Annotated in this window: 99 protein-coding genes, 1 tRNA gene and 13 pseudogenes (1 of these 113 cut by a window edge); 44 read left to right on the forward strand and 69 right to left on the reverse strand. The window is 65.5% G+C overall.

Annotated features, from left to right (window positions below):
- Nucleotides 1-9: 9 nt before the first annotated feature.
- Nucleotides 10-85: transfer RNA gene (locus ALC15_RS21715), tRNA-Ala, on the reverse strand.
- Nucleotides 86-190: 105 nt separating this feature from the next.
- Complete coding sequence (locus tag ALC15_RS21720; protein WP_050426529.1) at nt 191-598, reverse strand: TIGR02300 family protein; 408 nt, start codon at nt 596-598, stop codon at nt 191-193.
- Nucleotides 599-744: 146 nt separating this feature from the next.
- On the opposite strand from ALC15_RS21720, the gene aroA reads away from it, so the two are divergent.
- Nucleotides 745-2,082: a 3-phosphoshikimate 1-carboxyvinyltransferase gene (gene aroA, locus ALC15_RS21725; protein ID WP_050629023.1), complete on the forward strand. Its 1,338-nt coding sequence runs from the start codon at nt 745-747 to the stop codon at nt 2,080-2,082.
- Entirely contained in the window at nt 2,079-2,708 is a 630-nt protein-coding gene (gene cmk, locus ALC15_RS21730) for a (d)CMP kinase (protein WP_050629024.1), read from the forward strand. The genes aroA and cmk overlap by 4 nt, the downstream gene beginning before the upstream one ends.
- A gap of 58 nt (nt 2,709-2,766) precedes the next feature.
- On the opposite strand, the gene ALC15_RS44205 is transcribed toward cmk, so the two are convergent.
- Complete coding sequence (locus ALC15_RS44205; RefSeq protein ID WP_157860927.1) at nt 2,767-2,940, reverse strand: hypothetical protein; 174 nt, start codon at nt 2,938-2,940, stop codon at nt 2,767-2,769.
- Between the two features lie 500 nt (nt 2,941-3,440).
- Here ALC15_RS44205 and rpsA point away from each other — a divergent pair, with 500 nt between their 5' ends.
- The 10 genes from rpsA (at nt 3,441) to ALC15_RS21780 (ending at nt 13,268) form a co-directional block, all read left to right on the forward strand.
- Complete coding sequence (gene rpsA / locus ALC15_RS21735) at nt 3,441-5,150, forward strand: 30S ribosomal protein S1 (protein WP_018269280.1); 1,710 nt, start codon at nt 3,441-3,443, stop codon at nt 5,148-5,150.
- 214 nt (nt 5,151-5,364) lie between these two features.
- Nucleotides 5,365-6,342 (forward strand): signal peptide peptidase SppA, encoded by a 978-nt coding sequence (gene sppA / locus ALC15_RS21740; RefSeq protein ID WP_050629025.1) that lies wholly within the window; start codon nt 5,365-5,367, stop codon nt 6,340-6,342.
- 169 nt (nt 6,343-6,511) lie between these two features.
- Nucleotides 6,512-6,841 (forward strand): integration host factor subunit beta, encoded by a 330-nt coding sequence (locus ALC15_RS21745; protein ID WP_050426527.1) that lies wholly within the window; start codon nt 6,512-6,514, stop codon nt 6,839-6,841.
- 83 nt (nt 6,842-6,924) lie between these two features.
- Nucleotides 6,925-7,311, forward strand: coding sequence for a LapA family protein (locus ALC15_RS21750; RefSeq protein ID WP_050629113.1), 387 nt, complete (start codon nt 6,925-6,927; stop codon nt 7,309-7,311).
- 75 nt (nt 7,312-7,386) lie between these two features.
- Nucleotides 7,387-8,046 (forward strand): phosphoribosylanthranilate isomerase, encoded by a 660-nt coding sequence (locus ALC15_RS21755; protein ID WP_050629026.1) that lies wholly within the window; start codon nt 7,387-7,389, stop codon nt 8,044-8,046.
- Nucleotides 8,043-9,260 carry a tryptophan synthase subunit beta gene (gene trpB / locus ALC15_RS21760; protein ID WP_050629027.1) on the forward strand — a complete coding sequence of 406 codons (1,218 nt, stop codon included), beginning with the start codon at nt 8,043-8,045 and terminating at the stop codon, nt 9,258-9,260. Before ALC15_RS21755 ends, trpB begins: the two co-directional genes overlap by 4 nt.
- Entirely contained in the window at nt 9,257-10,093 is an 837-nt protein-coding gene (gene trpA, locus ALC15_RS21765) for a tryptophan synthase subunit alpha (RefSeq protein ID WP_050629028.1), read from the forward strand. Before trpB ends, trpA begins: the two co-directional genes overlap by 4 nt.
- 104 nt (nt 10,094-10,197) lie before the next feature.
- A complete protein-coding gene (gene accD, locus ALC15_RS21770) occupies nt 10,198-11,139 on the forward strand; it encodes an acetyl-CoA carboxylase, carboxyltransferase subunit beta (RefSeq protein ID WP_050629029.1) in 942 nt (313 codons plus the stop codon).
- Nucleotides 11,140-11,234: 95 nt separating this feature from the next.
- Entirely contained in the window at nt 11,235-12,479 is a 1,245-nt protein-coding gene (locus tag ALC15_RS21775) for a bifunctional folylpolyglutamate synthase/dihydrofolate synthase (protein ID WP_244486207.1), read from the forward strand.
- Between the two features lie 48 nt (nt 12,480-12,527).
- Nucleotides 12,528-13,268, forward strand: coding sequence for a metallophosphoesterase family protein (locus ALC15_RS21780; RefSeq protein ID WP_050629031.1), 741 nt, complete (start codon nt 12,528-12,530; stop codon nt 13,266-13,268).
- A gap of 55 nt (nt 13,269-13,323) precedes the next feature.
- Here ALC15_RS21780 and trxA read toward each other — a convergent pair.
- The 5 genes and pseudogenes from trxA to ALC15_RS47635 form a co-directional block, all read right to left on the reverse strand.
- A pseudogene (gene trxA / locus ALC15_RS21785) lies at nt 13,324-13,643 on the reverse strand (thioredoxin).
- 116 nt (nt 13,644-13,759) lie between these two features.
- Nucleotides 13,760-17,234: pseudogene (addA, locus tag ALC15_RS21790) on the reverse strand (double-strand break repair helicase AddA).
- Nucleotides 17,228-20,374: a double-strand break repair protein AddB gene (addB, locus tag ALC15_RS21795; protein ID WP_050629032.1), complete on the reverse strand. Its 3,147-nt coding sequence runs from the start codon at nt 20,372-20,374 to the stop codon at nt 17,228-17,230. The pseudogene addA and the gene addB overlap by 7 nt, the downstream one beginning before the upstream one ends.
- 80 nt (nt 20,375-20,454) lie before the next feature.
- A complete protein-coding gene (locus ALC15_RS21800) occupies nt 20,455-21,222 on the reverse strand; it encodes a LysR substrate-binding domain-containing protein (RefSeq protein WP_244486200.1) in 768 nt (255 codons plus the stop codon).
- A gap of 74 nt (nt 21,223-21,296) precedes the next feature.
- A pseudogene (locus ALC15_RS47635) lies at nt 21,297-21,518 on the reverse strand (hypothetical protein); the annotation flags it as partial.
- On the opposite strand from ALC15_RS47635, the gene ALC15_RS21805 reads away from it, so the two are divergent.
- Genes ALC15_RS21805 through ALC15_RS21810 form a run of 3 tightly spaced genes read left to right on the forward strand, consistent with a single transcriptional unit; the run spans nt 21,466 to nt 23,401 of the window.
- Nucleotides 21,466-22,188, forward strand: a complete 723-nt coding sequence (locus tag ALC15_RS21805) for a hypothetical protein (protein ID WP_244486209.1) — start codon at nt 21,466-21,468, stop codon at nt 22,186-22,188. The pseudogene ALC15_RS47635 and the gene ALC15_RS21805 overlap by 53 nt on opposite strands.
- Nucleotides 22,164-22,391, forward strand: coding sequence for a hypothetical protein (locus ALC15_RS46400; RefSeq protein ID WP_244486201.1), 228 nt, complete (start codon nt 22,164-22,166; stop codon nt 22,389-22,391). The genes ALC15_RS21805 and ALC15_RS46400 overlap by 25 nt, the downstream gene beginning before the upstream one ends.
- Complete coding sequence (locus ALC15_RS21810) at nt 22,388-23,401, forward strand: DUF2891 domain-containing protein (RefSeq protein ID WP_050629033.1); 1,014 nt, start codon at nt 22,388-22,390, stop codon at nt 23,399-23,401. Before ALC15_RS46400 ends, ALC15_RS21810 begins: the two co-directional genes overlap by 4 nt.
- Before the next feature lie 112 nt (nt 23,402-23,513).
- Here ALC15_RS21810 and ALC15_RS21815 read toward each other — a convergent pair whose 3' ends face one another.
- The 8 genes and pseudogenes from ALC15_RS21815 to ubiE all read right to left on the reverse strand — a co-directional run bounded on the left by ALC15_RS21815 (nt 23,514) and on the right by ubiE (nt 33,394).
- Nucleotides 23,514-24,236, reverse strand: coding sequence for a nucleotidyltransferase family protein (locus tag ALC15_RS21815; RefSeq protein WP_050629114.1), 723 nt, complete (start codon nt 24,234-24,236; stop codon nt 23,514-23,516).
- Between the two features lie 128 nt (nt 24,237-24,364).
- Complete coding sequence (locus ALC15_RS21820; RefSeq protein WP_050629034.1) at nt 24,365-24,682, reverse strand: PilZ domain-containing protein; 318 nt, start codon at nt 24,680-24,682, stop codon at nt 24,365-24,367.
- An 87-nt stretch (nt 24,683-24,769) separates the two neighbouring features.
- Nucleotides 24,770-26,292 (reverse strand): annotated as a pseudogene (tsaE, locus tag ALC15_RS21825) (tRNA (adenosine(37)-N6)-threonylcarbamoyltransferase complex ATPase subunit type 1 TsaE).
- Nucleotides 26,289-28,798, reverse strand: a pseudogene (locus ALC15_RS21830) (sensor histidine kinase). Before ALC15_RS21830 ends, tsaE begins: the two co-directional pseudogenes overlap by 4 nt.
- A gap of 318 nt (nt 28,799-29,116) precedes the next feature.
- Entirely contained in the window at nt 29,117-29,575 is a 459-nt protein-coding gene (gene dut, locus ALC15_RS21835) for a dUTP diphosphatase (protein ID WP_050629035.1), read from the reverse strand.
- On the reverse strand, nt 29,572-30,996 hold the full coding sequence (gene coaBC, locus ALC15_RS21840) for a bifunctional phosphopantothenoylcysteine decarboxylase/phosphopantothenate--cysteine ligase CoaBC (protein ID WP_050629036.1): 1,425 nt from the start codon (nt 30,994-30,996) through the stop codon (nt 29,572-29,574). Before coaBC ends, dut begins: the two co-directional genes overlap by 4 nt.
- Nucleotides 30,997-31,061: 65 nt before the next feature.
- On the reverse strand, nt 31,062-32,636 hold the full coding sequence (gene ubiB / locus ALC15_RS21845; RefSeq protein ID WP_050629037.1) for a 2-polyprenylphenol 6-hydroxylase: 1,575 nt from the start codon (nt 32,634-32,636) through the stop codon (nt 31,062-31,064).
- Nucleotides 32,633-33,394 (reverse strand): bifunctional demethylmenaquinone methyltransferase/2-methoxy-6-polyprenyl-1,4-benzoquinol methylase UbiE, encoded by a 762-nt coding sequence (ubiE, locus tag ALC15_RS21850; protein WP_050629038.1) that lies wholly within the window; start codon nt 33,392-33,394, stop codon nt 32,633-32,635. The genes ubiB and ubiE overlap by 4 nt, the downstream gene beginning before the upstream one ends.
- Nucleotides 33,395-33,533: 139 nt before the next feature.
- Between ubiE and mutM the strand changes: the two genes are divergently transcribed.
- The 3 genes from mutM to ggt all read left to right on the forward strand — a co-directional run bounded on the left by mutM (nt 33,534) and on the right by ggt (nt 36,761).
- Nucleotides 33,534-34,415 carry a bifunctional DNA-formamidopyrimidine glycosylase/DNA-(apurinic or apyrimidinic site) lyase gene (mutM, locus tag ALC15_RS21855; protein ID WP_050629039.1) on the forward strand — a complete coding sequence of 294 codons (882 nt, stop codon included), beginning with the start codon at nt 33,534-33,536 and terminating at the stop codon, nt 34,413-34,415.
- 1 nt (nt 34,416) lies between these two features.
- On the forward strand, nt 34,417-34,974 hold the full coding sequence (locus ALC15_RS21860; RefSeq protein ID WP_050629040.1) for a GNAT family N-acetyltransferase: 558 nt from the start codon (nt 34,417-34,419) through the stop codon (nt 34,972-34,974).
- Between the two features lie 107 nt (nt 34,975-35,081).
- Nucleotides 35,082-36,761, forward strand: coding sequence for a gamma-glutamyltransferase (gene ggt, locus ALC15_RS21865; protein ID WP_050629115.1), 1,680 nt, complete (start codon nt 35,082-35,084; stop codon nt 36,759-36,761).
- Between the two features lie 231 nt (nt 36,762-36,992).
- Here the strand turns inward: ggt and ALC15_RS21870 are convergent.
- A pseudogene (locus ALC15_RS21870) lies at nt 36,993-38,351 on the reverse strand (serine protease).
- 111 nt (nt 38,352-38,462) lie between these two features.
- Between ALC15_RS21870 and ALC15_RS21875 the strand changes: the two are divergent.
- Entirely contained in the window at nt 38,463-39,266 is an 804-nt protein-coding gene (locus tag ALC15_RS21875; protein WP_050629041.1) for a HesA/MoeB/ThiF family protein, read from the forward strand.
- A 9-nt stretch (nt 39,267-39,275) separates the two neighbouring features.
- Here ALC15_RS21875 and ALC15_RS21880 read toward each other — a convergent pair whose 3' ends face one another.
- Entirely contained in the window at nt 39,276-40,283 is a 1,008-nt protein-coding gene (locus ALC15_RS21880; protein WP_050629116.1) for an aldo/keto reductase, read from the reverse strand.
- Between the two features lie 121 nt (nt 40,284-40,404).
- Between ALC15_RS21880 and ALC15_RS21885 the strand changes: the two genes are divergently transcribed.
- Nucleotides 40,405-41,328, forward strand: a complete 924-nt coding sequence (locus tag ALC15_RS21885; protein ID WP_050629042.1) for a LysR family transcriptional regulator — start codon at nt 40,405-40,407, stop codon at nt 41,326-41,328.
- Between the two features lie 234 nt (nt 41,329-41,562).
- Here ALC15_RS21885 and ALC15_RS21890 read toward each other — a convergent pair whose 3' ends face one another.
- Nucleotides 41,563-42,567: a 2-hydroxyacid dehydrogenase gene (locus ALC15_RS21890; protein ID WP_050629043.1), complete on the reverse strand. Its 1,005-nt coding sequence runs from the start codon at nt 42,565-42,567 to the stop codon at nt 41,563-41,565.
- Nucleotides 42,568-42,917: 350 nt separating this feature from the next.
- Between ALC15_RS21890 and ALC15_RS21895 the strand changes: the two genes are divergently transcribed.
- Nucleotides 42,918-43,442 (forward strand): SH3 domain-containing protein, encoded by a 525-nt coding sequence (locus tag ALC15_RS21895; protein WP_430649185.1) that lies wholly within the window; start codon nt 42,918-42,920, stop codon nt 43,440-43,442.
- A 67-nt stretch (nt 43,443-43,509) separates the two neighbouring features.
- On the opposite strand, the gene irrA is transcribed toward ALC15_RS21895, so the two are convergent.
- On the reverse strand, nt 43,510-44,001 hold the full coding sequence (irrA, locus tag ALC15_RS21900) for an iron response transcriptional regulator IrrA (protein WP_050629044.1): 492 nt from the start codon (nt 43,999-44,001) through the stop codon (nt 43,510-43,512).
- A gap of 330 nt (nt 44,002-44,331) precedes the next feature.
- On the opposite strand from irrA, the gene fabA reads away from it, so the two are divergent.
- The 4 genes from fabA to ALC15_RS21915 all read left to right on the forward strand — a co-directional run bounded on the left by fabA (nt 44,332) and on the right by ALC15_RS21915 (nt 47,370).
- Nucleotides 44,332-44,853, forward strand: coding sequence for a 3-hydroxyacyl-[acyl-carrier-protein] dehydratase FabA (gene fabA / locus ALC15_RS21905; protein WP_016844716.1), 522 nt, complete (start codon nt 44,332-44,334; stop codon nt 44,851-44,853).
- Between the two features lie 43 nt (nt 44,854-44,896).
- On the forward strand, nt 44,897-46,120 hold the full coding sequence (gene fabB, locus ALC15_RS21910) for a beta-ketoacyl-ACP synthase I (protein ID WP_050629045.1): 1,224 nt from the start codon (nt 44,897-44,899) through the stop codon (nt 46,118-46,120).
- Between the two features lie 78 nt (nt 46,121-46,198).
- Nucleotides 46,199-46,549 carry a hypothetical protein gene (locus ALC15_RS46405; protein ID WP_244486202.1) on the forward strand — a complete coding sequence of 117 codons (351 nt, stop codon included), beginning with the start codon at nt 46,199-46,201 and terminating at the stop codon, nt 46,547-46,549.
- Nucleotides 46,483-47,370 (forward strand): bifunctional NADH-specific enoyl-ACP reductase/trans-2-enoyl-CoA reductase, encoded by an 888-nt coding sequence (locus tag ALC15_RS21915; RefSeq protein ID WP_244486208.1) that lies wholly within the window; start codon nt 46,483-46,485, stop codon nt 47,368-47,370. The genes ALC15_RS46405 and ALC15_RS21915 overlap by 67 nt, the downstream gene beginning before the upstream one ends.
- Nucleotides 47,371-47,430: 60 nt before the next feature.
- On the opposite strand, the gene ALC15_RS21920 is transcribed toward ALC15_RS21915, so the two are convergent.
- The 11 genes and pseudogenes from ALC15_RS21920 to rimP form a co-directional block, all read right to left on the reverse strand.
- A complete protein-coding gene (locus tag ALC15_RS21920) occupies nt 47,431-48,027 on the reverse strand; it encodes a glutathione S-transferase family protein (protein WP_050629046.1) in 597 nt (198 codons plus the stop codon).
- Nucleotides 48,024-48,500 carry a GNAT family N-acetyltransferase gene (locus ALC15_RS21925; RefSeq protein ID WP_050629047.1) on the reverse strand — a complete coding sequence of 159 codons (477 nt, stop codon included), beginning with the start codon at nt 48,498-48,500 and terminating at the stop codon, nt 48,024-48,026. Before ALC15_RS21925 ends, ALC15_RS21920 begins: the two co-directional genes overlap by 4 nt.
- A gap of 181 nt (nt 48,501-48,681) precedes the next feature.
- On the reverse strand, nt 48,682-50,838 hold the full coding sequence (gene pnp, locus ALC15_RS21930) for a polyribonucleotide nucleotidyltransferase (RefSeq protein WP_050629118.1): 2,157 nt from the start codon (nt 50,836-50,838) through the stop codon (nt 48,682-48,684).
- An 11-nt stretch (nt 50,839-50,849) separates the two neighbouring features.
- A complete protein-coding gene (locus ALC15_RS43420) occupies nt 50,850-51,083 on the reverse strand; it encodes a hypothetical protein (RefSeq protein ID WP_128089553.1) in 234 nt (77 codons plus the stop codon).
- A gap of 69 nt (nt 51,084-51,152) precedes the next feature.
- A pseudogene (rpsO, locus tag ALC15_RS21935) lies at nt 51,153-51,421 on the reverse strand (30S ribosomal protein S15).
- 2 nt (nt 51,422-51,423) lie between these two features.
- Nucleotides 51,424-52,533 (reverse strand): tRNA pseudouridine(55) synthase TruB, encoded by a 1,110-nt coding sequence (gene truB, locus ALC15_RS21940; protein WP_050629049.1) that lies wholly within the window; start codon nt 52,531-52,533, stop codon nt 51,424-51,426.
- Nucleotides 52,530-52,942 (reverse strand): annotated as a pseudogene (rbfA, locus tag ALC15_RS42055) (30S ribosome-binding factor RbfA). The gene truB and the pseudogene rbfA overlap by 4 nt, the downstream one beginning before the upstream one ends.
- Before the next feature lie 159 nt (nt 52,943-53,101).
- On the reverse strand, nt 53,102-55,804 hold the full coding sequence (gene infB / locus ALC15_RS21950) for a translation initiation factor IF-2 (protein ID WP_050629051.1): 2,703 nt from the start codon (nt 55,802-55,804) through the stop codon (nt 53,102-53,104).
- Nucleotides 55,805-55,912: 108 nt separating this feature from the next.
- Nucleotides 55,913-56,599 (reverse strand): RNA-binding protein, encoded by a 687-nt coding sequence (locus ALC15_RS21955; RefSeq protein ID WP_050629052.1) that lies wholly within the window; start codon nt 56,597-56,599, stop codon nt 55,913-55,915.
- 15 nt (nt 56,600-56,614) lie between these two features.
- Complete coding sequence (gene nusA / locus ALC15_RS21960; protein WP_050629053.1) at nt 56,615-58,231, reverse strand: transcription termination factor NusA; 1,617 nt, start codon at nt 58,229-58,231, stop codon at nt 56,615-56,617.
- 3 nt (nt 58,232-58,234) lie between these two features.
- Nucleotides 58,235-59,011, reverse strand: coding sequence for a ribosome maturation factor RimP (gene rimP / locus ALC15_RS21965; protein WP_050629054.1), 777 nt, complete (start codon nt 59,009-59,011; stop codon nt 58,235-58,237).
- Nucleotides 59,012-59,356: 345 nt separating this feature from the next.
- On the opposite strand from rimP, the gene ALC15_RS21970 reads away from it, so the two are divergent.
- Together ALC15_RS21970 and ALC15_RS21975 are read left to right on the forward strand one after the other, a co-directional pair.
- Entirely contained in the window at nt 59,357-60,427 is a 1,071-nt protein-coding gene (locus tag ALC15_RS21970) for a DUF2336 domain-containing protein (protein WP_050629055.1), read from the forward strand.
- Nucleotides 60,428-60,557: 130 nt separating this feature from the next.
- Nucleotides 60,558-61,403 (forward strand): phytanoyl-CoA dioxygenase family protein, encoded by an 846-nt coding sequence (locus ALC15_RS21975; RefSeq protein ID WP_050629056.1) that lies wholly within the window; start codon nt 60,558-60,560, stop codon nt 61,401-61,403.
- A 134-nt stretch (nt 61,404-61,537) separates the two neighbouring features.
- Here the strand turns inward: ALC15_RS21975 and trmB are convergent, their stop codons facing one another.
- From trmB to murJ, 16 genes and pseudogenes are all read right to left on the reverse strand, one after another.
- Nucleotides 61,538-62,278: a tRNA (guanosine(46)-N7)-methyltransferase TrmB gene (gene trmB / locus ALC15_RS21980; protein ID WP_050629057.1), complete on the reverse strand. Its 741-nt coding sequence runs from the start codon at nt 62,276-62,278 to the stop codon at nt 61,538-61,540.
- A complete protein-coding gene (locus ALC15_RS21985) occupies nt 62,275-63,399 on the reverse strand; it encodes a M20 family metallopeptidase (RefSeq protein WP_200914684.1) in 1,125 nt (374 codons plus the stop codon). Before ALC15_RS21985 ends, trmB begins: the two co-directional genes overlap by 4 nt.
- Before the next feature lie 221 nt (nt 63,400-63,620).
- The gene (locus ALC15_RS21990; RefSeq protein ID WP_021082652.1) at nt 63,621-64,037 is read right to left on the reverse strand and encodes a helix-turn-helix domain-containing protein; all 417 of its coding nucleotides are present in this window, start codon (nt 64,035-64,037) and stop codon (nt 63,621-63,623) included.
- Between the two features lie 262 nt (nt 64,038-64,299).
- Entirely contained in the window at nt 64,300-65,913 is a 1,614-nt protein-coding gene (gene lnt, locus ALC15_RS21995) for an apolipoprotein N-acyltransferase (protein ID WP_050629059.1), read from the reverse strand.
- A complete protein-coding gene (locus ALC15_RS22000; protein WP_050629060.1) occupies nt 65,910-67,022 on the reverse strand; it encodes a hemolysin family protein in 1,113 nt (370 codons plus the stop codon). Before ALC15_RS22000 ends, lnt begins: the two co-directional genes overlap by 4 nt.
- 1 nt (nt 67,023) lies before the next feature.
- Nucleotides 67,024-67,520, reverse strand: a pseudogene (ybeY, locus tag ALC15_RS22005) (rRNA maturation RNase YbeY).
- A 68-nt stretch (nt 67,521-67,588) separates the two neighbouring features.
- A complete protein-coding gene (locus ALC15_RS22010) occupies nt 67,589-68,584 on the reverse strand; it encodes a PhoH family protein (RefSeq protein WP_050629061.1) in 996 nt (331 codons plus the stop codon).
- A 65-nt stretch (nt 68,585-68,649) separates the two neighbouring features.
- On the reverse strand, nt 68,650-70,038 hold the full coding sequence (gene miaB, locus ALC15_RS22015; RefSeq protein ID WP_050629062.1) for a tRNA (N6-isopentenyl adenosine(37)-C2)-methylthiotransferase MiaB: 1,389 nt from the start codon (nt 70,036-70,038) through the stop codon (nt 68,650-68,652).
- A gap of 58 nt (nt 70,039-70,096) precedes the next feature.
- Nucleotides 70,097-70,795, reverse strand: a complete 699-nt coding sequence (locus ALC15_RS22020; protein WP_050629063.1) for an HAD family hydrolase — start codon at nt 70,793-70,795, stop codon at nt 70,097-70,099.
- A 24-nt stretch (nt 70,796-70,819) separates the two neighbouring features.
- Nucleotides 70,820-71,272 carry a Fur family transcriptional regulator gene (locus tag ALC15_RS22025; protein ID WP_050629064.1) on the reverse strand — a complete coding sequence of 151 codons (453 nt, stop codon included), beginning with the start codon at nt 71,270-71,272 and terminating at the stop codon, nt 70,820-70,822.
- Nucleotides 71,273-71,340: 68 nt separating this feature from the next.
- Nucleotides 71,341-71,826 (reverse strand): ribosomal protein S18-alanine N-acetyltransferase, encoded by a 486-nt coding sequence (rimI, locus tag ALC15_RS22030; protein ID WP_050629065.1) that lies wholly within the window; start codon nt 71,824-71,826, stop codon nt 71,341-71,343.
- Complete coding sequence (gene tsaB, locus ALC15_RS22035; protein WP_050629066.1) at nt 71,823-72,518, reverse strand: tRNA (adenosine(37)-N6)-threonylcarbamoyltransferase complex dimerization subunit type 1 TsaB; 696 nt, start codon at nt 72,516-72,518, stop codon at nt 71,823-71,825. The genes rimI and tsaB overlap by 4 nt, the downstream gene beginning before the upstream one ends.
- A gap of 157 nt (nt 72,519-72,675) precedes the next feature.
- Complete coding sequence (locus tag ALC15_RS22040) at nt 72,676-73,245, reverse strand: NifU family protein (RefSeq protein WP_050629067.1); 570 nt, start codon at nt 73,243-73,245, stop codon at nt 72,676-72,678.
- A gap of 144 nt (nt 73,246-73,389) precedes the next feature.
- Nucleotides 73,390-73,884: a universal stress protein gene (locus ALC15_RS22045; protein WP_050629068.1), complete on the reverse strand. Its 495-nt coding sequence runs from the start codon at nt 73,882-73,884 to the stop codon at nt 73,390-73,392.
- An 87-nt stretch (nt 73,885-73,971) separates the two neighbouring features.
- Nucleotides 73,972-75,024, reverse strand: a complete 1,053-nt coding sequence (trpS, locus tag ALC15_RS22050; protein ID WP_050629069.1) for a tryptophan--tRNA ligase — start codon at nt 75,022-75,024, stop codon at nt 73,972-73,974.
- Between the two features lie 66 nt (nt 75,025-75,090).
- Nucleotides 75,091-76,629 carry a murein biosynthesis integral membrane protein MurJ gene (murJ, locus tag ALC15_RS22055; RefSeq protein ID WP_050629070.1) on the reverse strand — a complete coding sequence of 513 codons (1,539 nt, stop codon included), beginning with the start codon at nt 76,627-76,629 and terminating at the stop codon, nt 75,091-75,093.
- A 93-nt stretch (nt 76,630-76,722) separates the two neighbouring features.
- Here murJ and ALC15_RS22060 point away from each other — a divergent pair, with 93 nt between their 5' ends.
- Nucleotides 76,723-77,724: an adenosine kinase gene (locus tag ALC15_RS22060; protein WP_050629071.1), complete on the forward strand. Its 1,002-nt coding sequence runs from the start codon at nt 76,723-76,725 to the stop codon at nt 77,722-77,724.
- A gap of 141 nt (nt 77,725-77,865) precedes the next feature.
- Here ALC15_RS22060 and ALC15_RS22065 read toward each other — a convergent pair whose 3' ends face one another.
- The gene (locus ALC15_RS22065; RefSeq protein WP_050629072.1) at nt 77,866-79,566 is read right to left on the reverse strand and encodes an AMP-binding protein; all 1,701 of its coding nucleotides are present in this window, start codon (nt 79,564-79,566) and stop codon (nt 77,866-77,868) included.
- A gap of 145 nt (nt 79,567-79,711) precedes the next feature.
- Nucleotides 79,712-80,905 carry a serine hydrolase domain-containing protein gene (locus ALC15_RS22070; RefSeq protein WP_050629073.1) on the reverse strand — a complete coding sequence of 398 codons (1,194 nt, stop codon included), beginning with the start codon at nt 80,903-80,905 and terminating at the stop codon, nt 79,712-79,714.
- 347 nt (nt 80,906-81,252) lie between these two features.
- Between ALC15_RS22070 and ALC15_RS22075 the strand changes: the two genes are divergently transcribed.
- Both ALC15_RS22075 and ALC15_RS22080 read left to right on the forward strand, forming a co-directional pair.
- Nucleotides 81,253-81,576: a hypothetical protein gene (locus ALC15_RS22075; protein ID WP_050629074.1), complete on the forward strand. Its 324-nt coding sequence runs from the start codon at nt 81,253-81,255 to the stop codon at nt 81,574-81,576.
- A gap of 184 nt (nt 81,577-81,760) precedes the next feature.
- Entirely contained in the window at nt 81,761-83,254 is a 1,494-nt protein-coding gene (locus ALC15_RS22080) for an NAD-dependent succinate-semialdehyde dehydrogenase (protein ID WP_050629075.1), read from the forward strand.
- 68 nt (nt 83,255-83,322) lie between these two features.
- Here ALC15_RS22080 and ALC15_RS22085 read toward each other — a convergent pair whose 3' ends face one another.
- Nucleotides 83,323-84,222, reverse strand: a complete 900-nt coding sequence (locus ALC15_RS22085; RefSeq protein WP_050629076.1) for an amino acid ABC transporter substrate-binding protein — start codon at nt 84,220-84,222, stop codon at nt 83,323-83,325.
- 140 nt (nt 84,223-84,362) lie between these two features.
- Between ALC15_RS22085 and ALC15_RS22090 the strand changes: the two genes are divergently transcribed.
- Together ALC15_RS22090 and ALC15_RS22095 are read left to right on the forward strand one after the other, a co-directional pair.
- Nucleotides 84,363-85,064, forward strand: a complete 702-nt coding sequence (locus tag ALC15_RS22090) for a GntR family transcriptional regulator (RefSeq protein ID WP_050629077.1) — start codon at nt 84,363-84,365, stop codon at nt 85,062-85,064.
- Between the two features lie 54 nt (nt 85,065-85,118).
- Complete coding sequence (locus tag ALC15_RS22095; RefSeq protein ID WP_050629078.1) at nt 85,119-86,489, forward strand: NAD(P)/FAD-dependent oxidoreductase; 1,371 nt, start codon at nt 85,119-85,121, stop codon at nt 86,487-86,489.
- Here the strand turns inward: ALC15_RS22095 and ALC15_RS22100 are convergent.
- The 6 genes and pseudogenes from ALC15_RS22100 to ALC15_RS22125 form a co-directional block, all read right to left on the reverse strand.
- Nucleotides 86,486-88,638: pseudogene (locus ALC15_RS22100) on the reverse strand (SLC26A/SulP transporter family protein). The gene ALC15_RS22095 and the pseudogene ALC15_RS22100 overlap by 4 nt on opposite strands.
- Before the next feature lie 64 nt (nt 88,639-88,702).
- Complete coding sequence (locus tag ALC15_RS22105; protein ID WP_050629079.1) at nt 88,703-89,896, reverse strand: alpha/beta fold hydrolase; 1,194 nt, start codon at nt 89,894-89,896, stop codon at nt 88,703-88,705.
- Between the two features lie 74 nt (nt 89,897-89,970).
- A pseudogene (locus tag ALC15_RS22110) lies at nt 89,971-90,776 on the reverse strand (crotonase/enoyl-CoA hydratase family protein).
- A gap of 148 nt (nt 90,777-90,924) precedes the next feature.
- Nucleotides 90,925-91,965 (reverse strand): zinc-dependent alcohol dehydrogenase, encoded by a 1,041-nt coding sequence (locus ALC15_RS22115; protein WP_063781858.1) that lies wholly within the window; start codon nt 91,963-91,965, stop codon nt 90,925-90,927.
- 107 nt (nt 91,966-92,072) lie between these two features.
- Nucleotides 92,073-92,987, reverse strand: coding sequence for a phosphoribosylaminoimidazolesuccinocarboxamide synthase (locus ALC15_RS22120; RefSeq protein WP_050629080.1), 915 nt, complete (start codon nt 92,985-92,987; stop codon nt 92,073-92,075).
- Between the two features lie 81 nt (nt 92,988-93,068).
- Nucleotides 93,069-93,985, reverse strand: a pseudogene (locus tag ALC15_RS22125) (pirin family protein).
- Between the two features lie 349 nt (nt 93,986-94,334).
- On the opposite strand from ALC15_RS22125, the gene ALC15_RS22130 reads away from it, so the two are divergent.
- From ALC15_RS22130 to ALC15_RS22145, 4 genes are all read left to right on the forward strand, one after another.
- The gene (locus ALC15_RS22130) at nt 94,335-94,793 is read left to right on the forward strand and encodes a GNAT family N-acetyltransferase (RefSeq protein WP_244486203.1); all 459 of its coding nucleotides are present in this window, start codon (nt 94,335-94,337) and stop codon (nt 94,791-94,793) included.
- 53 nt (nt 94,794-94,846) lie between these two features.
- Nucleotides 94,847-95,908, forward strand: a complete 1,062-nt coding sequence (locus tag ALC15_RS22135; protein WP_050629081.1) for a helix-turn-helix domain-containing protein — start codon at nt 94,847-94,849, stop codon at nt 95,906-95,908.
- 276 nt (nt 95,909-96,184) lie between these two features.
- Complete coding sequence (locus ALC15_RS22140; RefSeq protein WP_050629082.1) at nt 96,185-97,612, forward strand: serine hydrolase domain-containing protein; 1,428 nt, start codon at nt 96,185-96,187, stop codon at nt 97,610-97,612.
- Nucleotides 97,613-97,740: 128 nt separating this feature from the next.
- Nucleotides 97,741-98,031, forward strand: coding sequence for a DUF1330 domain-containing protein (locus tag ALC15_RS22145; RefSeq protein WP_050629083.1), 291 nt, complete (start codon nt 97,741-97,743; stop codon nt 98,029-98,031).
- Between the two features lie 125 nt (nt 98,032-98,156).
- Here ALC15_RS22145 and ALC15_RS22150 read toward each other — a convergent pair whose 3' ends face one another.
- On the reverse strand, nt 98,157-99,527 hold the full coding sequence (locus tag ALC15_RS22150; RefSeq protein WP_050629084.1) for an MmgE/PrpD family protein: 1,371 nt from the start codon (nt 99,525-99,527) through the stop codon (nt 98,157-98,159).
- Nucleotides 99,528-99,659: 132 nt separating this feature from the next.
- Here ALC15_RS22150 and ALC15_RS22155 point away from each other — a divergent pair, with 132 nt between their 5' ends.
- The gene (locus ALC15_RS22155; RefSeq protein ID WP_050629085.1) at nt 99,660-100,799 is read left to right on the forward strand and encodes an FUSC family protein; all 1,140 of its coding nucleotides are present in this window, start codon (nt 99,660-99,662) and stop codon (nt 100,797-100,799) included.
- Nucleotides 100,800-100,806: 7 nt separating this feature from the next.
- Here ALC15_RS22155 and ALC15_RS22160 read toward each other — a convergent pair whose 3' ends face one another.
- From ALC15_RS22160 to ALC15_RS22180, 5 genes are all read right to left on the reverse strand, one after another.
- On the reverse strand, nt 100,807-101,463 hold the full coding sequence (locus tag ALC15_RS22160; RefSeq protein WP_050629086.1) for a 2-hydroxychromene-2-carboxylate isomerase: 657 nt from the start codon (nt 101,461-101,463) through the stop codon (nt 100,807-100,809).
- Between the two features lie 3 nt (nt 101,464-101,466).
- Nucleotides 101,467-101,940, reverse strand: coding sequence for a DUF2867 domain-containing protein (locus ALC15_RS22165; protein ID WP_050629087.1), 474 nt, complete (start codon nt 101,938-101,940; stop codon nt 101,467-101,469).
- Complete coding sequence (locus ALC15_RS22170; protein ID WP_050629088.1) at nt 101,937-103,334, reverse strand: MATE family efflux transporter; 1,398 nt, start codon at nt 103,332-103,334, stop codon at nt 101,937-101,939. The genes ALC15_RS22165 and ALC15_RS22170 overlap by 4 nt, the downstream gene beginning before the upstream one ends.
- Before the next feature lie 57 nt (nt 103,335-103,391).
- Nucleotides 103,392-104,684, reverse strand: coding sequence for a UDP-N-acetylglucosamine 1-carboxyvinyltransferase (gene murA, locus ALC15_RS22175; protein ID WP_050629089.1), 1,293 nt, complete (start codon nt 104,682-104,684; stop codon nt 103,392-103,394).
- 140 nt (nt 104,685-104,824) lie between these two features.
- Nucleotides 104,825-105,112: a hypothetical protein gene (locus ALC15_RS22180; protein WP_128089555.1), complete on the reverse strand. Its 288-nt coding sequence runs from the start codon at nt 105,110-105,112 to the stop codon at nt 104,825-104,827.
- Between the two features lie 121 nt (nt 105,113-105,233).
- Between ALC15_RS22180 and ALC15_RS22185 the strand changes: the two genes are divergently transcribed.
- Nucleotides 105,234-105,605 (forward strand): carboxymuconolactone decarboxylase family protein, encoded by a 372-nt coding sequence (locus tag ALC15_RS22185; RefSeq protein ID WP_050629091.1) that lies wholly within the window; start codon nt 105,234-105,236, stop codon nt 105,603-105,605.
- Nucleotides 105,606-105,816: 211 nt separating this feature from the next.
- Here ALC15_RS22185 and ALC15_RS44210 read toward each other — a convergent pair whose 3' ends face one another.
- Complete coding sequence (locus ALC15_RS44210; RefSeq protein WP_157860928.1) at nt 105,817-106,191, reverse strand: hypothetical protein; 375 nt, start codon at nt 106,189-106,191, stop codon at nt 105,817-105,819.
- A gap of 73 nt (nt 106,192-106,264) precedes the next feature.
- Here ALC15_RS44210 and ALC15_RS47640 point away from each other — a divergent pair, with 73 nt between their 5' ends.
- Nucleotides 106,265-106,630 (forward strand): DUF6894 family protein, encoded by a 366-nt coding sequence (locus ALC15_RS47640; protein ID WP_347336309.1) that lies wholly within the window; start codon nt 106,265-106,267, stop codon nt 106,628-106,630.
- 205 nt (nt 106,631-106,835) lie between these two features.
- Here ALC15_RS47640 and ALC15_RS22200 read toward each other — a convergent pair whose 3' ends face one another.
- The 5 genes from ALC15_RS22200 to ALC15_RS22215 form a co-directional block, all read right to left on the reverse strand.
- A complete protein-coding gene (locus ALC15_RS22200; protein WP_050629094.1) occupies nt 106,836-107,423 on the reverse strand; it encodes a helix-turn-helix domain-containing protein in 588 nt (195 codons plus the stop codon).
- Nucleotides 107,424-107,702: 279 nt separating this feature from the next.
- Nucleotides 107,703-107,870 carry a hypothetical protein gene (locus ALC15_RS44215; protein WP_157860929.1) on the reverse strand — a complete coding sequence of 56 codons (168 nt, stop codon included), beginning with the start codon at nt 107,868-107,870 and terminating at the stop codon, nt 107,703-107,705.
- Between the two features lie 22 nt (nt 107,871-107,892).
- On the reverse strand, nt 107,893-108,615 hold the full coding sequence (locus ALC15_RS22205; RefSeq protein WP_050629095.1) for a CBS domain-containing protein: 723 nt from the start codon (nt 108,613-108,615) through the stop codon (nt 107,893-107,895).
- Between the two features lie 62 nt (nt 108,616-108,677).
- Nucleotides 108,678-108,974, reverse strand: a complete 297-nt coding sequence (locus ALC15_RS22210; RefSeq protein ID WP_094194018.1) for a c-type cytochrome — start codon at nt 108,972-108,974, stop codon at nt 108,678-108,680.
- A gap of 74 nt (nt 108,975-109,048) precedes the next feature.
- Nucleotides 109,049-109,885, reverse strand: coding sequence for a universal stress protein (locus ALC15_RS22215; protein WP_050629096.1), 837 nt, complete (start codon nt 109,883-109,885; stop codon nt 109,049-109,051).
- Nucleotides 109,886-110,050: 165 nt separating this feature from the next.
- On the opposite strand from ALC15_RS22215, the pseudogene phbB reads away from it, so the two are divergent.
- From phbB to ALC15_RS44860, 5 genes and pseudogenes are all read left to right on the forward strand, one after another.
- Nucleotides 110,051-110,777 (forward strand): annotated as a pseudogene (gene phbB, locus ALC15_RS22220) (acetoacetyl-CoA reductase).
- 15 nt (nt 110,778-110,792) lie between these two features.
- Complete coding sequence (locus ALC15_RS22225) at nt 110,793-111,275, forward strand: CBS domain-containing protein (protein ID WP_050629097.1); 483 nt, start codon at nt 110,793-110,795, stop codon at nt 111,273-111,275.
- Nucleotides 111,272-111,652 (forward strand): hypothetical protein, encoded by a 381-nt coding sequence (locus ALC15_RS22230; protein WP_050629098.1) that lies wholly within the window; start codon nt 111,272-111,274, stop codon nt 111,650-111,652. Before ALC15_RS22225 ends, ALC15_RS22230 begins: the two co-directional genes overlap by 4 nt.
- 7 nt (nt 111,653-111,659) lie before the next feature.
- Nucleotides 111,660-113,552 (forward strand): PHA/PHB synthase family protein, encoded by a 1,893-nt coding sequence (locus ALC15_RS22235; protein WP_094194019.1) that lies wholly within the window; start codon nt 111,660-111,662, stop codon nt 113,550-113,552.
- Nucleotides 113,553-113,653: 101 nt separating this feature from the next.
- Nucleotides 113,654-113,824 carry a hypothetical protein gene (locus ALC15_RS44860; RefSeq protein WP_167350158.1) on the forward strand — a complete coding sequence of 57 codons (171 nt, stop codon included), beginning with the start codon at nt 113,654-113,656 and terminating at the stop codon, nt 113,822-113,824.
- A gap of 286 nt (nt 113,825-114,110) precedes the next feature.
- Here the strand turns inward: ALC15_RS44860 and ALC15_RS22245 are convergent, their stop codons facing one another.
- A protein-coding gene (locus tag ALC15_RS22245) for a hypothetical protein (protein WP_050629100.1) crosses the window boundary here: on the reverse strand, nt 114,111-114,253 show its 3' portion. Its footprint extends 112 nt past the window's final position; 143 of the gene's 255 nt are visible here — the last part of the coding sequence; its start codon lies beyond the right edge, outside the window — the gene reads right to left on this strand; it ends in the stop codon at nt 114,111-114,113.

Consider the following 114,253-nt stretch of genomic DNA (forward strand, 5'->3'; position numbering starts at 1 on the left):
GGCGAAGCGTGGTGGAGCCAGGCGGGATCGAACCGCCGACCTCTTGCATGCCATGCAAGCGCTCTCCCAGCTGAGCTATGGCCCCTTATCCAGTGGGATGATCCTGGGGGATCGATCCCGGTCCGCACGGCTTAGACTCGCGCGGCAGCACCGTTGATCATAGATCGGCGCCGATCTCAAGTCTCTTCTATCAAGTCTCTTCGTCGCCGCCGACGTCACCAATAATGTCGGTGACGTCCTCATCGCCTTCTTCCTCGTCGGCAATGAAGGTCGAATCGTCGTCGTCATCGTCGTCGATGGTCTCGTCGACCTCGATATCGTCCTCGGATTCGGGAACCTGGGCCTTGACCTTGCCGGTGTTCTCCTCGGCATCGGCTTCCTCGAGCGAGACCATCTCTTCGGCCTCGGCGGGCTCCGGCATGTCGGCGGCGGTCGCAGGCGAATTCACGGTGGCGCCACGGCCCCGCGCGGGGGCGACGGGCGCAATCGGCACGACCTCGCCGGTGTAGGGCGAAATCACCGGATTCTTGTTGAGGTCGTAGAACTTCTTGCCCGTGGTCGGGCAAATGCGCTTGGTTCCGAGCTCGGACTTGGCCAACGTGGTCATCCCAGAATTTTGCTGAAAAACGGTGCTTCACTTGGCTAGTTGAGCAGCCGCTGTCAATAGCGGTTTGCGCGCAAGTGACGGGCGCGTGACGCGGTGTTGCCTATGTGATACCTGCCGCGGCGCGAGAGGACACAATCTTGGCCCATTCTGACACCCAAACCCCGCTGGAATCCCGCGCCTGCGGCCCCCTGGCCGGCAAGGTCCGCGTTCCCGGCGACAAGTCGATTTCCCACCGTGCCCTGATCCTGGGAGCGCTTTCGGTCGGCGAAACCCGGATTTCCGGCCTGCTGGAGGGCGAAGACGTCCTCAATACCGCCAAATCCATGCGCGCGCTGGGCGCCAGGGTGGAGCGGACGGCGCCGTTTGCCTGGTCGGTGTCCGGCGTTGGGGTCGGCGGTTTCGCCCAGCCCGCAGCCCCGCTCGATTTCGGCAATTCCGGCACCGGCTGCCGGCTGGTGATGGGCGCGGTGGCCGGCTGCTCGATCGCGGCCATCTTCGACGGCGATGCCTCGCTGCGGTCGCGCCCGATGCGCCGGATTCTCGACCCGCTGGAGCTGATGGGCGCCCGGACCAGCGACATCAAAGAGGGCGGCAGGCTGCCGCTCACCCTGCACGGCGCCCGCTATCCGGTGCCGATCGTCTACAAGACGCCGGTCGCCTCGGCCCAGATCAAGTCCGCGGTGCTGCTGGCGGGCCTCTCCGCGCCCGGCATCACCACTGTGATCGAGCAGGAGGCGAGCCGCGACCACACCGAGCTGATGCTGAAGCATTTCGGTGCCGAGATCACCACGGAGAAGGAAGGCAGCCACGGCCGCAGGATCTCGCTGAACGGCGAGCCGGAGCTGCACGGTGCCCAGGTCGTGGTGCCCGCCGATCCGTCCTCGGCATCGTTCCCGATCGTCGCCGCGCTGATCGTCGAAGGCTCCGATGTGGTGTTCTCCGACGTGATGACCAATCCGCTGCGCACCGGCCTGTTCACCACGCTGCGCGAAATGGGCGCCTCCATCGAGGAGAGCGAGGTGCGCGGCGATGCCGGCGAGCGGATGGCGCAACTGCGCGTGCGCGCCTCGAAATTGAAGGGCGTCGAGGTGCCGCCGGAACGCGCGCCGTCGATGATCGACGAATACCTGGTGCTGGCGGTTGCGGCTGCCTTTGCCGAGGGCGCCACGATCATGCGCGGCTTGCAGGAGCTGCGGGTCAAGGAGTCCGATCGTCTCGAAGCCACCGCGGACATGCTGCGCGTCAATGGCGTCAAGGTCGAGGTCTCCGGCGACGATCTGATCGTCGAGGGCCGCGGCCACGTGCCGGGCGGCGGCCTCGTCGCCACGCATATGGATCATCGTATCGCGATGTCGGCGCTGGTGATGGGCTGTGCGTCGGATCGGCCGGTGAAGGTCGACGACACCGCCTTCATCGCCACAAGTTTCCCGGATTTCATTCCGATGATGCGCGCGCTCGGAGCTGACTTCGCATGATCATCGCCATCGACGGACCCGCCGCCTCCGGCAAGGGCACGCTCGGCAAGCGGCTTGCCCACCACTATGGCTATCGCCACCTCGACACCGGCGTGATCTACCGCGCGGTGGCCTATGCGATGATGGCACAGGGCGCCGACCTCAATGATGAGGCGCTCGCAGTGGCGGTCGCGCTCGAACTCGATCCCGAGAAATTCGGCAATCCGGTCCTGAAGACCCAGAAGGTCGGTGAGGGCGCCTCGGTCGTCTCGGCCTTCCCCAAGGTGCGTGAGGCGCTGGTCAGTTTCCAGCGCCAGTTCGCCGCCGATCCGCCCGGTGCGGTGCTGGATGGGCGCGACATCGGCACCGTGATCTGCCCCGATGCCGACGTGAAGATCTTCGTGGTCGCCGATCCCCGCGTGCGGGCGCGGCGGCGCACCTTGGAAGCCCGTGCGCGCGGCGAGGACGCCGACGAGGAAGCGGTGCTCGCCGACATCCTCAAGCGCGACGAGCGGGACAAGAACCGCACCGTTGCGCCGTTGCGGCCGGCCGCCGACGCCCACACGCTGGACAATTCCAATCTCGACATCGAGGCCGGCGTGCGCGCCGCCATCGCCATCGTCGAGGCAGCCCGCGCCCGGCGCTGATCAACAAAAGCGCGATGACCGAGGTCATCGCGCCCCTAGCCGGCGAGCGGCGGCTGCATCAGTCCTTCGACCAGTAGCGGTCGAACGGTAGTTCCTGTTCGGCCATGGTCATCAGCGGCTGCGCCGCCTGGGCGGCCGCGGCAGGCCCGGCCGATACGGTGCCGGGCATCGCGGCGACGGCATTTCCAAACGTCAGGACGGCAAAAGCCGCCAGCACCACAAAGCTTTTCATTGGTAATCCCCCTGTTTCTAACGGTGCCATCGTAAGGGGCAGACGGCTTAAAGGCGGGTTCCAGCCATGCCCATCCGCGCCGCATTTCGCGCGATGCGGTCAACAAGGCGTTGCAGCGCCAAGCGGCGCGATCAGCCTTAAGCGCCCGTAAATCAGGCGTTTCCGGCTTGCCCAAAATGGCCGCCGGGGCTATATCAGCGCCGTTCGGAGCACCATCGACCCTGTCGAGGCCGTGTCCGGGCGGGCCGGCGCCGGGTTTGAGCCATCCTCAAGCAAAACTGACGCCGCATCTGGAGGAACGCCCGCTCCCAGGCCTTGAAGTCGATATTTTTGCAATCACGCTCCGGATCATCAGAACGTACCGAACGTGCAGTCTTGCTGCCGGCCCGCTGTTGCACCTCCTGCAATGAGCGGTCTCAGGGTTTGCGGAACCCTGACACTTCACGCGCGGTGCGCCCATCAACCCGAATGGCCGGCGAGATCCCGCATCTGGAGAACAAATGGTTTCGAATTCTGCGTCTTCTTACACCCCGACCCGCGACGATTTCGCGGCGATGCTTGATGAGTCCTTTGCCGGCGGCAACCTGCAGGAAAGCTCGGTCATCAAGGGCAAGGTGGTTGCAATTGAGAAGGACATGGCCGTCATCGACGTCGGCCTGAAGACCGAAGGCCGCGTCGCGCTGCGCGAATTCGCCGGCCCCGGCCGAGAGAGCGACCTGAAGGTCGGCGACGAAGTCGAGGTGTTCCTCGACCGTATCGAGAATGCGCTCGGCGAAGCCGTGCTGTCGCGCGACAAGGCGCGCCGCGAGGAAAGCTGGGGCAAGCTCGAGAAGGCGTTCCAGAACAACGAAAAGGTCAACGGCGTCATCTTCAACCAGGTCAAGGGCGGCTTCACGGTCGACCTCGACGGTGCGGTGGCCTTCCTGCCGCGCTCGCAGGTCGACATTCGTCCGATCCGCGACGTCGCGCCGCTGATGAACAACTCGCAGCCGTTCCAGATCCTCAAGATGGACCGCCGCCGCGGCAACATCGTGGTGTCGCGCCGCACGGTTCTCGAAGAGACCCGCGCCGAGCAGCGCCAGGAGCTGGTGCAGAACCTCGAAGAGGGTCAGGTGATCGACGGCGTGGTCAAGAACATCACCGATTACGGTGCGTTCGTTGATCTCGGCGGCATCGACGGCCTGCTGCACGTGACCGATATCGCCTGGCGCCGCGTCAACCACCCGACCGAGGTGCTGACCATCGGCCAGACCGTGAAGGTCAAGATCATCAAGATCAACCACGAGACGCACCGTATCTCGCTCGGCATGAAGCAACTGCTGGATGATCCGTGGCAGGGCATCGAAGCCAAGTACCCGCTGGGTGCCCGCTTCACCGGCCGCGTCACCAACATCACCGACTACGGCGCGTTCGTCGAGCTCGAGCCGGGCATCGAAGGCCTGATCCACGTCTCCGAGATGTCGTGGACCAAGAAGAACATGCACCCCGGCAAGATCGTTTCGACCTCGCAGGAAGTCGAAGTGCAGGTGCTCGAAGTGGATTCGGTCAAGCGCCGCATCTCGCTCGGTCTCAAGCAGACCATGCGCAATCCCTGGGAAGTGTTCGTCGAGAAGTTCCCGGTCGGTTCGGTGGTCGAAGGCGAGGTCAAGAACAAGACCGAGTTCGGTCTGTTCCTGGGTCTCGAGGGCGACGTCGACGGCATGGTCCATCTCTCCGACCTCGACTGGAAGCTTCCGGGCGAGCAGGTCATCGACAACTTCAAGAAGGGCGACATGGTCAAGGCCGTGGTGCTCGATGTCGATGTCGAGAAGGAGCGTATCTCGCTCGGCGTCAAGCAGCTCGAAGGCGACCCCTTCGCCGAGCCGGGCGACGTCAAGAAGGGCGCGGTCGTGACCTGCGAAGTGCTCGAAGTGAAGGAGAGCGGCATCGAGGTCCGGATCTCGGGCACCGAGTTCACCACCTTCATCAAGCGGTCCGAGCTGGCCCGCGATCGCAACGACCAGCGCGCCGAGCGCTTTGCCGTCGGCGAGAAGGTCGATGCCCGCGTCATCCAGTTCGACAAGAAGGCCCGCAAGGTGCAGGTCTCGATCAAGGCGCTGGAAGTCGCCGAAGAGAAGGAAGCCATCGCGCAGTACGGCTCCTCCGATTCGGGAGCGACGCTTGGCGACATCCTCGGCACCGCGCTGAAGAACCGCGGCACCGACAAGTAAGCGTTCGCACCGTTCACGCGAACAAGAGGGGCCCCGGCGCAAGCCAGGGCCCTTTTGTTTGGGGGCCGCGCGCTCCATCCGGGCTACCTTTCGTGCCTGCGACGGGCCTTGTTTTCTTCATATTGCGTCGCAATTGATGTATTTGGCTAAGCTGATAGTGACGCTGCGACTGCAAAACGCGCGGACTTCGCGCTGACCATTTCTGGAGAGACCGATGTCGCTGGATTCGGACGTGATCGTCGACCGTCGCCGTATCAGGCGCAAGCTGACGTTCTGGCGCGTCGCCGCTGCGGTCATTGCGATCGCGGCCATCGTCGGCGTGGGCGTGATCGCCGCCGGCGGACGCGGCGGCTTGTCGACGTCGAACGCGATCGCGCGGATCAATATCGACGGGTTGATCCGCAGCGACCAGCAGCGCGTCGAGGCGCTGGAGCGGCTCGGCAAGTCGAGCTATGCGGCGGTTGTCGTGCACATCAATTCGCCCGGCGGCACCACCGCGGGCTCCGAGCAGCTCTACGACTCGCTGATGCAGTTGAAGGCGAAGAAGCCGCTTGTCGTCGTGGTCGAGGGATTGGCCGCCTCGGGCGGCTACATCACCGCGATCGCCTCCGACCATATCGTCGCCCAGCAGACCTCGCTGGTCGGTTCGATCGGCGTGCTTTTCCAGTTCCCCAACGTTTCCGAATTGCTCAAGACCGTCGGCGTGAAGATGGAGGAGATCAAATCCTCACCGCTGAAAGCAGCGCCCAATGGCATGGAGCCGACCAGCCCCGAGGCCCGCGCCGCGATCGAGGGTCTGGTCAAGGACTCCTATGCCTGGTTCCGTGGATTGGTGAAGGAGCGGCGCGGCATGGACGACGCGCTGCTGGAGAAGGTCGCTGACGGACGCGTCTTCACCGGCCGGCAGGCGGTCGATCTCAAGCTGGTCGATCAGCTGGGAGATGAAAAGACCGCAATCGCCTGGCTGGTTGCGGAGAAGAAGGTCAAAAGCGACCTGCCGGTGCGCAATTACACGCTCAATCCGCGATTCAGCGACCTGACCTTCCTGCGCACCGCGGCGTCGATGACGCTCGATGCGTTCGGCCTTGGCGCCATCGCGCGGCGGATCGAGCAGGGTGGCGTGGCCCAGGCCGTCGACCGGTTCGGGCTCGACGGCATGCTGGCGCTGTGGGCGCCGGGAGGAACCGACTAGTCGGGTGCGCGTGGCGATCAAGGTATTCCCGCTCTGCGGGAATCGCGACATGCCCCAATTGGGCTATTTGTCACGCGATTTCACGGCGTCCTAAATCGATTTAGCGTCTTGACAGTGCACGGCATTTTCACGGAAATGGGTTTCCGCAAGAGCCCGGATCCCATTTTCGATGATCAAATCCGAACTTGTTCAGCGTATCGCCGAGCACAACCCGCACCTCTATCAGCGGGACGTCGAGAACATTGTGAATGCGATTCTCGATGAAATCGTCGCGGCGCTGGCGCGTGGCGACCGTGTCGAGCTGCGCGGTTTCGGCGCATTCTCGGTGAAGCATCGCCCGGCGCGCGCCGGTCGCAATCCGCGTACCGGCGAGCATGTGCCGGTCGACCAGAAGAGCGTGCCGTTCTTCAAGACCGGCAAGGAAATGCGCGAGCGCCTCAATCGCGACGAGGCCGAGGCGGGAGCCTCCAAGATCGACGCGCCCAAGGCCGACGCTTAAGGCTGAGGCCTGAGCGCCGCCTCCGGCGTTGCCGTGCTGCGGGCGATGGGCCCGCACCTTCTCCATCGCTGCGAGAGATGGTCATGCGAAAGTTCTTCACGGCAGTGGTCGTCATTCCGCTCGGACTGATCTTCATCATCTTCGCCGTCGCCAACCGTCACTGGGTGACGGTGTCGTTTGATCCCTTCAATTCTGTGACGCCGACGGTTGCGGTCACACTGCCGCTGTTCGTGGTCATCATCGCTTCCGCGATCCTGGGCGTGATCGCGGGCGGCATGGCGACCTGGTTCAAGCAGGGGCGCTGGCGCCGCGCCGCGCGGCAGCACGAGGCCGATGCCCGCCACGTCCGCGCCGAGCTCGCCGACCTCAGGGCGGCAGCTTCCCGGGACGACGCGCAGCGCCGCCCGGCCGCGGCCCAGCTCGGCTTTTACGGGCCTAATGGGCGAGACAAGCAGGGCGCGACGTTGTAGAACCCGCCCCGTCGGACCAGGGTTCACCCCGGTTCCGGCCGCCCGAAAACCTGTTTTGAGACCCGTTTCGAGACCATGCCCCTGCTCGTCAAAATCTGCGGCCTGTCCACGCGCGAGACGCTCGACGTCGCGCTCGATGGCGGCGCCGACATGGTGGGGTTCGTGTTCTTTCCGCCGTCGCCGCGCCATATCAGCCTCGAGACCGCGCGTGAGCTCGGCAAGCAGGCCAAGGGCCGCGCCGTGAAGGTCGCGCTGACCGTCGATGCCGACGACGCCACCATCGAGAACATCATCGAGACGCTGCGGCCGGATATCCTGCAACTGCACGGCAAGGAAACCACCGCGCGGCTGCGTGATCTCAAGCAGAAATTCGGCCTCCCGCTGATGAAGGCGCTGCCGGTCGAGACCGCGGCCGACCTCGCGCCGCTGCCGGGTTATGCCGGCGTCGCTGACCGCATCCTGTTCGATGCCCGCGCGCCGAAGGATGCCACGCGGCCGGGCGGTCTCGGCGCCCCGTTCGATTGGCACGTGCTGGAAAATCTCGATCTCGCGCTGCCCTACATGGTCTCCGGGGGGCTCAACGCCGAGAACGTCGCTGAGGCGGTCCGCGTCACGCGCGCCGGCGGCGTCGACGTCTCGTCGGGCGTCGAGCGCACGCCCGGTGTCAAGGATCCCGAGCTGATCCGCGCCTTCATCCGCGCCGCACGCGCAACCCAAGAACTGATGGTTCGATGAATCCAAATCTTCCCAATTCCTTCCGCAGCGGCCCCGACGAGCGCGGGCATTTCGGCATTTTCGGCGGACGCTTCGTCGCGGAAACGCTGATGCCGTTGATCCTCGATCTCGAAAAGGCCTATGCCGACGCCAAGGCCGATCCGGCGTTCCAGGCCGAGATGAATGTCTATCTGAAGGACTATGTCGGCCGGCCTTCGCCGCTCTATTTCGCCGAACGGCTGACCGAGCATCTGGGCGGCGCGAAGATCTATCTGAAGCGCGAGGAGCTCAACCACACCGGTTCGCACAAGGTCAACAACGTGCTCGGCCAGATCATGGTCGCGCGCCGGATGGGCAAGAAGCGCATCATCGCCGAGACCGGTGCCGGCCAGCATGGCGTGGCGACGGCGACCTTGTGCGCGCGGTTCGGGCTCGAATGCGTGGTCTATATGGGCGCGGTCGACGTCGAGCGGCAGCAGCCGAACGTGATCCGGATGGAGATGCTCGGCGCCAAGGTCGTCCCGGTGCAGTCCGGCGCGCGCACGCTGAAGGATGCCATGAACGACGCGCTGCGCGATTGGGTCACCAACGTGCACAACACCTTCTATTGCATCGGCACGGTGGCCGGCCCGCACCCCTATCCCATGATGGTGCGCGACTTCCAGTCGATCATCGGTCACGAGACGCGCAAGCAGATGCAGGAGGCCGAGGGCCGCCTGCCGGATTCGCTGATCGCCTGCATCGGCGGTGGCTCCAACGCGATGGGCCTGTTCCATCCATTCCTCGACGATCCCTCGGTCGAGATCTTCGGCGTCGAGGCGGCCGGTCACGGGCTGACGCAGCTGCATGCGGCCTCGCTTGCCGGCGGGCGTCCCGGCGTGCTGCACGGCAACCGCACCTATCTGTTGATGGACGCCGACGGCCAGATCGAGGAGGCGCATTCGATCTCGGCCGGCCTCGACTATCCCGGCATCGGCCCCGAGCACGCCTGGCTGCACGAGACCGGCCGCGTGAAATATCTCTCGGCGACCGACGAGGAGGCGCTGGCCGCATTCCAGCTGCTGTCGCGGCTGGAGGGCATCATCCCGGCGCTGGAATCCGCGCATGCGATCGCGAAATTGTCCGAACTCGCGCCGCAGCGGCCGAAGGATCATTTGATGGTGGTCAATCTCTCGGGCCGTGGCGACAAGGACGTTCCGCAGGTCGGCGACATCTTGAAGGCGAGGCAGAAGTGAGCACCCGTATCGACGCACGTTTCGCCGAGCTGAAGCAGCAGGGTCGCTCCGCTTTCGTCACCTTCGTGATGGCCGGCGACCCCGACCCGAAAACTTCGCTCGACATCCTCAAGGCGCTGCCGAAGGCCGGCGCCGACGTCATCGAGATCGGCATGCCGTTCACCGATCCGATGGCCGACGGCCCGTCGATCCAGGCCGCCGGTCTGCGTGCGCTCAAGGGCGGCATGACCTTGCGCAAGACGCTGGCGATGGTCCGCGACTTCCGCAAGGAGGACAACGCCACGCCGATCGTGCTGATGGGCTACTACAATCCGATCTACATCTACGGCGTCGACAGCTTCCTGGCCGATGCCAAGATCGCCGGGGTCGATGGCCTGATCATCGTCGACCTGCCGCCGGAGGAAGACACCGAGCTCTGCATCCCCGCGATCAAGGCCGGGCTGAACTTCATCCGCCTGGCGACACCGACCACCGACGACAAGCGCCTGCCGGCGGTGCTCGCCAACACCTCGGGCTTTGTCTACTACGTCGCGGTCACCGGAATAACCGGCAGTGCCGCGGCCGATTCGAAGGTCGTTGGAGCGGCCGTGGCGCGCATCAAGCGGCACACCGCGCTGCCGGTCTGCGTCGGCTTCGGCATCCGAACTCCGGAAGCGGCGCGTGCGATCGCCGAGAACGCTGATGGCTCCGTGGTCGGCACCGCGCTGGTCGATGCCCTGAAGGGCAGCCTCGACGCCGAGGGCCGCGCCACGCCGAAGACCGTGAGCGCGGTGGCGGACCTGGTGTCGGCGCTGGCGCAGGGGGTCCGGGGCGCCAAGCAGGCCGCTGAATAAGCCACATTTTGCGGCAACAAGGCCGCAGACGGCGGCTTGCCGGGTTCGCCCGGCCCGCCATATATCCAGCTGGTGCGGGACCGACCCGCATTTCGGAGCGAACCATGAACTGGCTCACCAACGTTGTCCGGCCGAAGATCCGCAATATCCTGCGGCGCGAGACGCCGGAGAATCTCTGGATCAAGTGCCCGGATTCCGGACAGCTCGTGTTCTACAAGGACGTCGAGGCCAACCAGTTCGTGATCCCCGGCTCGAACTACCACATGCGTATGGGCGCGGTGGCGCGGCTGAAGTCGATCTTCGACAACGAGACCTGGTTCGATGTCGCGTTGCCCGATGTCGCAGCCGATCCGCTCAAGTTTCGCGACGAGCGCAAATATGTCGACCGCATCAAGGACGCCCGCGCCAAGACCGGGCTGAACGACGCGGTCAAGGTCGGCTACGGCAAGCTCGAGGGCGCCGGCGTCGTGGTCGCGGTGCAGGATTTCGATTTCATGGGCGGCTCGCTCGGCATGGCCGCCGGTGAAGCGATGGTGCGCGGGCTTGAACTCGCGGTCGAGAAGAAGTCGCCGTTCATCGTGTTCGCTGCTTCCGGCGGCGCGCGGATGCAGGAAGGCATCCTGTCGCTGATGCAGATGCCGCGCACCACCGTCGGCGTGCAGATGCTGCGCGAGGCGCGGCAGCCCTACATCGTGGTGCTGACCAACCCGACCACTGGCGGCGTCACCGCCTCCTACGCGATGCTCGGCGACGTCCAGATCGCCGAGCCCGGCGCGCTGATCGGCTTTGCCGGCGCGCGCGTGATCGAGCAGACCATCCGCGAGAAGCTGCCGGAAGGCTTTCAGCGCGCCGAATATCTGCGCGAGCACGGCATGGTCGACATGGTCGTGCATCGCCATGACATGAAGGCGACGCTGGCGCGGCTGTGCCGCCTGTTCACCAAGTCGCCGGCGCTCGAAACCGCATCGAAGCCCGCAACTCCCGTCACCGAACCGGCCCAGATCGTGACGGCCCCGGAGACGGTGCCGGCCGCGCCGCACGCGTGACCGCAAGCGCCGCCCCATCTCAGACCTCGTTCGAGGCGCTGATCGCGCGGATATCGGCGCTGCATCCCAAGCGCATCGATCTCAGCCTCGATCGCATGCGCGGCCTGATGGAGCGGCTCGATCATCCCGAGCGCAAGCTGCCGCCGGTGATCCATGTCGCCGGCACCAACGGCAAGGGCTCGACTGTCGCCTATCTGCGCGCGATTCTGGAAGCGTCGGGCCTGCGGGTGCATGTCTTCACCTCGCCCTATCTGGTGCGACTCAACGAATGTTACCGGCTCGGCGCCGTCGGCGGCGGCAAGCTCGTCGGCGACGACGAACTGCACGCGACGTTCGAAGATTGCGAGCGCATCAATGCCGGCAATCCGATCACGATCTTCGAGATGGAAACGGCTGTCGCGTTCTGCCTGTTCGCGAAGCATCCAGCCGACGTCGCGCTGCTCGAGGTCGGCCTCGGCGGCCGGCTGGACTCCACCAATGTGGTCGAGACGCCGCTGGCTTCGGTGATCACGCCGGTCAGCATGGACCACATGGAATTCCTCGGCGACACGCTGGCACTGATCGCCGCCGAGAAGGCCGCGATCATCAAGCGCAAGGTGCCGGTGGTGTGTGCCGAGCAGGCGCCGGACGCGATGGCGGTGATCGAGGCGGAGGCGCACCGCATGCGCGCGCCGCTGCATGCCGCCGGCCAGCAATGGCATGTCGGCGTCGAGCGCGGCCGGCTGGTCTATCAGGACGAGCGCGGCCTGATGGATCTCGCCGCGCCAAAACTGTTCGGCCGCCACCAGTTCGACAATGCCGGCCTTGCGATCGCGACATTGCGCGCGATCGACACGTTCAAGCTCAACATCGCCGCCTTCGAGGCCGGCATCGTCAATGCGGAATGGCCGGCGCGGATGCAGCGGCTGGTCTCCGGCACGCTCGTCTGCCAGGGGCCGCAGGGCTCCGAGGTCTGGCTCGATGGCGGCCACAATGCCGAGGGCGGCCGTGTCGCGGCCGCCGCGCTCGGCGATCTCGAGGAACGGGTGTCGCGGCCGCTGGTGGTGATCGCAGGCATGATGGCCAACAAGGATGCCGGCGCTTTCCTCGCCAATTTCGCCGGACTGACGCGCCACATCATCGCGGTCCCGGTGCCCGGCCGCGACAACGGCATGGCACCGGACAAGCTCGCCGATGCCGCGCGTGCGCTCGGCATGCGTGTCGAGATCGCGACCGGCGTCGACACCGCGCTGCAGCGGCTCGCCACGCTGGCCTACGAGGTGCCGCCGCGCATCCTGATCACCGGCTCGCTGTACCTCGCCGGCCCGGTGCTTGCGGCCAACGGCACGCCTCCTGCATAAGTGGTCGCGCGTCCCGGATGCGGTGCGCATGTGGGAGGACGAGACATCATGCGTTTTGCTGCGATCGCCGACATCCACGGCAACCACCTCGCGCTTGAAGCGGTGCTCGCGGACATTCGCGCGCAGGGTATTTCCGACATCGTCGATCTCGGCGACATGGTGAGCGGGCCGCTCGATGCGCGGCCGACCATCGACATGCTGATGGCGCTCGATGCGGTCCATCTGCTCGGCAATCACGACCGCTATCTGATCGATCGCCCGCACGAGAAAATGGGCTCCTGGGAGCGGCGAACCTTTACCCAGCTCGAACCCAAGCATTTCGATTGGCTGCGCACGCTGCCGGCGAAAGCGGTCTATCGCGACAGGGTCTTCCTTTGTCACGCAACGCCGCAGGATGACGAGACCTATTGGCTCGACACGGTGCTGCCGGGCGGCGAGGTCCTGATGCCCCCGCTGGAAGCGATCGAGGCGAGGGCGGCTGGCGTCGCGCAATCGCTGATCCTCTGCGCGCACACTCACCTCGCCCGCGCGGTGCGGCTTGGCGACGGCCGGCTGCTCGTCAATCCCGGCAGCGTCGGCTCGCCCGGCTATCGCGCCGGCAAGCCGCATCCGCATGTCGTGGAAGCCGGCTCACCAGACGCGCGCTACGCGATCCTCGAACAGGTCGATGGCGACTGGGACGTCACCTTCCGCCACATCCCCTACGATCACGCGGCGATGGCCGCGCTGGCACGACATAACGGCGAGGCCGAGCTCGCCTCCGCGCTGGCGACGGGATGGATCAGGTAAAGCAAAACGGCCGGCTTTCGCCGGCCGTATCGCAAATCAGCTAATTCAAAGCGGATCAGACCGCAGCGGTGATCCACTGCTGCAGCTTGGCCTTCGGCGCGGCGCGACCTGACGGGACGCCATCTCGCCGCCCTTGAAGATCATCAGGGTCGGGATCGACATCACGCCATATTTCGACGCGGTCTTCGGGCTCTCGTCGACGTTGAGCTTCACGATCTTGACCTTGTCGCCCATCGCGCCGGAAATCTCATCGAGAGCGGGCGCGATCATGCGGCAGGGGCCGCACCATTCGGCCCAGAAGTCGACGACCACCGGCCCGGTCGCCTTGAGCACTTCGGCTTCGAAATCGGCGTCAGAAACCTTGCCAACGGCCATGTGAGTACCTCGTTCAGTTGAGACAAAAGGGCGCGGTGGAGAATCGCGCCCGGGAGCATGCGGCAAACGTATGAACGCCCCCTTGCCGGGTCAAGCTTGCTCACGCCGACATGAACTTATGCCAGCCCGGCGTCCAGCGCGGAGGCGGAAATCTCCATCATTTCAGGGGTTTCGGTCCAGAGCAGGGCGGCGTGGATGATCCTCTGGGGATAAAGTTTTGCCAGCACCGCGCGGTACAGCGCGAGCTGCCGGATATAACCCCTGGGAGCCTCGGCGCAGTCTTCGGCGGGGCGTGGTTGGTCTTGAAATCGACGATCAGGACCTCGTTCGGCGTGACCACCAGCCGGTCGATCTGGCCCGAGACCAGCGCCTTCGGCTGGCCCGGCCGCTCCAGCCGGCCGACGATCGAAACCTCGGCACGGCTGCCGGGGGCAAACACCGGCGCGAAGCGCAGATCGACGGTCAGGGCGACCACCTGCCGGGCCAGCGCCGCGCGCTCTTCCTCGCTCCAGCCATCGGCGTTGCGCGCGAGATAGCCGAGCGCCGCGCCGAGCCGTCGTTCCAGCGCGACGTCGGGCAGCGATTGCAGCAGGCGATGCACCAGCGTGCCGCGTTGCAGGGCGCGGGCGCGCAGCTGCACCGATTCGCCTGATCGTATCGGATGGCTGTCGCCGTCAGTCGGATCGGAGGGACGCAGCACGCCCGCGGCGGCCGCCTCGGGGGCGGCCGCTTCACGCAGCCAGGACGGCAGCGCGACCGGTGCCGCGGCCGTTGACGCGGCCGCGCCGGTGAGATCGGCGACGTCATCCGGCCGCGAATAGCGCATCACCTTGCCGGCCGGCGTCTCCTGTTCTTCGAGCTTGAGCCCGGCATTGGCGAGCCCCTTGGTGATCAGATCGTACCAGGAGGATTTCCGCACCGTGTTCATGTTGCCGGGCATGCAGCCGCCGACGATTAGCCGGTCGGCGGCGCGGGTCATCGCGACATAGAGCAGGCGGCGATATTCGTCCTCGGTGTCGCCGAGCATCGCCTTGCGCGCGTCGGCGACGGCGGGCGGATCGTCGGCCTTCTTGCCGGCCCACACCACGACGCCGGGCGCGTTCGGCGCGGCATTGCCCTGCGGCAGATGGATCAGCCGCAGCCGCTGGGTGTCCGACGGCGAGGTCGTGGTGTCGACCAGGAACACCACCGACGCCTCGAGGCCCTTGGCGCCGTGCACGGTCATCACGCGGACCTCGTCACGCGAAATCTCCATGTCGCGCTTCACCTCGGTGTCGGCGGCGCGCAGCCAGGCGACGAAGCCCTGCAGCGAGGCCGGCGCCTTGCGCTCATAGCCCAGCGCGAGCTCGAGGAATTCGTCGAGCGCATCGTTGGCCTCATGTCCGAGCCGGCGCAGCATCCGCGCCCGCCCGCCGTCGCCGCCGAGCAGCCAGGCGTAGAACGCGAACGGCGTCTCCTGGGTGAAGCGGCGCTCGCACGCTTCCAGGCGGCGCAGCGCCGCCGAAAAACGTTCGTCGGTCGGCGCCTGTGCGGTCAGTGCCTCGCGCAACGAGCCGCGTCGCTGCCAGGCCAGCTTGAACAGATCGTCGTCGTCGAGGCCGAACAGCGGGCTCTTCAGCGCCACCGCGAGCGCGAGATCGTCCTGCGGAAGCAGCAGCGCGTCGGCGAGGTTCATCAGGTCGATGATCGCGATGTGCTCGGTCAGCTTCAGCCGGTCGGCGCCGGCGACCGGAATGCCCGCGTGCTTCAGCGCCTGGATCACCGCGTCGAAGGCGTTGCCGCGCCGCCGCACCAGGATCAGCATGTCGCCGTAACGCAGTGGCCGCCGCCCGCCGGCGCTGCCGGTCATGGTGCCGCTGCTGACCAGGCGCTTGATCTCGGCCTGGATACGCCGCGCCAGCTTCACCTCGGGGCTGGTCATCGCGACGCCGTCGAACGGCGCGCGCCAGCCTTCGATGTCCTGGCGGTCGTCGGCAACAGCGAGATCCCACAGCTCGATCTGGCTGGGGCCGGCATCGGCCATCGCATTGTGAATCGGATAGCCGTTCTCGACCGCATGGATGCTGCGGAAGATCTCCTGCTCGCGGAACACGTGGTCGACCGAATGCAGGATCACAGGCCCCGAGCGGAACGAATAGGTGAACGACACCGGATCGAATTTCAGCCCGGCCTCCTCGAACCGCCGTTTCAGCTCGCGCCGGCGCAGGTCGAACTCACGCGGCGCCGCCCCCTGGAACGAGAAGATCGACTGCTTCTCGTCGCCGACCGCGAACACCGTACGCACCAGGCCATCGCGCGCGCCGGCGCCGGCGGTGAATTCCGAGATGATGTGCGCGACGATGTCCCACTGCCGTGGGCTGGTGTCCTGCGCCTCGTCGATCAGCACGTGATCGACGCCGCGGTCGAGCTTGTAATGCACCCAGCCGGAGGAGACGCGGTCGAGCATATCAAGCGTCTTGTCGATCAGATCGTCATAGTCGAGCAGGCCGCGTTCCAGCTTCTCGCGCCGGTAATGCGCAGCCGCTGCGGTCGCGATGTGGATCAGCGCCTCGGTGCGGTCGCGCGCGACCACGGCGCGGCGCCGTTCGATCAGCGGACCGAGCCGGTCGATCTCGGCATCGAACCTGTTGCCCGCGACCGAATTCTTCTTGATGAAGTTGTTGGTGATGACGGACGCGCGCGGCGCGCGGTCGTCGGTCAGGAACACGCCGAGATATTCGTCGACCTGCGCCGCGCCGGTGAAGCTCAGCGCCGCCCGCAGCCGCTCGGCCTGCTTCTGATCCGCCTTGCTGCTGGTATCGAGCAGCGTCGCCATCTCCCTCCAGCTCGACCGCGGCAGGTTCGGCCCGTCGACGATATCGCGTTCGACATCCTCGATGCGATCCTCGGTGGAGACGCCGAGCGCGGCCGACATCTGCGCGGCGGCGGCCGTGGCGTTGCCGGCGGCATCGGTCCAGGCCATGAAGTGGTCGCGGCTGAGGCAGGCCTCGCGGACCACCTCCTTGAACGTGCGTCGGCGGCATTCGCCATCGCGGTCCGTAGCGCGCGGCCGATCGGACTGTCGGGAATCCGCGACGCCTCGAGGAACACGGCGAGATTGGCGCGCTCCATCATCTCGTTCTGGTCGCGGTCGTCGAGCACGGCAAAGCGCGCCGGCACATTGGCCTCGAACGGGAACTGCTGCAGCAGGCGGGTGCACAGCGCGTGGATGGTCTGCACCTTCAATCCGCCGGGCGTTTCCAGCGCGCAGGCAAACAGCTTTCGTGCCTCGCGCCGCAGCGTGGCGCTGGGATGCGCGATGCCGGCCTCGCGGATCGCGGCATCGAGCCCGGCATCGTCGAGCGTCACCCAATGGCCGAGCGTCGTGAACACGCGCTCGGCCATGTTGGCCGCGGCGGCCTTGGTGAAGGTGATGCAGAGGATCTTCTCCGGCGGCACGCCTGACAGCAAAAGGCGGATCACGCGCTGCACCAGCACATGCGTCTTGCCCGAGCCGGCATTGGCCGACACGAAGGTCGACGCCTTTGGATCGGACGCGCGTGCCTGCGCGTCGCGTACCGCCGGCGGGATCGGACGGGGCGCTTTCACCATTCCTCGATCCCCAATCCGCCGGCCGCGGACCATTCCTTGATCCGCGCGAGGTCGTCATAGGCACCGTAGCGGTTCGCCCACATCGAGAGGTTCAGCGAGGTGTAGGGCTGCTGCTCGTCGTCGAAGGCGCGGATCAGCGCTTCGAGCTTGCGCCGCGCGCTGTCGGCGGCTTCATCGGGCGGCTGCGGCGTGTCGCTGGTCTTGATCTTCAGTTCCAGCGAACGCTGCTCGCCCGGCGGGTTGTTGCCGCTCAGCCTGACATAGACGAGGTCGCCGACCGAGCGTCCGGCCGGAATGTCGGCGAAGCCGCCCTCGCGCAGGATCGCCGCTTCCAGCGTCAGCTGCGGCGACAGCCCCATGCGCACCTGCTTGCCGGTCGGCGGCTGGCCGGTCTTGTAGTCGAGGATCGCGAAGCTGCCGTCGTCGCGCCGCTCGATGCGATCGGCGCGCGCAGAGAGCACGAATGTCCTGGCATCGTCGAGCGGAATGCCGATCTCGCCGCGGATCTCGGCCTGGATTGCGTCGATGCTGCCGCGCCGTGCCTGCTCCCATTCGGCAAACCACGCCGCGATGCGCTGGAAGCGCGGCCACCACAGCGCACGCGCCTCCGGTCGCTCCATCAGCGGCGCAAAATGCCTGGCCCCGATATCGCGCAGCGCGCCCTTGATGTCGTCAGGCAACGCGTCGGCATAGGTTTGCGTGAATTCGCCGAGCGATTCGTGGATCGCGGAGCCGCGATCGGCCGCCGACAGCGGCATGTCGACCGGGTCGAGCGGATCGAGCTTGAGGATGTAGCGCGCATAGATCGTGTAGGGATCGCGCAGCCAGTCCTCGATCGCGGTGACCGACATCTTCAGCGGCCGTGCCTCGCGCGGTGGCCGCGGCTCCGGCTGCGGCATCGGCTCGACCTTGTCGGGCTGGTCGAGCTCGGCGGCATATTTCACGTAGATTTCGCCAGCCGATGTCGCCGCCTTCCAGCGCGCTTCGCCCGCGACCGCTTCGAGGCGGTGCAGCAAGCGCGAGGCGACCGCCGGCGCGCCGCCGACCTTGGCGGCATGGGTGAGGATCACCTCGTCATGGCCGAGCAGTTGCGCGAAGTCGTGCGCGGACAGGCCGATGCGCCGCTCGGGAAGATCGAGCCCGAGCTCGTGTCGCATCGGCCGGCTCAGCCACGGATCGATCCGTGGCGCCGGCGGCCAGACGCCCTCGACCAGGCCGCCGAGGATTACGCGATCGGATTCAGTCAGACGCGCCTCGAGCTGGCCGAAGATATTGAGCTGCGCCCGCGCCGATTCCGGCCGCCGCACCATGCGGTCGGCGAACGCGGTCTGGAACACCTCGGGATAATCTGACAGGGGCGTCATCAGCCCACTCGGCTGCTGCTTGGCGAGCAGCTCGTCGAAGGCGGAGGCCAGCGACGCGCCGGCGCGCTCCTCGAACACGATGGCGACGCCGTTCTGGTCGGCCGACAGCGCAATCAGCGCCTCGCGATGGCGCGCCGCCAGCTCGGCGAAATCATGCGGTTTTGACGACGCCATGCGTTCGAGCGGCGCCAGCGCGGCCTGCAATCTGGTGATCAGGTCCTGGGCCTGGTTGAGCTCGTTGTCGCGCAGCCGCGCACGCGGCTCCATGGCGTGCAGCGACGAGGTCTCGCCGCCATGCAGCTTGACCAGTTCGGCGCGGAAGCGTGCGAAGTCGCGCGCAAGTCCGCCGGTCCCCGGTTGTGGTCGCGTGCCGCGCAGCAGCGCGATCTCCAGCACCTCGATCGCGCGCTTCAGTGCGTTATGCGCGCCGCCGAGCCGGAACAGCGGATGCTTGAGCAGCGCGAGCAGCGTCGGTGGTTCGAGTCCTTTGGCGGCGGCCTCCGCAGTGAGGCGGGCGAACACGCCGGCCGGCGTTTCCATCAGCGCGTCGCCGCCGGAATCGTCGAACTCCAGCTTCCAGCGGGTCAGCGAAGCCATCACACGGCGTGCCAGCGCGCGATCCGGCGTCACCAGCGCAGCCGATTTGCCGAGATGCCGGGCTTCGCGCATCGCGACCGCGATCGCCAGCGCTTCCATCTCCGGGTTGGGCGCCTCGACCACGGCGAGGTTGGTCATCCCCGCGGAAATCCGCGCCGCGATCTCGGGCCGCTCGAGCCGGTCGTGCCACTGCGCCGTGGCCGTCGACGGACGCATCGTCTCCGACACCAGCACCTCGCGGCCGAGCGGCGCGGGAACGGCCAGGCTCTCGACGTCGCGACGCTTGATGCCGAAGCGATCGAGCAGCGCGTGCATCGCGAATTGCGGATGGTTCGACGACGGCGGCAGGGTGAAGCGGCCATCGTCGCCGCGCTCGCCGCCGATCGTGTCCCAGGAGTCTTCGTCCAGATCAGTGTCGAGCCCGGGCAGCACCACGGCGCCGTTCGGGAGCTTCGCCACCGCGTGCAGGAATTTTGCCGTCGCCGGCATCGAGCCGGTCGAACCGGCGGCGATCACCGGGCCCGTGGGGTGCGCGGTCAACCGCGCAGCTTCCGCCTCGATCAGGAGGTCGCGGCGCGCCGCGGGCTCGATCCGGCCGATCTCCTTGAGGTAGTTCGGCCAGGCGTCGCGCGCGATGCGCAGGAATTCGAGCGAGTGCTGCCAGTATTTGTCGAGCTGATCCGGCACCAGGCGGTCGAGCGCGCGCCAGTCGACGCCGCGCGTCACCATGTCGTCCATCAGCCGCGCCAGGTCGCCGGCGAGTTGCAGGGTCGAGGCCGGGCCGCCGACCACCAGCGGCGCCGACACCGGCGTCTTCGCCCAGGCCGCGACCAGATGCGCCAGCGTCAGCCGGCGCTCCAGCTCGCCGAGGCGTGGCGGGATTTCCAGCGGCGCGGCGCCGCCGACATCGTCGCCCTGGTCGGCGAAGGCGAGCTCGTCCTCATCGATCTCGCCGAGGGCCACGATGCGCGGCAGCACGGCGGCGTCGGAATCGAGCACGTCGAGGAAGATTTCGCGCGCCAGCCGGCCGGCGCGGCGGGTCGGCAGATACAGCGTGGCGTTGGCGAGCTTTGCCGGATCGTTGCGCGCCTCGAATCCCGCCACCAGGCGGCCGTCCACCAGCGCCGCAATGACGGTGCGCAGGAGCGGCGCGGAAACGGGAACGCTGAAGACGCGCATGGGCTGCCTTGTTCGAATCAGGCGCCAATATAGGAAGCGGCGGCGGTCGTTAGCCACCCCTGCCGGTCAGCCATGACTGCTCAATGTCTCAGGTGGCCAGCGCAGCGATCGACGGCATCCAGGAACCAGCGCAGTGCCGGATCCTGCGCGGCGCGGCTGGTATGGATCAGGTCGATGGCGAAGGCCGGGATCTCGATCGGGGGCATCACGACGGCAATTTCGGCGAGATGCGTGAAGCGGCGGGCGACGCGCTCGGACAGCGTGGCGATGAGATCGGTGCCGGCCACGGCGAACGGAACGGCCACCACATGCGCGAGCGTCACGGCCAGGCGCCGCTTCAACCCATGGCGTGCCAGCAGCGCGTCGATCACGCTCGGCAGGCCATCGCCGCCGGCCGCCGAGAACAGCGCGTGCGGCAGGGTCGCGTAGTCGTCAAGGCTCAGGCGCTCGGTTCGCTTCGCGCGCGCGGCGTCGCGGATGCAGACGAAGCGTTCCTCGAACAGGCGGTGCCGGACGCAGCGCGGCGTCTCCGGCAGATGGCCGCCGATCAGCGCATCGAGCTCGCCGCGCTCCAGCTTTGCCAGCGCCACCGTCGCATCGGTCAGCGGACGCACGGCAAGGTCGATCCCCGGCGCTTCCGCGCGCAGCAAGCGGGTCAGCTCCGGCACCAGGACGAGATCGCCATAGTCGGTCGCGGCGATGGTGACGCGCCGTCGCGCGGTGGCCGGATCGAAGCTCCGGTCGGGCGCCAGCGCGCCCCGGATCTGCTGCAACGCCTCGCCGATCGGCCCTGCCAGCGCCAGTGCCCTTTCGGTCGGCTGCATGCCGGCGCCGGCGCGCAGGAACAATTCGTCCGCAAACAGCGCGCGCACCTCCGCAACGCGCTGCTCATCGACGGCTGGGCGAGGCCGATGCGCTCGGCCGCTCGGGTGACGTGGCGCTCCTCCATCAGCGCCTCGAAGGCGACCAGCAGGTTGAGATCGACGGCAGATAAATTCATTGCAGCAATAATGGTCATAATAATAATCGATTTCAACAATAATATGGATAAGCCTAAGGTCGTCGCAGGCATGACGACGAGGCCGGAAGATTTGGGACATTCATTCGCCAGACTGATGCCGCGCGGGCCGACCTTGCTGATCATCGGCGTGCTGGCCGGGCTGGCCTTGCCGGCCCTGGCGGACGGCGTGCGCCCGTTGATGGCGGCCGCGATCTTCGTGCTGGTGCTCGGCACCTTCCTCCAAGTCGACGGCGCGGCGTTCCGGCGTGCGTTGCGGCGTCCGCTGATCTGGCTGCTGCTGCCGGCGCTCGCGATGCTGGCCTGTCCGCTTGCGGTCGGTTTCGCGGCGCGCGGCGCCGGATTTGCGCCGGAGCTGATCGTCGCGCTGGTGCTGTCGGTCTGCGCGCCGCCGTCGAGCGGCACCGCGGCGGTCGCGCGCATGCTCGGCTTCGACGCCACCGTTCCGCTCGCCGTGACGTTGCTGTCGATGGCGCTGGCCCCGGTCACCGTGCCGCTGATCGCGTCGGGATTTGCCGGTCTCGCGCTCGATCCGTTGGCGCTCGCTGCGCGACTGGCGCTGCTGGTCGGCGGCGCTGGCGCGCTGGCGTTGCTGCTGCGCCGTCAGGCGGCTGCGCAGTTGGTGCGGCATGGGCGTCTCATCGACGCCTCGTGCTCGCCTCGCTGCTGCTGTTCGCAATCGCGACCATGGCCGGGGTGCGCGCGCAGATCGAGGCGCAGCCGATCGCTGCCGCGACTTGCGTCGGCCTTGCCTTCGCCTGCAATCTTGCCTTGCAGGGGCTGGGCGCGCTGCTGACGCCGGGTCCGCTCGCCGAGCGGTTGACCACGGGCCTCGTTCTCGGCAACCGAAATGTCGGATTGGTCTGGTCGGCGATGGGCGCGGCGGTATCGCCGATGACGGCGCTGTTCTTCGCGGCGACACAGTTTCCGATCTACATGACGCCGCGCCTGATCGAGATGCTGGTTCGTCGCGGGCGAAAGGAGAAGGCCTCACAATGAGCGAGACGACCCTGACCGAAGATCTGGCCGTCCGCTTCGCGCGCATCGCGCTCGGCCATGTCGGCCGCGAATATCCGAACAAGCCGGATCATGTGCTGGCAGGGCCGCAGGACGCACGCACGCCGCGCGAACTGCATCCGGTGTTCTTCGGCAGCTACGACTGGCACTCCTGCGTCCACAGCTACTGGATGCTCGCCCGGCTGCTGCGCCGCTATCCGACCTCCGATGCGGCGAAAGATATCCGCGCCTTGTTCGACGCGCAGTTCGTTGCGGAGAAGATCGCGGCCGAGTGCGCCTATCTCGCGGCCCCGACCGCGCGCGGCTTCAAGCGGCCCTACGGCTGGGGCTGGCTGTTGAAGCTCGCGGCTGAACTCTCGCGGCTCGACGATACGCGGTGGCGCGAACGAATTGCTCCGCTTGCCGGGATCTTCGCGCAGCGCTTTCGCGATTTCCTGCCGCTCGCCACCTATCCGGTGCGGGTCGGCACGCATTTCAACACTGCGTTCGGGCTGCGCATGGCCGCCGACTACGCGGTGGCGACGAACGACGATGCGCTCAGTGCGCTGCTGCGCGACACGGCGCTGCGCTGGTACGGCGCCGATCAGGATTGTCCCGCCTGGGGTGAGCCGAGCGGCGACGATTTCCAGTCGTCCGCGCTGATCGAGGCCGAGTGCATGCGCCGGCTGCTGTCGCCTGGCGATTTCCTGCCCTGGTTCGACCGCTTCCTGCCGCGCCTCGCGCAGCGCGAGCCGGCAACCCTGTTCCGGCCCGCCACGGTGACTGATCGCACCGACGGCAAGCTTGCGCATCTTGATGGACTCAATCTCAGCCGGGCGTGGTGCTGGCGTGCGCTGGCCGGCGCATTGGCGGAGGGCGATGTGCGTCGCCCGATCCTGCTGGATGCTGCGCGACGCCATCTCGATGCCGGCCTGCCGCATATCGCCGGCGACTATATGGGCGAACACTGGCTCGCGAGTTTTGCAGTGCTCGCCATTGACGCGGAAGACTGAGGGCGGTGCTTAAAGCGCGATCAGATCAGGGTTGGGGATCGTCATCGCGCTTTAGTTTCTTGTCTGAGCATGATCTTTCGGAAAACCGCTACGCACTTTTCCGGATCATGCTCTAAGCGACGCTTTCCAGGAAGGCTTCTTCCGCAGCCTGGATCGCGTCGGGGGTCCCGACATGCATCCAGACGCCGTCGAGGCGCAGGCCGAACAGCCGCTCCTGATCGTTGGCGCGATCGAACATCTTTGTCAGCGAGAACTCGCCGGCCGGAGCATCGGCGAACAGCGCCGGCGACATGATCGCGGCGCCGGCATAGACGAACGGCACCACCTGGTTTTCCCGCCGCTTGCGCAGCGCGCCGTCCGGCAGCATCGAATAGTCGCCGCGGCCGCTATAGCCGATGCTCGAGGCGGTCGGCGCCATCAGCAGCAGGATATCCATCCGCGCGGGATCGAAGGTCTCGGCCAGCCGCGCCAGATTGGAGCGTACACCGTCGATCCACATCGTGTCGGCGTTGAGATGGAAGAACGGCGCATCGCCGAGCTGCGGCAGCGCCTTGACGACGGCGCCGCCGGTGCCGAGCACCTGGTCGCGTTCGTCGGAGATGATCACGTGCGGACGGCTGCGGGTCTTGACGTGCTCGATGATCTGGTCGGGCAGGTAATGCACGTTGACGACGGCCTCGGTGACGCCGGCGCCGGCGAGCTTGTCGAGCACATGGTCGAGCAGCGGCTGACCGGCAACGCTGACCAGCGGCTTCGGCATAGTGAGGGTCAGGGGGCGCATGCGCACGCCGAGTCCCGCGGCGAGCACCATGGCCTTATGGGGAGTGACGGGCATTTTCCGGATATTCTCGGTCATCATCTCTCATGCGCCGATCCTATCACGGCGATTCGGCAAGCACATCAACCAGACGCCATAGTCATGAGACATGACGGCCGTAAGACGGCAAAAATGACGACGATGGCCTAGACCTCGGCTTGCGCGCCGCGTCTGGCAGTTTTCTTCTTCTTGTCGCCTTGTTTGAGGAAGTTGACGCCGATCTGGTCGCCGTTGACCCATGCCAGCTCGCAGCGGCGATAGGCCAATCCTGTGGACGACAGCAGCAGAAAAAACTCCTTCAGGGCGAGGCCCTCGACCGAACCCTCGACGGTCAGCTTGGCGCCCGTCTCGGACACGTCTTCCATGGTGCAGTCGCGCCGCCAGGTGCCGTCAATGCCCATCATGTGCGCGGCTATGCCGCGCTCAAACGTGACACGATCGCCCCTGCGTCGTTCCGTCGCCATCGTGTGGTCCCGCTCCCGATTCGGCCGCGCCATGGATGAGGCGCAGCCTCGGTAACCTTAGGGGACCCAAGGCTAACAACCCGTAAACTAAGGTACTGGGGGAGGGACGTTGGCTGTGTACCAGATGCGGAAGGTCGTCAGCACCGGATGGGCCAGCGAGCGCTCCAGATAGGTCCAGATCCGCGGCTGATGCTTGAGATACTGCGGCTTGCCGTCGCGGCGGTTGAGCCGCGCGAAGGTGCCGAGCAGGCGGGTGTTGCGCTGCGCCGACATGATCGCATACAGCTCGGCGAAGCCGGCCGGGTCGAAGCTCTCGTCGGTGGCGCGCCGCGCCTTGATGTAGCGGGTCAACAGCGACAGTTCGAGCTGCTCGGGCACATCGATCCGCGCGTCCTGCAGCAGCGACACCACGTCATAGGCCGCGGGGCCGAGCAGCGCGTCCTGGAAGTCGATGATGCCGACACGCAGGATGCCGGTGCGCTCGGCAAGCCAGATGATGTTCGGCGAATGGAAGTCGCGGATCACCCAGGTCTGCGGCGCCGCGGCGGGCTTTTCCAGGAGGCCGCGCCACATTCCGAGGAATTCGGTGCGCAGCTCCTCGCTCGGCTGCACGCCGCGGTCGGGCAGGTACCATTCCAGCATCAGCCCGATCTCGATCAGCCAGGCGTCGATATCGAACACCGGGATGTCGTAGCTCTCGTCCGGTGTCACCGGCAGCTGCGCCGGCAGCGCCTCGCGATGCAACGCGGCCAGCATGTCGACGGCGGCTTCGTAGCGCTCGGCAATCGGTCGCGGCGGATCGCCTTCGATCACGCCCTCCGCGCCGAGATCCTCGGTGATGAGGAAGCCGGATTCGAGATCGGTGTGCCGGATCGCCGGCGCGGAGAAGCCGTGCTTGCGCAGGCCGTTTCCGATCGCGACGAACGGCCGGACGTCTTCGGCGAGATGCACCGCCGCGCTGTAGGACCTGCCGTTGTAGATCGCCGGACCGTCGGGACGCGCGGCGAGTTCATCAGGATGACGCTGCCGTCGTCATTGCGCAGCCGCGCATAGGAGCGCGTCGAGGCGTCGCCCGGCATGCGCTCGCGCCGGGCGTTGAGGAAGCCCGCGCGCTCGAGGAATCGGCGCAGCTCGTGCAGCCGCGCGACCTTGGCCGCTGCTTGGCCATAGCCGGTGATCTCGGCGGCGCGCGCGGCCGATCCGAGCGCCGGGCGGTGGCTGAATGCAATGTCGATGCGATCGGCAGGCATCGCATCCGGCGCGCGTTCCGGCCACTCGATCAGCGCCACGATGTCGTCGGGCAGCGGCGACAGCCCGATCTCCTCGAGCTCGCTGGCGTCGTTGATGCGGTAGAGATCGGCATGGACCAGTGGAAACGACGGCAGCTCGTAGCTTTGCGCCAGCGTGAAGGTCGGGCTCGGCACTTCCAGCGTGTCGTCGGCGGCGAGGTAGCGGATCAGCGCGCGGGCGGCCGCGGTCTTGCCGGCGCCGAGGTCGCCCGACAGCGTGATGACGTCGCCGGCGCCGATCAGGAGCGCGAGGTCGGCCATCAGCTCTGACGTCGCGGTTTCGTTCGCGAGCGCCACCGAGAATGTCGAGGTCGCCGTCATTCCGCAGCGTTGCGATGTGCGGTCTGGTCGATCGGGAAGTCGCAGGTCACGGTCGTGCCGCGGCCGACGGTCGAATCGACGCGCACCCGTCCACCATGCAACTCGACGAAGGAGCGGACCAGCGACAGGCCGAGGCCCGCGCCGCGATGCCGCGAGCCGTGCGAATGGCTCTCGAACCAGTTGAACACCTTGTCGCGCATCTCGGCCGGAATGCCGGGACCGGCGTCGGTCACCGCAAACACCACGCTGTGCTCGGAGCGGTGCGCGCTGATCGTGACGGTGGCGTCATGCGGCGAGAAGCCGACGGCGTTGGCGAGCAGATTGTAGAGCACCTGCACGACGCGCCGCTCGTCGCCGATGAAGGCGCCGATATTGGGCTCGATATCGACCTTGAGCGCGATGCGGTCGGTGGCCAGGCGATCCTGAATGCCTTCGGCGGCGGCCTCGATCGCCTGGCCGATATTGACCAGGCCGAGCTCGAGCTTCATCGCGCCGGCGTCGATGGTCGCGAGATCGAGAATGTTGTTGGTCAGCGCCAGCAGCGCGTTGGTCGATTTGGTGACGTAGTGAGATATTCGGCCTGCTTTGGCGTCAGCGGCCCGGTCGAGGGGTCGCTGAGGAAATGCGCGAAGCCGATGATGGTGGTGAGCGGCGCGCGCAGCTCGTAGGAGACGTGGTGGACGAAATCCACCTTCATCTGGTCGGCGGCTTCCAGCGCCTCGTTGCGCTCGCGCAGCGCCCGCTCGACATTTTCGGTGTCGGTGATGTCCTGGAACGCGAGCAGGGTCTTGCCGTCCGGCAGCGGGATGGTCATGCAGTTCAGCACGCTGCCATCCTTGCGCTCAAGCTTGAGCGCGACCTGGGCGCGGTTCTCGATCGCGGTGATCGATTCGCGCAGCGTCCGCCAGGTCAGCGCGTCGTCGAACAGCGGCCGGCACAGCGCTTCCACCTGCTCGATATGCGGCTCGCCCTGCAGCGCGTCGGCCGGCAGCTTCCACATCTTGGCGAAGGGCGGATTGAACAATTCGGCGCGGCCGTTGCTGCCGAACACTGCAACCGCTTCGCCGAGATTGTCGAGGGTCTCGCGCTGCACCCTCGTCAGGCGGTCGTAGCGGCGCGCGAGATCGAGGCTCTCGGTGACGTTGTCGAACAGATAGGTGACGCCGCCTTCGAGGTTCGGCGTGGTGACGACGCTGATGGCGCGGCCGTCGGGCAGGAACCAGGTGTAGGTCTCGGATTCGACCGCGCGATAGGCCTCGTGCAGCTTGGCCTTCCAGGCGCGGAAATCCGGCTGCTCGGGCAGCTTGCGGTTGGCGCGCAGCCGGTCCAGCACGCTGGAATCGTCGGGGTTGCTGTCGAGGAAGGCCTGGTCGAGGCCCCACAGCCGCCGGTACGATTCGTTGTAGAAGGTGAGCCGCCGGTCGGCATCGAACACCGCAACGCCCGAGGACAATTGGTCGAGGGTGCGGCGGTGCGCTTCGACCATCCGCGCGATCGCCGCGCGCAGCGCTGCGGCCTCGCTGGCGTCGATCGCGATCCCGGCGCTGCCGCCGCTGAGCTTCAGCGCCTGCACGTCGTAGATCCGCCGCTCGCCGCTGACGACGATCGGCAGCCGCGCGGCATAGCTCGCATTGTCGTTGAGCGCGCGGGTCAGTTCGCCGCGCTGGTCGCTCTCGAGCAGTTCGAGATTGCGCTGCAGCGCGTCCGATACGCTCTTGCCCTCGGTGGCGCGGACATAGGCCGCGTTGGCGTAGCGCAGATTGCCCTCGAGGCTCTTGGCCCAGATCGGCCACGGCGCGGCGGCGGCGAAATCGCGCAGCAGTTCGGTCTCCTCCTGCAGCGTCTTGTAGCGCAGGTTGGACTCTGCGAGTTCGCGGCGCAGGCCGCCGAGCTCGCGGATCCGCACGATGGCCTGGCCGCCGATCGCGCGGCCCATCGCCTCGATGGCGCGGCCGGCCGAGGTCGAGAGGTTGAGCAGGAACGCCTCACCCTTCTCGCGCAGCGCGTCGACGGCGTGGTCCATCTGCAGCGCCGGCTCCGGCGGCAGCCAGGTTCCGAAGGCGAGGATGCGTTGCGGCGAGCCCTCCTGGGACATCACCAGCGAGATATCGCCCGAGATCTGCGGCCGGTTGTCGCCGGCGGCCCAGGAGATCAGCACCTGCGGCTCGACGAACAGCAGCGCGCGCAGCCGGTCCGATTGCGCCTGCAGGTCCGATATTTCGGACTGCAACTGCTCCTCGTTGCGGGTCGCGCGCAGCCGGGTGCGCATCAACAGGATCGCGGCGACGGCGGAGAAGCCGACCAGCGCGAACGAGGTCGCGAGAACCGCGACCTCCTGGTGATTGAAGCCGAGATGATCCGACATCGCCTGGGCGACCAAGCTCTCGGCCGCGAACGCGGTGCCGGCCGGCAGCAATGCGGTAATGGCGAGCCCAATCATGCCGTCGCGCGCCAGTGAGGTGCATGACAGCAGGGTTCGACGCATTGCCGCGACTACGCCCGACATATGTTGCCCCAGAACGCACAAACCTTAAGGCATGATCCGGAAAAGAGGAGACCGGTGTTCCCTCACGGCAAACGTTTCGCGTTTGTCCGGGGATCATGCCCAAGCAGGACCCGACAGCCCGACGAAGACCCCCCGTCGCGCTCGAATCAATCCAGAATAATCCCAACGGGACTCGGCGAGTAAGAGTCCAGACCGTGAACGCTGAATCCGCTGTGAAAAAATGCGGCCGGTGGTGTGGATTTTACGCGAATTGACTCCGTAATCACGCGGAGAGCGCACGCGAAGCGTGATCTCCCGGAGTCGTCCGCACAGTTCGCGCTAGCGTCCGGTCGAGCCGAAGCCGCCGCTGCCGCGATCGGTCGACGACAGCACGTCGACCGGAACCAGCTCGGCTCGCGTGACCGGCGCGATCACCATCTGCGCAATGCGCTCGCCGCGCCGGATCGAAAACACCTCATGGCCGTGATTGATCAGCAGCACGTTGATCTCGCCGCGATAGTCGGCATCGATCGTGCCGGGCGAGTTCAGCACCGTGATGCCGTATTTGGCGGCCAGGCCGGAGCGCGGCCGGACCTGCGCCTCGTAGCCGGGCGGCAGCGCGATCGTCAGCCCGGTCGGAACCATCTCGTAGCGGCCCGGCAGCAGCAACAGCGGCGCCGACCGCGGCACCGCGGCCAGGAGGTCGAGCCCGGCTGCGCCGTCGGTCTGGTAGATCGGCAGCAGCAGATCTGCGCCATGCGGCAATTGGTGGACTTCGACCTTGATGGTGGCGCTCACGATCCGGTTCCTACTTCTCTTGCGATCCGCGACACCAGCGCGGTCGCGACTTCTTCCTTGGTCATCACGGGCCAGGAGTCGACGGTGACCTCCTTGCCCTCGCGCGAGAGCAAATGGACGGTGTTGCGGTCGCCGCCCATCACGCCGGTCGCCGGCGAGACGTCGTTGGCGACGATCCAGTCGCAGCCCTTGCGCGCGAATTTCGCCTTGGCGTTCTCGATCAGATGCTCGGTCTCGGCGGCGAAGCCGATCACCAGCGGCGGCCGCTTCTCCTTCAGCTTCGAGATCGTCGCGAGGATGTCGGGGTTCTCGACCAGCTGCAGCGGCGGCATGCCGGCCGCGGTCTTCTTCAGTTTCTGGCTGCCCTCGCTGGCGACCCGCCAGTCGGCGACCGCCGCCGCAAAGATCGCGACATCGACTGGCAGCGCGGCTTCCACCCGGTGCAGCATGTCGCGCGCGGATTCCACGCGCATGACCGAGATGCCCTGGGGGTCGCCGAGTTCGACCGGGCCGGTCACCAGCACGACCTCGGCGCCGGCGGCGCGCGCGGCAGCCGCAATGGCAAAGCCCTGCTTGCCGGATGAGCGGTTGGCGATGTAGCGCACCGGGTCGATCGCCTCGTGCGTCGGACCTGCCGTGATCAGCACGCGCTTGCCGGCGAGCGGGCGCGGCTGCGGCGGCCGCAGCATGCGGTCGGCGGCGGCGGCGATCTCGACAGGCTCGGCCATCCGCCCGACCCCAGCCTCGCCGGCTTCCGCCATCTCGCCGGCATTGGGGCCGATGGTATGGACGCCGTCGCGGCGCAGCTGCAGCACGTTGCGGCGGGTGGCGGGGTTGTTCCACATCAGCGGGTTCATCGCCGGCGCCAGCAAGATCGGCCGGTTGGCCGCCAGCAGCGTGGCGGTGGCGAGGTCGTCGGCATGGCCCTGCGCCATCTTGGCCATCAAATCAGCGGTCGCCGGCGCCACCACGATCAGGTCGCAGTCCCGCGCCAGCCGGATATGGCCGGCGTCGAACTCGCTCTCGGCGTCGAACAGGTCGGTGTAGACGCGCTCATGCGACAGCGCGCTGGCGGCCAGCGGGGTCACGAACTGCTGGGCCGCTTTGGTCAGCACGCAGCGGACCTGGATGTGCCGCTCCTTGAACCGCCGGATCAGATCCAGCGCCTTGTAGGCCGCGATCCCGCCGCCGATGATCAGGGTCACCCTGGGCTCACCGGCCGCGCTGGTGACCCGCGGGGCAGGGGCTGCAACCGTCAGGGAACCCGCGCCGGGCGCCCCGGCGGGCTCCGCACCGCCCTCTGCGAGCTCCCGGAGGATCACCCGGATCTCCTCCTCGACCGAGCGCCCGTTCTTGGCGGAACGCAGCCGCAGATAGCTCTTCAGCGCGTCGTCGAGTTTGCGGATGGTCAGGCTGGCCATGGCGTGCCCTCAGGCATCATGCTCGAATATGATAGCGATGCTATCACATCATGCATGCATTGCAATCAATGCGACCGGATGGCGAAGAAGATTGCGATCAGGGCGGCGGCAATGACCCAGAGGCCGACGGTCTGCACCCGCGCCTTGCGGGCCTCGGCGCGGGCCATTTCGTCGATCGAGTCCGACGACAGCATGTGACCCTCCCGCGTCATGGTCTCCAGCTGCTCCAGCACGGTGACGGCGCGGCTGGCGATCGACGGCAGATTGGCGAGCACGCGGCCGAGTTCGCCCGCACCCGACAGCGCACCCTGGATCCGTCCGGCCGGTCCGAGATTGTGCGTGATCCATTCGCGCACCACGGGGTCGGCGATCTTCCAGATGTCGAGCTTGGGGTCGAAGCCGCGCGCCACCCCCTCGACCACCACCATGGTCTTCTGCAGCAGGATCAGTTCGGGCCGCGTCTGCATGTCGAACAGGCCGGTGACCTCGAGCAGAAGCGTGAGCAGCTTCGCCATCGAGATTTCCTCGGCGGTGCGGTTGTGGATCGGCTCGCCGATGGCGCGGATCGCCTGCGCGAAATTCTCCACCGAATGGTGGCCGGGCACATAGCCGGCCTCGAAATGCACCTCGGCGACGCGGCGATAGTCGCGGGTGATGAAGCCGAGCAGGATCTCGGCCAGGAAGCGTCGCTCCTTCGGTCCGAGCCGTCCCATGATGCCGAAATCCACCGCAACAAGGCGGCCGGCGTCGTCGAGGAACAGATTGCCCGGATGCATGTCGGCATGGAAGAAGCCATCGCGCAGCGCGTGGCGCAGGAAGCTCTGGATCACCTTGCGACCGAGATCGGGCAGGTCGACCTGGGCCTGTGCCAGGCGCGCGTGATCGTTCAGCGCGATGCCGTCGATCCACTCCATCGTCAGCACGCTGTGCGCGGTGCGATCCCAATCCACCGCGGGCACGCGGAAGTCCGGATCGTCGCGGGTGTTCTCGGCCATCTCGGACAGCGCGGCTGCTTCCAGCCGCAGGTCCATCTCCATCGCGACCGAACGCGACATCGTGTTGATGACCTCGATCAGCCGCAGCCGCCGCGCCTCGGCGGAATGTGCCTCAGCCTTGTGCGCGACAAAGAAGAAGTCGCTGAGGTCACGACGGAAGCGCGCCGCGACGTTGGGCCGGAGCACCTTGACCGCAACCTGCTGCCGCACGCCGTCATGCTCGACCTCGCCGCGATGCACCTGCGCGATCGAGGCTGCGGCAACCGCCGGGCCGAGATGCACGAAGGCCTGCGCCAGCGGCCGCTCCAGCGATTGCGTGATGACGGCTTCCGCCTCTTCCTGCGCGAATGGCGGCAGCCGGTCCTGCAGGCTTTCGAGATCGCGCGCCATCGCGACGCCGACCACGTCGGGACGGGTGGCGAGGAACTGGCCGAGCTTGAGATAGGCCGGCCCGAGCCGGGTCAGCGCGCGCGATAGCCGCGGGCCCGACTTGGCGGAGCGGCGCTCGATCAGCCGCGCCATTTTCAGCGCAAGCTGTCCGGGCGGCGGCACCAGCGCGGGATCGACGACGCCGAACACGCCTTCGCGCGCAAACACGAAACCGGCGCGGGCGAGGCGCGCGATGTGGGTCAGTGCAGAGATCACAAACGCCAGCCCGAATGCAGCGCCACGATGCCGCCGGAGAGGCTCTGCCATTTCACGCGGGCAAAGCCGGCGGCGCTGATCATCTCGGCGAACGCGTTCGGCCGCGGGAATTTGCGGATCGACTCGACGAGATACTGATAGGACTCGGCATCGCCGGTGACGGCGCGGCCGAGCGGTGGGATCACCTTGAAGGAGAACAGGTCGTAGATCCTGTCGAGGCCGGGCACGTCGACGGTGGAGAATTCCAGGCACAGGAAGCGGCTGCCCGGCTTGAGCACCCGATAGGCTTCGCGCAGTGCGAGGTCGATCTGCGGCACGTTGCGGATGCCGAACGCGATGGTGTAGGCGTCGAACGTGCGGTCGGCGAAAGCCAATGCCTCGGCATTGCCCTCGACGAACGACACGCGGTCGTCGAGGTGCTGCCTGGCGGCGCGCTCGCGGCCGACCGCGAGCATCTCGGTATTGATGTCGCAGACCGTGGCATGGAAGCCGGTGCCTGCGGCCTTGGCGGCCCGGAACGAGATGTCGCCGGTACCGCCGGCGACGTCGAGCAGCGCGAACGGCCGGTCGCCCTTCGGCGGGTCGAGCGTCGTGATCATGACGTCCTTCCAGGCCCGGTGCAGGCCGCCCGACATCAGATCGTTCATCAAGTCATAGCGCGACGCGACGCTGTGAAATACTTCGTTCACCAGCGTCTGCTTCTCGCCCAGGGGCACGTCCCTGAAGCCGAAATGGGTGGTTTGATCCGGCCGATCCATCACTCAGAACTCTTACCTCTTTGGTCGCGCTTTCTCCACGCGAACCGGTGCCCGCTTCGCTCGAAAAGGCTCCAGCCAAACCATAGCGCGGCGGCCGCAATGGCGCTATCACGTCACTTCCAAAAGGTGAATGCCTGCCATGCCGGAATTACCCGAAGTCGAGACCGTCCGCCGCGGCCTGCAACCGGCCATGGAGGGGTCCAAAATCCTCAAGGCCGAGGCCCGCCGCAAGGATTTGCGGTTTCCGTTCCAAAAAGACTTTATCGCCCGGCTCGAGGGCCAGACCATCACCGGGCTCGGCCGCCGCGCCAAATATCTGATGGCGGACCTGAATTCCGGCGACGTGCTGCTGATGCATCTGGGCATGTCGGGCTCGTTTCGGGTGCTCAAGGACGAAGGCGGTGCGACGCCGGGGCAATTCCACCATCCGCGCAGCGATGATCGCACGCATGATCATGTCGTGTTCCACATGTCTTCAGGCGCGGCCGTCGTGTTCAACGATCCCAGGCGCTTCGGCTACATGAAGATCATCGCCCGCAACGCGATCGAGGACGAGCCGCTGCTGAAGGGGCTCGGCCCCGAACCGCTCGGCAACGAGTTCGACGCGGCGATGCTGGCGCGCTCCTGCCACAACAAGAAGACCAGCCTGAAGGCGGCGCTGCTCGATCAGCGCGTGGTGGCGGGACTTGGCAACATCTATGTCTGCGAGGCGCTGTTTCGCTCGCATCTGTCGCCGCGGCGTCTGGCCGCCACGCTTGCGACCAAGAAGGCCGAGCCCACCGACCACGCCAAACGGCTGGTCGACGCGATCCATTCGGTGCTCAACCAGGCGATCAAGGCCGGCGGCTCCTCGATCAGCGACCATCGTCTGACCAACGGCGATCTCGGTTACTTCCAGCATTCGTTCCAGGTCTACGACCGCGAAGGCGAGAAGTGCCGCACATCGGGTTGCGAGGGTATCGTCAAGCGCTTCACCCAGAACGGCCGTTCGACGTTCTGGTGCCCCAAGTGCCAGAAGTGACATGTTCGAGACGCCGCGCATCGAGACGCAACGCCTGATCCTGCGGCCGCTCGCGCTGTCGGATGCTCCGGCGATCCAGCATCACTTCAACAATTGGAACGTGATCAAGACCCTCGCCACGGTGGTGCCGTGGCCCTATCCCGACGATGGTGCGGAAAGCTTCATCAAGCGCGAGCTCGACAAGATCGCCGCCGGCGAGGAGAGCTATCAATGGGTGCTGGTGCTGCGTGCCAGCGATGGCGAGGCGATCGGCAATATCAATTTCCGCCCGCGCGCCGACGGCCGCAAGGGCAATCGCGGGTTCTGGCTCGCCGAGCCTTACTGGAATCAGGGCCTCATGACTGAGGCGATCGCGGCGGTGAATGATTTCGCCTTCCTGACGCTCGGCCTCGATCACTTCCATGTCTGCAACGCGCCGTCCAACGTCGGCTCGCGCCGGGTCAAGCAGAAGACCGGCGCCGAATTCGTCGGCTTCGTCGAGCTTCCGCACCACAATGGCGAATCCTGCGCGGAGAAATGGAAGGTCACGCGCGAGAGCTGGCTGCGTAACCGGCGCTGACACCGCATTTGCGAATGCCGCCATGATGCGTGCGGCGGCTTGACCGCGCGTGCGAGGCTGGCGAACATAGCTGCTATCGCTCCTTCAAGAACGAGAACACGATGGCGATGAACGGCAATTGGCGCGATCGCGCCGCGACCACCTTCCAATGCGAGAAGCAGCCGGCGACCAGCAGCCGCGGCATGGTGGTGAGCAATCACCCGCTGGCATCGAGCGCCGGCGCCGAGATGCTGGCGGCGGGCGGCAATGCGATCGATGCGGCGATCGCCACTCTGTTCGCGCTGACCGTGGTCGAGCCGATGATGGTCGGCATCATCGGCGGCGGCATGGCGCACATCCGTCTCGCCGACGGCAGCCATCGCTTCATCGATGGCCAGAGCACGGTACCGAAGGCGGTGCGGCCGGATACCTACACCTCGAAGCCCGGTTCGGCGCATGACGTGTTCGACACCGTCGGCAACGAGAATCTGAACGGGCCGAAGGCGGTCGCAGTGCCGGGCTCGCTCAAAGCCTGGTGCGAGACCCTGCGCCGCTTCGGCACCATGAGCCTTGCCGACGTGATGCAGCCTGCGATCAAGCATGCCGCACGCGGCTATGCGGCGACGCCTTACCTGCACGAATGCATCACCGACGGCGCCGCGGAGATGCTGAAGGACAAACCGATCGCGGCGATCTATTTGCCTGATGGCACGCCGCTGAAGCCGGGCGAGCGCGTGGTGCAGGCCGAATATGCCGAGACGCTGAAATACATCGCCGACCACGGCGACAACGCGCTTTACCAGGGGCCGCTCGGCGACGTCCTGGTCGAGTACATGAAGAAGAACGGCGGCTTCATCGCGCAGGAGGATCTTGCGACCTACAAGACGGTCGAGCGGGCGCCGATCCGCTGCGACTACCGCGGCTGGGAAATCCTCGGGCCGCCGCCGCCCGCGGCGTCGGGCGTGCACATCACCGAGATGCTCAACATCCTCGAAGGCTACGACATCGCGCGGCTCGGCTTCGGCACGACCGAGACCATTCACTACCTCGCCGAAGTGCTGAAGATTGCGTTTGCCGATCGTGAAGCCGCGAGCGGCGATCCCGCCTATATCAACGTGCCGGTGGAGCAGCTCACCTCGAAGGCCTATGCCGAGGAGCGCCGCCGCGCGATCGATCCCAATCGCGCGCAGGCCTGGGGCGCCGGCGTCACGCAACTGGAAAGCGCGCACACCACGCACATGACCGCGGCCGACGCGATGGGCAATGTGGTCGCGACCACCCAGACCATCAACAATCTGTTCGGCGCCAAGATCCTGATCCCGGGCCTCGGCACGGTGCCGAACAACTACATGAACCTGTTCGATCCGCGGCCGGGACACGCGCTGTCGCTGGCCGCCGGCAAGCGCGTCACCACCTCGATGTCGCCGATGATGGCGCTGCGCGATGGCAAGCTCGTCTACGCGCTCGGCCTGCCCGGCGGCAAGCGCATCTTCCCGAGCGCGATGCAGGCGCTGATCAATCTGATCGATCACGGCATGGACCTGCAGGAAGCGGTCGAAGCGCCGCGGGTCTGGACCGAAGGCAATGCGCTGGAAGTCGAGCGAGCGGTGCCGGAGAACGTCCGGGCGGCACTCGCTGCGATAGGCCACCGCGTGCAGGTCGTGCCGACGGTCGCCGGTGGCATGAACGCGATCCAGTTCCACGCCGATGGCACAATGTCCGGCGCCGCCTGCTGGCGCGCCGACGGTACGCCGGTCGGTATAGCCGGCGGTCTCGCCCGCGCAGGCGTGCGGTTCGCGTTGAGGTAACGCCGACTATGCTGTTCGGCAGGTTGAACCATCCACAACGTCGTCCTGGCGAAAGCCAGGACCCATTACCCCTAGTCTCATTGTTTTGCGACGCTGGGGCCGCGATACGGTTTCATCGCTGAGTGCGGTGGTTATGGGTCCTGGCTTTCGCCAGGACGACGTGTGGGAAGAGCGGTGGCTGAATCACAGGACTCTCCGATTACCCGCACGCGCGGACGATGACGGCTTGAGTTACTTCCTGACGCAGATCACGCGGACCACGGCAGCCTTGGCGTCAGCGGATTCGCTCGCCGCGTTGACGTCGTGCGCCTTCAGGAAATTGCGTACCGTGTCGGCCGGCACCAGCGTGGCCTGCGCCGGTGGCGACGCGTTTGCCGGACCGGCAACGATGACGGGCTTCAGCAATGCGATGCCGACGAATTTGCCGCCGCCGTCGAGCGCCGCCGCGCCGGAGAACCCGAGCGCAGGCGGCGGCGACAGCGCCTGATCGCCGGTGCCGAGTTGCGCGACCGAGGCCTTGACGCTGCTCGCGGCCGCGCCGCCGCCCTGGTTCTGCGGATCGGCGATCCCGGTGATATCGAGCGCGGTCTGCGTCGCCCGGCCTGCGATGTTGAGCGGCTTCAACTCACGCGCGCCGTAGATGCGCAGCAGAGCGAGATCGTGATCCTTGTCTTCGGCGACCCGGTCGGCACCGCCATAGCCCGGGATCGTCAGCGCGATGCAATCGCCGGTCGCCACGCGATCGGCGACAATGGCACCGTCGTCGCTGACCACGACGCCGGTGCTGTATTCCACGGTCTTGCGCGGCGGCGGGCCGGCCTGCACGCCAGACGGAAATGCGTTGAAGGCGCTCGACATCGCGATCACCACCGGCTCGACGGTGGTCTGCATCGCCTGGTCATAGAGGATGGTGAGGATGCGGACCTCGTCGCCCTTCAAGGTGCCGCGCAGATAAAACTTCTTCAGCCCCTGCATGCCCGACAGCACGAAGAAATCCGGCTTCACCACGGTATAGTCGATGGTACGGCCGGCTGGCTCCTTCTTTTCCTGCTCGGCAAGCTTGGCGGTGGTCGGGCTCGCTTCCTTGCGCCGGGTCAGCAGCACCTGGACGGTGCCGGTCGGCGAGGTCCACTTGGCACCGGAGGCATCGCTGGTGAGCTGCGGCACCAGTTTTTGTGGGAATACCGAGCCGCGCCCCGGTTGCCGGCTCGGTGACGATCCGCCAGCCGACGCTCTCCTGCTTGCGCCGCGCAGTGTCGGCGAGCGCGCCGCGCTCCTGCGGGTTCAGCACGCCGGTCGGCTTGCCGCCGCGGTTCTCTGGAATTCCTTGATCGCATTGACCATGCGCTCGCTGACGTCGCCGGTAATCGCCCCGTTATATTCGCCGACCCAGGCGAGGTCGGATTGCAGCGCCAGCCGCTCGGCCTGCGCCATCGCGCTCGCGGTATCCTCCGGCTTCTGCAGCGCGGGGCGAACCGGCACCGTCGTCACCGTCTTCGGCTTGGCCCCGGCCGTCGATGGCGGCGTCATCTGGGCGTGCGCCATGCCCATCCCTGCGACCATCAATGTTGCCGAAAGCACCGATCTCATGACAAATCCGGGGGAAATGACTGATACCATTGACGTCGACGCAATTAAGCACATCTGCTTGGTCGGCAACAACCGCGCTCCGGTTCAGGGAACAGCGCGCAGGACATCAAGATGCTGAGTGCCGACGAACTTGAACGCTATGCCCGCCACATCGTGCTGCGCGAGGTGGGCGGCCCCGGCCAGAATGCGCTGAAAAAGGCGTCGGTGCTGGTGATCGGCGCCGGCGGCCTCGGCGCGCCGGTGCTGATGTATCTGGCTGCCGCAGGTGTCGGCCGTCTCGGCGTGATCGATGACGACATTGTCTCGCTCTCCAATTTGCAGCGCCAGATTATCCATACGACGTCCGACATCGGCAGGCGCAAGGTCGACAGCGCGGCGGCGCAGATCCACGCACTCAATCCGCACGTGACGTTCGAGGCGCATCCGACGCGGCTCACCGCCGACAACGCAATGGACCTGATCGTGCGTTACGATCTCGTGCTCGACGGCTCCGATAATTTCGAGACCCGCTATCTCGTCGCCGATGCCTGCTTCCTCGCCAAGCGGCCGCTGATAACAGCAGCGCTGGGGCAGTTCGACGGCTCGCTGACCACGATCCGCGCCCACGAGAAGAATGCCGAAGGCGTCTTCAACCCGACCTATCGCTGCCTGTTTCCGGAGGCGCCGCCGCCGGGCACCGTGCCGGCCTGCGCCGAGGCCGGTGTGATGGGGGCGCTGGCCGGGCTGATGGGATCGATGATGGCGCTGGAGGCGATCCGCGAGATCGTCGGCTTCGGCGAGGGGCTGGTCGGCCGGCTGCTGATGGTGGATGCGCGCGCGATGCGGTTCGAAACCCTGCGCTACGCGCGCGATCCGCAGAACCCGCTCAACGGTGATGTCGCCGTGATCACCGATCTGAGCGGGCATCGGACCTGACTGCTGCCGTTATCGGGTCGCCGGCTTCTCGCTGTCGAGATGCGCCATCTGCTCGGCCGCATAGCGCGTGCCGGCGGCGATGTCCGGCGGAAACGCTTTTGCCAGCGCTGCGAGATGAGCCTGCGTCAAGGCCAGCCTGGTCGCGCCGAGCGCTTCGGTCAGACGGTTGCGGGTGCGGGCGCCGATCAGCGGCACGATCTCCTTGCCCTGCGCGGCGACCCAGGCGATTGCGACCTGCGCCGGTGTCGCCCCGATCTCGGCCGCAATCGTGCGCAACTGCTCCACCAGTGCGAGATTGGCATCGAGGTTGGCGCCCTGGAAGCGCGGCGTCATCAGCCGATAGTCCCTGCCGGTCTTGCCGGAATCCTTCGACCAGTGACCGCTGATCAGCCCGCGCGCGAGCACGCCGTAGGCTGTGATGCCGATGCCAAGCTCGCGGCAGGTCGCCAGGATGTCGCGTTCGATGCCACGCTCGATCAGCGAGTATTCGATCTGGAGATCGACGATCGGATGCACGGCATGGGCACGGCGGATGGTGTCGGAGCCGACCTCGGACAGGCCGATATGTCTGATGTAGCCTGACTTCACCAGATCGGCGAGGCCGCCGATCGTCTCCTCGATCGGAACGTTGGGATCAAGACGTGCCGGGCGGTAGATGTCGATGTAGTCGGTGCCGAGACGTTGCAGCGAATAGGCGAGGAAGTTCCTGGTCGCGGCCGGCCGCGTGTCCATTCCGGCGAATTCACCCGCGGGGCCGCGCAGTGCGCCGAACTTGACGCTGATCTGGAGCCGGTCGCGCGCGACATCCTTCAGGGCTTCGTGCACCAGCATCTCATTGTGGCCCATGGCATAGAAGTCGCCGGTATCCAGCAGCGTGATGCCGGCATCGAGCGCCGCATGCACCGTGGCGATGCTCTCGCCGCGATCGGCCGGGCCATAGACCTCAGACATCCCCATGCAGCCGAGGCCGATCTGCGAAACCGTGGGGCCGGTGGAACCGAGCTTGCGTGTGTCCATGATGGAGTTCCCGAAGCGTTGCAGCGGATGATCCGCCGCCAAACGACGCGGCTGATATGGGCCGGCCGGGCTTCCGGGATAAGCTGGACAATCCAGAATGGGTTGTTCACTATATCGAACAATGCAGGATTTCGACCTTCGCGACCTCGACGCCTTCGTGGCGGTGGCGCGCACGCGCAACTTCCGGCGCGCCGCGCTGGAAAGCCGCGTCTCGGTTTCGAGCCTCAGCCAGCGCCTGCGCGACATGGAGGAGCGGCTCGGCGTCCGCCTGATGAACCGCACCACCCGCAGCGTGGCGCTGACCGAGGCCGGCGAGCTGCTGCTCGCCCGCGTCGCACCCGCAATGGTCAATGTCGCGGATGCGATCACGGAGGTGCGCGGCCTGCGCTCCGAGCCATCGGGCCGTCTGCGCATCAACGCGCCGCCGCCCGCGGTCGACCTCGTGCTGGCGCCGATGATCGCGCCGTTCCTCGCCAGATATCCGCAAGTAGATCTCGACCTCGTCTCCGAGAGCGCGTTTGTCGACATCGTCGCGCAGGGCTTTGACGCCGGTGTGCGCTATGGCGAGCATCTGGCGCAGGACATGGTGGCGGTCCCGCTCGGCGCGCCGCAGCGCTACGCGGTCGTGGCGTCGAGCGACTACGTCGCGAAGCACGGCCGGCCGATGCATCCGAAGGATCTGCTGGCGCATGCCTGCATCCGCAGCCGCTTCAGCAACGGCGTGATGTTCGACTGGGAGTTCGAGAAGAACGGCCGCGTGGTGAAGATTTCGCCGCCGGCCAAGCTGACCGCGACCCATCTCGGCCTCGCGCTACGCGCGGTCCATGACGGCGTCGGCTACTGGGCGACGTTCGAGGGCTATGTCCGCTATGGCGTGAAGTCCGGCGCGCTCATCAGCGTGCTCGACGATTGGTGCCCGCCATTCGACGGCCCGTTCCTCTATTATCCAAGCCGCCGCCAGCCACCGCCCGCGCTCGCCGCGTTCGTGTCGTTCGTCGCCGACTGGCGCAAGCAGGCACGGCGGAAGACGAGGAAGTCGAGCTAGATCCACACCGTCGTCCCGGCCTAGTGCGCAATTGCGCACTAGGCCGGGACGATACCGAATGCGTGATTACAGCGTGCCCGGCAGTCGCCGTGACTTCATCCGGCTACCTTTGCCGGGCGTGCCGAGTTGCCTGGCCGGCCGCACCGGCGCCTTTGCATGGGGTTGTTTTCGATATTTTGGCAGTGCTGATACTCCCTCCCCCTCAAGGAGAGGGTGAAGGGGCACTGTGTGACCTCAGAGCATGCTCGGCAGCACGCGGTCCGGCGGCTTGTGGGCGTCGAGGAAGGTTCGGATGTTGATGATCACCTTCTCGCCCATCTCGACGCGGCCTTCGATGGTGGCCGAGCCCATGTGCGGCAGCAGCGTCACCTTGCCGGCCCTGGCAAGCCGCACCAGCTTCGGGTTCACCGCGGGCTCGTGCTCATAGACGTCGAGGCCGGCGCCGCCGACATCGCCGGCTTCGATCAGCTTGATCAGCGTGTCCTCGTCGATCACCTCGCCGCGCGCGGTGTTGACGATATAGGCCTCTTTCCGGATCAGCTTGAGCCGCCGCGCCGAGAGCAGGTGATAGGTCGCCGGCGTGTGCGGGCAGTTCACCGAGATGATGTCCATCCGCGCCAGCATCTGGTCGAGGCTTTCCCAATAGGTCGCGCCGAGCTCGTCGGCGATCATGGGCGCCACCGGACGGCGGTTGTGATAGTGGATCTGTAGGCCGAAGGCGCGGGCGCGGCGCGCCACGGCCTGGCCGATGCGGCCCATGCCGATGATGCCGAGCCGCTTGCCGCCGATGCGGTGGCCGAGCATCCAGGTCGGCGACCAGCCGGCCCAGTGCTGCTTGCCCTCGGTCAGGATCGAGGCGCCCTCGATCATGCGCCGCGGCACCGCCAGGATCAGCGCCATCGTCATGTCGGCGGTGTCCTCGGTCAGCACCTTCGGCGTGTTGGTCACCGTGATGCCGCGGGCATGCGCTGCGGCAACGTCGATATTGTCGACGCCGTTGCCGAAATTGGCGATCATCTTCAGCTTGCAGTCGGGCTGGTTGATCACGTCCTCGCGGATCATGTCGGTCACGGTCGGCACCAGCACGTCGGCGGTCTTCACCGCCTCGGCAATCTGTTCCGGCGTCATCGGCGTGTCGTCGAGATTCAGTCTGGCATCGAACAGCTCGCGCATCCGGGTCTCGATCGAGTCCGGCAGCTTGCGGGTGACGACGACGAGAGGCTTTTTCTTCACCGACATGTCCTGCTTTCATGAGGCGCGCGGCTCGCCAAAAACCGAGCCGTTGAGGCCTCATTAACCCGGTTGTTCGACACTGCTGATAGCCGCGCTGTCCCGGCGTTTCCTTCGCGTTTCCTAGGGTTCCCCGATACTTGCCCCGGCTTTCGTCAGGGGAAATTCGGGTGTTCTGGCTCTTTGGCGTTCCGTCCTCTCTAGCAGAAGGCCGGGCCAAGACAAGAACCCCTCGGACGTGTGGTGCGGGAGTGGACGGCGCAGGCACACGGGCCTGAGACTTTAGGCGTGGGTCTGGATTTGGGTTTGGGTTGCAGCTCGCCGAATGCGGGTTTGGCATCTCGGCAGGAGACGAGTTGATGGTCTGGCGTTTTGGTTCATTGGTGGCGCTGGTCGGGAGCATGCTGAGTGCGTCGGTCAGCCCCGGGCACTCCGCCAAGGATTTGAGCCCCACCACCAGCGGCCTGCCGATCCCGCGCTATGTCAGCCTGAAATCCGATCATGTGAACGTCCGCGCCGGCCCGACCAAGGACAACGACGTCGCCTGGGTCTACACGCGTTCGGGGCTGCCGGTCGAAATCACCGCCGAATTCGAGAACTGGCGCCGGGTGCGCGATTCCGAAGGCGCCGAAGGCTGGGTCTATCATTCCCTGCTGTCCGGTCGCCGCACTGCGGTCGTCACGATGAAGAACAAGGACGATCTGGCCTCGCTGTACGACCGCCCCGATGCCACCAGCGCCATCGCGGCGCGCCTGCAGGCCGGCGTCGTCGCGCAGGTCAAGAAATGCGCCAACAGCTGGTGCCGGGTCACCGGCAGCGGCTTCGACGGCTGGATCGAGCAGCAGCGCCTGTGGGGCGTCTATGCCGACGAGAAGGTGGACTGACGCAGTCCTGAAACGAAATTGGCCGGGACGAGCCCGGCCATCACGTCTTAATCCCTAATAGATCGGGTCAGCGCTTTTTGCGCAGCCGCACCACCATGTCGACGCGGGCAATCTCGTAGCCATCCGGCACGTCGGGCATCTTCGACAGCACGAGGTTCGGGTCGGGGATGTCGACCAGCTCGTGGTTATGCTCGAGATAGAAGTGGTGGTGCGCCGACACGTTGGTGTCGAAATAGGTCTTGGTGCCGTCGACGCTAACCTGGCGCAGCAGGCCGGCGTCGGTCAGCTGATTGAGCGTGTTGTAGACGGTTGCCAGCGACACCGGAACCTTGGCCAGCGTGGCTTCCTCGTACAGCATTTCAGCGGTCAGGTGGCGAGCGCCCTTGCCGAACAGCAGCCAACCCAGCGCCATGCGCTGACGGGTCGGCCGGAGCCCGGCAGACTGCAGCATCTCGTTGACGTCATGCCACGGGCAGCCGGTCAGGGCAGGGTGGTGCCCAGCGCCCCGGGCAGCCGGGTGCACGGCGTCGTCATTCACAGCCGGTAGTTCCTCGTTCATGTCCACTCTATGCACCCAACACAGGCAATATTCCTCATAAATATAAAAAGGATGCTCACCAGATGCAAGTTTTTCGCAACTAGAACGAATCCAAGCAGCGGTAGAAACCTAAGGAGAGCCCGTAATTTATCAATGGATTGCCGCTTTGCCGCCCAGTTAACCCTATGTTAGAGAGCGCGCGGACCACATATGCGCTTTCGGCAGAGATAACAGGCCGGTTGCGTACCCAGGTAGCGCCGAGATGCGGGACGGGTTATTCCGGTTCCCGTGGGTAGATTAAGGTCCGACCAGGCAAAAGCGCTTCATCGGGACATCAGAGGTGGAAAGAGGATGCTGGATCGGCGCGGTGGTTACGAATACGAGGATTTGCTGGCTTGCGGACGGGGCGAGCTGTTCGGTCCCGGCAACGCCCAGTTGCCGCTGCCGCCGATGCTGATGTTCGATCGCATCAGCGAAATATCGGAAAACGGCGGCGAGTTCGGCAAGGGGCTGGTGCGCGCCGAGCTCGAGGTGAAGCCGGATCTCTGGTTCTTCGGCTGCCATTTCAAGAACGATCCGGTGATGCCGGGCTGTCTCGGCCTCGATGCCATGTGGCAAATGGTCGGCTTTTACCTTGGCTGGATCGGTGGCGAAGGTCGTGGCCGCGCGCTCGGCCTCGGCGAGCTCAAGTTCTCCGGACAGGTGCTGCCGCACGCGCGCAAGGTTGTGTACAACATCGATATCAAGCGCGTGATGCGGTCAAAGCTCGTGCTTGGAATTGCCGACGGGTGGCTTTCCATGGACGACGAGATTATCTATCGCGCCAAGGACTTGAAGGTCGGATTGTTTAAGCAGGGCACGGCGCCGTCTTGAGCAGGATCATCATGCGGCAACATAAAGGCAGGGCGAGGCGAACATGAGGCGGGTTGTCATCACGGGGATGGGTATTGTCTCGTCCATCGGTAACAACACCCAGGAAGTGCTTGCGAGCCTCTACGAGGCGAAGTCGGGCATTTCACGTGCGGAGAAGGCCGCCGAGCTTGGCTTTCGCTCGCAGGTGCACGGTGCGCCGACGCTCAATCCCGCCGAGGTGATCGATCGCCGCGCGATGCGGTTCCTTGCCGAAGGTGCTGCGTGGAATCACGTCGCCATGGAGCAGGCGATCCGCGACTCCGGCCTCGAGGAGAAGGAAGTCTCCAACATCCGCACCGGCATCATCATGGGATCCGGCGGACCGTCGACGCGCACGCTGGTGGAGGCCGCCGACATCGCGCGCGCCAAGGGCCCGAAGCGCGTCGGTCCGTTCGCGGTGCCGAAGGGCATGTCGTCGACCGCATCGGCGACGCTCGCGACCTGGTTCAAGATCAAGGGCGTGAACTACTCGATCTCCTCGGCCTGCGCGACGTCGAACCACTGCATCGGCAACGCCTACGAGACGATCCAGATCGGCAAGCAGGACATCATCTTCGCCGGCGGCTGCGAGGAACTCGACTGGACGCTGTCGGTGCTGTTCGACGCGATGGGCGCGATGTCCTCGAAATACAACGACACGCCGGCTACGGCCTCGCGACCCTACGATCTCAATCGCGACGGCTTCGTCATCGCCGGCGGCGCGGGAGTCGTGGTGCTCGAAGAGCTCGAGCATGCCAAGGCGCGCGGCGCGCGGATCTACGCCGAGGTCGTCGGCTACGGCGCGACCTCCGACGGATACGACATGGTGGCGCCGTCGGGCGAGGGCGCCGAGCGCTGCATGCGCATGGCGATATCGACGGTGAACACGCCGGTCGACTACATCAACCCGCACGCCACCTCGACGCCGGCCGGCGATCCGCCGGAAATCGAGGCGATCCGCAAGGTGTTCGGCACCGGCGACAAGTGCCCGCCGATCTCGGCGACCAAGGCGCTGACCGGCCACTCGCTCGGCGCCACCGGCGTGCAGGAAGCGATCTACTCGCTGCTGATGCTGAACAACGGCTTCGTCTGCGAGAGCGCGCATATCACCGAGCTCGATCCCGTGTTCGCCGACATGCCGATCGTGCGCAAGCGGATCGACAATGCCAAGCTGACCACCGTGCTGTCGAACTCGTTCGGCTTCGGCGGCACCAACGCCACGCTGGTGTTCAGGCGGCTTGACGCGTGATTTCGTCTCTCCTCGCCTGCTGAGGGAAGGTCCGCAGCCGGCGTATGGGATATTGCAACGATCCGGAATGGGGTGGGAATGATTATTGAACCGCGCGTGCGAGGTTTCATCTGCACGACGGCACATCCCGTCGGCTGCGCCACGAATGTCCGCGAACAGATCGCCTACGTTCTGAAGCAGGGCCCGGTCGCCGACTGCCCGAAGCGCGTCGCCGTGCTGGGCTGCTCGACGGGCTATGGCCTCGCGAGCCGCATCGTTGCGACCTTCGCCGGCGGCGCCGATACGATCGGCGTGTCGCTGGAGCGCGAGCTTCGGAAAAGAGAAGCGCCAGCGCCGGCTGGTACAACAACCGCGCTTTCGAGATCGAGGCCGCGAAGATCGGACGCTCGCCGCTCACGCTGGAGGGCGATGCCTTCTCCGACGAGCTGAAGAAAGACTTCATCGAGCGCGTGCGCGAGAAATTCGGGCAGCTCGATTTGCTGGTCTACAGCATGGCCGCGCCGGTGCGGACCGATCCCGACACCGGCAAGACCTATCGCTCGGTCATCAAGCCGCTCGGCGCCCCGGTCGAGATCAAGACGCTCGACACCGAGACCGGCGAGGTGTTCCAGACCACGCTCGAGCCGGCAAACGAAGAGCAGACCGCGGCGACCGTCGCTGTGATGGGCGGCGACGACTGGAAGCGCTGGATTGACCAGCTCGCCGATGCCGGCGTGCTGGCGCCGGGCTTCCGCACGCTCAACTACACCTATATCGGCAGCGAGCTGACTTGGCCGATCTATTGGAACGGCACGCTCGGCCGCGCCAAGGTCGATCTCGACAGCAAGGCGGAGGCGATCCGCGGCCGGCTCGGCCCGGACGCGGCTCGCGTCGTGGCGCTGAAGGCGGTGGTCACCCAGGCGAGCTCGGCGATTCCGGTGGTGCCGCTCTACGGCACCGTGCTGTTCAAGGTCATGAAGCAGCTCGGGCTGCATGAAGGCTGCATCGAGCAGATCGATCGCCTGTTCCGCACCCGCCTCGGCAAGGACGTCGCGCTCGACGATGCGCAGCGCATCCGGGTCGACGATTGGGAGCTTTCGCCCGAAGTGCAGACCGAAGTGTCGCGGCGCTGGCCCCTGCTCACCACCGAGACGCTCGGCGAACTCGCGGATCTCGGCGAATACAAGAGCCAGTTCCTGCGCCTGTTCGGCTTCGGCATCGACGGCGTCGACTACACCCAGGACGTCGATCCGCGCGTCGTCCCGGACTAGGTCTGCGCCGGGAAATCCACTGCCCGTAGCCCCGTTGGCTCCATCCGGGCTACATCCCATTTACCCCGCCGCGATCTTCTCCGCGCGCTGGAATGCCGGCCGCGCCACGCAGCGTTCGATATAGGCGTCGAATGACGGCCGCGGCGGTACCATCTTGAAGATGCGCACCGCAAAGTTCAGTCCGGCGCCGATCGCGATGTCGGCGGCGGAGAACTGATCGCCGAGGATCCATGGTCCCTTCTGCAATTCGGCATCGAGCACGTCGAACACCTGCGCCGCGCTGCCCCATGCCGCGGTGCTGGTCGGCACCTCGAGCTTGGTGAAGAGCTGGATCAGCGCCGGCTCGACACAGCTCGGCGAGAAGAACAGCCATTGCAGATAGCGTGCGCGTTTGGGGTCGGTCGTCGCCGGCGCGAGCTTCGTCTCCGGATAGCGATCGGCGATATAGGCGCAGATCGCCGCCGCCTCGGCGAGCTTTGCATCGCCGTCGGTCAACGCCGGCACCTTGCCCATCGGATTGATCCTGAGGAACTCCGGCGACTTCTGCGCGCCGGTGGTGATGTCGGTCAGCACCCGCTCGTAAGCCAGGCCGGATTCTTCCAAGAGCCAGATGGCGGAGAACGAGCGCGAGCGCGGCGACCAGTACAGCTTGATCATGGGTGAACCTCCGACGTGCGGTTTGCTCTCTTCCACCGGTAATACTTCATCATCAGCCCGTTCAGCGGGTTGATGTTCTCCCCTTCGTACAAGAAGCCCTCGCGTTCATACCAGCGCCACGCCTTTTCGTTGCCGCGCGCGCATTTCAGCCAGATCTCGTCGGGCATCTGCTCGCGTGTGAAGGCAAGCAGGTGGCGCCCGATGCTCCTGCCCTGATAGTCGGGAGCGACGAAGAGCTGATCGAGATAGTGGCCGGAGATGTGCAGCGCCAGCATGCCGGCGAGCGTACCGTTGTCATCGGCGACGAACAGGCTCCAGCCTTGCGTGATCTCGTGGCGCACGCGCTCGCGCAGATTGGCGAGCAGAGCATCATTGGCCTCGGCGAGGCCGGTCGTGACCCAGCTCTCCATCCAGACGCGGGCGATCTCGTCATATTCGTCCGGCCGCGCGGTGCGGATCACCAGGGGCGTCATCGTCGATCTCTCGGGCTGCGATGCGTCTCGCGTGAAAACGCGGCGCGTTATCGTGGCTCTCAGCCTACAGGAGGATGACGCCGCGGGCGAGTTTCGCCGTCCGGCTGATGCGCCGGGCGCGCCGGACCAAACAAAAAGGGCGGCCTTTCGGCCGCCCTTCGTCGTTTGGTTTCAAGCAGGCTTACTCGCCGGCAGCTTCGCGCGGCGCCGGAGCGTCGCTCTTCTGCTTGGCCTCGAGGTCCTCGCCGGTCTCCTGGTCGACCGCCTTCATCGACAGGCGGGTCTTGCCGCGATCGTCGAAGCCGAGCAGCTTGACCTTGACCTTGTCGCCTTCCTTGACGACGTCGGAGGTCTTCTGCACGCGGCTGGCCGCAAGCTGGCTGATGTGGACGAGGCCGTCCTTGGCGCCGAAGAAGTTCACGAACGCGCCGAACTCCATCACCTTGACGACGGTGCCCTCGTAGATCTGGCCGACCTCCGGATCGGAGGCGATCGACTTGATCCACTTGATCGCAGCCTTCATCGCCTCGCCGTCATTGGAAGCGACCTTCACAGTGCCGTCGTCCTCGATGTTGACCTTGGCGCCGGTCTTCTCGACGATCTCGCGGATCACCTTGCCGCCGGTGCCGATCACTTCACGAATCTTGTCGGTGGCGATCTTGAAGGTCTCGATGCGCGGAGCGTATTCGCCGAGTTCGGCGCGCGCCGCGGTCAGGGCCTTGGCCATCTCGCCGAGGATGTGGATGCGCCCTTCCTTGGCCTGGCCAAGCGCAACCTTCATGATCTCCTCGGTGATGCCCTCGATCTTGATGTCCATCTGGAGCGAGGTGATGCCCTGGTCGGTGCCGGCGACCTTGAAGTCCATGTCGCCGAGATGATCCTCGTCGCCGAGGATGTCTGACAGCACCGCGAAGCGCTGACCCTCGAGGATCAGGCCCATGGCGATACCGGCGGTCGGCCGCTTCAGCGGCACGCCGGCGTCCATCAGCGACAGCGAGGCGCCGCAGACCGAAGCCATCGAGGACGAGCCGTTCGACTCGGTGATCTCGGAGACCACGCGGATCGTGTACGGGAATTCGTGATGCGGCGGCAGCACCGGATGGATCGCGCGCCAGGCGAGCTTGCCGTGGCCGATCTCGCGGCGCTTGGTGCCGCCGAGGCGACCGGTTTCACCGACCGAGTAGGGCGGGAAGTTGTAGTGCAGCAGGAACGTTTCCTTGTACGTCCCCGACAGCGCGTCGATGTACTGCTCGTCCTCGCCGGTGCCGAGCGTGGTCACCACCATCGCCTGGGTCTCACCGCGGGTGAACAGCGCCGAGCCGTGGGCGCGCGGCAGCACGCCGGCTTCGGCGATGATGTTGCGCACGGTCTTGACGTCGCGGCCGTCGATGCGCTTGCCGGTGTCGAGGATGTTCCAGCGAACGATCTTGGCTTCCAGTTCCTTGAACACCGCAGCAACGCGGAGCTTGTCGTATTTCGGCTCCTGGCCTTCCGGGAAGAAGTGCGCCAGCACCTTCTCCTTGACGGCGCCGACCGCGGCATAGCGTTCCTGCTTGACCGGGATCGCATAGGCCTTGCGCAGGTCCTGCTCGGCAAGGCCAAGCATTTCCTTCTCGATCTCCGAATTGTCGATCGTGGTGACTTCGCGTGGCTCCTTGGCGGCCTTCTCGGCGAGCTCGATGATCGCGTTGATGACCGGTTGGAAGTGGCGGTGGCCGAACATGACCGCGCCGAGCATCACGTCTTCGTTGAGCTCCTTGGCTTCCGATTCCACCATCAGCACGGCGTCGGCGGTGCCGGCGACAACGAGATCGAGCTGGGTCTCGGTCATCTCGTCGAGCGTCGGGTTGAGGATGAATTCGTCATTGGCGAAGCCGACGCGGGCGGCGCCGATCGGGCCCTTGAACGGGGCGCCCGACAGCGTCAGTGCGGCGGAGGCGGCGACCAGCGACACGATGTCCGGATCGTTCTCCATGTCGTGCGACAGCACGGTGACGATCACCTGGGTCTCGTTGCGCCAGCCGTCGACGAACAGCGGACGGATCGGACGGTCGATCAGGCGGGAGACCAGCGTCTCCTTCTCGGTCGGACGGCCTTCGCGCTTGAAATAGCCGCCGGGAATGCGGCCAGCGGCGTAGGTCTTCTCCTGGTAGTCGACCGTCAGCGGCAGGAAGTCGACGCCTTCGCGCGGCGCCTTCGCCGCGACGACGGTGGCAAGCACCACGGTCTCGCCGTAGGTCGCCACCACGGCGCCGTCGGCCTGGCGGGCGATCTTGCCGGTTTCAAGTTTGAGGGGACGTCCACCCCAGTCGATTTCGACGGAATGCGAATTGAACATTTCGGTTTCTTTCATGGTTTCACGAAAGACATGGCGCCCTGAAACACAAAGACCATGCCAAGACGGCGAGATGCTGATGCGCGCTCGCGATCAGCATCCGGCGATCCTGCCATGGTCCCTGGATTTCGGATGGCATCCATCCTTTCGGTCATCTGGGCATCTTGCCCGGTCCAGCGGCCGGATTGCTGCTGGACGCTAGTTGGCATGGCGCGATTGCCATGCTGCGCATGATCTTCTTTCGACAATTCGAAAGTCCGGGTTTACGGACGACCATACGAAAACGCGCGCGAACCCTCGCGCGCGTGCTTCTCAAATCAACGACGGATGTTGTGCTTTTCGAGCAGCGCCTTGTAGCGCGCCTCGTCCTTGCGCTTGATGTAGTCAAGCAGGGAGCGGCGCGTCGACACGAGCTTCAGGAGCCGCGGCGTGAATGGTTGTCCTTCACATGGCTCTTGAAGTGCTCAGTGAGGTTATTGATGCGTTCCGACAGGATCGCGACCTGAACCTCGGGCGAGCCGGTGTCGCCGGCCTTGTTGGCATTCGTCTTGATGACTTCCGCTTTGCGTTCGGCGGTAATCGACATCGTCAGTTACTTTCGTTGTTGCGAGCCGGACCGGCAGTCAGTCCGTTCAGGTTGAACACGCGCTTGGGGATGAGTTCGCCATTGCCAATTTCAGCAAGCGCGAGAAGCCGGCCTGCCACCGTGACATAGACTGTGCCGCTGGTATTGGGCGCATCCCGTCCGCGCAATAAAACGGCCTGGCCCCTATGGAGCCTTGCCGCATCAGCCCGTGTGACGGCCAGTGCCGGGATGTCGTCCAGCGCGGTCTCAACGGGCAAAAGCGCGTCGGCGAGGCTGCCCTCGCCAGACGCGGCTCTATTGCATAAAGCCTCCAACTGTTCCAGCGGAATCATGTCCGCCTCGGTAAACGGACCGACCAGGGTCCGCCGCAGGGCGCAGATATGGCCGAAACAGCCCAGAATCCGGCCCATATCGCGGGCCAGGGCCCTGACATAGGTTCCCTTGCCGCACTCGGCCTCGAACACGGATTGTCCGTTATCTCCATGTTCCACAAGGGTTAATTCGTGAATCTCGACCGGACGGGGCTTCAGTTCCACGGTCTCGCCGTCGCGCGCCAGATCATAGGCCCGCTCGCCCTGCACCTTGATCGCCGAATATTGCGGCGGGATCTGCTCGATTACCCCGGTGAAGCGCGGCAGCAGCTCGCGGATCGAATCGGCGGTCGGCCGGTTCTCGCTGGTCCGGACCGGCCGCCCCTCGGTGTCGTCTGTGTCGCGCTCCTCGCCCCAGCACACCGTGAAGCGGTAGCGCTTGCGGCCGTCCATCACGAACGGCACCGTCTTGGTGGCCTCGCCGAGCGCGATCGGCAGGCCGCCGGAGGCGAGCGGATCGAGGGTGCCGGCATGGCCGGCGCGCTTGGCCTGGAACAGGCGCTTGAGCACGGCAACCGCCTGCGTCGAGGTCATGCCGATCGGCTTGTCGAGCACCACCCAGCCATGGACGTCGCGCTTGTCGCGGCGCGGCTGCTGATTCTGCCTGCCCTGCTTCTGGCGCGGGTCGTTGTTGGTGCGGCGCGCATCGTCGCTGCGCGGCCCGGCAAAAGCATCCCGCTCAGCGTCGCGCGCGTCGATATCCTTCGCGTCGATAACGCTGTTGGTCGTCATCACAGTCATTCCTCGTCGTCCGAATCGGGTGCAAGGTCTCGCTGCACCGCAGGTGTCCGCAGTAGTTTCTCGATGCGCTCCGCCTCGTCGAACCGCTCGTCGACGCGGAAGCGAATGTCGGGTGCAAATTTCAGGTTGACGCGGTGCGCGATCTCGCCGCGAAGGAACTTCTTGTTGCGCTCGAGCGCAGAGATCACCGTGTCGGTGTCGCGGCCGCCGAGCGGCATCACGTAGATCGTCGCGAGCTTCAGGTCCGGCGACATACGCACCTCGGGCACGGTAATGATGTGGCCTTCGAGATCGGGATCGTGGACCTCACCCTGTGACAGAATCTCGGCAACCGCATGGCGAACCGTTTCGCGACGCGCAGCTGACGTTGCGAGCCGCCGGGGCTGGAACTCTTCTTTTGACGGGGCATGACCTTCTTCCAAAACCGTCGCGCCCGCAGGCCGTGGCCGCGGGCATCAATGTCCTGACTTTGCTTTCAATCAGACAATGCGCTGGTGGCCGGACCAAAGTCCGGCCACGCCGTCGCATTTTCAATCAAATGGATCCAGGCGCTTTGTAAGATTTGGACTTACAGAGAGCGTTGGATCGTCTCGATGCGGTAACATTCGATCACATCGCCGACACGCATGTCGCCGTAGTTCTCGAATGCCATGCCACACTCCTGGCCGGACTGCACTTCCTTCACTTCATCCTTGAAGCGCTTCAGCGTCGACAGCTTGCCTTCGTGCACCACGACGTTGTCGCGGATCAGGCGAACGTTGGCGCCGCGTTCCACGGTGCCGTCGGTGACGCGGCAGCCCGCGACCTTGCCGACCTTGGAAATGTTGAACACTTCCAGGATCTGCGCGTTGCCCAGCATGGTTTCGCGCAGCGTGGGCGCGAGCAGGCCGGACATCGCCTTTTTGATGTCATCCACGAGGTCGTAGATGATGTTGTAGTAGCGGATCTCGATGCCGTTGCGCTTGGCCGCGGCCGCCGCTTCCTTGTTGGCGCGGACCGAGAAGCCGATGATCGCGGCGTTGAAGCCTTCCGCCAGCGTGACGTCGGACTCCGAGATGCCGCCGACGCCGGCATGCAGGATGCGGGCGGCGACCTCGTCGGTGCCGAGCTTCTCCAGCGAGCCCAGGATTGCTTCCAGCGAGCCCTGCACGTCGGCCTTGACGATCAGCGGGAACTCCTTGCGGCCCGCGGTCTTGAGCTGCGACATCATCTGCTCGAGCGAGCCGCGCATGCCGGAGATCGAGGCAGCCGCGTTCTCGCGCTTCTGGTGCGCGCGGTAGCTCGTGACCTGGCGGGCGCGGGCTTCGTTCTCGACGACGGCGAGACGGTCGCCGGCTTCCGGCGGACCGTTGAAGCCGAGCACCTCGACCGGCACGGACGGACCGGCCTCTTCGAGATTCTCGCCCTGGTCCGAGATCAGCGCGCGGACGCGGCCCATCTCGGCGCCGGCCACGATGATGTCGCCGACGCGCAGCGTGCCGCGCTGCACCAGCACGGTCGCGACCGGACCGCGGCCGCGATCGAGCTTGGCTTCGATCACGGTGCCTTCCGCCGGACGCTCCGAATTGGTCTTCAGGTCGAGGATTTCGGCCTGCAGCGCGATCATCTCGAGCAGCTTGTCGAGATTGGTCTTGTTCTTGGCCGAGACCTCGACGTCGACGACGTCGCCGCCGAGCGATTCGACCTGTACCTCGTACTGCAGCAATTCGGTGCGCACGCGCTCCGGCCGCGCATCGGGCTTGTCGATCTTGTTGATCGCCACGATCATCGGCACCTTGGCCGCCTTGGCGTGGTTGATCGCCTCGATCGTCTGCGGCATCACGCCGTCATCCGCCGCGACCACCAGCACGACGATGTCGGTGACCTTGGCGCCGCGGGCGCGCATCGCGGTGAAGGCGGCGTGGCCGGGCGTGTCGATGAAGGTGATCTTGGTGCCGGTCTCCGGCGAGGTCACCTGATAGGCGCCGATATGCTGGGTGATGCCGCCGGCTTCGCCCGAGACCACGTTGGCGTGGCGGAGCGCGTCGAGCAGCGAGGTCTTGCCGTGGTCGACGTGACCCATGACGGTGACGACAGGCGAACGCGGCTCGGTATCGGTGGAATTGTCGACGACGTCGAACAGGCCTTCTTCCACGTCCGACGCGGCGACGCGCTTGACGCTGTGGCCGAGCTCTTCGGCGATCAGCTGCGCGGTGTCGGCATCGATCACGTCGGTGATCTTGTGCATCGCGCCCTGCTTCATCAGCATGCGGATGACGTCGACCGCACGCTCCGACATGCGGTTCGCCAGTTCCTGGATCGTGATCGCTTCCGGGATGGTGACTTCGCGGATCAGCTTTTCCTTGGGCTCGTTCGACGCATGGCCCTTCAGGCGCTGGGTGCGGCGGCGGAACGAGGCGATCGAGCGCTCGCGGACGTCGTCGGCGTTGAGCGCAGTGGTCAGAGTGAGGCGGCCGCGCTCTTTCTGCGGACCGGGCTTGTGGGTGGTCTTCGGAGCCGCGACGGGGCGCACGGCGCCGCCGGGGCGGCGCACCATGCGCGGACCTTCGTCTTCGTCGGGCCCGGCCGCAACCGCCGCCGGCCTCGGCGCAGAGGCCGGTGTGCGCGCGGTTGTCGTGGTCGTCGGGCGTGCTGCGGGTGCACGGGCGGCCGGAGCAGATGCAGCAGGTGCGGGTGTCGCGGGTCTGGCCGGTGCAGCGGCGGGCGCCGCGCCGGGCTTGGCCTCGCCTTCGCCGAAGCGGCGCTTGGCCTCGACCTCGGCCTTGCGCTTGGCCTCTTCCTCGTGGCGGTGACGTTCCTCTTCCGCCTTGCGGCGGGCCTCGGCGGCCTCGCGCTCTGCCTTCTCCGCAGCTTCGCGGACGGCACGGCGCTTGGCCTCCTCTTCGGCCTGGCGGCGCTCCTCGATGTCGCGCTGCCGTGCATCGGCCAGCGCGCTGGCACGCGCGGAACGCTCGTCTTCAGTCAGGGTCGGCAGCACCACGCCGGAGCGGGTGTTGCGCTGTTGCTGGCCGGGAGGCTGGCCCGAAGGGCGGCCCTGCGGCGGCCGGGGGGCGGGCGCCACAGGCTTTGCAACTACGGGTTCGGGCGCATGCGCCTCGCCGGGACCTTCGCCACCGACGCGGCGCTTGCCGCGCTTCTCGACCACGACCTGCTTGGTCCGGCCGTGGCTGAAGCTCTGGCGCACGGTGCCCGTCTCGACGCGCGGCTTCAGCGACAACGTCTTGCTCGGGACACTCAAAGTCTTGTCGCCAGGGGTCTTGGTATCAACCATTCAGCAGTCCTAATCTCGTTTCGCTGTGCGGTTGCCGCACAAATCCTTCAACGTGTCGTCGTTTGCTGAGCATGATCCGGTCGGAAAGACGGCGTCCGCCTTCCTGGATCAGGCTCTGGAATTTCTGGCCGCTTCGGCGGTCTTGTCGTCGTCGGCCATCCGGTATCGGACCAGCATCTGGCAGCGCGACAGGAACGTCTTGCTCGCTGGGCCCGCGAGCAGCGCAGCATGTATCACATTTGACCGCCCAAGTGCCAAATCCAATTCTTCCGACGTCAAAACATTGACGACGGCGATTACCGGCGATTCACCACGTTTTTCGCCCCTTTGCCTGACGATCGCGTCCAATTTGCGGATTCCGTCCGCTGCGCCGTCGGAAGCGTGGATCAGGGCTGCAGTTTCGTTCCGGTTGAGTGCGTCCTCGACCTTGCCGAAGCCCGCGACGACCTGGCCGGCCTTGGCGGCCATCGCCAGGGCCTCGGTGACGCTGCGCACCAGCAGTGCCTCGGTGTCGGCGGGAAGGGTCGGCGCGACACGGACATCGCGCTTGAATCCCTTGCTAAATTGGTGACGGCGGACCGCTTCCGCAACGCTGCGCCGCGACGCGGAAATCCATAATCCGCGGCCGGGCAGCTTGCGCTTGAGATCCGGGATCACCTCGCCCGTGGGCGCGACGACGAACCGGATCAGCTCGTCGATCGGACGCACCTCGCGGCTGACCGCGCACATCCGCGTGGTCGCGGACTTCTGAGTCCGCGGTCCATCGTCGAGATCGGGGTCAGCCTGAGCGAGCATCCGTAGGCCATCTCCTTACGACGCCGCTGTTTCTGCTTCGGCGGCCTCGGCCTCCTCGGCAGGCTTGGCAAGGTCGGCCTCGGTGATCCAGCCGGCCTTGAGGCGGGCCTGCATGATCATGGCCTCGGCCTCGTCGCGCGAGATCTCGATGCCATCGAGGAACCCGGCATGCTTGGTCGGCTCGCCGCCTTCCTTGCGCTCGGTCCAGCCGACCAGGTCGTCGGTGGCGCAGCCGGCGAGATCCTCGACGGTCTTCACGTCGTTCTCGCCGAGCTTCACCATCATCTTGCCGGTGATGCCGGGGACGTCCTTCATGGCGTCCTCGACGCCGAGTTCCTTGCGCTTGGCTTCCAGCTCGGCCTCGAGCTGTTCCAGATATTCACGGGCGCGGGTCTGCAGCTCGGTCGCGGTTTCCTCGTCGAAACCTTCGATGCCGGCGAGTTCCTTGACGTCGACCAGCGCGAGTTCCTCGACCGAGGTGAAGCCTTCGGAGGCGAGCAGCTGGCCGACCACCTCGTCGACATTGAGCGCTTCCATGAACACGCGGGTCGAGTTCTCGAAGTCGGCCTGGCGGCGCTCCGACTCTTCCTGCTCGGTCAGGATGTCGATGTCCCAGCCGGTCAGCTGCGAGGCGAGGCGGACGTTCTGGCCGCGGCGGCCGATCGCCAGCGACAGCTGGTTGTTGGTGTCGGGAACCACGACCTCGATGCGCTCGCGGTCTTCATCGATCACGACCTTGGCGACTTCAGCGGGCGCCAGCGCGTTGACGACGAAGGTCGCGATGTCGGGCGACCACGGAATGATGTCGATCTTCTCGCCCTGCAGCTCGTTCACCACGGCCTGCACGCGCGAGCCGCGCATGCCGACGCAGGCGCCGACCGGGTCGACCGAGGAATCGCGCGAGATCACGCCGATCTTGGCGCGCGAGCCGGGATCGCGGGCGACCGCCTTGATCTCGACGATGCCGTCATAGATTTCCGGCACTTCCTGCGCGAACAGCTTCGCCATGAACTGCGGATGGGTGCGCGACAGGAAGATCTGCGGGCCGCGGGTCTCGCGGCGGACGTCGAAGATATAGGCGCGGACGCGGTCGCCGTTGCGGAACACTTCGCGCGGCAGCATCTCGTCGCGGCGCACGATCGCTTCGCCACGGCCGAGGTCGACGATCACGCTGCCATATTCGACGCGCTTGACGATGCCGTTGACGATGTCGCCGATGCGGTCCTTGAATTCCTGGTACTGCCGGTCGCGCTCGGCCTCGCGCACCTTCTGCACGATCACCTGCTTGGCCGACTGCGCGGCGATGCGGCCATATTCCAGCGGCGGCAGCGTATCGGCGATGGTGTCGCCGACCTGGGCGCCCGGATTGGCGCGCTGCGCGTCGAACAGCGAAATCTGGTTGGAGGAGTTCTCGACGACGTCGACCACCAGCATGTGGCGCGTCAGCCGCAGTTCACCCTTCTTGGCGTCGATCTCGGCATGGACGTCGGTCTCGCTGCCGTAACGGGCGCGTGCGGCCTTGGCGATGGCGTCTTCCATCGCCGCGATCACGATGGAGCGGTCGATCGACTTTTCGCGCGCAACTGCGTCTGCGATCTGCAGCAGTTCGAGTTTGTTGGCGCTGACTGCCATGGCTTAGTCTCCTTCGAATGGATCGATCTCGCCACGCCGCGCGCGCTCGGCCGCCAGGCGGTGCTTTTTGGTGTTGGTCGGGGCCGGCTTGCTGCCGGGCTTGTGACCAGGTTTGGGTTTCGGCTTCTGACTCTTCGCCGGATCGCTGTTCCTGGCGTGGGCCGGCTGCTGCGGCGCGAGGCCAAGCTCGCGGCGCAGATCGCGCTCGGCGGCCTTGCCGCGGCGCATCGATTCCTCGATCAGCTCGTCGGTCAGCACCAGCCGCGCGTCCGAGATGTCTTCCATCACCAGCAGAACCTCGGCATCCTCGGTCGGGCGCGGATCGTCGCGCGTGATGCGCACCGCGTTGTCCTCGACGCCGGCGAGCAGGCCGCGGAACCGCTTGCGGCCCTGATGCGGCACCGCCATCTCGATCTTCACGAGATGGCCGGTGTAGCGCTCGAAGTCGGAGCGGCGCACCAGCGGGCGGTCGATGCCGGGCGACGAGATTTCCAGCCGGTAGGCGCGCTCGATCGGGTCGGCGACATCGAGCACCGGCGACAGCGCGCGCGAAATGGCCTCGCAATCCTCGAGCTGCATCGAGCCGTCGGGCCGCTCCGCCATGATCTGCACGGTGCAGCCGGCGTCGCCCGAAACCTTGATGCGCACCAGGCGATAGCCCATGCCCTGCAGCACCGGGACTGCGACCGCGGCGACGCGCGCCGCGACCCCGGGCTCGACGACGAGCCTCGGCTCGGCGAGCAGTTCGGGGTCCACGGACGTGGCGGTCGGATCGGTCATATCGAGTGTCAAAGGCTGTCTGAGGTCTAGGCTGTTTGAGGTCTGTTGTGTTGTTCGGGTGGCCTTAAGGGGCCGCTAACGCTACCCAAACTGGATCCGGCCTCGCCGGGTCCCGTCAGGTAATAAAAAAGAGCGGGTCCCGGGGGGCCCACTCTCCTACGCGATCGTATGAGATACCATAAGTTGCGCTGGATATAGCCCTTTTGGCGGGGTCCGGCAAGGCCTCCTGTCCCGGCGGAAGGCGATTTTGCCGCTCCACGGGTGCAGGTTTGACCTAACCCTCCGTTTACGAACGGGACCATAGATTGCCGAAAATCGGCAGAAGTCGCCGGTTGGACAAGGCCCATGACGACAGCCCCCGCGCTGATCCCGGAACTCGACGACATCGTTCGCCGCGGCGACCCCAGGCGCCGCGCCGAGGCCGCACGGCGGCTCGGCGAGCTGTTCCTCCAGGGCGCCGCGAGCTTCCGCCCCGACCATATCGACCTGTTCGACGGGGTACTGACCAGCCTGGTGCCGCACGCCGAGCTTGCGGCGCGGATCGATCTCGCCGAACGGCTCGCGCCGCTCGCCAACGCGCCGCGCCATCTGGTCGGGCAACTCGCCCGCGAGGACGAGGTCGCGATCGCGGGCCCGGTGCTGCGCCGCTCGCCGGTGATTGACGAGAAGGTGCTGGTCGAGATCGCCAATGCCAAGGGCCAGGGTCATTTGCTGGCAATGGCCGAGCGATCCAGGCTTTCGACCGCGCTGACCGACGTGCTCGTCCGTCGCGGTGATCGTGACGTGATCCGATGCGCGGCCGGCAATGCCGGCGCCGCATTCTCCGACACATCCTTTACGACGATGGTGCGTCGCGCGAGCCAGGACGGCGTGCTGACACTGCGGATCGGACGCCGTGACGATCTGCCGCCCGCGCATTTGAAGAACCTGCTGGCCGGCTCGATCGACGTGATCCGCCGCCGGCTGCAAGTCGTCGCCAAGCCGGAACGGCAAGCCCAGATCAAGCTGGCGATGAGCGAGATCGAGGGTGTTGTCGCGCAGGTCGAGGGGCGCGATTTCGCCGCCGCGCAGCGCGCGATTCTGGCGCTGCATCGTGCCGGGGAATTGAACGAGGCCGCGGTGGCAGGCTTCGCAAAGGCCTTCAAATACGAGGAATGCGTGGCCGCGCTGGCCGCGATGACCGCCGTGAAGATCGTCACGCTCGATCGCCTGATCGCCGGCGACCGCTACGACCCGATCCTGATCGCCAGCAAGACGGTCGGCTTCGAATGGCCGACCGTGCGCGCGCTGATCCTGATGCGGCTCGGGCCGAACCGAGTGCCGTCGCCGGCCGATATCGAAGGCGCGCGGGTGAACTTCGTTCGGCTGATGCCGTCGACTGCGCAACGCGTCGTGGATTTCTGGAAGTCGCGATAGTCGTTCGCGTCGAAATCCATTTTTCCGCGCGGCGACAAATCGATTGCCTCCATCAAGGCGCTTTCCAAGCCTCCACGCTGACAGCTATGCTTTCCGCAAGGCGCGACACAGCGCCAACGGGGAGATCGCCATGCTGACGGACGCCGACATCCAATCGCACGCCGAGCGGATTCGCGACGACGGATACACCGTGATCGAGCGCGCCGCCTCGCCGGATCTGGTCGAGGGATTGAAGGCGGCGGTCGAGCGGATCGAGCGCGAGCACAATCTCGGCCTTGCCCGGACATCGTTCGAAGGCTTCAAGACGCTGCGCATCAACAACCTCCTGACTTATGACGATCTGTTCTGGGAGGTGCCGCTGCATGAGAACGTGCTGCCGGTGGTCGAGCGCGTGCTGGACCGGGAGTGCCTGCTGTCGTCGTACTGCTCGCTGGTGCTCGGCCCCGGCCAGGAGGCGCAGCCGATCCATGAAGACACCCAATTGATCCCGCTGCCGCGGCCGCACATCCCGATCACCATCAATGCGATCTGGGCGCTGTCCGATTTCCGCGACGACAACGGCGCGACGCGGATCATTCCGGCGAGCCACAAATTCGATTCGTCGCCGGAATACGGCAAGGACTACGACGCGGTCACCGCGACCATGCCGGCGGGCAGCGTGATGCTGTTCGACTCTGCGCTGTGGCATGGCGGCGGCGCCAACACCAGCGACACCAGGCGCTTCGCGTTTTCCTGCGCCTATTGCTGGGGCTGGATGCGGCAGCAGGAGAATTTGCAGCTCGGCATTCCGCGCGAGACCGCGGCGCGCTTCCCGCGCCGCCTGCAGGAATTGTGCGGCTACAGCGTCTACAAGGGCCAGTTCGGCCACATCGACAACCACGATCCGATCGAGCTGCTCGGCCGCGAGCGCGGCAAGCGCATGGTGTGGGAGGCGACCGACGTCAGGAAGGCGCGGATGGCGGAAGCGAAGGGATAGTCTCCTGCGTCATTCCGGGGCTCGCGTAGCGAGAGCCATGATGCGCAATTGCGCATCTGAGAATCCATTTCTCCGTCGGCACATGTGGCTGATGGATTCCGGGTTCGTGCTTCGCACGCCCCGGAATGACACCGTCAAGGCAATCGCCTGAACCTCAGATACGCCGCTTTGCGCCCCTCTCGCTCGGCCTTGGCGCCATAGCGCGTCATCGTGTAGTTCGGCCACGGCTCGAGCCAGTCGATTGCGCGCTCGGCGAGCCAGGCGAAATCCGGCGAGCGCATCAGATGCGCGAGCGTCCAGGCGCAGTAATCGTCGATGTCGCTGACGAAGCGGAATTCACCGCCCGGCGGGAGCAATCGCGCCATTGCAGCGACCGTGGCATCCTGCACGAAGCGCCGTTTCCAGTGCCGGCGCTTCGGCCAGGGATCGGGATGAATGAGGTCAATGCGTGCGAGCGAGCGCGCCGGCGCCCAGGCCAATAGCTCGGCGGCGTCGCCGGCGAACAGGCGGATGTTGCCGATATTCTGCGCCTCGATCTGGGTCAGGATCTTCGCCATCCCGTTGACGTAGGGCTCGCAGCCGATGAAGCCGGTCGTGGGGAAGGCCTGCGCTTCCGCGATCAGATGCTCGCCGCCGCCGAAGCCGATCTCGAGCCGGACATTCTCGATGCCGTCATCGAACAATTCGGTCAGCGCCTCGGGCGCGGGCGCCGCGATGTCGATTGAAAGATGCGGCAGCAGATTGTCGATCAGGTCGGCCTGGTGCGAACGCAGCTTGTGGCCCTTGCGCCGCCCGAAGAACGAGCCGCGCGAATGGGCCATCGCGCCGTCCTCCGGGGAATCGCGATCGCTGGTGTCGTTCGGAGCAGGTGTCATCGCAGCGTCTGATACAGCCGGTAGAGCAGGCGCGCGCGCGGCTCGATCGAGGAGATGTAGAGCTGCTCGTAATGGGTATGCGCACCCTTGCCGTCGACGCCGAGGCCGTCGAGGGTTGCAGTATGCGGTGCGGTGAAATTGCCGTCGGAGCCGCCGCCGGTGAACACATCGAGCAGCTCGAAGCCCAGTTCAGTGGCAAGCTCGCGGGCGTGTTCGTAGAGCGCTGCGCCGGCATTGCTCTTCTCATAGGGCGGACGGTTCAGTTCCCCGGTCACCTTCACGCTGACGCCCTCGGTGCGCGAGGTGATGCCGAGGATCTTCGGCACCAGCTCGTCGGCGTCGGCCATGGACGGCACGCGCATGTCGACTTCCGCATAGGCCTCTTCGGCGATCACGTTCGGCTTGGTGCCGCCACGGACCACGCCGACATTGACGGTGACGCCGCGCTTGAGATCGTTCATCGCCTCCAGCGTCTGGATCACATTGCCGAGTTCCCGGATCGCGCTGCGGCCATCCTCGGGGCGCGTGCCGGCATGCGCCGGTGCGCCCTTGATGTGCACATCGAAGCGCGCGACGCCCTTGCGCCCGGTGACGATCTTGCCGCCGTCGCGCGCCGGCTCGGTCACCAGCACGTATTTGGCCTTGCGGCCCTCGGCCTCGATCAGCGCGCGCGAGGTAGGGCTGCCGATTTCCTCGTCCGATACGTAGAGCTGGGTGATGCCGAGCGGCGGGCGCGCGTCATCGGCGCAGATCTGCCGGAATGCATGAAAGGCGAGGTAGGCGCCGCCCTTCATGTCGTAGATGCCAGGGCCGAACGCGCTGTCGCCTTCGATCTTGAATGGTAACCGTTCGATGAATCCCATCGGATGAACTGTGTCGAGATGGCTCAACACCAGAATCCCCGGGGCGTCCTGCCCCCAGGACGAGCGCGTCACCAGGTGATCGCCGCAGCCCTCGCGCCCCGCAACGCGGTCGACCGTGGCCGGCAGGCCGCGATATTCAGACGCGACGAGGTCAGCCAGTCGGTTGACCTGGTCCGGCCGCTCGGTCGGCGATTCGATCTCGACCCAGCGGCGAATGCCGTCGAGGATAGCTGCGGTTTCGAACGGGTTGCTGGACATGCTGTTGTCGACGCCTGTGAATTTTGGCCTGTGAATTCGCTTTGTCATTCAGCGCACGCGCCAAGGCACGATCCGGAACAGCGCGCAGCGGTCTCCGAAGGAATCATGCTCAAACAAGGAGCTGAAGCGCGACGACGATTCGACCGGAACTCGTCACGCCTCAGCGTGCGCCGGAATGACATATTCCAGATTTGACGATCTCTCAAACGGATAAGGCAGGGTCAGACCTGTTCGGCCGCCTCGCGCGCCGCGATCTGCTCGACCAGTTCGACGATGCTGCGGCGGAGTTTGGCGTCCGCGATCCGCGTGAACGCACGGGTCAGGGCCAGGCCTTCGGCGGTTGCCAGAAAATCGGACACATAGGCCGGCGAGGAGCCCTCGCTGAAGCCGTCAGCGGTCTTGACGCCGCTCGGGCCGCCGTCGAACAGGAAAGAGACCGGCACCTGCAGGATTTCGGAGATCTGCTGCAGCCGGCTCGCGCCGACACGGTTGGTGCCCTTCTCGTATTTCTGCACCTGCTGGAACGTCAGGCCTAACGCCTCGCCCAGTTTTTCCTGGCTCATGCCGAGCATGATGCGTCGCATACGGACGCGGCTGCCGACATATTTGTCAACAGGATTGGGCGCTTTGGTGGACATCTCCAACTCTCCTAAGGGATTGCGCGCCCGGGGGGTGAGGCAAGTTGGACGTGGAGTATGCCTCAGGCGCCGGTGCCGTCAAATCCTGCAAGGAGGATCGGGACGAAATGCGGACAATTTGCGCAAAGGGGCTGACTTGGCTTGTGATTTCGCGTGGACCCGTACAATGCGAAGTGCACGGTCGATCTGTCAACTGGTGGAATCGCGCTGAGGTAAATTTCGACGTTTTTTCGGGTTCGGCGACAACCGGCGATATGCAGGATCAGGCTTTTCGCCTGACAAAACGTCTCCGCAATACGATTGCGAGGGCAACCAACACAATCACAGCGGCCGGGATGTTCCCGGCACGCGCGTAGATCGTCGGCGCGATCGCTGCCGGCAGGCCGGCATCGAGCACACCTTCGGTGCCGAGCCCGAGTCGCGCGACGATCCGCCCGAGCGGATCGATGACGGCCGAGATGCCCGTGTTCGCGGCACGCACCAGCGGCAGGCCTTCCTCGATCGAGCGCAGCCGGGCCTGCTGCAGATGCTGATAGGGGCCGGTCGAGATTCCGAACCAGCCGTCATTGGTGACGTTGACGATCCAGCCGGGACGATCGTCGCGGCTCACGACATTGCCGGGGAAGATCGCCTCGTAGCAGATCAGGGGCAGCGCGCGCGGTGCATTCGGAATGTCGAGCGGGCGGCGGATCGTGCCGGGAATGTAGCCGCCCTGCACCTTGGTGAGCTGCACCAGGCCGAGCTTCTCCATCCAGTCCTGGAACGGCAGATATTCTCCGAATGGGACGAGGTGCAGCTTGTCGTAGACCGCGAGAACGCTGCCGTCATGGTCGATGACGTAGATCGAATTATAGGCGCGCGTGATGCGGACGTTGGGCGGCAGATCGGGTGCGCGCACCGAGCCGGTGATCAGCACGGTTCCCTTCGGCAGGAGATCGGCGATCTGCGCCATCGCATCGGCTTCCTTGGTCAGGAAGAAGGGAAACGCGGATTCCGGCCAGATCAGGATGGTGGAGTCGCTCACGCCGGTCGAATGCGGCCCGGACGCGCGATCCGACAGAGTGAGATATTTCTGCATCACCGCCGCCTTGGCGGAGTAGTTGAACTTGGCGTCCTGCTGCAAATCGGGCTGCATGATGCGCAGCTTGACGCCGGCGACCATGCTGGTCGGCTGCTGGGCGAGGCGGAATGCGCCGAATGCCAGCATCGCGGCGAGGACCAGCACCGCCGCCGCCGGTGCGCGCCACGGCTTGCGGCCGCGTGAGGCGCCGTCGATCAGCACGGCCGGGCTTGCGAAGATCGCGACGCTCAGGAACGTCATGCCCCACAGCCCGATCAGCGATGCGGTCTGCGCGAGCGCAAGCGGCTCGGTCAGCGCATAGCCGAACGCATTCCACGGAAAGCCGCTCAGCAGATGGCCGCGCAGCCATTCCGAGATCGTCAGGCCGACGGCCAGCGCCAGCACGCGCGAGACGTCGCGCGGCCAGATCAGCCGCGCCAGCGCGAAGCCGAAAGCGGTGAACAGCGCGAGATAGGCAGGCAGGCCGAGCACCGCGAACGGCGTCAGCCAGGCGAAGGTGTCGGCATCGACGAAGAAGGCGTAGCCGATCCAGTACAGTCCCGGCACGAAATAGCCGAGGCCGAACCAGAAGCCGGACAGCGCTGCGGCGGGCACGCCGCGCCAACGCCCGGCAGCAGCGCCGTCGATCAGCCAGACTGCGATGGAGAAGGTCAGGAACAGCACCGGCCAGGCGTTGAACGGCGCCATCGCCAGCGAGGACAATGCGCCGGCTGCGAGCGCGAGCACCGCGCGCTTCCATCCCCAGGTCAAAATGATCGCAAGCCCGACCGAGCGGAGTTTGTCTGACAGCCTCACTGCGGACCGGCTCCATCGCCGGGCGGCGGCATGTTGTCATTCGCCTGCGGGTTTCCGGAGTCCGGTGCCTGCTCGCGGCGCCGCTCGCGTTCCTTGCGCGGCGCCGGCCGCTCCTTGCGTGTCGTGACCCGCACGCGCTTGACCCGCCGCGGATCGGCGTCGAGCACTTCGACCTCGTAATTGCCGGGACCGGAAATCACCTCGCCGCGCACCGGCAGGCGGCCGACGAACGAGACGAGATAGCCGCCCAGCGTCTCGACCTCCTCGCCGGCCTCGCCGGTCACGAAGTCTTCGCCGATCACCGAACGGACATCATCGAGGCTGGCGCGAGCGTCGGCGATGAAGGAGTTGTCCGGCTGGCGGACGATCGACGGCGGCTCGTCGGAATCGTGCTCGTCATCGATTTCGCCGACGATCTGCTCGACAATGTCCTCGATCGACACCAGTCCGTCGGTGCCGCCATATTCGTCGACCACCAGCGCGAGATGGATGCGCGAGGCCTGCATCTGCGCCAGCAGGTCGATCGCGCGCATCGACGGCGGGATATAGAGCAGCTTGCGGATGATATGGGCGTCCGCCAGCGGCAACGCGAGATCGACGCTGCGCAGGTCGAGGCCCGCGGGAAAAGGCTTCTTGCGCTTCGTCTTGGTCGCATCGGTGACGCGCGCCTTCGCGGTCATGAAGGCGAGCAGGTCGCGGATGTGCACCATGCCCTCGGGGTCGTCGAGGGTCTCGTTGTAGACGACGAGGCGCGAATGCGCGGCGCTCTCGAACAGGCTCATCAATTCGCCGAGCGGAATGTCGCGCTTGACCGCGACGATGTCGGCACGGTGCACCATGACGTCGGCGATCCGCCGCTCGTTCAGCGACAGGATGTTGCGCAGCATGGTGCGCTCGATTGCCGAGAAGCCGACATCGTCGGGCGTCGATGCGTCGAGCACCACCTGCAGATCGTCGCGCACCGAGCCGGCCTTCCAGCCGAACAGCGTGCGGATCGCGCGCACCAGCCAGCCTTCGGCGGCCGGGCGCTGCACCTCGCCTTCGTGCACGACCGCGGGCAGGTTGCTCACGTTGCGCGGATTGTCATGGGTCGGTTCGGAATCCGGCATGTCAGGCGATCCGATCCGCATAGGGGTCGGGAATGCCGAGGGAGGACAGGATCTCGCGCTCGAGCGACTCCATGTCCTCGGCATCGTCATCGTTCTCGTGGTCGTAACCGATCAGATGCAGGAAGCCATGCACCGCGAGATGGCTCAAATGATGGTCGAACGGTTTCTGTTCGTCATCGGCTTCCCGCCGCGTCGTCTCATAGGCAATCGCGATGTCGCCGAGCATGCGCGGGGCATCGTCGGGTCCGCCGCCGCCTTCCGGCTGCAGCGCCGGAAACGACAGCACGTTGGTCGGCTTGTCGATGCTGCGCCAGTTGGCGTTGAGGGTGCGAATGCCGGCGTCGTCGGTCAGCATCACCGCAAGCTCGGCATCGGCGACATTGGCATCGGCGATTGCGGCCGCAGCTCGATGGCGCGATGTATCACCGCGTCGGCATCTGGCTCCGCCTGCCAGCATTCGGCGGTGACGAGAACCTCGGTTGCAGGAAAAGCGGACACGTTCGTTTCAAAATCTGCGTTATGGCCGGAACCCGCATCGCGCGGGCTCGCGGCCGAAGCTATTGGGCTCAAGATCTGGCGTTTGCCGGCTTTTGCGGCAATCCCTCATAGGCGGCCACGATGCGCGCCACCAATTCATGGCGGATGACGTCCTCGGCCTTGAAGTGCACCTGCGCGATGCCCTCGACACCGTCGAGCAGCTTCACGGCTTCCGCGAGGCCGGAGGTCTGACCGTTCGGCAGGTCGATCTGCGAAGGGTCGCCGGTGACGATCATCCGGCTGTTCTCGCCGAGGCGGGTCAAGAACATCTTCATCTGCATCGACGTGGTGTTCTGCGCCTCGTCGAGGATGATCGCGGCATTGGTCAGGGTGCGGCCGCGCATGAAGGCGAGCGGCGCGATCTCGATCTCGTTGCCCTGCAGCGCGCGCTCGACGACACGGGCATCCATCAGATCGTACAGCGCGTCATAGATCGGGCGCAGATACGGATCGACCTTCTCCTTGAGATCGCCGGGCAGGAAGCCGAGCCGTTCGCCGGCCTCGACCGCGGGCCGCGTCAGGATGATGCGATCGACTTCCTTGCGTTCGAACAGCTGAGCCGCATGGGCGACCGCGAGCCAGGTCTTGCCGGTGCCGGCCGGGCCGATGCCGAACACGAGTTCATGCCGCTTCAGCGCGCGGATGTAAGAGTCTTGCGCCGCGGTGCGGGCGCGCACCGGACGCTTGCGCAGATTGATGGTCTCGAAGGTCGGCTTGGCGGTCTTGTTGTCGAACTCGAACAGCGAGCCCTGCGCGATCACGGCGCGGATCGCGCCTTCGACCTCACCCTGATCGAGGTCATGGCCTGCGACGGCCTGGGCATAGAGCGTCTCCAGGACGCGCCGGGCCGCGTCGCAGCCGTCGCGGGAGCCCGCGATGGTGACGTGGTTGCCGCGGGAATCGACCACGACGCCGAGCCGCCGCTCGACCAGCGCCAGATTCTGTCCGTAGGGGCCGACCAGCGCGGATGCGGCACGGTTGTCGTCGAAATCAATGACGACCTGAGTTTCAGGGGGTATTTGCATGTCGCGGTCAGGTTTGCGGCTGGGAGCAAGCGAAGGCGAATCCGATGCGCTTTTGGGCAAGGATTTCAGGCTCCAATGGTCTGCGAAATGAGGCCGGGTGCGGATTGCGTTGCGAGCTCGCCGATCAGGCTGTAGCGCTCGAGGCTGTCGATCCGCACGGGGCGGACCTGGCCGATGATGTCGCGCGATGCCATCACATGGGCGGGCTGCAGATAGGCGGTACGGCCGACGATCTGGCCCGGATTGCGCGCGGCGCGCTCGAACAGCACATCGACCGTTGTGCCGATCGCAGCACGGTTGAAGGCCGATTGCTGGCTGTCGATCAATTCCTGAAGCCGCCCCAAGCGCTCGTCCATCTCGGCTGCTGACACCGTCTCCCGCATCTCCGCCGCCGGCGTGCCTGGCCGTGGCGAATACTTGAATGAATACGCCGCAGCGTACCCGATTTGCGTGACAAGCGCGAGGGTGGCGGAAAATTCTTCCCTGGTCTCGCCGGGGAAGCCCACGATAAAATCTGATGAAAAAGCAATGTCTTGCCGCGCCGCCCGGAACCGGTCGATGACACGGCGGTAGTCATCGGCGGTATGTTTGCGGTTCATGGCTGCAAGGATACGGTCCGACCCCGACTGCACCGGCAGGTGCACGAACGGCATCAGCGCGGGCAAATCGCGATGCGCCGCGATCAGCGAATCGTCGACGTCGCGCGGATGGCTGGTGGAATAGCGCAGGCGCGTAACGCCCGAAATCTCCGCGAGGCGCTGCAACAATTTGCCGAGCGGCCAGGTGCGGCCGTCGGGGCCTTCGCCGTGATAGGCGTTGACGTTCTGTCCGATCAGCGTGAATTCGCGCACGCCATTGTCGGCGAGCTGCTTCACGTCGTCGATGATCCTGGCGACCGGACGCGAGACTTCCGCGCCGCGCGTATAAGGCACCACGCAGAAGGTGCAGAACTTGTCGCAGCCTTCCTGCACCGTGACGAAGGCGGAGATGCCGCGGGCGCGGATCGCATCCGGCTTCGGCTGCGGCAGGAAGCCGAACTTGTCCTCGACCGGGAATTCGGTCTCGAGCGCGCGGCCGTTTTCCTTGGCGCGCTTCAGCAGTTCAGGCAGGTGATGATAGCTCTGCGGCCCGACCACGATATCGACGGTCGGTGCGCGGTGGATGATCTCGGCGCCTTCGGCCTGCGCGACGCAGCCGGCGACCGCGATCTTCATCTCGCGGCCCGCCCGCGCGGCCTCGTCCTTGGCGACGCGGAGCCGCCCGAGCTCGGAGTAGACCTTCTCCGACGCCTTCTCGCGGATGTGGCAGGTGTTGAGGATCACGAGGTCGGCGTCTTCGGCGCTCGCGGTCTCGACAAAGCCCTCGCCGGCCAGCGTGTCCACCATGCGTTGCGCATCGTAGACGTTCATCTGGCAGCCATAGGACTTGATGTGCAGCTTGCGCGGCGTCGTCATGGAACCCTGAATACGAAAAGGAAACGGCGCCATCGGGGCGCCGGGGCTGAAATATAGCCTAAACCGGGGAAAATCCAGCGATCGAGCCGTGTTTTTGGCCGGCCTGGGCGATCAAATCGGGCAATTGGCGCATATCGGCGAAGGTTATGGCCGCGCCGGCCCGGCGCAGCATGGCCTCGTGTTCCGCCGTGCAATGGCTGCCGCCGTAGAAACCGAGCACGGTCATTCCGGCGGCGCAGGCGCCGGTGACGCCGGCCACGCTGTCCTCGATCACGACGCAGCGTTCCGACCGTGCGCCCATCTGTTCGGCCGCAAACAGAAACAGATCTGGCGCGGGCTTGCCGTGCTGGACCTGGGTGGCGGAGAAAATATGCGGCGCGAGCTGGTCGTAGAGCCCGACGCAGGTCAGGCCGTGATGGATCTTCTCCGGCGTGCCGCTGGAGGCCACGCATTTCGGCAAGGTGAGCGCTGTGATCGCATCGCCGACATGCGCGATGGCGTTGAGATCGTCGGCATAGAAGCTCAGCGTCGCGTGCTTGACCTCGGCCTCGAACGTATCGGGCAACGCGCGGCCGATCTCGCTTTCGACGATCCGCCGGGCCTCGCGATCGGACACGCCGAGGAAACGCTTCAGCACGCCGTCGGGGGTGATCGGAAAGCCGTGCCGCGTCAGCGTGTCCGCATGCGCGCGACAGGAGATCACCTCGCTGTCGACCAGCACGCCGTCGCAATCGAAGATGACGAGATCGAAGCTCATGGTCTTTCGATGCGTGGCGCGCGCCTACGACTTGCTGTCGTCGTCGAGCGGGACGCAATAGAGCTCGAGCCGGTGATCGACCAGCTTGTAGCCGAGCTTGCGCGCGATCTCGGCCTGCAGCTTCTCGATTTCCTCGGAAGTGAATTCGATCACCTTGCCGTCGCGCAGATTGATCAGATGGTCGTGATGGCTCTCGGGCATCTGCTCGTAGCGCGCACGGCCCTCACGGAAGTCGTGACGCTCGATGATGCCGGCATCCTCGAACAGCTTGACGGTGCGATAGACCGTCGAGATCGAGATCTTGTCGTCGACCGCCACACAGCGGCGGTACAGTTCCTCGACGTCGGGATGATCCATCGCCTCCGCCAGCACCCGCGCGATCACGCGGCGCTGTTCGGTCATGCGCATGCCGGTCGCGGCGCAGCGCGCCTCGATGCCGGTATTTTTCTGCGCAGGCGGGATTTTCACCGTGGTCATGGGTTTCAGGCCGTATTCTTCAAACCTTGGGTAACAGAGCAGGGCGCTGTTCTGCCATCGCGCCGATGTTACGACAAGTCGCGCCGCATCAGAAGCGCGTTCAAATGTTCCCCACCGGGCTGCTTGTAATAGCGTTCGCGGCGGCCGATCACGGCGAATCCGGCCCTTTCATACAGCCGTCGCGCCGGCGCATTGTTCTCTTCCACTTCGAGGAAGATGGTGCGGATGCCACGGCCGGCAAGGTGGCCGAGATGGGTCAGCAGCAGGTCGCGCGACAGGCCGCGGCCGCGTTGATTGGAATCGATTGCGATCGACAGGATTTCCGCCTCGTCCGCCGCCATTCGCGAGACCGCAAAGCCGATCACCTTGCTTCCCTGGCGCAGCCGGTGCACCAGCGTGTTGCGCTCGGTCAGCATCGTCTCGAATTCGCCCTCGCCCCAGCCACGATGAAACGAGGCGCCGTGCAACTGGGCGAGCCGCGCCGCGTCCCGCAGCGATGCGGGCTCGACCGCGGGCGGACCGCCACCCCACCAGCGCGACAGCCAACCGGTCATGTCGATGGCGGCGCGCTGATGACGAGGCGATCCTTCGGCGGCTTCGCGTCGGGTGCGCGCAGATAGAACGGACGCGGCGGCGCAGTGTCGGGATCCACGGCGGCGCCGACCCAGGCGACCCAGGTGATATCGGGTGCCGGCTGCCTGTCGACCTTGACCGGCGGCGGTGCATCCGCAGGCCAGCGCTCGGCGAGAATGTTGGCGGCGTTGCCGACCAGATGCAGCGCACCGAATTGAGAGGCATCGAGCGCCTCCGCGATCGGCGCCACCTTCGGCTTAAGCATCAAGCTGCCGTCGCCGCCGACGAGCTGGAAATAGACGTGATCGTGCCGCGCATCGATCGCCGACAGGATCGGGCTCTCGCCATTCTCGGCAACCACGGGCGCGGCGTAGGCAGCGAGCGTCGACAGTCCGACGATCGGCTTCGAGGCGGCGAGTGCGATGCCGCGCGCCGCCGAGAGGCCGACGCGCAGGCCGGTGAAGCTGCCGGGGCCGGTGGTGACTGCGATGCGGTCGAGGCCGGCAAAGCCGATGCCGCTCTCCTTCATCACCCGCGCGATCAGCGGCATCAGCGCCTCGGCATGGCCGCGCTGCATCGCTTGCGATTCGATCGCGATGGTGTTGCCGGAGGTGGTGTCGAGCACCGCCGCGGAGCAGGCGTCGAGTGCGGTATCAATGGCGAGAATCATCATGGGGCAAACGTCAGGGCGAACGGAAGGTCAGCACCATTTCCGATTCGCCGGCTCACCGTTCGTCCCCCCTCTTGGGCGGGCAAAGCGCAATGCTGTGCCCACCATCAACTGTGTCGTATCGAAGGTGGGCTGCGCTTGGCGACCCACCCTGCGCAAATTACATCGGCCGGACTTCCTGCACGTCGGGCACGAAGTGCCGGAGCAGGTTCTGGATGCCGTGCTGCAAGGTGGCGGTCGATGACGGGCAGCCGGCGCAGGAGCCCTTCATGTTGAGATAGACGATGCCGTCCTTGAAACCGCGGAAGGTGATGTCGCCGCCGTCATTGGCAACGGCCGGACGGACCCGGGTCTCGATCAGGTCCTTGATCTGCTCGACCGTCTCGGCGTCGGCCTCGTCGAAGAACTCGTCTTCCTCGTCACGCGCATCGTCGCTACCCGCGGTGCCGTCGGCGAGCAGCGGTGCGCCGGACATGTAATGCTCCATGATGGCGCCGAGGATCGCGGGCTTGAGGTGCTGCCAGTCGCCGTCCGCTTTGGTCACGGTGATGAAGTCGGCGCCGTAGAACACGCCGGTGACACCGGCTACGGCGAACAGCCGTTCGGCGAGCGGCGAGCGTGCGGCGGATTCGGCCGACGAGAATTCCATGGTCCCGCTGTCGAGCACCAGGCGGCCCGGGATGAATTTCAGGGTGGCGGGATTGGGTGTGGCTTCGGTCTGAATGAACATTTGCTCTCTCCGGCGTCGCCGGTTCAAGGCCGGCGCGTTGGGTTCCCCTACCAAATGGCAACTAAAAAGCCGCCGATCAAGCCGCAAAACCGCGGTTCCGGGCCGCGATCCATGCCTTGGGAGGGGTTTCGAGGTCGATAACCCCTACGACAGGGCATCGATCTCGGCGTCGGTCAGGCCGCCGGGCACGATGGTCACCGGGATCGGGAACGTGCCCATGGTCTTGGCCATGGTGGTGATGATCGGCCCGGGGCCCTCCGCGCCGGGATTGGCGGCCAGCACCAGCATGGCGATATCGACGTCCTTGTCGATCACGTCGAGGATCTGCTCGGTCGGGTCGCCCTCGCGAATCGCCCGCTCCGGGGTGATCGCGGCGATCCCGTTGGCGCGGCCGGCGGCGCGGTCGAGCGCCTCATTGGCGGCCTCCTCGGCCTCCGCGCGCATGATGTCGGCGACCCCGAGCCATTGCTGGTTCTGATCCTCGGTCTCGATCACCCGCAGCATCACGACGCCGCCGCCGACCCGGATCGCCCAGCGGCTGGCGTAATACACCGCGCGGTCCCATTCCGCAGTGTCGTCAACGATGACGAGGCATTTCGGCTTGTGACCTGTCTCGTAGCTTCGTCGCTGGGTGGTCATGCATGTCCCGGTGCTGAACCAAACCAACCCATGCTGCCACACTCCCTCTCTGTTGGGGAGAGGGAGCGCGCAGGTCTGCCGGTGATGTCAGCGCTGGCGAATGAAGCCGACGATATCCTTGGTGAGGCGCATGGTCTCGTCGGCGATGCCGCGGGCGCGGTTGGCGCCGTCGACCAGGATCGAGTCGACATGGCCGGGATCGGCGACCAGCTTCTTCATCTCGGAGGCGATCGGCGCCAATTTTGCAACGCAAACCTCGACCAGCGCGTTCTTGAAGCTGGAGAACTGCCCGCCGCCGAACTGCGTCAGCACCTCCTGCTTGGAGATGCCGGCGAGCGCCGCGTAGATGCCGACCAGATTGTCGGCCTCCGGGCGCGTCTCGAGGCCCTTTTCCTCCGACGGCAGCGGCTCCGGATCGGTCTTCGCCTTGCGGATCTTCTGCGCGATGGTGTCGGCGTCGTCGGTGAGGTTGATGCGCGAATTGTCCGACGCATCCGACTTCGACATCTTCTTAGTGCCGTCGCGCAGGCTCATCACCCGCGTCGCGGGCCCCGTGATCAGCGGCTCGGGCTGCGGAAAGAACAGGCCGTCGGCGAAGCCATGGCCACGGATCGAATCGCCGAAGTCGTTGTTGAACTTCTGCGCGATGTCGCGGGACAGCTCGAGATGCTGCTTCTGGTCCTCGCCGACCGGCACATGGGTGGCGCGATACAGCAAGATGTCGGCCGCCATCAGCACCGGATAGTCGTAGAGCCCGACGGAAGCGTTCTCGCGGTCCTTGCCGGCCTTCTCCTTGAACTGGGTCATGCGGTTCAGCCAGCCGATCCGCGCGACGCAGTTGAAGATCCAGGTCAGTTCGGCATGGCCGGCGATCTGGCTCTGGTTGAACACGATGTGCTTCTTGGCATCGATGCCCGAGGCGATGAAGGCCGCGGTCACCTCGCGGGTGTTGCGCGCGAGCTCGGCCGGGCCGCCCCAGACCTCGACGCCCTGCGTGATCGCGTGCATGTCGACGACGCAATAGATGCAGTTATGGGTCTGCTGCATCTTCACGAAGTTGACGATGGCGCCGAGATAGTTGCCGAGGTGCAGATTGCCCGTCGGCTGGACGCCTGAGAAAACCCGTTCAACGAACGCCATGGTCTCGATTCCCGGAAATGATCGCTTTTGCGGCGTCGTTTGCCACTTAAGCCCCGCGCGCGCAAGTCAGGCGGGGCGTCTTTGCCTGATGGCGTTAACCGCCGCGCGCCAGCCGGTGACGCCCAAAGCTTGCAAAAACAGCCCGTAAGCGGCGATGCCGGCCGCGATCAGCACGAGGAGGGCAGCCGCCCGCGCCAAACCGTGTGCGCCTTCGGCCGGCAGCGCGCCTTCCGCGAGCCACAGCAAAGCGCCCATCGCGGCTGCCGCCGCCAGGATACGCGGCAGCCGGCGGCGGGCATCGGCATCGATCGAGAAGCCGAAAGTGGCGGCGCCCCTGCGGATCAGTGCCAGCGCATTGCTCCAGGCGCCGAGTGCGATCCCTGCGGCAATGCCGCTGGCGCCGAAGAGATGGCCGAGCAGGAAGGCCGCGGCGATCGCCACCACGACCGCCTTCAGCGTCGCAAACAATGGCGTCAGCGTGTCCTCGCGGGCAAAGAATGCCGGCGACAGCGCCTTCACCAGCACATGCGCCGGCAGCGCGAGCGTCAGCCAGATCAGGGCCTGTGCGGTTGCCGCGCTATCCTCCGCGGTGAACGCGCCGTGCTCGAACAGCATCCGCACGATCGGTCCGCTCAGCACCATCAGACCGAGCGTCGCCGGCAGCGCCAGCCCGGCCGCAAGCTCGAGGGCGCGCGATTCCGCATGCGCGATCGCCGCATGCTCGCCGCTGCGCACGGCGCGCGTCATCTCCGGGATCAGCACGGTACCCATCGCGACGCCGACAATGCCGAGCGGCAGCTCGAGCAGGCGGTTGGCGAAATAGAGCCAGGACACCGCCGATGGCGAGGTGGACGCGATCACCGCGCCAGCAACCATGAGCCATTGCGGCGCGCTGCTCGCGACCATGCCGGGGACCGCGCGGCCGAGAAAGCCGCGCATCTCGGGATCGAAGGAGACGCGCAGCGGCGCCGCGAGCTTTGCGCCGCGCAGCGCCAGCATCGACAGTTGCAGGAAGCCGGCGACGCCGATGGTGGCCGCCATGACAAGCGCGGCCTGCACCGGATCCTGCTGCCGCATCAGCAGCACCGCCATGACTGCGATCAGCGTGATGTTGAACAGCAGCGGCGAGAACGCCGTCAGCGCAAAGCGCCCCTGCGCGTTGAGCAGCGCCATCATCACGGTGACCGGGCCGGCGAAGGCGAGATAGGGCAGCATCAGCCTTGCATCGTCGACGGCGAATTGCAGCGTGTCGCGGCCGACAAAGCCGGGCGCGATCGCCGCGATCACCAGCGGCATCAAAACGCCGATCACGAGCGCGGCCGCGATCACGGCGGCGCTGACGGTGCCGAGCACGCGACCGGCAAACGCGGTTGCCGCGTCCATGCCGTCCGCATCGCGCGCCTTCAGCCATGCCGGCACCAAGGCAGCGTTCAGCCCACCCTCGGCCAGCAGCCGCCGCACCACGTTCACAAGCTGGAACGCCGCCAGAAACGCATCCGCCACCGGCCCCGCGCCAAGCAGCGCCGCGATCACGGAATCGCGCACGAAGCCGAGCAGTCGCGAGGCCAGCGTTCCCGAGGAGACGGTGAGGAAGGAGCGGAACATCGGGCCTGTATAGCAGCCGCTTCCCTTGCTGGCGCTAGGTGTAACGTGATAGGTCGCGGCTCTTGTTGGGTGGCGTTAACACAGGGCAGGTCTATGGCTGACGCAAAATATGACGTTCTCGGGATCGGCAACGCGATCTTCGACGTGCTGGTGCAAACAGATGAGGCATTCCTTGCCCGTCACGGCATGACCAAGGGCTCGATGCAGCTGATCGACGAGGCGCGCGCCACCGCGATCTACAGCGACATGGGCGTGGCGACCGAGATGTCGGGTGGCTCGGCTGCCAACACGATCGTCGGCGTCGGCAATCTCGGGGCCCGCGCCGCCTATGTCGGCAAGGTCAAGGACGACCAGATCGGCAAGCTTTACGTCCACGACATCCGCGCCGCCGGCGTCACCTTCGACACCGCGCCGGCCAAGTCCGGCCCGGCCACCGGCTGCTGCTACGTGCTGGTGACGCCGGACGGCGAGCGCACCATGAACACCTATCTCGGCGCCGCGCAGGACCTGACACCCGACGACATCGTTCCGGCGCAGATCGAAGCCGCCGGCATCATCTATCTCGAAGGCTATCTCTGGGATCCGAAGAACGCCAAGGACGCTTTCGTGAAGGCGGCGACGATTGCGCATGGCGCCGGCCGCCAGGTCGCACTGACGCTGTCGGATTCGTTCTGCGTCGATCGCTACCGCGACGAATTCCTCGATCTGATGCGCAAGGGCATCGTGGACCTGGTGTTTTCAAACGAGTCCGAGTTGCACTCGCTGTACCAGACCTCGGATTTCGACACCGCGCTGAAGCAGTTCGGCAAGGACACGAAGCTCGGCGTCGTCACCCGCAGCGAGAAGGGCTGCGTCGTGATCTCCGGGAATGAGGTTACTTCGGCGCCGGCCTCTCCGATCGACAAGCTCGTCGACACAACAGGCGCCGGCGACCTGTTCGCGGCCGGCTTCTTGGTCGGTCTCGTGCGCAATGTCGGTTACGAAAATGCCGGCCGTCTCGGCGCGCTCGCCGCCGCCGAGGTGATCCAGCACATCGGCGCCCGGCCGCTGGTGTCGCTGAAGGATCTGGCGAAGGCGAAGGGGCTGCTGGTTTAAGGCGCGGCTCACTTTCTTCACCTCTCCCGCCTGCGGGGGAGATCGGCGCTTAGCGCCGGGTGGGGCTCTCTCCACAGAATGACTCGTGGAGAGAGCCCCCACCCCGACCCTCCCCAGCAAGCGGGAGAGGGAGACGAAGCATCACGCTGTCTTCGCCGCCTTCAATCCCAGCCGCTTCTCCACCGCGTCGCGCATCACGAATTTCTGGATCTTGCCGGTCACCGTCATCGGGAATTCCTCGACGAATTCGACATAGCGCGGGATCTTGTTGTGGGCGATCTGGCCCTGGCAGAAGGCGCGGACCTCGTCTGCCGTGAGCGTTTCGCCTGACCGCACGCGAACCCAGGCGCACAGCTCCTCGCCGTAGCGCTGGTCGGCGACGCCGAAGATCTGCACGTCCTGGATCTTCGGATGGCGGTAGAGGAATTCCTCGATCTCTCGGGGATAAAGGTTCTCGCCGCCGCGGATCACCAGGTCCTTGATGCGGCCGACGATGTTGCAATAGCCCTCGTCGTCGATCACGGCGAGATCGCCGGTGTGCATCCAGCCATTGGCGTCGAGCACCTCGCCGGTCTTTTCCTTCTCGTCCCAATAGCCGAGCATGACGCTGTAGCCGCGGGTGCAGAGCTCGCCGCGTTCGCCGCGCGGCACCACCTTGCCGTCGAGATCGACCACCTTGACCTCGACATGCGGATGGATGCGACCGACGGTGGAGACGCGGCGCTCCAAGGGATCGTCGGTTGCGCTCTGGAAGCTCACCGGACTGGTCTCGGTCATGCCGTAGGCGATCGTCACCTCGCGCATGTTCATCTCGGTGTTGACGCGTTTCATCACCTCGATCGGGCAGGGCGCGCCGGCCATGATGCCGGTACGCAGCGAGGAGAGATCGAAGCGAGAGAACTCCGGATGATCGAGCTCGGCGATGAACATGGTCGGCACGCCGTACAGCGTCGTGCATTTCTCCTGCGCAATCGTCGTCAACGTCGCCAAGGGATCAAAACCTTCGCCGGGATACACCATGGTGGTGCCGAGCGTGACCGAGGCAAGGTTGCCCATCACCATGCCGAAGCAATGATAGAGCGGCACCGGAATGCAGATGCGGTCCTGTTCGGTCAGCCGCATGGCGCGGCCGGTGAAGTAGCCGTTGTTGAGGATGTTGTGATGGGTCAGCGTCACGCCCTTCGGCGATCCGGTGGTGCCGCTGGTGAACTGGATGTTGACGGGGTCGTCGAATTGCAAGCTCGCGCCGAGCGCCGCAAGCTGCTCGCGATGACGCTCCCCGCCCATCTGCGCGACCGCATCGAACGGAATCGTGCCCGGCGCCGCCGGTCCACCGATCTGGATCACGGCGCGCAATTGCGGCAGCCGCGCCGATCGCAATTGGCCGGGTGTGGCGCTCGCAAGCTCGGGCAGCAGCGTGTTCAGCATCTCCATATAGGCCGAGGTCTTGAACGCGGTCGCCGTCACGATCGCGGCGCAGCCGACCTTGCCGAGCGCGAATTCGAGCTCGCTCAGGCGATAGGCCGGATTGATGGTGACGAGGATCAGCCCGGCCTTCGCGGCGGCGAATTGCGTCAGCGTCCATTCCGGCCGGTTCAGCGACCAGATGCCGATCCGCTCGCCGCGTTGCAGGCCGAGCGCAAGGAACCCCGCCGCCAGCGCCTCGACCCGCTCGGCGAATTCGTTCCAGGTCCAGCGCACATTGTGGCTGGGCGAGACCAGCGCCTCGCGCTCACCCCAGCGCGCGCGGGCGCGATCGAGGCTGCGGCCGATGGTTTCACCGAGCAGCGGCGTATCGGAAATGCCGCAGACATAGCTGTCCGCCTTGGGGGTGGGTGCCAAGTTCGTTCTCCTCGTGGTCGTGTTCGTGTCGCGCTTTTTTGCGCGATCTTAGTCGTTTGGCGCCGACGGGACAGGCCCGACCTATGGCGGGTATGAAAAATCCCTCCCCGCGAGGAGAGGGATTTCGCGTTGCTTGGCTGGAACCTTACGCCGCCCTTTGCCCGCTGCCGGCATCGAGACCGGCATAGATGCCTTTCTCGAAGCCTGCGAAGGCCTCGAGACTATGCTTGTCGGCGAATGGCAGCAGCTGGGTCAGGATCACGCCGCAGACGTCGCGCGACGGATCGATCCAGTAATAGGTGTTGGCGAGGCCCGCCCAGGCGAGGCTGCCGGGGCTGCGGCCTTCCGGCGTCTTGGCGGTGTTGATGAGGAAGCTCAGTCCCCACTTCTTCACCTGGTCCGGATAGAGGTCGACATCGTTCGTGTACGGTGGCGCCGCGGTCGTCATCTTGCTGACGCTGAGATCGCCCATCTGGTTCTGCCCCATCGCCGCGACGGTCTCGGGTTTCAGCAGCTGGTTGCCGTTGCCTTTGCCCTTGTTGAGGATCATCTGGCAGAACTTGATGTAGTCGGCCGCGGTCGAATACAGCCCGCCGCCACCCATGTGGAATTCAGGGTTCTGCTCGAGCTCGAACGGCATCGCGGCGAGCGTGCCGTCCTCACCGCGGGCATGCATGCCGACCAGCCGCTTGCGCATGTTGTCCGTGATCTTGAAGCCGGTGTCGCTCATGCCGAGCGGCGCAAACATGTTGTCACGCAGATAGGCATCGAGCTTCTTGCCGGATGCGGCTTCCACTGCCTTGCCGACGAAGTCGATATTGATGCCGTATTCCCAGCGTGTGCCCGGATCGCTCGCGAGCGGCGTCTTCAGCGCGGCGTTCAGGCAGGAGATGATCCCGGGCGTGCCGGTCTTCTCCATGTATTTCCCCATGTCGGCGTTCCACAGGTCGTAGCAGAAGCCTGCGGTGTGGGTCATGAGCTTGCGCAGCGTGATCGGCGCCTTCGCCGGCCGCAGCTTCGGCTCGCCCTTGGCGTCGAAGCCGTCGAGCACCTGCGGCGCGGCGAGATCGGGCAACAGCTTGCCGATCGGCTCGTCGAGCGACAGCTTGCCCTGCTCGACCAACTGCATCGCGCCCGCTGATGTCACGGCCTTGGTCATCGAGGCGATCCAGAACACGCTGTCGGCCGTCATCGGATCGCTCTTGGAGAGGTCGCGCTTGCCGAACGCGCCTTCGTAGATCACGTCCTTGCCGGTGGCCGCGACGGCGACCACGCCGGGAATCTCCTTTGCCTCGCTCTTCTGCCGCAATACCTGATCGATCTGAGCCTTGCTCTGCATTGGGGGCGTCCTCCGGTGGGGTTTATTGTTTTGAAGTGCGGGGATCATCCTCCCGCTTTTCTGCTCCCGCAAGGCGGCCGCGAAACGATGATGTCGCGATGTCGTGAAGGACGAGGACGCAGGAAAGGCGCCGTTCAACGAATGTTCACTACCAGCGGATTTTGCGGTGGACTCCGGACATGTCCGAGGTGGACGCTCGTGGAGGGCCACGGTAACGTGATCGGCAGATTGATTTTCGTACCTGTTTTTTTGCATTAACGCATTCAGATCGCTGCACAAAAGGTGTGGCGAATTGGGATGGATTTGACGAAAAGATTCGTCATTTCGCGCCTTGCGGGGACGCAGCAATGATTTCGACATGGAGTGAATGGAAGCGCTATCCGCGGCCGGGCCGCGGCGAGAATATCGAGGCGCCGATCAGCCCAGGCCTTTATGAAGTCCGCTACGCGGGTACCGGCGCGCTGCACTCATTCGAGGCAGTCGACAATGTCGCCCATGCGCTGGCCATGCTGCAGACCGGCACCAAATCCTGGTTCGGCCGCCGCGATGCGCGGGCGCAGGCCGACCTCGAATACCGTACCTGCGCGACCTCGACCAAGGCGGATGCCAAGGCTGCGGCCGAGCGCATGATCGGCCGTCGTGAAACCTACATGTCCGGCGGCGCGATCTGACGAGATTCCCCGGTGCGCAAATTGCGCAGCTGCGGTTGGATGCTCTGCATTGCCGGGTAACATCAGCTCGCAACGGCGTCGCGTTTGCGTCCAAGCAGGGTCGCGCCGGCGGCCAGTGCATCACAGTGGCTTTCCGCCTATATAGGCGGCGAAGACCCTCCAAAGACATTCCAGGAGTAACGCCATGACCCCGCCCGTTGCCGCACGCGCCACACAATCCGCAACGTCCCTCCACGACCGTCTGAAGGACCCGTCGCTGTTGCGCGATCGCTGCTATATCGACGGCGCCTGGGTCGGCACTCCCGAGTTCGCCGTCAACAATCCGGCGACCGGCGTCGAACTGATCAAGATCGCGCAGCTGGGCGCCGATGATGCAACCAGGGCCGTCGAGGCCGCGCAGCGCGCGTTTCCGGCGTGGGCCAAGCTGACCGCCAAGCAGCGTTCCAACATCCTGCGCAAATGGTTCGATCTGATCATCGCCAACCGCGAAGACCTCGCGCTGATCCTGACCTCCGAGCAAGGCAAGCCGCTGGCGGAGGCGCTCGGCGAGGTCGACATCGGCGCCGCCTATGTCGAATTCTTCGCCGAGGAGGCGCGCCGCGTCTATGGCGAGACCATTCCGACCCAGCGTGCCGACGCGCGCCTGCTCGCGATCCGGCAGCCGATCGGTGTCTGCGGCGCCATCACGCCGTGGAACTTTCCGAATTCGATGATCACGCGCAAGGTGTCGCCGGCGCTTGCGGCCGGCTGCACGGTGGTGCTGAAGCCCGCCAACGAGACGCCGCTGTCGGCGCTCGCGCTCGCCGTGCTTGCCGAGAAGGCCGGCGTGCCGAAGGGCGTGCTCAACATCATCACCGGCGATGCGCCGCCGATCGGCCAGGTGCTGTGTGAGCATCCGGCGGTGCGCTTCGTCGGTTTCACCGGTTCGACCAATGTCGGCAAGATCCTGTATCGTCAGGCGTCGGTCGGCGTGAAGAAGCTCGGCCTCGAGCTCGGCGGCAACGCGCCCTTCGTGGTGTTCGACGATGCCGATATCGATGCGGCCGTCGAAGGCGCCATCGTCTCGAAGTATCGCAACATGGGTCAGACCTGCGTCTGCGCGAACCGCCTCTACGCCCAGGACAAGATCTACGACCAGTTCGTCTCGAAGCTGTCGAAGAAGGTCGCCGAGATGAAGATCGGCGACGGCACCGAACAGGGCGTGACGCAGGGCCCGCTCATCAACATGAAGGCAATCGAGAAGGTCGAGCGTCACATTGCGGACGCCGTGAAGGGCGGCGCCAAGATCGTGACCGGTGGCAAGCGCTCGTCGCTCGGCCGCAGCTTCTTCGAGCCGACGGTACTGTCGGACGTGCGGCCGGATGCGCTGGTGGCGCAGGAGGAAACGTTCGGGCCGCTCGCGCCTGTCATCCGCTTCAAGGACGAGGCCGACGTGATCGCGATGTGCAACGCCTCGCCGTTCGGCCTTGCCTCCTACTTCTATTCGCGCGACATCGGCCGGGTCTGGCGCGTCGCCGAAGCGCTGGAGTCGGGCATGGTCGGCGTCAATTCGGGCCTGATCACGACGGAGGTCGCGCCGTTCGGCGGCGTCAAGGAAAGTGGCCTCGGCCGCGAAGGCTCACGCCACGGCATGGATGAGTATGTCGAGATCAAATACGTGATGATGGCCGGCGTCTGATCGCCGTCATCACCGTCTGTTCGCTCAAGCCCGGCTCTGATTGAATCAGGGCCGGGCTTCTTACTTGATCACACGCCCTTGTCGTTCGGATTGGCGACGGCGTCCTTCAGCGGTGCCGTCATCGGGAAATTCAGGTTCACGTTCTTCGGCGGAATCGGCCGCGTGAACCATTTTGCATAGAGCTCCTGGAATTCGCCGCCCTTCATCATGGCGACCAGCGTCTTGTCGACCAGCGCCTTGAACTCCGGATCGCCCTTGCGAAGGATCAGCCCGTAGGGCTCGGTGCGCAGGCTATCGTCGATGATGCGCCAATCGGACGGATTGGGGCTGCCGGCGATCAGGCTCGCCAGCAGAATGTCGTCCATCACGAAGGCCTCGCTGCGCCCGGTGGTCAGCGCGAGGAACGACGCAGCATGGTCCGGCGTCAGGATGTTCTTGGTCTGAAAGTTCTTCTCCTGGGCGCGCGCACTCAACAGCCCGATCGAGGTCGAGCCCGAGGTCAGCGAGACCAGCCGGCCGCCGAGATCCTCGAAGGTCTTGATCGGCGCGTCCTTCCGCACCACGGCGCGGATGCTCGACACGAAGATCGTGTCGCTGAAGGCGACGACTTTCTGCCGCTCTAGCGTGTTGGTGGCGGGACCGCACACGATGTCGATGGTGCCGTTCTCGATCAGCGGTATCTGGGTGGAGAGCTGGATCGGCTGCAGCCTGGTCTGCAGCGAGGGCTGCTTGAGCTCGATCTTCACTGCCTCGACGATCCGCGCGCAGAGGTCCATCGCAAAGCCCACCGGCTTCTGGTTGTCGTCGAGATAGGAGAACGGGACCGAGACGTCACGGTGTCCGAGTCTGATCTCGCCGGCGTCGCGGATCTTGGCCAGTGTGCCATTGGGTGATTGAGCCAGCGCCGGGGCGGGAGCCGCGATCGCAAGAAAAGTTAGGCAGATCAATCCCTTGGCGGATTTTTTCATCAGGCGCTCGCGGATGCTGGTAGTTCTGGATACGATAGACGTAGATTTTATACACGGTATTGCATAATCGGCCAATCGATTTTATATAATCATGGCCCGGCCGGATATTCATGGCGGCCCGCGAGCGAGAGAGAAGCCGGATGGACCCTGCACCCGCCGCAAGCCTTCGAGTAGCCGGACCCCACGGTTCCGCGCCGGATGCCGTGCGCGAGGCACTGCGGGCCGCGATCAGCTCCGGCGAACTGGCGCCCGGGTTGCAGCTGCGCCAGGACGAACTCGCTGCCCGGTTCGGGACCAGCCGCATCCCGGTGCGCGAGGCGCTGCGCCAGCTCGAGGCCGAAGGCTTTGTCACCTTCCTGCCGAATCGCGGCGCCGTCGTCTCCGATTTGTCGGTCGACGAGGTGATCGAGCTGCTCGAGATCCGCATCGCGCTTGAATGCCACGCCTTGCGTTTGGCGATCCCCGCGATGGGCGAGATCGATCTCGAAGAGGCGACGCAGATCCTCCGCGCCTATGATGCCGAGCCCGATCCAGCGCAATGGGGCGCCTTCAACTGGAAATTCCACGCTACGCTCTACGCGCCGTGCAATCGCCCGCGGCTGCTCTCGATGATCGAAGCGAATTACGGCCATGTCGGCCGTTTCACCCGGGCGCTGGTGTCGCAGGCGACCGGCAAGGAGCGTCCGCAGCGCGAGCACTACCGGCTGCTCGAATTCTGCCGTGACGGCGAGGTCAAGAAAGCGGTTCGGCTGCTGCGTGACCACATCGAGGAGACGCAGAAGACGCTGCGTTCGGCGCAGCGCCAGGCGTTGCGCGATGCGGGCGACATGCGCCCGGTCTGATCGACAGGACAATATGAATTATCGCGGCTCCGCGTGGAGCTATGGAGACTATGCGTGAAAACCAATGACGTCGAAATCCTGGTGATCGGCGCGGGCATCGTCGGCATCGCCACGGCCTATTACCTCGCCGTCCAGCACGGGCGCTCGCGCCTCTTGATCGTCGACGAAGGCCAGCCGATGGCGCTGACCTCGGCGCAGTCGGGCGAGAACTACCGCAACTGGTGGCCACATCCGACGATGGCGGACTTCACCAACCATTCCACCGACCTGATGGAGGAGATCGCGCGCCGCAGCGACAACCGCATCCACATGACGCGGCGCGGCTATCTTCTGGTTACACGCGAGGAGAGGCCGGCGGAGCTCTTGCAGCAACTCTATGCCGGCTACGGCGAGCAGGCCGCGAAGCTGATCCGTCTGCATGAAAGCGCAAGCCGCGGCTATGTGCCGCCGCATTCGGCGGACTGGCAGGGCGCGCCCGACGGTGTCGATGTCCTGCTCGGCCGCGATCTGATTCAGGCGCATTACCCGACCTTCGACAAGGAGGTCTCGACCGCGCTGCATATCCGCAGGGCGGGCGACATCAGCGGCCAGCAGCTTGGCCAGTACATGCTGGAGACCATGCGGCCGCTGGGCGCGCAGTTCCAGCAGGCCAGAGTGCTCGGCATCGCGAAGACGGATCGCTTCGCCGTCGAGGTGCTGGCCGATGGCGTGCGACAGACCATCGGCGCCGACATCATCGTCAATGCTGCGGGTCCGTTCGCCGCGCAGGTCGCGGCCATGCACGGTGAGACGCTGCCGATCGTGAATGTGCTGCAGCAGAAGATCGCGTTCGCTGACCGCAACCGTGCGGTCGATCGCAAAATGCCGTTCGCGATCGATCTCGACGGCCAGACGTTGGCTTGGTCCGACGACGAGCGCGAGGCGCTAGCGGCGGCGCCGGAATTCGCGCGCCTGCTGGCGCCGATGCCGGGCAGCATCCATTGCCGGCCGGACGGCGGCGATCATGGCGAATGGATCAAGCTCGGCTGGGCCTTCAACGAAGAGCAGATCACGGCGCCGGTCCGCGAGCCGGAGCTGAACCCTTATTTCCCCGAAGTCGTGCTGCGCGCGGCGAGCCGGCTGCAGCCAAAGCTTGCGCAGTATCTCGGCGCGCTGCCACGCGACCGGGTGCATTACGGCGGCTACTATCCGATGACGAAGGAAAACTGGCCGCTGATCGGCGCCGCGAAGACACCGGGCGTGTTCCTCGCCACCGCGTTGTCCGGCTACGGCACGATGGGTGCCTGCGCCACTGGCGATCTCTGCGCCCGCGCCGTGGTCGGCGCGCCGGTGCCCGCCTTCGCCCGCAGCCTCTCGCTTGCGCGTTATCAGGACAAGGCGCTGATGGACGAACTCGCTGCGAGTGAGAGCCGGGGGCTGCTTTAGCGTCGCAGCACCGCAATCGTGCGGTTCGCGAAGGTCAGCCGCTCCGCCATGACCGACACGAAATAGGTCAGCAGCTTGTGGCTGAGTTCGGGGTCTTCGTCGCGGATCGCCGCGAACTGGTGGGTGTTCAGCACGTAGAGCACGCTCGCCATCTCGGCCTGGATGGTCGCGCTGCGCGGGGTGTTCGCGACGAGGCCCATCTCGCCGATCGTGGTGTAGCGGCCGAGGCTGCGCACGCGCGTGGTGCGGCCGTCGTCGGCGGGCACCATGATGCCGACGCGGCCGTCGAGGATGAAGTGCATGGAATCGGCGGCGTCGCCGGCGTGCACGATGACCTCGCCTGCGTCGACCTCGATGCGCTGGCAACGCCGGATCAGCGCGTCGGCATCGCCCTCGCTGTCGAGCAGTCCGGTGAACCAGCCGCGCAGATCGGCTTCCTCCTGCGCCAGTTCCTGGTGCTGCGCGATGATCTGATTCTCGCACCATTCCAGCGCATGATCGAGCTCGTCGATCACGGAGACGCCCGCGGTGATGAAATCGCTGGCGCGCAGCACCTGTTCGGCCTTGGCCGACAGGTGCACCAGAACCAGCTCCACGCCGACCTCGTGCGCGCTGCGCTTGATCTGCGCAAAACTGTAGGCCGCCGATGAATCGACGCCGGTGACGAGCTTGAAGTCGAACAGCAGATAGCGGCACTCCGGATGCTCGCGCAGCAGCGCCTTGACGTGCTGGTACAGCCGGTTGGCGGAGCCGAAGAACAAATAGCTCTGCAAGGTCAGGCCCTGGATCTTGCCGCCATGCGCCAGCAACACGTTCCGGTCGTCGCGCGATCGATCCAGCGAGCTGCGGTACTCCGAACCGTCGAAGCCGTATTTGATGGCCTCGACGCGTGCTGCGCTGAGCGCAAAGGTGGCGCAGCCGATGATGACGCCGATCAGGATGCCGGGCACGAAGCCCCAGGCCACGATGATGACGATGATCGCGAGCAGCGAGACATATTCAGTCGTCGACAGCCGCTTGCGAGATTCGATCATCCATTTGTGCAGCTGGTCGGCGCCGAGATAGATCAGCAGTCCGCCGAGCACGAATTTCGGCATGTAGCCGAGCAGCTGCGGCGCCACGGCGAGCATCAGCAGCGAGATCGCGGCGACCGTCAGTCCCGACAGCGGGCCGCGCCCGCCGCTGGAGAAATTGAGGATCGAGCGGCTGACCGAGATGCAGCCAGCGTAGCCGGCCAGCGCGCCGGTCAGGATATTGGCGAAGCGGCGATGTTGAGCTCGCGCTCGAGATTGGCCTCGCGATGCACCGCGACCTCGATGCCGGTGGTGTTGAACAGCGTGCTCGCCGCCGTGACGAACACGACCGCGATCATGTTGCCGAGCAGGTCCGGCACCGCCGACCACGGATACTGCGCGAGGTCGGCGGCATGCCACGGCAGCATGAAGGTCGACGCCGGCGGCGGCTCGAAGGTCCAGCCGGTGAGGTGAGCTTCCTCGGGCGTGAGGCCGATGATCCAGAACACAAGGTGCGCCACGATCACGCCGCCAACCAGGATGATCGGCAGGCCAAACGGGGTGCGGGAGCGATGCCAGGTCAGGTACAGCACCAGCGCCATCGCGCAGGCGGCACTGAGTTCGGAGATCGTGATCATATTGGTGAAGTGGAACAGGGTGCCGAGCTGCACCGGGTAGCCGGTGATCACCCGGATTGCGCCCAGCACGATCAACAGGCCGGTTGCCCCGAGAAAGCCGCCAACCACGGGGTAAGGCACGTAGCGGATGGCGCGGCCGAACCGTGTCAGCCCGAGGCAGCACAGCACGATGCCGGTGACGATGGTCGAGAGCCCCAGCGTGATCAGCACCGGTGCGAGCAGCGGCGCGGTCGGGTTGGCGGCACCGATGCGCTCGACCAGTGCGGCCATCAGGATTCCGGTCACCGCCGCGGTCGAGGTGTCGGGGCCGGCGACCGCAAACGGCAACGAGCTGCCGAGCGCGATGAAGGTTGCGAGCACTGCCGATGAGATGAATGTCGCCGCGACGCCGTATGACAGATAGGGCGACAATGGTCCGGCGAAGATCAGCAGCGCGTAGGACAGGCCGAAGGTGATGCCGAGCACGCTGGCCGCACCGCCGCCGAGAATGTCGTGCATGGCCCGCCGCGCCCGCGAGCCGAAATAGAGCGACCGACTAATCACGTTGAAAAATGTCCTGAACCTATGCCGCCAGTCCTAGACGAGCCCGGCGCAGGACGACAACAGGATTTTTGTGACAACCGGTTCTCAACGCGCGCATTTTTGCCCTCTCGCTGGCAGGGAAGGCCAGGGTGAGCGCCCAAGCGGATCGACTGACGCGATCCGATTGCCTAACCGAGACTGTCCATGAACGCGCGCAACCGCGGCGCCCATTTGTGTGCGTCGCGGCCCGATGCGGAATGGCCGTAGTCGCTGTCGAGCAGGAAATAATCGGCGTCGACGCGGCGGCCTTCAGCGCCGGCATCACCTGCTGCCCGAGCTCCGGGGGAAACAGCCTGTCGGTCCGCGACAGCACATAGAGCACCTTTGCCTTGATCCGTCCGAACTGTGCCGTCACGTCGAAGCCGCGCAGCGCCTTGCCGAGCGTCAGCAACGAGTTGGCGTCGAACCCCCTGGCCCATTCGGTGGCCTCGGCGCGGATCGCGGCCTCGATGTCCGCGGGATCGGTCAGCGTATCGCGCAGCCGTGTTTCAATGCCGTAGGTCTTCAAGGTCGCGGTGCGGATCTGGATCATGCTCTCGAGCACGCCGCCGTGATCGTAGTAATCGCCGCCGTTCCAGTTCGGATCCTGCGACAGCGTCGCCATCAGGCGCGCGACATTGCCCTCGGAGCGTTCGCGTGGCACCAGCGGCGCGGTGACCACAGCAGCGATGCCGCGCATGGCATCGGGATAGCTCACCGCCCATTGCAGTGCCTGGAAGCCGCCATAGGACGGGCCGACGATCGCAACCAGCCGCTGGATGCCGAGACCATCGAGCAGTGCCCGCTGGGTCGCGACGATATCGCCGACGGTGATATCGGGAAAGCGCGGCCCGTAGCGCCGGCCGGTCCGCGGGTCGATGCTCGCCGGGTTGGTCGAACCGTAGGACGAACCCAGCATGTTCGGGCAAATCGCGAAGTAGCGGTTGGTGTCGACGGCCTTGCCGGGACCGACGATCTCGCACCAGCTGCCTTCGCCGGTCGATCCGCAGGGATCGATCATCTGCGGCCCGCTGGTGTTGCCGTGGGTGACCAGCACGACATTGTCACGGTTCGGCGCCAGCGTACCGACGGTGCGGTACGCGATCGTGACTTCCGGCAGCACGCCGCCGTTCGCCAGGCGGACATCTGACGTGGTGAAGGTCTTCAGCTCGGTTGCGATCGGTTGTGTGGGCATTCGTCTGCTTCCGGAATGAGGACGACAGCTCAGCATGGCCGCGTCGGGAACGCAAAGGCCGCCGTCGTCGTGGCCTACCCGTTCCCGTCCCCGTTGCCGAACGCGCCGTGACGGCCGACGCCGGAGGCGAAGCGCGTCGCCCCTGACAAGGTTTCGCCCGAGGCGATCACGTCGAGCCCGCCGCGCATTTCGTTCCTGATGGCCTCGTCCTCGTCGAGGTCCCATTGCCGCAGCGCCGACAGCCGGTCGGCCCGCATGCAGGTCTGCGGGAATTTCGCGATGTCCTTGGCGAGCGCTATGGCGTGCGCGCGCGTTTCGCCCTTCGGCACCAGCCGGTTCGCGAGCCCCATGCGATGCGCCTCGGGCCCGCCGACCGGGCGTCCGGTGAGGATCAGATCGATCGCCTGCGAATGGCCGATCAATCGCGGCAGGCGGATGGTGCCGAGGTCGATCAGCGGCACGCCGAAGCGGCGGCAGAACACGCCGAAGGTCGCGTCCTCGGCGACCACGCGCATGTCGGCCCACAGCGCAAGCTCCATGCCGCCGGCGACCGCAAAGCCCTCGATCGCGGCAATGACGGGCTTCGAGAGCCGCAGCCGGCTTGGTCCCATCGGCGCGATCGTGTTGTGCCCGCCGACCTCGCGCTTCTTGTTGGGATCGCCGGCCGCGACCGCTTTCAAATCGGCGCCCGCGCAGAAGTAACCGCCGGTACCGGTGAACACCGCGACCGATGCGCTGGCGTCGGCGTCGAAGGCGAGGAATGCGTCATACAGCTTGTGCGCGGTGGCGCGTCGACGGCGTTGCGGTTGTGCGGGCGGTTGATCGAGATGATGGTGACGGGACCATCGCGCTCGACGAGCACGGTATCGGCATCGGACATGGGTCGCTCCCTGAGTTTGTTGGTTGGAGCCAGCCTAGAGCATGATCCGGAAAAGTGCGAAGCGGTTTTCCGAAGAGATCATACTCAAACAATGAGCCGGAGCGCGATGACGATTCATCCCAATCTCATCGCGCTCTAGCGTCGCCCGTCAGGCAATGCCATCGCGAACGAAGGCGACGCGAATGGTCGGGTCGCCGATCGCCTCATGTGCATCCTCGAAGCGGACGCGGCGCGTGATCACATGCTCCGGGTGGTAATGGCCCGCCGCAACATGGGCGACGCATTCGGGCAAATCGGCGCGGACATTGACACGCGAGACCTTCAACGTGATGCCGACGCCGTACATGTGCCGAAGCGGCACCGGCGTGGTCTCGGCGAAGTCGCCATACATGCGCTGGCAGATGCCGTTCGGTTCCGTCGCGCGGAATGCCAGCAGGATGCTGGCGTCAGTCGCGGCCGCATCGATCACGATTGGAAACAGGCCGGGCGGCTCCATCATGAGCCCGGCCGGCGCTTCGACGATGTCGGCGCCGAGCGACTTCGCCTTGGCGAGGCGCGGCGCATGATCGTCGAGATAGACGACGCGGCCCGCGCCGCGCGCCACCGCCGCCTGCACCGCGAACATCGCGAGTGATTGCGCGAAGCCGCCGATCACCAGCACATCCGCGCCGGGCCGCTGCTGGAGCCAGCGCGCCACCGCGCTGAAGCCGTCAGTCGCGCCGTCGGCCAACCCCGCGGTTTGCGAGAGGGGATGACCTTCGGGCTGGCGAACCAGCATGTGATCGGCGAACGGCACGCGGATCAGGTCGGACAGGCCGCCGCCATATTCGACGCCGCAGACCGGCTTCAATCCGTAAGACGACCGGAACGGCACGGCGGTGCAGGCATTTGTGTAGCCGCGCCGGCAGCGGTCGCAGACACCGCAGCTGATCTGGAACGGAACGATGACGAGATCGCCGGGCGCGAAATTCCTCACCGCGCCGCCGATGTCGACGATGCGGCCTGCGGTCTCATGTCCGAGCGCAAACGGGCCAGCGAGGCCTGATCGGCCGTGGACGATCGCAAGGTCGAGATCGCAGCGCGTCACCGCCAGCGGCTGCACCAGCGCGTCGCGGTCATCTTGCAGGCGGGGTGCGGGAACGTCCCACCATTCGATCTTGTTGCCGCCGATATAAGTCAACTGTCGCATCGCGTGCTCTCCGCTTTGGGCGGAGAGTGCAGGGAGGCAGGGGCGGCGACAAAAGGTTTGTCTTCAACAAGGGTGAATGGAATTCACCTCTGCCTCGGTCTGCATTGTTAAACCTTCAGCTCGGTCCCCGTGACGCGGCGATACGCTTCCAGATACCGCTTGCTCGTCGCATCCACCACGCTCGCGGGCAGCGGCGGGGCGGGGGCGTCGCCGTTCCAGCGGCCGGCGCGGCGCTCGACGTCGAGATAGTCGCGCAGCGGCTGCTTGTCGAAGCTCGGCTGCGGCTGACCGGGCTTGTAGGAATCGACCGCCCAGAACCGCGAGGAATCCGGCGTCATCACCTCGTCGATCAGGATGATGCGGCCGTCCTTGTCTCGCCCGAACTCGAATTTCGTATCGGCGATGATGATGCCGCGGGCGCGGCTGGTCTGCTCGCCGTAGCCATAGACATCGCGCGCCATCTTCTCCAGCGTCGCGGCGACGTCGGCGCCCACGATCTCGCGCACGCGCGCAACCGTGATGTTCTCGTCATGGCCGGCCTCGGCCTTGGTGGCCGGGCTGAAGATCGCGGGCTCGAGCTTCTGGCTCTCGACCAGGCCCGCCGGCAGCTTCTCGCCTGCGAGCGTGCCCTCGGCGGCGTATTCCTTCCAGGCCGAGCCTGAGATATAGCCGCGGATCACGCATTCGATCGGAAACACCGTGGTGCGCTTGCACAGCATCGCGCGTCCCAAAATGTCGGCGCGATGGTCCTTCAATTCAGGCACCGCGCGGATGATCTCGTCGGCATCGGCGCTGATCATGTGATGCGGCACGGTGCCCTCGAGCTGCCGGAACCACCAGGCGCTGATCTGGGTCAGCACCGCGCCCTTCATCGGAATGGTTTCCGCCATCACCACGTCGAATGCCGAGATGCGGTCGGTCGTGAGCAGCAGCACGCGATCGTCGCCGACGGCATAGATGTCGCGCACCTTGCCGCGGCCGATCCGGGGCAGGGGCAAATCGCTGGAGAGCATCGCGGTCATGGGCGTGATCTTTCGAAAGCAAGGCGCCCGCACGCGGCGTGCGGGCTGCCAAGGATATCAAGGGATATCACAGCAAATAGCTCACTCCGGCAGCGGAATGAACTCGTGTTCCTGCGGAACCTGGGCGAAACGGCCGGTTTTCCAGTCCTGTTTGGCCTGTTCGATCCGCTCCTTCGAGGACGAGACGAAATTCCACCAGATGTGGCGCGGCCCTTCCAGCGCGTCGCCGCCGAGGAACATCATGCGGGTCGCCGCAGCGTCTTCACGGTGATACGGTCGCCCGGCCGGAAGATCAGGAGCCGCGGCCCCTCATGGCGATCGCCGGCGATCTCAACCTCGCCGTCGACGATGTAGATCGCGCGCTCCTCATGGTCAGGATCGAGCGGCACGCTGGTGCCGGCCTGCGCGGTCACTTCGGTATAGAACCAGGGCGAGACCATGCTGACCGGCGAGCTGATGCCGAACGCCGAGCCGGCGATCACCCGGGCGGTGAAGTCGCGCTCGGAGATCATCGGCAGGTCGCCCGCACCATAATGCTGGAACGAGGGCGCGATCTCTTCCTTTCCGGCCGGCAGCGCGATCCAGCTTTGCAGGCCCAGCATCTTCTGGCCGTCGCGGCGCTGCACGTCGGGGGTGCGCTCGGAATGCGCGATACCGCGGCCCGCCGTCATCAGGTTCATGGCGCCGGGCTGGATCTCCTGGATGTTGCCCTCGCTGTCGCGATGCATGATGCTGCCGTCGAACAGATAGGTGACCGTGGCGAGCCCGATATGCGGATGCGGCCGCACGTCCATGCCCTTGCCGGCGAGATACTGCACCGGGCCGAAATGGTCGAAGAAGATGAACGGCCCGACCATCTGTCGCTTGCCGTGCGGTAGCGCGCGGCGCACGGCAAAGCCGTCGCCGAGATCGCGGGTGCGCGGCACGATGATCAGATCCAGCGCGTCGCAGGTTTGGGGATCGCCGAGTTCGGGATCGGTCGAGGGCTGCCAGCTCATCGCAATACTCCTTTGTACTTTATTCCGATCATACTCCGTTCGTCGTCCCGGCCAAGCGAAGCGCGAGCCGGGACCCATAACCACAAATGCTTATGTTACGAAGGCTGGGGCCCCTGCCCTGCGGACCAACTAAACTCAGTGGTTATGGGTCCCTGCTTTCGCAGGGACGACGCAGTACTTCTGGCGCGTGCGGGCGCGTGATAACAGCATAATCTTGGAAACCGGAGGCGATGATGGTTTCTCTGATCAAGCCCGATGCTAAGCTGTTGCGTGTCGATGGTCCCGTGATCGAGACCGCACGCTCATCCTGCGGCCATGGCGCGCATCCGATATCGCCGAGAATACGCGGATGCTGTCCGATCCCGAGACGGCGCGCTTCATCACGCCGGATCATCAGCCGGTCACATCGGAGCTGAAGGGCTGGCGCAATGCCGCGGTCATCTCGGGCCATTGGGCGCTGCACGGCTTCGGCATGTTCGCGGTGGAGGAGAAATCCTCCAGCCGCTACATCGGCCGCGTCGGGCCGTATTGTCCGCCGGAATGGCCAGGCTTCGAGGTCGGCTGGGGCATTGCCCGGGAGTATCGCGGCAAGGGCTATGCGGTGGAGGCGGCGCGCGCTGCGATCGACTTTGTTTTCGACAATTTCACGCTCGACCGCATCATCCACTGCATCGATCCGGCCAATGTCGCGTCCCAGGCGGTGGCGCGGCGGCTCGGCGCTGACAACGAGGGGCCGGGCAAGCTCGAGGGCGATATCGTCGATATCTGGGTCACGACGCGCCAGCGCTGGCGCCGCGATCCGGCTTGAAAAACGCCGCCTGAGCGACGATTGTTCGGCTGACCCGGAGATCCTTTCGACCGATGACATTGGCCGCAACCGAACTCTGCCTGCGCGCCGCCGCCGTGACGCTGCTGCTGGTGCTTGCGGCCTCGATGTTCGCGGATTTCCGCAACGTGCTGGCGGGGCAGCTCGTGATCGCCTTCGCGCTCGGCACGGCCGCGCATGCGATCACCGCGTCGATCGGCGCCGGGCCGGCGATCTCGGTCTGGCACGCGCCGCTGATCGCGCTTTCGACCGGCGACATCGTGGTGTTCTGGCTGTTCACCCGCGCGCTGTTCGATGACGCCTTCGTCCTGCGCTGGTGGCACGGTCTGATCTGGACCGCGGTGGTGACGTTCAGTTTCGTCAATTGCATGTGGATCGCGCCGAGCGGCCACGCGCAAGCGGCGATCACCACGGTCAATCTGCTGTCGGTCGTCTTCATCGTGCTTGCCGTGGCGCAGACCATCGGATCATGGTCGGCGGATCTGGTCGAACGCCGCCGCCGTGTCCGTGTCTTCATCGTCGCGGCCTCGGCGCTGTATGGCGGAATGAACGCCCTGCTGCAGATCGCGTATGCCGGCAGCCGCGTGACCGTGGAGTGGGCCAACCTGCTCAACGCGGGCGTGCTCGCCGGCATCGTCGCTGGCATCACCTGGGCAATGATGCGCGTCGATGGCGCCGATCTGTTCGCGACGCCGGTCGAGCCCGTCATTGCCAATGCGCCGCCGGCCGCGATCGAGGAGATAGCCGACCAGAAGCTGGTCAATGCCCTGATGCGCCTGATGGCGGACGAGCGGATCTACCGCCAGGACAACGTCACCATCGGCACGCTGGCGACCCGGCTGAAGATTCCCGAATACCGGCTGCGGCGGCTGATCAATCAGCGGCTCGGCTATCGCAATTTCAACGTCTTTCTCAACAACCACCGGATCGAGGAGGCCAAGGCCGCGCTCGCCGATCCCGCACAGGCCGAAGTCCCGGTGATCACCATTGCGATGGATGCCGGCTTCCAGTCGCTCGGTCCCTTCAACCGCGCCTTCAAGGCGACGACAGGCGTAACCCCGACCGAGTACCGGAAACTGAAGGCGACGGCGGCGTAAGGGGCCGCTGCCGTGAGGGACGCACCGGCGGCAGGGTTCTCGCCCGGGGCCACCCGTCTCCCCAGCCCTCCCCCGCAAGGGGGAGGGAGCCCGACCTTCCTGCTCACCTCACGAAGGGGCGTGGCGATTCCAGGATGTCGCTGTAATCACAGGAGAATTCCAGAATCGATCAGTCGCCCCCAGTCTTCGACTAGCGCGATTTCCAAATCCGGCGAGCCCATCCGCGCCCGCTCCGGCTTCCTTCCACCACGCATTCTCACATGCCGGAGGACACAAGTGACCCGTCGAAAGCTCATCTTCATTCTCGCCGCCAGCACCGCCCTCGGCGCGCTGGGCTGGTCTGCCGCCCGCGCCCGCGACGTGCCGAAGGTGGCGACCGGCTTTGTCGCCAGCACCATCTGTTCCGAAACATTCGTCAGCAGGCTCGACCCGAAGCGGAACTTCACCGAGACCACGGATGCGATGCCGGGCACCGGCCTGATCACCTGGGCGATGGACACCGAGGTCGACGTCGACCGCAGGGACGTCACCGTGACGCTGTTCGGGTTCGGCCGCAGCCACGCGGTCTATCGTGAAGGCGTCGGCTGCACCCTCGAACATGGAGAGGCGCTGGCCGACATCGCGCTGCCGCCCGCGCGGCCACAGGCGGCGCTACTGCCCGAGATCGCCGGCCCGGCGCTTGTCGCGCCGCAGAGCCCACAGCTCGCAGCCGCACTCGATCGCGCCTTTGCCGAACCGGCCGAGCCGCCATTCCGCCGCACCCGCGCGGTTGTCGTGATGAAGGATGGCCGCATCGTCGCCGAGCGCTACGCCGACGGCATCGGCACCGACACGCCGCTGCTCGGCTTCTCCGCGACCAAATCGATGACCTCGGCGCTGATCGGAATCCTGGTGCGCGACGGCAAGCTTGCGGTCGATCGCCCGGTGCCGATCGCGGCCTGGCGGGACCCGAAGGATCCCAGGCACGCGATCACGGTCGATCAGCTGTTGCGTCACACTGCGGGCCTTGCGCTCGGCAGTTCGTTGCAGGCCTCGCTCGCCTCCACGCTCGAACCGGTCAACCGGATGAAGTACATGGAGTCGGATATGGCCAGCTATGCCGAGAGCATTCCGCTCGAAACGGCACCGGGCCAGGTCTGGAATTATCACGACGGCAATTACGTCATCCTCTCGCATCTGATCCGCGACGCGGCCGGCGGCCATGCCGCCGACGTGCTGCGCTTCGCGCGGACTGAGTTGTTCGATCCGCTCGGCATGCACAACGTCGTCATGCAGTTCGATGCGATGGGCACGCCGGAAGGATCAGGCGCCATGATGGCGAGCGCACGCGATTGGGCGCGGTTTGGCCAACTCTATCTCGATGACGGCGTGGCCGGCGGCCGGCGCATCCTGCCTGCGGGCTGGGTGAAATACTCGGCATCGCCGACGCCGAACGCCTGGGTCGGCATCGGCGCGGGCTTCTGGACCAATCTCGGCGACAGCTTCGGCGCCAAGTATCGCGTCGAGCACGGCTGGCCGCGCGACGCCTTCTTCGCCAAAGGCACGATCGGGCAGTATGTGATTATCGTGCCGTCACAGCGACTGGTCATCGTGCGGCTCGGCCGTTCGCCGAACGCGCCGCCCAAGGCGGACGGTGTGTTTGACCTCGTTAGCGATGTCGTCGCGGCGACCGCGACAGGCGCGCGGCTCGCGGGCAGCAATTGACCGGTACGTCACACACCGCCCGCGCGATCGTGAATTGAATCTCGGCGTGAGGAATTTTCTGATGCAGTGGCGCATCTCGCAGGAGGTGCGCCACGGTTCCTTGAAACGCGCGTCAGGCGGAGACCATCATGCCGAAAGCCTACTGGATCGTGCACGTTACGGTGCACGATGAAGCCCGTTACCCCGAATACCTCGCTGCCGCGATGCCGGTATTCGAGAAATACGGCGCCAATTTCATCGTGCGCAACGGCCGCTACGAGGTAATGGAAGGCGCGACGCGCCAGCGCAATTTCGTCATCGAGTTCAAGGATCGTGCCACCGCGATGGAATGCTACACCTGCGCGGACTATCAGGCTGCGAAGGCGATCCGGCAAAAATATTCGGACGGGGATTTTGTGATTATTGATGGGCCGGAGTAGTAGCTGATGACATTAAGGTCAGCACGCTTCTCTGCTTGACCTACTGAAAGCGCAGCAAACTCACTGTCTCCTGCTTTCGCAGGGACGACAGTGGTATTTGTCGCTTCGACCGTGCGCCGCCGCCCCTACTGCCGCCCCAGCTGCGTCGCCTGCTCGACGCGATCGAAGCGCTCCAGCGTGAGGATCGCATCCGCGAGCTGGTCGGCGCGCTTGTCGAGCACCGGGCGGGCCAGCGTCAGGAACTTCTGCTGCATCGCCTGCGCGTCGGGGAACGAGGTCGGCTCGCCGGAGGGATCGGCGTAGAGGCGCTCATGCACGCCGTCATCGGTCGTGATCGAGACGCGGGCGCCGAACGGATGGGTGCGGCCGACTTCAAGCCGGTCGTCCTGCACCACGTCGAACTTGTCGGCGAGCGCGTCGATCGCCTTGTCGCCCAGCCGGTCGTAATCATCCCAGCCGAAATGGCCCTGGTCGAGCGCGATCGCGCCGGTGAAGAACATCGAGAACTGGCCGCCGACCACCGAGGTCGGGTGGCGCTTGGTGGCGGCGTCGCCGGTCAGCGTGATGCCGTTGCGGTGCAATCCGATCTCGACCTTCCTGATCTGGTCCGGGGTCAGATTGTGCTCGCGCCGCATCGCGATCAGCGCGTCGATCGCGGCGTGAGTGTAGCGGCAGCTCGGATACGGCTTCACGCCGATCTTCAGCGTCTCGTAGGTGCTGCCGAGCCCGGCCACCGCCTTGTCCGGATGCGGGTCATCGGTATAGCCGACCAAAAGGCCATGCTTGCCCTCGACCGAGTCGCTCGAACCGATGAAGTCGTTGCGCGCCAAGGTCGCCGCAATCACGCCGTTCATTGCGGCGGCGCCGACCTGGTAGCGCTTGTTCCAGGCGCCGTTGACCAGGAATTGCAGCGAGCCCGCGGCCTGGCTGCCGGAGACGCCGAAAGCCGAGATGATCTGTTCCTTCGACAGTCCGAACAGTTTGGCCGCCGCCGCCGCGGCGCCGTAGGTACCGGCCGTCGCAGTCGGGTGGAAACCCCGGGCATAATGCGAGGTCGGGTCGAGCGCGTTGCCGAGCCGGCAGCAAACTTCATAGCCGGCGACGATCGCCGTCAGCACGTCGCGGCCGGAGGCGCCGACCATCTCACCGACCGCGAACGCGGCGGGCACCACCGGCGCGCTCGGATGCAGCGAGGAATCGGCGTGGGTGTCGTCGAAATCGAGCGAATGGCCGAGCGCGCCATTGAGCAGCGCAGCGACCGCCGGCGTCCAGGTCTTGCTGTCGCCGAACACGGTGGCCTCGCCCTTGCCGTCCAGCGCCAGCGCTTCCAGCATCTTCATCAGCGAGGGGGTCGATTCCGCATCGCGGCGGGCGCGGATGGTGCTGCCCAGGAAATCCAGCGTCAAAACCTTGGCGCGCTCCAGCACCTGCGGCGGGATGTCGGCAAATTTCAGGTCGGCGACGTAGGCGGCGAGCGTTGCGGTTTCGTGGGCCATCGTGTTTCCTCAATCTTGCGGCGCAGGGTAGGCGGGCAGGTTTGGCCTTTCAAGCCACCTTACCGCCGCGGGCAGCAGCCATGCTCGACGTCCTTTAACATAGGCCTTTCCATTGATTGCGGATCAGGGTGCATGAGGACCTTCGCAAAACGCATGTTCGACCAGCTCTGGACCCGCAAGACGCAGCTGGCGCTGGCGGTCCGGATCGCGTCCGCCGGCGTGGCGGCCTATGCCATCGCGCTGGCGCTGCATCTCCTGCTACCGCTCTGGGCGGTGCTGACCTCGCTGATCGTCACGCAAATGAGCGTCGGCCGCTCCTTGAAGGCAACCCGCGACTACATGCTCGGCACCATCGGCGGCGCCATCTATGGCGGCGCGATCGCGGTCTTGATCCCGCATTCCGGCGAAGGCAGCCTGCTGGCGCTGCTGGTGCTGGCGATCGTGCCGCTGGCCTTCATCGCCGCGCTCAATCCGAGCCTGAACTCGGCGACGGTGACCGCGGTGATCGTGCTGCTGCTGCCGACGATGCATCATTCCAACCCGCTGGATTCCGCGATCGACCGCGTTCTCGAGGTGACGGTCGGCGCGCTCACGGGCCTCGTGATCTCATTCCTGGTGCTGCCGTCGCGGGCGGTCAGCCAGATCAGGGTCAATGCATCGAAGCTGCTGGAACTCCTTTCGGCGGCATTCGCCGAATTGCTCGCCGGCCTGACCCGCGGGCTCGACAACGACGCGCTGCACCGGATCCAGGACGGTATCGGCACCGCCGTGACCAATCTGCACGCGACGGGCATGGAGGCCGAGCGCGAGCGCTCCATGCATCTTTCATCGGGGCCTGACACCGGCCCGTTGCTGCGGACCATCCAGCGGCTGCGGCATGACGTCGTGATGATCGGACGGGCCTGCGTCGTGCCGTTGCCGGCCGATATCCAGGCCCGGCTGGCGCGGCCACTGGCCGAGGTCAGCAAGGCGATCGTGACTTACATGGTGGCGGTCGCGACCGCCTTGCGCGCCGGCAGCGGCCCGGCCGACATGGCGCCGGTCGATGCCGCGCTGCATGCCTATAGCGAGGAGGTCGCCGCAGTCCGCAGGGACGGCCTGATCCGCGGCCTGCCGGTCGACGCCGCCGAACGCTTCTACGCGCTCGGCTTCTCGCTCGACCAGATGCGGCAGAACCTGAACGACCTCAAGCGCTGCCACGGCAATTGGTGCACCAACGAGGATGCTTCGGAGAAGGTCGTCGCCGACGCGCCGGAGAAGAGCGCGGCATGATCTCCGGCTAGACTTTGCGGCGCGTCAGCCCCTTGCTTTCCATGCGCCAGATCAGGAGGTCGATACGGTCCTGACCGAAGAAGGGCTCGCCGGCGAATACGAAGGTCGGCACGCCCCAATGGCCGGACGCGGCGTGCGCCTCCTCATTGCCCTTGATGACCTGCTCATAGCGATCGGGATCGGCGGCGATGGCCGCGTCCATCGCGGCGAGATCGAAGCCGGCGGCATCAGCCGCCTTCGCCAGATGATCGCCCTCGTTCCAGCCCTGCACCGAGCCGTCCCACAGCACGCGGCTGATCGCGGCAGTGAAGGCAAGCGACCGCCCCTCGAGCTGGGCCGCGGCGCCGAGCCGGGTCAGCCGGTGGATGTAAGGCTGGTGTTCGGCGACGTCGAGCGTCGTCATGTCCTGCACGATCGGATCCGGACGCGGAAAGCGGAACGGGATGTTCTCGTGCTTGGCGACGCGGCTGGAATCGAGCACGACGTAGCGGGCGAATTGCGGATTGGTCTTCTTGAAGAAGCCGGGTACGCGCACCGCGAGCGGATAGACCGGCCGCAGGTTCACTGCGACATCGTAGTCGGCGACCATCTTCAACGTCTTCGGCAGCGCGAGGTAGCTGTAGGGGCTGCGGAACGAGAAGAACAGGTCGACCGGCAGAGTCATGCGTTAGCCCCCGGCCTTGCGCAGCATCGCCGGCACGATCAGGCGGTGGAACGGCATGATCGCCGCGAGATAGGTGCGGCCGAGCCAGTTGTGGGTCAGCACCAGCGTGGTGGCGGTGATGTTGCGCGCGGCGCCGGTGCTGGTGACGTCGACCACCAGGCGGAAGTCGAGATGCCTGTCGTTGAAGCCGGCGACCAGTCGCTCGGGCGTCTCGCTGATGACGGGGAATAGCCCGATCATATCGCGTCCCACGCCGTCGGACGCGCCCGAGGTCTTCAGGCCGAGAGGCGTGACCAGAACGTTTCGCAAGGCAATCAGCCATTTGGCCCAGCGCGGCTGCTGGCCCAACATCGTCTCGGTGGCGTGCCGCGCATCGAGATCCGGTTGCGTGGTCGCGATCCGGAACGCGTCGATGAATTGCGCGCCGGTTAGCAGCGCGTCGGAATCCACGTTCGGCGTGACCTCGTCGACCTTCATCCCGCCAGTCTGCGTGCCAGCAGGCGGAAACGCAAGATCAGGAGGGTCGCATAAACCGCGGTGCCGAGCGACAATCCGATCCAGACGCCGGGGGCATTGAGCTTGGCCGAAAAGGCGAGGGCGGAGGCCGACGCGAAGCCGACCAGCCAATAGCTGATGACGGCGAACAGCAGCGGCACCTGGGTGTCGTTCATGCCGCGCAACGCGCCGGCGCTGGTGGTCTGGACGCCGTCGGCGATGAAAAACGTCGCGCCGATCAGCAGCAGCATCGCGGTAAGCTGCGCGGTGGCGTCTGAGGCTTCGCCGAGGAACAGCGCCGCGATCTCGAAGCGCGCCAGGATCACCGCGAGCGTCATCACACTCATGAAGACGCCGGAGAGCGCGACCGCGACGAAGCCGGCGCGCTGCACCGCGTCGGTGTCGCGGCGGCCGACCGCCTGGCCGACCCGCACCGTGGCGGCCATGCTGACGCCGAACGGCACCATGAACAGGATCGCCGCGATCTGCAGCGCGATCTGGTGCGCCGCCAGCGCCGTGGTGCTGATCAGCCCCATCAGGAGGCCGGCGGCGCCGAACAGGCCGTATTCCAGCAGAAAGGCGATCGAGATCGGCGCGCCGACGGCGACCAGCTTGCCCATCAAGGGCCAGTCGATGCGCCAGACGCGGCTGAATACATGGTACTTGCGGAACGGACGCCGCCGCGCCGCGAACCACGCGCCGGCGAGGAAGGTGCCGAGATTGACGATCGTGGTCGCAAGTCCGGCGCCGAACATGCCGAGTTCGGGCATGCCCCATTTGCCATAGAGCAGAAGATAGACCATCAGCGCGTTGGCCGGAATCGCCGCAAGCGTGATCCAGAGCACCGGCTCTGGCCGGTTCACCGCGCTCATGAAGCCGCGGATCGCGATGAACCACAGCGCCGGCAAAATGCCCCAGCCGAGTCCGAACAGATATTGCTGCGCCAGATGCGCGGTCGCCTGGGTCTGGCCAAGCGCGAGCAGGATGCGCTCGCCGTGGAACGGCAGCGCCATCAGCGGCAGCACCATGAAGAAGCCGGCCCACAGACCGACGCGGAGCGCGCGCCGCATCACGCGCGGGTCGCGTGCGCCGAACGCCTGCGCGGCCAGCGGCGAGACCGCGGACATCATGCCCATACCGATGGTGAAGCTGACGAAATACACGGTATGCGCCAGCGCCGCGGCGGCGATGCTCTCGCTGCCGAGCCGGCCGATGAAGGCGAGATCGGTCGTCATCATCGCGATCTGGCCGAGCTGCGTCAGCGCAAGCGGCACCGCGAGCTTCAGCGTTTCCGCGAGCTCGGCCGTGAGCAGCTTGCGAGAGGGCACGACGGCCGCGCGTGGCGCGGCCGGGTCGATCTTGTCGATGCAGGTCATGACGGCACGTCTAGCACGGCAAACCGGCCGGAAGGATGGCCAAGCTGCCGCAGGGGGTTATGTTCGCGCGGGTATCCGCTTGATCTTGGCGCCGAGCGCATTGAGCCGTTCGTCGATCCGCTCATAGCCGCGCTCGATCTGGTCGGCGTTGTTGATGGTGGAGGTGCCGTTAGCGCACACCGCAGCCAGCAGCATCGCCATACCGGCGCGGATGTCGGGCGAATTCATCGGCGCGCCGCGCAGCCGGCTCGGGCCGGCCACGATCGCGCGGTGCGGGTCGCACAGCACGATGCGGCCACCCATCGCGATCAGATTGTCGACGAAGAACATCCGCGACTCGAACATCTTCTCGTGCATCAGGATGACGCCGTCGCATTGCGTCGCGGTGACGATCGCGATCGACATCAGGTCGGCGGGGAACGCCGGCCAGGGCTGGTCCTCGAGTTTCGGCACGTGACCGCCGAAATCGTCGTGGATCTTCATGGTCTGGTTCGACGGCACGACGAGGTCGTCGCCCTCCACGCCGCAGACGATGCCGAGCCGCTCAAAGCCCATCCGGATCGAGCGCAGATGCTCGACGCCGGCGCGGGCGATGCGCAGCGGAGATCGGGTCACCGCGGCAAGCCCGATCAGCGATCCGACTTCGATATGGTCGGGCTGGATCGCGAAAGTGGTACTGCCGAGCGTCGCGGGCCCGTGCACGATGATGGTGTTGGTGCCGACACCTTCGATCCTGGCGCCGAGCGCGATCAGGAAATTCGCGAGGTCCTGCACGTGCGGCTCGGAGGCCGCGTTGCGCAGATAGGTGGTGCCGCGGGCGGCGACGGCAGCGACCAGCGCGTTTTCCGTTGCGGTCACGCTGGGCTCGTCGAGGAACACGTCCGCGCCCTTCAGCTTCGAGGCGCGGAATTCCAGCCGGTGCGTCGCGGTTACCGTGGCGCCGAGCTGCTCGAAGGCGAGGAAGTGCGTGTCAAGCCGGCGGCGGCCGATCACGTCGCCGCCGGGCGGCGGCAGTGCGACCTCGCCGCAGCGGGCCAGCAGCGGGCCTGCCAAGAGGATCGAGGCGCGGATGCGCGCGCACAGCGCCGGATCGAGATCGGCGGCGCGGATTTCCTTGGCGTGGATCTGCAGCGTGTTGCGCTCGGTCCATTCGGCGGTGGCGCCGACCGAGCGGCAGAGCTCGACCAGGGTTTCGGTGTCGCGAATGCGCGGCACGTTGGTCAGCGTAACCGGGTGCTCGGTGAGCAGGGCGGCTGCGATGATCGGCAGCGCGGAGTTCTTATTGCCCGACGGCTCGATGGTGCCCGAGAGGCGGCGGCCGCCTTCGACGATGTATTGGATCGGCGGCACGCGGAATGTCCCCTAACGCATTATCCAGACTGGCCCATTCGAAATTCCGCAATGGAATCAATGGCTGTCCGGCACCGTAACACAATTCCCAGCGCGGCATCCACACGAAAGGTAGCGGCGCAACAGCGCCGAGTGCGCTGTCACGGATATGTCACCCGCCCACCGTTGCTCGGTAGCGACATCCAGCACCGTTGGTGGCGGAAGGCCCCGCGGCTTGCCAGCCGGCGCGGCCGTTCGATCTCGCCCAGTTCGGCGAGTTCGTCAGCAGGTTCTGACTCGATGAACAGGTCGCTGCCGCCGGTGCGCCGGATACCGCTGAAGACGGCTGCCCTTCGGAAATTGCTGTCGGTTTGACGCAAGCCGAGAAAGTGCACCCGGTTTGATCTGGCGCAATGAACAGGAATGAGGCGCACGTCAGATGAGAGCATTCCGCAGGCCACGTCCTTCAGACGGATCGTGTTGCCTGGGCTGAAGGGTGGCGTTTGTCGACATGCCCGTCGGCAGGCCCGCGCTTCCTGGCTAACCTCTATGCCGAAGACTGGGATTGATATGAGAAAAGACTATTCCGACCTCTGCAAGCATATTTCCGGTAACCTCGGCGACTTGCGCCGCGATATTCCGGAAACGATGCGCGCGTTCTCGGCCCTGGCGCAGGCGGCAACGAAAGATGGTGCTCTGGACACCAGGACAAAAGAATTGATCGCGCTTGCTCTCGGCGTCGCCGCCCACTGCGACGGATGCATCGGTTTCCATGCCGAAGCGCTGGTCAAACTCAAGGTCAGCCGCAAGCAGGTCGAGGAGACGCTCGCAATGGCGATCTACATGGGCGGTGGGCCGTCCCTGATGTATGCCGCCGACGCGCTGGAGGCGTATGATCAGTTCCAGGAGCGCGCGATCGTTCCCGAACCGGCGATGGACTGATCCGCAAAGAGCCTGCCTAGGGAGCCTTGTCGTTAGGTGTCTTCGTGAAGCGCTCAGAACATGCAAAGCCGCAGCCGAAGCGATGTGAGCGCGATGCTGCCGTGGATTTGCGGCCGTCGAGAAGACCGGCCGAGAATGCTGCGGGGTCAGCGCGGAAGAAACCACAGGACGACGCGACCTATTGGGAGGCCCGCGCTGAGCGGACGAGGCGTCAGGCCGGTCGATATCGGGACCAGGCCACTCGCGAGCACTTCATGAAGATCGCGGCCGGATATGAGGCGTTGGCAGCATCGGCTCGCAGCGTGGGGCGAGGACCGGGGTAGCTCGCGCGGAATGCCGCTGCGGGTTGAATGGAGAACCCACGGCAAGGCGACTTGGATTTCCGATAACGTTCACAGATCGAGCCCGGCTTGAGGTCTTTGCAATTTTGATGGACACGAACTTCACTCTTGCCGCGTTGCGATCGCGGCTCAATCGTCTCGAGACTGGCACCGTTCTGAAAATCTCCGAACATGATTATGAACGGCTGTTTGGGATCAACGAGATAGCCGCCGCGAACGTTGCGGAATTTGCCAAGATGCATCATTGCGTAAGCATCCCGGGAGCGCATGCCGTGTATTTCCGAAAGTGGGACGCGGACACGCGCCGCTCTCCCCAGCTTGTTCCGGACGACAGCACGATATCAAGTTGAACAAAATCCGTTCGACGGGCCTTCAGTCCAGGATTCGTTTGAAGATCGTTCCGGCGCCGGCTCACAGCCGCTGAACAAGGAAGATGTCCATGGCGACGATGCACGAGAGGCGCTTATGAGAACCTATTACTTCGACATGAAGGATGGTGTTCCTGCCCGTGATCGCGTCGGGCTCGCGTTCGCAAGCGATGCCGACGCGATCAGGCACAGCGAGCTAATGGCCAAACAAATTCGAGATCGACAACCGATCGGTGATGTTGACCGTCATATTGTGATTGTGGACGATTTGGGCAAGGAGATCCACCGGCAGGCGATCTATCCTGGAGGGGTCTAGCACGCCGATGGCGCGCCTACCCGAACCCATATGCCTACGGCGGTTGATGGTTCATCGTCGTAGGGTGCACGGGCGCCGGCAAGATCGTCAACGAACGCAGTTTCGGATTGGCGATTCCGGAGGGCGCGATCGTCGACAATCGGTCGCGCCGCTCCGAATAGTAACCCGCATTCCGAGACTCTCGCCGGGAAGGCCTGCAACAACCTCAACCCACCAAAATCCGATTGCAGTTCGCGCGCCTGCGCAGTTCGACCCGGCGCGAGGTCGGAAGGGAGATTACGCCGGTCTGCTCGAGCTGGGTAAAGGTGCGCGACACCGTTTCGATCGTCAGGCCCAGATAGTCGGCGATATCCTGCCGCGACATCGGAAGCTCGATGGCGGCGTTCTTGACGGTGCGGCGCGCCATCTCGTGCAGGAAGCCAACGACCCGCTCCTCCGCACTGCAGATCAGGAGCATCAGGTGTTCCTGAAACCGGCGCAATTCCTGGGCCGTCGCGTCCCAGAGTTGGCGCGCCAGATCCTTTTCATGACCCGCACGGACCATGAGCGCGGAGCGCTTGACCACGATGACCCGCGTCTCGCAGATCGCCTCGGCCGAGGAGATATGGGTTTCGCCGGCCTCGAAGCCGAAGATATCACCGGGCAGATAGAATGCGCCGATCTGGCGGCGTCCGTCATCCAGGATCCTGTAGGTCCGGACGGCGCCGGAGACGATCTGATAAAGATATTCCGCGGCTTCGTCCTCGCCGTAGATCTCGCTGTTGCGTGCGAACCGCATCGGGGTCCCGATCATGCCAAAGGGCCCTTCGGCACGAGCCTGCCGGTCAAGGATGCTGGTCGGATGATGGCTAATTGCGGAGGAAACAACGGTCTGGGTCAACACGGCGACGCTCCATTGAAGGGAAGATCGATGGAGGCACATTGACCGGAACTAACGGGCGCGGAAATTTGGATATTTCACCTAAGTAGAAACCACTTACGTATATGTACGTAGGTCCGAAATCTGGGGGCAAGGCAAACTCGCGCGCGCTGCGAGAAGCCGGCTTCCGGGACGCGCGTATCAACAGCCGGATCAGGCGATGTGCTTGTCGGGAAAGGAGGCGCGTATGCTGGATCGATCCTCGTCCTTCTCCAGACGCTGCCAGCGCGTCGTGCTGTGATCAGTCAGGGCGAGCACCAGCGCAAAAGACGAGAAGATGAGGCCGACGACCGAGACGATGAACAGCGTATCCATTGCCATCTTTAGGTCTCCTCATATCTGATCAGCCGGCAGCCTTGATGTCCTCCGGCGATTCGACGTAGTAGCCGGAGTAGCCGTCGACGAAGCAAAGATGATCGTGCACTTCCTTGACGCCCGAGGTGTTTTCCGCGAGCACCATCGCTGCCTGGCGGGCGCGGTCGTCGAAGATCAGGCCATGCAGGTGTACGGCGCCATTGCGTACCCAGACCTGGAAGCCGGCAGGTCGCCAGCCGGTCGCGTTGATCTCGCGCATGATCCGTTCACGGATGTGAGTGTCATCGGCCGTCGGGTCCGGAACCTCGCGGGCCAGCGACGCGACGGCCTGCAAGATGTCTGCTCGAGTGACGATCCCGACCATGGTCTTTCCGTTCACCACCGGCACGCGCTTCACGCCGTGCTTGTGCATCAGATGCACGATCTCATCGAGCGGCGTCTGCTCTCCGACGGTGATTGGATTCGTGGTCATGACGTCCTCGACCTTGCGGCCGCGCTCGTGCACGAAATCGGTCGCAGCGCGACCGACGCCCGTGAACAGTTCCAGCCAAGCCGAGCGCTTGTGTCCTGTTCCGATCTCGGCGCGCTGCAGGAAATCTCCCTCCGACACCATACCCTTGAGCGTGCCGTCCTCGTCCATCACCGGCAGCCCGCTGAGGTGACATCGCAGCATGATGTTGGCAGCATCCATGATCTTCGTGTGCGGGCTGACCGCGATGATATGCTTGGTCATGACCTGATGCGCGCGCATGTGGACCTCCGGGTTAAAAATTGAATTCTAAGACCTTTGCTCACACGGCATGTTGACCTGCCTCAACGGTTAGCTTTGCCGGTCTCCAGCGACTTCAAGAACAGGATGAAGTCGTTGACTTGGTCTGGTTCGAAGCTGAACTGGGGCATGGTTGGGTGCCCCGTCACAATTCCCTCCGCCAGCGCTTCCTGCAGCATCTCGACCGGATAGCGCTCGTGCAGGGTTCGGAACGGCGGCGCGATCTTCAATGGGCTCGGGCTGACCTTGTCGATTGCGTGGCAACGGGCGCAGTAGAGCTGTGCAAGGCGCCGGCCTTGTTCCTGATCCGCTACCGCCGGAGCGGGCACGGCGCAGATCATGCTGATGGCGACGGCGCCGTAACCGGCGCAATGGAGGAGTGTCCTGGCGGGATATCTCACGATCCGACTCGCGTTCAATGGGACATCAGGACCGGAACGGTCATCGCGCGAAGCATGTCGCGCGTCACGCCGCCGAGCAGGGTCTCCTGCAGCCGGGAGTGGCCGTATCCGCCCATCACCAAGAGGTCGAGGCCCTCATCCGCCGCGATCGACAGCAGGATCGACTGGACTTCCGATCGGGACGCGGGCAGCGACGTGACCTTGGCCGGAAGACCTGCCTTGGCAAGGTATCGCACCAGATGATCCGTGGAGCTCTCCTCGGGCATCGGGTCCGGGCCGTCGATGGTGACGATGATGAGGGCGTCGGCCGCGCGCAGCAGCGGCATCGCGTCATGCAACGCCCGAGCGGCAAGCCGGCTGCCATCCCAGCAGATTCCGATCCGCTTGGCGGAGAATGCGCCGTGGAACGTGTAGGGCATGAATAGGACCGGCCCCCCGGCTTCAAACAGGAGCTCCCGCGGGATGACGTTGTCGTAGCTGTCGTGCTCACGCTGCGGCTGGACCACCACAGTCAGGTCGTGCAGTCGCGCGCTCGCGCAGACGATCTCGCGGGCATCGATCGGAATGGCAGCCGCGGCGCGGGTGGTGTACGAGATTCCCGCATTCCGGGCCTCAATATCGAAGACGCGCAACGCCGCTTCCGCGCGTTCGAGCGCCTGTGCACGCTCGACCTCGAAGAGGGAGGCGACGGCCGCACCGCCTTCGGTGACGAACGGGATGCTGGACGTCTCGTAGCCGATCGCAACTGCATCGAGATGCGCGCCCGTATCGAGTGCGAGCGAAACCGATCCGTCCACCGCGGGACGCGGCGACAGTTCCGTGGGAATGTGGACCAGGATGTTCTTGAACATGAGCCGTTCTCCTGAAGCGTGGAAGCGATAGGTCCATCAAAGCACAGGCCCGCACGGCACAGTTTGATCTGCCTCATACGCGCTTGTTGCCCCCGTTTGAGCGAGATCAATCCGCCGGATGCGAATTTCGCCCATTTGTCTTGCCGAGACGTTGGAGGAGCGGGCATGGCACGCGTCGCATTGGTAACGGGGTGGGAGCCGGGGAATTGGCGCTGCAATTTCGCGGGCCCTCGCCGGGGCGGGATATCAGGTGGCGGCCAGCTACGCAGGGAATACCGAGGCCGCGCGTCAGTTTCATGATCAGACCGGAATCGGCGTCTTCCAGTGGGACGTCGCGAGCTTCGAAGCCTGTGCGGCGGGTGTCCGCAAGGTGGAAGCGTCTCTCGGGCCGATCGACATTCTGGTCAACAACGCCGGCATCGTGCGCGACGCCACGCTGCATCGAATGACCAAGCCGCAATGGGATGCGGTGATCCGGACCGATCTGGATTCACTGTTCAATATGTGCAGGCCGCTCATCGAGGGTATGCGGGCGCGCAAGTTCGGGCGGATCATCAACATCTCGTCCATCAACGGACAGAAGGGCCAGATCGGCCAGACGAATTATGCCGCGGCGAAAGCCGCCGAGCTCGGCTTCACCCGTGCGCTTGCCCTCGAAAGTGCGCGGTCGGGGATTACGGTCAACGCGATCTGTCCGGGCTACATCAACACCGAGATGCTCGCTGCCGTGCCGACAGACGTCATGCAGGGCGCGATCCTCCCGCAGATTCCGGTCGGGCGGTTGGGCGAGCCGGAAGAGATCGCCCGAGCCGTCGTCTTCCTTGCCGCAGATGAAGCGGGGTTCATTACCGGATCGACGCTTTCGATCAATGGCGGCCAGCATATGTGCTGAATGGGAGGAGCGACAATGCTTGCAACCGATGTGATGCGCAGTTCGTTCGCGACGATCAAGCCCACTGCTGCCGTACTCGATGCCGTCCAGCTGCTGCTCGAAACCGATCAGCGCGGCCTGCCGGTCATCAACGATGACGGTGATCTCGTCGGCATGATCTCAGAGGGCGACTTCCTTCATCGCGATGAGCTTGGCGTCAACCCACCATCCGGAAACTGGTTGGAATCGCTGCTCGGAATCGCGGAGAACACGCCGGAGCGCGAACGTATGCGCTCGTTGCGTGTCGCGACGATCATGAGCCCTGCGCCGATCACCGTCGATGTGGAAGCCTCGATCGGCGACGTCGTCGCTCAGATGGATATCTACGACGTGTCACAGGTTCCGGTGATTTGCGCCGGAGTTGTCGTCGGCATTGTCAGCCGCAGGGAACTGCTTGCGGCCCTGGCGTTGCGATTGAGAGAGAACGCAGAGAAAGCAGGCACTGGAGGTCATTCATGAGCGAGATCACCGTTCAAACGCATACACGCGCGGTCGTCTGGATCGATCACCTCGTTGCGAAGATATTCGGTGTGGGGCTTACGGGCGTCAGTGCGGCTGCCGTGCATGCTCATTTGCCGTCGCAGCATCTTCATCATAAGGCGAACACGATTGGCGATGGTCGCGTCCAGGTTGACCCGACATTTCTCGCCAGGGTTGTAGAGGCCTTGGGCAGTTGCACCGACCTGCTGATCATCGGCCCGGGTACCGAGAAGACGGAGTTGGTGCACTACCTGAAGGCGGAAAGGCCTGATCTCAATCTGCATGTCGAGGCGAGCGATCATCCGACCGACTGCGAGATCGTGGCGCTGGGTCGGCAGCGGTTCCGTCTCAGCTAAGCAAGCGATGTTTGGTGCCGGAGTGGTTCCGGTGGCCGGGCAGTATGAGGTTCGTGCTGATCGGGCGCGAGCAAGGAGGCGAGCGGTGACAGTCAATGCAATTCTCGACCAATCGGCGGCCCCTGCCAATGACGATTCGGTTGCGGCCGGAGGGTCGGCTCCCGTGCTGTCCGAGCGCGAGGCGGTGACCAACGCCCGATCGATCGACCATTTGGTCCATGCGGCGATGGCGCAGTGGACCGGCGGACTTTCTCCCGCCAGCCTCGCGCTTGCCTTCGCCGATTGGCAGTTGCATCTCGCCGCGTCGCCAGGCAAGCGGCTTGAGCTTGCCCTCAAGGCATTGGGCGACGGTTCGCGTTTCGCGCGCATGATATCGACGCCGCATGCTGCGTGGCAGCCCTGGTTCATGGTCAGTCCTCAGCCGGGAGACAACCGGTTTTCCGGCGCGGACTGGGCATTGCCGGCCTTCAATGTCATGGCCCAGGCGTTCCTGCTCGGCGAGCAGTGGTGGCATTCGGCAGCAAGCGGATTGCATGGCGTTTCGAAAGGAAACGCAGCGATCGTGGATTTCGTTGTCCGCCAGTGTCTCGACGCCGCAGCGCCGTCCAATTTCGCGCTCAGCAACCCCGAAGTACTGCGCCAGATGATGGATTCGGGTGGCGGCAACTTCGTATCGGGTTGGCACAACTGGCTGGATGATTGCAGAAAGTGGTTCGGAGGCCAATCGTCCGAGCCCCTTCAGTTCGTAGTCGGCAAGGACGTCGCCACGACCGAGGGCAAGGTCGTCTACCGAAACGAACTGATCGAGCTCATACAATACGCGCCCGTGACCGCGGATGTCTGCCCGGAGCCCGTGCTGATCGTACCGGCCTGGATCATGAAATATTACATACTCGACCTCTCCCCGCAGAATTCCCTGATACGCTTCATGGTCGAACGCGGCTTCACCGTGTTTGCGATCTCGTGGCGTAATCCCGGGCCAGCCGACCGTGATCTTGGTTTCGATCATTATCGCAAGCTCGGGGTCGAAGCGGCAATCGAGGCGATCAATCAGATCGCTCCCGGGCGCGCGATTCACGCCACGGGTTATTGCCTCGGCGGTACGCTGCTCGCGATCGCCGCGGCCCGCCTGCAGGAGGAGCGGCCCGGCTGCTTGCGATCAGTGACGCTGCTGGCTGCTCAGGTCGATTTCACTGAGGCGGGTGAGCTGACGCTGTTCATCAACGAGAGCCAGGTTGCGTTCCTCGAAGACATGATGTGGCGACGGGGCGTGCTCGAGGCGGCGCAGATGGCTGGTGCGTTCCAACTGCTACGGTCGAACGACATGATCTGGTCGCGCCTGGTCCGCGACTATCTGATGGGCGAGCGAACCGCTCCGAGCGACCTGATGTCGTGGAATGCTGACGCCACGCGGATGCCTTACCGGATGCATGCGGACTATCTGCGCAAGCTGTTTCTCGACAATGACCTCGCCGAGGGGCGCTATGCGGTGGACGGGCATCCGGTCGCGCTGTCCGATCTCCGTGCTCCGATGTTCGTGGTCGGCACGGTGCGCGATCATGTGGCGCCGTGGCGGTCAGTTCACAAGATCCATCTGCTCGCGGACGCCGATATCACTTTCGCGCTGGCGAGCGGTGGCCACAATGCCGGCATAGTGGCCCCGCCTTCGGAGCCGGGGCACACCTATCAGGTCCTGGAGAAGAAGAGGGATCAGCCCTATGTCGGCCCCGACGAGTGGCTCGCAAAGGCGGCGCATCGCGAGGGATCTTGGTGGCTGGAATGGGTTCGCTTCCTCACGGCGCATTCAGACGCCTGGATACCGGCGCAGCCGTCGCTTCATGCGCCAGAAGGCGGACCGCCGCTCGAGGATGCACCCGGACAGTATGTTCTGCAGCATTGATCCGTCGCAATTCCTCGCTGGCGAGAACCACTACCAAGCCTATGAGATGGGCGGCGCCATGGTCGTCGGCGCCAGGCCCCCGCGGCTCCCAGGAGGAAGTCATGAGTCTGATCCTTCGTATTTTTCTTGCCTTCGCGGGACTCATCACCGCGTTGTTAGTCGCTCGTGACTCTCTGAAGTTCGACATCGTGCAAATGTTCGTGGCTATCTTGCTCGTGACCGGGGTCTTGCTGATCGGCAGTCTCTGGAGCCTATGGCGACGACAAGCCTGACAACCTGCCGTTTCGGGAGGTTTGGATGCGCCGTTCACCACGCACAGATTCATGACGCGTGTCCGCATCGTCCCGTCGCATGTACCCGGACATGCAGCGCGGCATCGTTCGATCGACTGGAGTCAAGGGCATCCACCGGTCGTCGTCACGACACGATCGGATCGATGTGGATTCAAGATGATCCATCCGAGCAATTTTCGCGACGATCCAATAGCCAAAGGCCGGCTCTAGGCCGGCCCTTGGAGAGTCGATGGCGAATGCCGCGAGCGCTTTTGAAAGGAAGCGTCTAGCGCCCTTCGAGCTTTGTAGGGCGCTTGCTGACGCTCATCAGCATCAATGCCACTGCGGATGCCGCAGCAACAAATGCCGCAGTCCACCTGACTGCGGAGACAGCAAATGCGGCATCCAGCCGCCAGCCATGGACTGTCG

Source organism: Bradyrhizobium viridifuturi (genome assembly GCF_001238275.1).
In the GTDB taxonomy this organism is placed as follows: domain Bacteria; phylum Pseudomonadota; class Alphaproteobacteria; order Rhizobiales; family Xanthobacteraceae; genus Bradyrhizobium; species Bradyrhizobium viridifuturi.

Bases quoted from the DNA above. Each gene is read 5' to 3' on its own strand.
- cmk (WP_050629024.1), top strand. From the start codon at position 2,079: ATGATCATCGCCATCGACGGACCCGCCGCCTCCGGCAAGGGCACGCTC.
- ALC15_RS44205 (WP_157860927.1), bottom strand. From the start codon at position 2,940: ATGAAAAGCTTTGTGGTGCTGGCGGCTTTTGCCGTCCTGACGTTTGGA.
- rpsA (WP_018269280.1), top strand. From the start codon at position 3,441: ATGGTTTCGAATTCTGCGTCTTCTTACACCCCGACCCGCGACGATTTC.
- sppA (WP_050629025.1), top strand. From the start codon at position 5,365: ATGTCGCTGGATTCGGACGTGATCGTCGACCGTCGCCGTATCAGGCGC.
- ALC15_RS21745 (WP_050426527.1), top strand. From the start codon at position 6,512: ATGATCAAATCCGAACTTGTTCAGCGTATCGCCGAGCACAACCCGCAC.
- ALC15_RS21750 (WP_050629113.1), top strand. From the start codon at position 6,925: ATGCGAAAGTTCTTCACGGCAGTGGTCGTCATTCCGCTCGGACTGATC.
- ALC15_RS21755 (WP_050629026.1), top strand. From the start codon at position 7,387: ATGCCCCTGCTCGTCAAAATCTGCGGCCTGTCCACGCGCGAGACGCTC.
- trpB (WP_050629027.1), top strand. From the start codon at position 8,043: ATGAATCCAAATCTTCCCAATTCCTTCCGCAGCGGCCCCGACGAGCGC.
- accD (WP_050629029.1), top strand. From the start codon at position 10,198: ATGAACTGGCTCACCAACGTTGTCCGGCCGAAGATCCGCAATATCCTG.
- ALC15_RS21775 (WP_244486207.1), top strand. From the start codon at position 11,235: ATGCGCGGCCTGATGGAGCGGCTCGATCATCCCGAGCGCAAGCTGCCG.
- ALC15_RS21780 (WP_050629031.1), top strand. From the start codon at position 12,528: ATGCGTTTTGCTGCGATCGCCGACATCCACGGCAACCACCTCGCGCTT.
- addB (WP_050629032.1), bottom strand. From the start codon at position 20,374: ATGCGCGTCTTCAGCGTTCCCGTTTCCGCGCCGCTCCTGCGCACCGTC.
- ALC15_RS21810 (WP_050629033.1), top strand. From the start codon at position 22,388: ATGAGCGAGACGACCCTGACCGAAGATCTGGCCGTCCGCTTCGCGCGC.
- ALC15_RS21815 (WP_050629114.1), bottom strand. From the start codon at position 24,236: ATGCCCGTCACTCCCCATAAGGCCATGGTGCTCGCCGCGGGACTCGGC.
- ALC15_RS21820 (WP_050629034.1), bottom strand. From the start codon at position 24,682: ATGGCGACGGAACGACGCAGGGGCGATCGTGTCACGTTTGAGCGCGGC.
- coaBC (WP_050629036.1), bottom strand. From the start codon at position 30,996: ATGGCCAGCCTGACCATCCGCAAACTCGACGACGCGCTGAAGAGCTAT.
- ubiE (WP_050629038.1), bottom strand. From the start codon at position 33,394: ATGGATCGGCCGGATCAAACCACCCATTTCGGCTTCAGGGACGTGCCC.
- mutM (WP_050629039.1), top strand. From the start codon at position 33,534: ATGCCGGAATTACCCGAAGTCGAGACCGTCCGCCGCGGCCTGCAACCG.
- ALC15_RS21860 (WP_050629040.1), top strand. From the start codon at position 34,417: ATGTTCGAGACGCCGCGCATCGAGACGCAACGCCTGATCCTGCGGCCG.
- ggt (WP_050629115.1), top strand. From the start codon at position 35,082: ATGAACGGCAATTGGCGCGATCGCGCCGCGACCACCTTCCAATGCGAG.
- ALC15_RS21875 (WP_050629041.1), top strand. From the start codon at position 38,463: ATGCTGAGTGCCGACGAACTTGAACGCTATGCCCGCCACATCGTGCTG.
- ALC15_RS21880 (WP_050629116.1), bottom strand. From the start codon at position 40,283: ATGGACACACGCAAGCTCGGTTCCACCGGCCCCACGGTTTCGCAGATC.
- ALC15_RS21885 (WP_050629042.1), top strand. From the start codon at position 40,405: ATGCAGGATTTCGACCTTCGCGACCTCGACGCCTTCGTGGCGGTGGCG.
- ALC15_RS21890 (WP_050629043.1), bottom strand. From the start codon at position 42,567: ATGTCGGTGAAGAAAAAGCCTCTCGTCGTCGTCACCCGCAAGCTGCCG.
- ALC15_RS21895 (WP_430649185.1), top strand. From the start codon at position 42,918: ATGGTCTGGCGTTTTGGTTCATTGGTGGCGCTGGTCGGGAGCATGCTG.
- irrA (WP_050629044.1), bottom strand. From the start codon at position 44,001: ATGAACGAGGAACTACCGGCTGTGAATGACGACGCCGTGCACCCGGCT.
- fabA (WP_016844716.1), top strand. From the start codon at position 44,332: ATGCTGGATCGGCGCGGTGGTTACGAATACGAGGATTTGCTGGCTTGC.
- fabB (WP_050629045.1), top strand. From the start codon at position 44,897: ATGAGGCGGGTTGTCATCACGGGGATGGGTATTGTCTCGTCCATCGGT.
- ALC15_RS46405 (WP_244486202.1), top strand. From the start codon at position 46,199: ATGATTATTGAACCGCGCGTGCGAGGTTTCATCTGCACGACGGCACAT.
- ALC15_RS21920 (WP_050629046.1), bottom strand. From the start codon at position 48,027: ATGATCAAGCTGTACTGGTCGCCGCGCTCGCGCTCGTTCTCCGCCATC.
- ALC15_RS21925 (WP_050629047.1), bottom strand. From the start codon at position 48,500: ATGACGCCCCTGGTGATCCGCACCGCGCGGCCGGACGAATATGACGAG.
- pnp (WP_050629118.1), bottom strand. From the start codon at position 50,838: ATGTTCAATTCGCATTCCGTCGAAATCGACTGGGGTGGACGTCCCCTC.
- truB (WP_050629049.1), bottom strand. From the start codon at position 52,533: ATGACTGTGATGACGACCAACAGCGTTATCGACGCGAAGGATATCGAC.
- infB (WP_050629051.1), bottom strand. From the start codon at position 55,804: ATGGTTGATACCAAGACCCCTGGCGACAAGACTTTGAGTGTCCCGAGC.
- ALC15_RS21955 (WP_050629052.1), bottom strand. From the start codon at position 56,599: ATGCTCGCTCAGGCTGACCCCGATCTCGACGATGGACCGCGGACTCAG.
- nusA (WP_050629053.1), bottom strand. From the start codon at position 58,231: ATGGCAGTCAGCGCCAACAAACTCGAACTGCTGCAGATCGCAGACGCA.
- rimP (WP_050629054.1), bottom strand. From the start codon at position 59,011: ATGACCGATCCGACCGCCACGTCCGTGGACCCCGAACTGCTCGCCGAG.
- ALC15_RS21970 (WP_050629055.1), top strand. From the start codon at position 59,357: ATGACGACAGCCCCCGCGCTGATCCCGGAACTCGACGACATCGTTCGC.
- ALC15_RS21975 (WP_050629056.1), top strand. From the start codon at position 60,558: ATGCTGACGGACGCCGACATCCAATCGCACGCCGAGCGGATTCGCGAC.
- trmB (WP_050629057.1), bottom strand. From the start codon at position 62,278: ATGACACCTGCTCCGAACGACACCAGCGATCGCGATTCCCCGGAGGAC.
- ALC15_RS21985 (WP_200914684.1), bottom strand. From the start codon at position 63,399: ATGTCCAGCAACCCGTTCGAAACCGCAGCTATCCTCGACGGCATTCGC.
- ALC15_RS21990 (WP_021082652.1), bottom strand. From the start codon at position 64,037: ATGTCCACCAAAGCGCCCAATCCTGTTGACAAATATGTCGGCAGCCGC.
- ALC15_RS22000 (WP_050629060.1), bottom strand. From the start codon at position 67,022: ATGCCGGATTCCGAACCGACCCATGACAATCCGCGCAACGTGAGCAAC.
- ALC15_RS22010 (WP_050629061.1), bottom strand. From the start codon at position 68,584: ATGCAAATACCCCCTGAAACTCAGGTCGTCATTGATTTCGACGACAAC.
- miaB (WP_050629062.1), bottom strand. From the start codon at position 70,038: ATGACGACGCCGCGCAAGCTGCACATCAAGTCCTATGGCTGCCAGATG.
- ALC15_RS22020 (WP_050629063.1), bottom strand. From the start codon at position 70,795: ATGAGCTTCGATCTCGTCATCTTCGATTGCGACGGCGTGCTGGTCGAC.
- ALC15_RS22025 (WP_050629064.1), bottom strand. From the start codon at position 71,272: ATGACCACGGTGAAAATCCCGCCTGCGCAGAAAAATACCGGCATCGAG.
- rimI (WP_050629065.1), bottom strand. From the start codon at position 71,826: ATGACCGGTTGGCTGTCGCGCTGGTGGGGTGGCGGTCCGCCCGCGGTC.
- tsaB (WP_050629066.1), bottom strand. From the start codon at position 72,518: ATGATGATTCTCGCCATTGATACCGCACTCGACGCCTGCTCCGCGGCG.
- ALC15_RS22040 (WP_050629067.1), bottom strand. From the start codon at position 73,245: ATGTTCATTCAGACCGAAGCCACACCCAATCCCGCCACCCTGAAATTC.
- ALC15_RS22045 (WP_050629068.1), bottom strand. From the start codon at position 73,884: ATGACCACCCAGCGACGAAGCTACGAGACAGGTCACAAGCCGAAATGC.
- trpS (WP_050629069.1), bottom strand. From the start codon at position 75,024: ATGGCGTTCGTTGAACGGGTTTTCTCAGGCGTCCAGCCGACGGGCAAT.
- murJ (WP_050629070.1), bottom strand. From the start codon at position 76,629: ATGTTCCGCTCCTTCCTCACCGTCTCCTCGGGAACGCTGGCCTCGCGA.
- ALC15_RS22060 (WP_050629071.1), top strand. From the start codon at position 76,723: ATGGCTGACGCAAAATATGACGTTCTCGGGATCGGCAACGCGATCTTC.
- ALC15_RS22070 (WP_050629073.1), bottom strand. From the start codon at position 80,905: ATGCAGAGCAAGGCTCAGATCGATCAGGTATTGCGGCAGAAGAGCGAG.
- ALC15_RS22075 (WP_050629074.1), top strand. From the start codon at position 81,253: ATGATTTCGACATGGAGTGAATGGAAGCGCTATCCGCGGCCGGGCCGC.
- ALC15_RS22080 (WP_050629075.1), top strand. From the start codon at position 81,761: ATGACCCCGCCCGTTGCCGCACGCGCCACACAATCCGCAACGTCCCTC.
- ALC15_RS22085 (WP_050629076.1), bottom strand. From the start codon at position 84,222: ATGAAAAAATCCGCCAAGGGATTGATCTGCCTAACTTTTCTTGCGATC.
- ALC15_RS22090 (WP_050629077.1), top strand. From the start codon at position 84,363: ATGGACCCTGCACCCGCCGCAAGCCTTCGAGTAGCCGGACCCCACGGT.
- ALC15_RS22105 (WP_050629079.1), bottom strand. From the start codon at position 89,896: ATGCCCACACAACCGATCGCAACCGAGCTGAAGACCTTCACCACGTCA.
- ALC15_RS22115 (WP_063781858.1), bottom strand. From the start codon at position 91,965: ATGCGACAGTTGACTTATATCGGCGGCAACAAGATCGAATGGTGGGAC.
- ALC15_RS22120 (WP_050629080.1), bottom strand. From the start codon at position 92,987: ATGACCGCGATGCTCTCCAGCGATTTGCCCCTGCCCCGGATCGGCCGC.
- ALC15_RS22130 (WP_244486203.1), top strand. From the start codon at position 94,335: ATGCTGTCCGATCCCGAGACGGCGCGCTTCATCACGCCGGATCATCAG.
- ALC15_RS22135 (WP_050629081.1), top strand. From the start codon at position 94,847: ATGACATTGGCCGCAACCGAACTCTGCCTGCGCGCCGCCGCCGTGACG.
- ALC15_RS22145 (WP_050629083.1), top strand. From the start codon at position 97,741: ATGCCGAAAGCCTACTGGATCGTGCACGTTACGGTGCACGATGAAGCC.
- ALC15_RS22150 (WP_050629084.1), bottom strand. From the start codon at position 99,527: ATGGCCCACGAAACCGCAACGCTCGCCGCCTACGTCGCCGACCTGAAA.
- ALC15_RS22155 (WP_050629085.1), top strand. From the start codon at position 99,660: ATGAGGACCTTCGCAAAACGCATGTTCGACCAGCTCTGGACCCGCAAG.
- ALC15_RS22160 (WP_050629086.1), bottom strand. From the start codon at position 101,463: ATGACTCTGCCGGTCGACCTGTTCTTCTCGTTCCGCAGCCCCTACAGC.
- ALC15_RS22165 (WP_050629087.1), bottom strand. From the start codon at position 101,940: ATGAAGGTCGACGAGGTCACGCCGAACGTGGATTCCGACGCGCTGCTA.
- ALC15_RS22170 (WP_050629088.1), bottom strand. From the start codon at position 103,334: ATGACCTGCATCGACAAGATCGACCCGGCCGCGCCACGCGCGGCCGTC.
- ALC15_RS22180 (WP_128089555.1), bottom strand. From the start codon at position 105,112: ATGCTCTCATCTGACGTGCGCCTCATTCCTGTTCATTGCGCCAGATCA.
- ALC15_RS22185 (WP_050629091.1), top strand. From the start codon at position 105,234: ATGAGAAAAGACTATTCCGACCTCTGCAAGCATATTTCCGGTAACCTC.
- ALC15_RS44210 (WP_157860928.1), bottom strand. From the start codon at position 106,191: ATGATGCATCTTGGCAAATTCCGCAACGTTCGCGGCGGCTATCTCGTT.
- ALC15_RS22200 (WP_050629094.1), bottom strand. From the start codon at position 107,423: ATGATCGGGACCCCGATGCGGTTCGCACGCAACAGCGAGATCTACGGC.
- ALC15_RS44215 (WP_157860929.1), bottom strand. From the start codon at position 107,870: ATGGCAATGGATACGCTGTTCATCGTCTCGGTCGTCGGCCTCATCTTC.
- ALC15_RS22205 (WP_050629095.1), bottom strand. From the start codon at position 108,615: ATGCGCGCGCATCAGGTCATGACCAAGCATATCATCGCGGTCAGCCCG.
- ALC15_RS22210 (WP_094194018.1), bottom strand. From the start codon at position 108,974: ATGATCTGCGCCGTGCCCGCTCCGGCGGTAGCGGATCAGGAACAAGGC.
- ALC15_RS22215 (WP_050629096.1), bottom strand. From the start codon at position 109,885: ATGTTCAAGAACATCCTGGTCCACATTCCCACGGAACTGTCGCCGCGT.
- ALC15_RS22225 (WP_050629097.1), top strand. From the start codon at position 110,793: ATGCTTGCAACCGATGTGATGCGCAGTTCGTTCGCGACGATCAAGCCC.
- ALC15_RS22230 (WP_050629098.1), top strand. From the start codon at position 111,272: ATGAGCGAGATCACCGTTCAAACGCATACACGCGCGGTCGTCTGGATC.
- ALC15_RS22235 (WP_094194019.1), top strand. From the start codon at position 111,660: ATGTTTGGTGCCGGAGTGGTTCCGGTGGCCGGGCAGTATGAGGTTCGT.
- ALC15_RS44860 (WP_167350158.1), top strand. From the start codon at position 113,654: ATGAGTCTGATCCTTCGTATTTTTCTTGCCTTCGCGGGACTCATCACC.